The sequence below is a fragment of the Marinobacter arenosus genome, from assembly GCF_019264345.1.
GTDB lineage: Bacteria > Pseudomonadota > Gammaproteobacteria > Pseudomonadales > Oleiphilaceae > Marinobacter > Marinobacter arenosus.
In genome coordinates this window covers 56788-172130 of the sequence record NZ_JAHVAO010000001.1, presented here as the reverse complement: position 1 = coordinate 172130, position 115343 = coordinate 56788, and the positions used below count along the sequence as shown (strand labels likewise).

At 58.1% G+C, this 115343-nt stretch carries 103 protein-coding genes and 4 tRNA genes (1 of these 107 running past the window's edge); 35 read left to right on the top strand and 72 right to left on the bottom strand.

Features of this window, described 5'->3' with window-relative positions; genetic code table 11:
- Positions 1-500, bottom strand: partial view of a DUF924 family protein gene (locus KXD86_RS00820; RefSeq protein ID WP_218634200.1) — the 5' portion only. The gene continues 103 nt to the left of window position 1, outside the view; the window shows 500 of its 603 coding nt (coding positions 1-500); it begins with the start codon at positions 498-500; its stop codon lies off the left edge, out of view.
- A 101-nt stretch (positions 501-601) separates the two neighbouring features.
- Here KXD86_RS00820 and KXD86_RS00815 point away from each other — a divergent pair, with 101 nt between their 5' ends.
- From KXD86_RS00815 to KXD86_RS00805, 3 genes are all read left to right on the top strand, one after another.
- A complete protein-coding gene (locus tag KXD86_RS00815) occupies positions 602-973 on the top strand; it encodes a sirohydrochlorin chelatase (RefSeq protein ID WP_218634199.1) in 372 nt (123 codons plus the stop codon).
- Between the two features lie 56 nt (positions 974-1029).
- The gene (locus tag KXD86_RS00810; protein WP_218634198.1) at positions 1030-1932 is read left to right on the top strand and encodes a TIGR01777 family oxidoreductase; all 903 of its coding nucleotides are present in this window, start codon (positions 1030-1032) and stop codon (positions 1930-1932) included.
- A gap of 112 nt (positions 1933-2044) precedes the next feature.
- Positions 2045-2120 (top strand) — tRNA-Glu (locus KXD86_RS00805).
- Positions 2121-2157: 37 nt separating this feature from the next.
- Here KXD86_RS00805 and ccoM read toward each other — a convergent pair.
- Positions 2158-2301 (bottom strand): cytochrome c oxidase subunit CcoM, encoded by a 144-nt coding sequence (gene ccoM / locus KXD86_RS00800; RefSeq protein WP_218636846.1) that lies wholly within the window; start codon positions 2299-2301, stop codon positions 2158-2160.
- Positions 2302-2548: 247 nt separating this feature from the next.
- Here ccoM and KXD86_RS00795 point away from each other — a divergent pair, with 247 nt between their 5' ends.
- From KXD86_RS00795 to pta, 3 genes are read left to right on the top strand one after another with little or no spacing between them, the layout of a single operon-like run.
- Positions 2549-4966: a bifunctional diguanylate cyclase/phosphodiesterase gene (locus tag KXD86_RS00795; protein ID WP_218634197.1), complete on the top strand. Its 2418-nt coding sequence runs from the start codon at positions 2549-2551 to the stop codon at positions 4964-4966.
- An 18-nt stretch (positions 4967-4984) separates the two neighbouring features.
- Positions 4985-6181, top strand: coding sequence for an acetate/propionate family kinase (locus KXD86_RS00790; protein WP_218634196.1), 1197 nt, complete (start codon positions 4985-4987; stop codon positions 6179-6181).
- Positions 6182-6203: 22 nt separating this feature from the next.
- Positions 6204-8357 (top strand): phosphate acetyltransferase, encoded by a 2154-nt coding sequence (gene pta / locus KXD86_RS00785; protein WP_218634195.1) that lies wholly within the window; start codon positions 6204-6206, stop codon positions 8355-8357.
- Between the two features lie 27 nt (positions 8358-8384).
- On the opposite strand, the gene der is transcribed toward pta, so the two are convergent.
- From der to trmJ, 13 genes are all read right to left on the bottom strand, one after another.
- Positions 8385-9806 (bottom strand): ribosome biogenesis GTPase Der, encoded by a 1422-nt coding sequence (gene der / locus KXD86_RS00780; protein WP_218634194.1) that lies wholly within the window; start codon positions 9804-9806, stop codon positions 8385-8387.
- Between the two features lie 58 nt (positions 9807-9864).
- The gene (gene bamB / locus KXD86_RS00775; protein WP_218634193.1) at positions 9865-11037 is read right to left on the bottom strand and encodes an outer membrane protein assembly factor BamB; all 1173 of its coding nucleotides are present in this window, start codon (positions 11035-11037) and stop codon (positions 9865-9867) included.
- On the bottom strand, positions 11037-11690 hold the full coding sequence (locus KXD86_RS00770; RefSeq protein ID WP_218634192.1) for a YfgM family protein: 654 nt from the start codon (positions 11688-11690) through the stop codon (positions 11037-11039). The genes bamB and KXD86_RS00770 overlap by 1 nt, the downstream gene beginning before the upstream one ends.
- 44 nt (positions 11691-11734) lie before the next feature.
- Positions 11735-13015: a histidine--tRNA ligase gene (gene hisS / locus KXD86_RS00765; RefSeq protein WP_218634191.1), complete on the bottom strand. Its 1281-nt coding sequence runs from the start codon at positions 13013-13015 to the stop codon at positions 11735-11737.
- Positions 13016-13067: 52 nt separating this feature from the next.
- Positions 13068-14186, bottom strand: a complete 1119-nt coding sequence (gene ispG, locus KXD86_RS00760; RefSeq protein ID WP_218634190.1) for a flavodoxin-dependent (E)-4-hydroxy-3-methylbut-2-enyl-diphosphate synthase — start codon at positions 14184-14186, stop codon at positions 13068-13070.
- A 33-nt stretch (positions 14187-14219) separates the two neighbouring features.
- Positions 14220-15254, bottom strand: a complete 1035-nt coding sequence (locus KXD86_RS00755; protein ID WP_218634189.1) for a RodZ domain-containing protein — start codon at positions 15252-15254, stop codon at positions 14220-14222.
- Positions 15247-16005 carry a type IV pilus biogenesis/stability protein PilW gene (gene pilW, locus KXD86_RS00750; protein WP_218636685.1) on the bottom strand — a complete coding sequence of 253 codons (759 nt, stop codon included), beginning with the start codon at positions 16003-16005 and terminating at the stop codon, positions 15247-15249. The genes KXD86_RS00755 and pilW overlap by 8 nt, the downstream gene beginning before the upstream one ends.
- 85 nt (positions 16006-16090) lie before the next feature.
- A complete protein-coding gene (gene rlmN, locus KXD86_RS00745) occupies positions 16091-17203 on the bottom strand; it encodes a dual-specificity RNA methyltransferase RlmN (protein ID WP_218634188.1) in 1113 nt (370 codons plus the stop codon).
- A gap of 65 nt (positions 17204-17268) precedes the next feature.
- Positions 17269-17697, bottom strand: coding sequence for a nucleoside-diphosphate kinase (gene ndk / locus KXD86_RS00740; RefSeq protein ID WP_036129335.1), 429 nt, complete (start codon positions 17695-17697; stop codon positions 17269-17271).
- Positions 17698-17765: 68 nt separating this feature from the next.
- Complete coding sequence (locus KXD86_RS00735; protein WP_218634187.1) at positions 17766-18914, bottom strand: IscS subfamily cysteine desulfurase; 1149 nt, start codon at positions 18912-18914, stop codon at positions 17766-17768.
- Positions 18915-18933: 19 nt separating this feature from the next.
- A complete protein-coding gene (iscR, locus tag KXD86_RS00730; RefSeq protein WP_218634186.1) occupies positions 18934-19431 on the bottom strand; it encodes a Fe-S cluster assembly transcriptional regulator IscR in 498 nt (165 codons plus the stop codon).
- A gap of 77 nt (positions 19432-19508) precedes the next feature.
- The gene (cysE, locus tag KXD86_RS00725; RefSeq protein WP_218634185.1) at positions 19509-20288 is read right to left on the bottom strand and encodes a serine O-acetyltransferase; all 780 of its coding nucleotides are present in this window, start codon (positions 20286-20288) and stop codon (positions 19509-19511) included.
- Complete coding sequence (gene trmJ, locus KXD86_RS00720; RefSeq protein WP_218634184.1) at positions 20281-21144, bottom strand: tRNA (cytosine(32)/uridine(32)-2'-O)-methyltransferase TrmJ; 864 nt, start codon at positions 21142-21144, stop codon at positions 20281-20283. The genes cysE and trmJ overlap by 8 nt, the downstream gene beginning before the upstream one ends.
- A 184-nt stretch (positions 21145-21328) precedes the next feature.
- Between trmJ and KXD86_RS00715 the strand changes: the two genes are divergently transcribed.
- Complete coding sequence (locus tag KXD86_RS00715) at positions 21329-22129, top strand: inositol monophosphatase family protein (protein ID WP_218634183.1); 801 nt, start codon at positions 21329-21331, stop codon at positions 22127-22129.
- A 71-nt stretch (positions 22130-22200) separates the two neighbouring features.
- On the opposite strand, the gene secF is transcribed toward KXD86_RS00715, so the two are convergent.
- The 20 genes from secF to KXD86_RS00615 form a co-directional block, all read right to left on the bottom strand.
- Positions 22201-23154, bottom strand: coding sequence for a protein translocase subunit SecF (secF, locus tag KXD86_RS00710; protein ID WP_218634182.1), 954 nt, complete (start codon positions 23152-23154; stop codon positions 22201-22203).
- On the bottom strand, positions 23147-25021 hold the full coding sequence (gene secD, locus KXD86_RS00705; protein WP_218634181.1) for a protein translocase subunit SecD: 1875 nt from the start codon (positions 25019-25021) through the stop codon (positions 23147-23149). The genes secF and secD overlap by 8 nt, the downstream gene beginning before the upstream one ends.
- An 80-nt stretch (positions 25022-25101) precedes the next feature.
- Positions 25102-25407, bottom strand: a complete 306-nt coding sequence (gene yajC, locus KXD86_RS00700) for a preprotein translocase subunit YajC (RefSeq protein ID WP_228739403.1) — start codon at positions 25405-25407, stop codon at positions 25102-25104.
- A gap of 86 nt (positions 25408-25493) precedes the next feature.
- The gene (tgt, locus tag KXD86_RS00695) at positions 25494-26615 is read right to left on the bottom strand and encodes a tRNA guanosine(34) transglycosylase Tgt (RefSeq protein WP_218636684.1); all 1122 of its coding nucleotides are present in this window, start codon (positions 26613-26615) and stop codon (positions 25494-25496) included.
- Between the two features lie 14 nt (positions 26616-26629).
- Positions 26630-27733 carry a tRNA preQ1(34) S-adenosylmethionine ribosyltransferase-isomerase QueA gene (queA, locus tag KXD86_RS00690; RefSeq protein ID WP_218634179.1) on the bottom strand — a complete coding sequence of 368 codons (1104 nt, stop codon included), beginning with the start codon at positions 27731-27733 and terminating at the stop codon, positions 26630-26632.
- An 86-nt stretch (positions 27734-27819) separates the two neighbouring features.
- Positions 27820-28359 (bottom strand): hypothetical protein, encoded by a 540-nt coding sequence (locus KXD86_RS00685; RefSeq protein WP_218634178.1) that lies wholly within the window; start codon positions 28357-28359, stop codon positions 27820-27822.
- Positions 28356-28985: a hypothetical protein gene (locus KXD86_RS00680; RefSeq protein ID WP_218634177.1), complete on the bottom strand. Its 630-nt coding sequence runs from the start codon at positions 28983-28985 to the stop codon at positions 28356-28358. The genes KXD86_RS00685 and KXD86_RS00680 overlap by 4 nt, the downstream gene beginning before the upstream one ends.
- 173 nt (positions 28986-29158) lie before the next feature.
- Positions 29159-29245 (bottom strand) — tRNA-Leu (locus KXD86_RS00675).
- A gap of 82 nt (positions 29246-29327) precedes the next feature.
- Complete coding sequence (flgL, locus tag KXD86_RS00670) at positions 29328-30554, bottom strand: flagellar hook-associated protein FlgL (protein WP_218634176.1); 1227 nt, start codon at positions 30552-30554, stop codon at positions 29328-29330.
- A 41-nt stretch (positions 30555-30595) separates the two neighbouring features.
- Entirely contained in the window at positions 30596-32644 is a 2049-nt protein-coding gene (gene flgK, locus KXD86_RS00665) for a flagellar hook-associated protein FlgK (RefSeq protein WP_218634175.1), read from the bottom strand.
- Between the two features lie 5 nt (positions 32645-32649).
- The gene (flgJ, locus tag KXD86_RS00660; protein WP_218634174.1) at positions 32650-33630 is read right to left on the bottom strand and encodes a flagellar assembly peptidoglycan hydrolase FlgJ; all 981 of its coding nucleotides are present in this window, start codon (positions 33628-33630) and stop codon (positions 32650-32652) included.
- A gap of 8 nt (positions 33631-33638) precedes the next feature.
- Positions 33639-34736 (bottom strand): flagellar basal body P-ring protein FlgI, encoded by a 1098-nt coding sequence (locus KXD86_RS00655; protein ID WP_218634173.1) that lies wholly within the window; start codon positions 34734-34736, stop codon positions 33639-33641.
- Entirely contained in the window at positions 34733-35434 is a 702-nt protein-coding gene (gene flgH / locus KXD86_RS00650; protein WP_218634172.1) for a flagellar basal body L-ring protein FlgH, read from the bottom strand. Before flgH ends, KXD86_RS00655 begins: the two co-directional genes overlap by 4 nt.
- Positions 35435-35437: 3 nt before the next feature.
- Complete coding sequence (flgG, locus tag KXD86_RS00645; protein WP_218634171.1) at positions 35438-36226, bottom strand: flagellar basal-body rod protein FlgG; 789 nt, start codon at positions 36224-36226, stop codon at positions 35438-35440.
- Between the two features lie 82 nt (positions 36227-36308).
- Positions 36309-37061, bottom strand: a complete 753-nt coding sequence (gene flgF, locus KXD86_RS00640) for a flagellar basal-body rod protein FlgF (RefSeq protein ID WP_218634170.1) — start codon at positions 37059-37061, stop codon at positions 36309-36311.
- A 75-nt stretch (positions 37062-37136) separates the two neighbouring features.
- Positions 37137-39020, bottom strand: a complete 1884-nt coding sequence (locus tag KXD86_RS00635; protein ID WP_218634169.1) for a flagellar hook protein FlgE — start codon at positions 39018-39020, stop codon at positions 37137-37139.
- A 27-nt stretch (positions 39021-39047) separates the two neighbouring features.
- Positions 39048-39725 (bottom strand): flagellar hook assembly protein FlgD, encoded by a 678-nt coding sequence (locus KXD86_RS00630; RefSeq protein ID WP_218634168.1) that lies wholly within the window; start codon positions 39723-39725, stop codon positions 39048-39050.
- Between the two features lie 18 nt (positions 39726-39743).
- On the bottom strand, positions 39744-40193 hold the full coding sequence (gene flgC, locus KXD86_RS00625) for a flagellar basal body rod protein FlgC (RefSeq protein WP_218634167.1): 450 nt from the start codon (positions 40191-40193) through the stop codon (positions 39744-39746).
- Positions 40194-40227: 34 nt separating this feature from the next.
- Positions 40228-40626 carry a flagellar basal body rod protein FlgB gene (gene flgB / locus KXD86_RS00620; protein WP_218634166.1) on the bottom strand — a complete coding sequence of 133 codons (399 nt, stop codon included), beginning with the start codon at positions 40624-40626 and terminating at the stop codon, positions 40228-40230.
- A gap of 240 nt (positions 40627-40866) precedes the next feature.
- Positions 40867-41421, bottom strand: a complete 555-nt coding sequence (locus tag KXD86_RS00615) for a nitroreductase family protein (RefSeq protein WP_218634165.1) — start codon at positions 41419-41421, stop codon at positions 40867-40869.
- Positions 41422-41567: 146 nt separating this feature from the next.
- Between KXD86_RS00615 and KXD86_RS00610 the strand changes: the two genes are divergently transcribed.
- Both KXD86_RS00610 and KXD86_RS00605 read left to right on the top strand, forming a co-directional pair.
- A complete protein-coding gene (locus KXD86_RS00610) occupies positions 41568-41879 on the top strand; it encodes an Mpo1-like protein (protein ID WP_218634164.1) in 312 nt (103 codons plus the stop codon).
- A gap of 1 nt (position 41880) precedes the next feature.
- Complete coding sequence (locus KXD86_RS00605; RefSeq protein ID WP_218634163.1) at positions 41881-43320, top strand: adenylate/guanylate cyclase domain-containing protein; 1440 nt, start codon at positions 41881-41883, stop codon at positions 43318-43320.
- A gap of 24 nt (positions 43321-43344) precedes the next feature.
- On the opposite strand, the gene queF is transcribed toward KXD86_RS00605, so the two are convergent.
- From queF to KXD86_RS00590, 3 genes are read right to left on the bottom strand one after another with little or no spacing between them, the layout of a single operon-like run.
- Positions 43345-44163 carry an NADPH-dependent 7-cyano-7-deazaguanine reductase QueF gene (queF, locus tag KXD86_RS00600; RefSeq protein ID WP_218634162.1) on the bottom strand — a complete coding sequence of 273 codons (819 nt, stop codon included), beginning with the start codon at positions 44161-44163 and terminating at the stop codon, positions 43345-43347.
- Positions 44164-44177: 14 nt separating this feature from the next.
- Entirely contained in the window at positions 44178-44951 is a 774-nt protein-coding gene (locus tag KXD86_RS00595) for an ABC transporter permease (RefSeq protein ID WP_218634161.1), read from the bottom strand.
- Positions 44948-45898 (bottom strand): ABC transporter ATP-binding protein, encoded by a 951-nt coding sequence (locus KXD86_RS00590; RefSeq protein WP_218634160.1) that lies wholly within the window; start codon positions 45896-45898, stop codon positions 44948-44950. Before KXD86_RS00590 ends, KXD86_RS00595 begins: the two co-directional genes overlap by 4 nt.
- A gap of 262 nt (positions 45899-46160) precedes the next feature.
- Between KXD86_RS00590 and KXD86_RS00585 the strand changes: the two genes are divergently transcribed.
- Entirely contained in the window at positions 46161-47279 is a 1119-nt protein-coding gene (locus KXD86_RS00585) for an organic solvent ABC transporter permease (RefSeq protein WP_218634159.1), read from the top strand.
- Here the strand turns inward: KXD86_RS00585 and KXD86_RS18980 are convergent.
- The 3 genes from KXD86_RS18980 to KXD86_RS00570 form a co-directional block, all read right to left on the bottom strand.
- Positions 47269-48576, bottom strand: coding sequence for a cyclic di-GMP phosphodiesterase (locus tag KXD86_RS18980; RefSeq protein ID WP_218634158.1), 1308 nt, complete (start codon positions 48574-48576; stop codon positions 47269-47271). The genes KXD86_RS00585 and KXD86_RS18980 overlap by 11 nt on opposite strands.
- 176 nt (positions 48577-48752) lie before the next feature.
- Positions 48753-49322, bottom strand: coding sequence for a hypothetical protein (locus KXD86_RS00575; protein WP_228739285.1), 570 nt, complete (start codon positions 49320-49322; stop codon positions 48753-48755).
- A 1-nt stretch (position 49323) separates the two neighbouring features.
- A complete protein-coding gene (locus KXD86_RS00570; RefSeq protein ID WP_218634156.1) occupies positions 49324-49602 on the bottom strand; it encodes a PilZ domain-containing protein in 279 nt (92 codons plus the stop codon).
- 187 nt (positions 49603-49789) lie between these two features.
- Here KXD86_RS00570 and KXD86_RS00565 point away from each other — a divergent pair, with 187 nt between their 5' ends.
- The gene (locus KXD86_RS00565) at positions 49790-50806 is read left to right on the top strand and encodes a Fe(3+) ABC transporter substrate-binding protein (protein ID WP_218634155.1); all 1017 of its coding nucleotides are present in this window, start codon (positions 49790-49792) and stop codon (positions 50804-50806) included.
- A 148-nt stretch (positions 50807-50954) separates the two neighbouring features.
- Positions 50955-52643: an ABC transporter permease gene (locus KXD86_RS00560; RefSeq protein ID WP_218634154.1), complete on the top strand. Its 1689-nt coding sequence runs from the start codon at positions 50955-50957 to the stop codon at positions 52641-52643.
- Between the two features lie 19 nt (positions 52644-52662).
- Here KXD86_RS00560 and KXD86_RS00555 read toward each other — a convergent pair whose 3' ends face one another.
- Both KXD86_RS00555 and KXD86_RS00550 read right to left on the bottom strand, forming a co-directional pair.
- Positions 52663-53148 (bottom strand): thioesterase domain-containing protein, encoded by a 486-nt coding sequence (locus KXD86_RS00555; protein WP_218634153.1) that lies wholly within the window; start codon positions 53146-53148, stop codon positions 52663-52665.
- A 131-nt stretch (positions 53149-53279) separates the two neighbouring features.
- Positions 53280-54947, bottom strand: a complete 1668-nt coding sequence (locus KXD86_RS00550; protein WP_218634152.1) for an AMP-binding protein — start codon at positions 54945-54947, stop codon at positions 53280-53282.
- 254 nt (positions 54948-55201) lie between these two features.
- Here KXD86_RS00550 and KXD86_RS00545 point away from each other — a divergent pair, with 254 nt between their 5' ends.
- From KXD86_RS00545 to KXD86_RS00535, 3 genes are all read left to right on the top strand, one after another.
- Entirely contained in the window at positions 55202-56176 is a 975-nt protein-coding gene (locus KXD86_RS00545; RefSeq protein WP_218634151.1) for an ABC transporter substrate-binding protein, read from the top strand.
- A 65-nt stretch (positions 56177-56241) separates the two neighbouring features.
- Complete coding sequence (locus KXD86_RS00540; protein WP_218634150.1) at positions 56242-57144, top strand: ABC transporter permease; 903 nt, start codon at positions 56242-56244, stop codon at positions 57142-57144.
- Positions 57145-57153: 9 nt separating this feature from the next.
- Positions 57154-57948, top strand: a complete 795-nt coding sequence (locus KXD86_RS00535; protein WP_218634149.1) for an ABC transporter ATP-binding protein — start codon at positions 57154-57156, stop codon at positions 57946-57948.
- A gap of 65 nt (positions 57949-58013) precedes the next feature.
- On the opposite strand, the gene KXD86_RS00530 is transcribed toward KXD86_RS00535, so the two are convergent.
- Complete coding sequence (locus tag KXD86_RS00530) at positions 58014-58826, bottom strand: DUF6160 family protein (protein ID WP_218634148.1); 813 nt, start codon at positions 58824-58826, stop codon at positions 58014-58016.
- A gap of 585 nt (positions 58827-59411) precedes the next feature.
- Here KXD86_RS00530 and KXD86_RS00525 point away from each other — a divergent pair.
- The 3 genes from KXD86_RS00525 (at position 59412) to KXD86_RS00515 (ending at position 63141) form a co-directional block, all read left to right on the top strand.
- A complete protein-coding gene (locus tag KXD86_RS00525) occupies positions 59412-61550 on the top strand; it encodes an adenosylcobalamin-dependent ribonucleoside-diphosphate reductase (protein WP_218634147.1) in 2139 nt (712 codons plus the stop codon).
- A 28-nt stretch (positions 61551-61578) separates the two neighbouring features.
- On the top strand, positions 61579-62277 hold the full coding sequence (locus KXD86_RS00520) for a TSCPD domain-containing protein (RefSeq protein WP_218634146.1): 699 nt from the start codon (positions 61579-61581) through the stop codon (positions 62275-62277).
- A 174-nt stretch (positions 62278-62451) separates the two neighbouring features.
- A complete protein-coding gene (locus KXD86_RS00515; RefSeq protein ID WP_218634145.1) occupies positions 62452-63141 on the top strand; it encodes an aspartate/glutamate racemase family protein in 690 nt (229 codons plus the stop codon).
- A gap of 38 nt (positions 63142-63179) precedes the next feature.
- Here the strand turns inward: KXD86_RS00515 and KXD86_RS00510 are convergent, their stop codons facing one another.
- Positions 63180-65234: a DUF8754 domain-containing protein gene (locus tag KXD86_RS00510; protein ID WP_218634144.1), complete on the bottom strand. Its 2055-nt coding sequence runs from the start codon at positions 65232-65234 to the stop codon at positions 63180-63182.
- Positions 65235-65397: 163 nt separating this feature from the next.
- Here KXD86_RS00510 and KXD86_RS00505 point away from each other — a divergent pair, with 163 nt between their 5' ends.
- Positions 65398-66411, top strand: coding sequence for a class I fructose-bisphosphate aldolase (locus KXD86_RS00505; RefSeq protein WP_218634143.1), 1014 nt, complete (start codon positions 65398-65400; stop codon positions 66409-66411).
- 2 nt (positions 66412-66413) lie between these two features.
- Here the strand turns inward: KXD86_RS00505 and KXD86_RS00500 are convergent, their stop codons facing one another.
- From KXD86_RS00500 to KXD86_RS00470, 7 genes are all read right to left on the bottom strand, one after another.
- The gene (locus KXD86_RS00500) at positions 66414-67406 is read right to left on the bottom strand and encodes an MBL fold metallo-hydrolase (protein WP_312846238.1); all 993 of its coding nucleotides are present in this window, start codon (positions 67404-67406) and stop codon (positions 66414-66416) included.
- 83 nt (positions 67407-67489) lie between these two features.
- On the bottom strand, positions 67490-68467 hold the full coding sequence (locus KXD86_RS00495; protein WP_218634142.1) for a tRNA dihydrouridine synthase: 978 nt from the start codon (positions 68465-68467) through the stop codon (positions 67490-67492).
- Positions 68468-68733: 266 nt separating this feature from the next.
- Positions 68734-68955: a DUF2835 domain-containing protein gene (locus KXD86_RS00490; RefSeq protein WP_218634141.1), complete on the bottom strand. Its 222-nt coding sequence runs from the start codon at positions 68953-68955 to the stop codon at positions 68734-68736.
- Between the two features lie 5 nt (positions 68956-68960).
- Entirely contained in the window at positions 68961-70853 is a 1893-nt protein-coding gene (gene htpG / locus KXD86_RS00485) for a molecular chaperone HtpG (RefSeq protein ID WP_218634140.1), read from the bottom strand.
- Positions 70854-71070: 217 nt separating this feature from the next.
- Complete coding sequence (locus KXD86_RS00480; RefSeq protein WP_218634139.1) at positions 71071-71505, bottom strand: PaaI family thioesterase; 435 nt, start codon at positions 71503-71505, stop codon at positions 71071-71073.
- Positions 71502-71972: a PaaI family thioesterase gene (locus tag KXD86_RS00475; RefSeq protein ID WP_218634138.1), complete on the bottom strand. Its 471-nt coding sequence runs from the start codon at positions 71970-71972 to the stop codon at positions 71502-71504. Before KXD86_RS00475 ends, KXD86_RS00480 begins: the two co-directional genes overlap by 4 nt.
- Positions 71973-71990: 18 nt before the next feature.
- Positions 71991-72731, bottom strand: coding sequence for a DUF599 domain-containing protein (locus KXD86_RS00470; RefSeq protein ID WP_218634137.1), 741 nt, complete (start codon positions 72729-72731; stop codon positions 71991-71993).
- Positions 72732-72929: 198 nt separating this feature from the next.
- On the opposite strand from KXD86_RS00470, the gene KXD86_RS00465 reads away from it, so the two are divergent.
- From KXD86_RS00465 to KXD86_RS00450, 4 genes are all read left to right on the top strand, one after another.
- Positions 72930-74171, top strand: a complete 1242-nt coding sequence (locus KXD86_RS00465; RefSeq protein WP_218636682.1) for a M48 family metalloprotease — start codon at positions 72930-72932, stop codon at positions 74169-74171.
- Positions 74172-74340: 169 nt separating this feature from the next.
- Positions 74341-74886 carry a hypothetical protein gene (locus KXD86_RS00460; protein ID WP_218634136.1) on the top strand — a complete coding sequence of 182 codons (546 nt, stop codon included), beginning with the start codon at positions 74341-74343 and terminating at the stop codon, positions 74884-74886.
- Positions 74886-76073: an iron-containing alcohol dehydrogenase gene (locus KXD86_RS00455; protein ID WP_218634135.1), complete on the top strand. Its 1188-nt coding sequence runs from the start codon at positions 74886-74888 to the stop codon at positions 76071-76073. The genes KXD86_RS00460 and KXD86_RS00455 overlap by 1 nt, the downstream gene beginning before the upstream one ends.
- Positions 76074-76258: 185 nt before the next feature.
- Complete coding sequence (locus KXD86_RS00450; RefSeq protein WP_312846237.1) at positions 76259-76999, top strand: substrate-binding periplasmic protein; 741 nt, start codon at positions 76259-76261, stop codon at positions 76997-76999.
- An 8-nt stretch (positions 77000-77007) separates the two neighbouring features.
- Here the strand turns inward: KXD86_RS00450 and KXD86_RS00445 are convergent, their stop codons facing one another.
- On the bottom strand, positions 77008-79494 hold the full coding sequence (locus KXD86_RS00445) for an ABC transporter permease (RefSeq protein ID WP_218634133.1): 2487 nt from the start codon (positions 79492-79494) through the stop codon (positions 77008-77010).
- Positions 79494-80216 carry an ABC transporter ATP-binding protein gene (locus KXD86_RS00440; protein ID WP_218636681.1) on the bottom strand — a complete coding sequence of 241 codons (723 nt, stop codon included), beginning with the start codon at positions 80214-80216 and terminating at the stop codon, positions 79494-79496. The genes KXD86_RS00445 and KXD86_RS00440 overlap by 1 nt, the downstream gene beginning before the upstream one ends.
- A gap of 62 nt (positions 80217-80278) precedes the next feature.
- Between KXD86_RS00440 and KXD86_RS00435 the strand changes: the two genes are divergently transcribed.
- Positions 80279-80908: an arylesterase gene (locus KXD86_RS00435; RefSeq protein ID WP_218634132.1), complete on the top strand. Its 630-nt coding sequence runs from the start codon at positions 80279-80281 to the stop codon at positions 80906-80908.
- Between the two features lie 22 nt (positions 80909-80930).
- On the opposite strand, the gene KXD86_RS00430 is transcribed toward KXD86_RS00435, so the two are convergent.
- On the bottom strand, positions 80931-81935 hold the full coding sequence (locus KXD86_RS00430; protein WP_218634131.1) for a YheT family hydrolase: 1005 nt from the start codon (positions 81933-81935) through the stop codon (positions 80931-80933).
- A 123-nt stretch (positions 81936-82058) separates the two neighbouring features.
- Between KXD86_RS00430 and KXD86_RS00425 the strand changes: the two genes are divergently transcribed.
- Positions 82059-82134, top strand: a tRNA-Asn gene (locus tag KXD86_RS00425).
- A gap of 56 nt (positions 82135-82190) precedes the next feature.
- Here KXD86_RS00425 and KXD86_RS00420 read toward each other — a convergent pair.
- Positions 82191-83480: a M18 family aminopeptidase gene (locus tag KXD86_RS00420; RefSeq protein WP_218634130.1), complete on the bottom strand. Its 1290-nt coding sequence runs from the start codon at positions 83478-83480 to the stop codon at positions 82191-82193.
- A 123-nt stretch (positions 83481-83603) separates the two neighbouring features.
- Between KXD86_RS00420 and KXD86_RS00415 the strand changes: the two genes are divergently transcribed.
- Together KXD86_RS00415 and KXD86_RS00410 are read left to right on the top strand one after the other, a co-directional pair.
- Positions 83604-84089 carry an NAD(P)/FAD-dependent oxidoreductase gene (locus KXD86_RS00415; protein ID WP_218634129.1) on the top strand — a complete coding sequence of 162 codons (486 nt, stop codon included), beginning with the start codon at positions 83604-83606 and terminating at the stop codon, positions 84087-84089.
- Between the two features lie 108 nt (positions 84090-84197).
- Positions 84198-84818, top strand: a complete 621-nt coding sequence (locus KXD86_RS00410) for an outer membrane beta-barrel protein (RefSeq protein ID WP_218634128.1) — start codon at positions 84198-84200, stop codon at positions 84816-84818.
- Between the two features lie 2 nt (positions 84819-84820).
- On the opposite strand, the gene rlmKL is transcribed toward KXD86_RS00410, so the two are convergent.
- The gene (gene rlmKL, locus KXD86_RS00405) at positions 84821-86995 is read right to left on the bottom strand and encodes a bifunctional 23S rRNA (guanine(2069)-N(7))-methyltransferase RlmK/23S rRNA (guanine(2445)-N(2))-methyltransferase RlmL (RefSeq protein WP_218634127.1); all 2175 of its coding nucleotides are present in this window, start codon (positions 86993-86995) and stop codon (positions 84821-84823) included.
- A 320-nt stretch (positions 86996-87315) separates the two neighbouring features.
- On the opposite strand from rlmKL, the gene KXD86_RS00400 reads away from it, so the two are divergent.
- On the top strand, positions 87316-87528 hold the full coding sequence (locus KXD86_RS00400; RefSeq protein WP_218634126.1) for a BatR family protein: 213 nt from the start codon (positions 87316-87318) through the stop codon (positions 87526-87528).
- A gap of 198 nt (positions 87529-87726) precedes the next feature.
- Here KXD86_RS00400 and KXD86_RS00395 read toward each other — a convergent pair whose 3' ends face one another.
- Complete coding sequence (locus KXD86_RS00395; protein ID WP_218634125.1) at positions 87727-88758, bottom strand: quinone-dependent dihydroorotate dehydrogenase; 1032 nt, start codon at positions 88756-88758, stop codon at positions 87727-87729.
- Positions 88759-89162: 404 nt separating this feature from the next.
- On the opposite strand from KXD86_RS00395, the gene KXD86_RS00390 reads away from it, so the two are divergent.
- Positions 89163-90344: a cation diffusion facilitator family transporter gene (locus KXD86_RS00390; RefSeq protein WP_218634124.1), complete on the top strand. Its 1182-nt coding sequence runs from the start codon at positions 89163-89165 to the stop codon at positions 90342-90344.
- Here KXD86_RS00390 and KXD86_RS00385 read toward each other — a convergent pair.
- Entirely contained in the window at positions 90341-91840 is a 1500-nt protein-coding gene (locus tag KXD86_RS00385; protein ID WP_218634123.1) for a RimK family ATP-grasp domain-containing protein, read from the bottom strand. The genes KXD86_RS00390 and KXD86_RS00385 overlap by 4 nt on opposite strands.
- 199 nt (positions 91841-92039) lie before the next feature.
- On the opposite strand from KXD86_RS00385, the gene rimI reads away from it, so the two are divergent.
- A complete protein-coding gene (rimI, locus tag KXD86_RS00380) occupies positions 92040-93158 on the top strand; it encodes a ribosomal protein S18-alanine N-acetyltransferase (RefSeq protein WP_218634122.1) in 1119 nt (372 codons plus the stop codon).
- Here rimI and uvrB read toward each other — a convergent pair whose 3' ends face one another.
- A complete protein-coding gene (gene uvrB, locus KXD86_RS00375) occupies positions 93159-95216 on the bottom strand; it encodes an excinuclease ABC subunit UvrB (protein ID WP_218634121.1) in 2058 nt (685 codons plus the stop codon).
- Between the two features lie 198 nt (positions 95217-95414).
- Here uvrB and KXD86_RS00370 point away from each other — a divergent pair, with 198 nt between their 5' ends.
- Both KXD86_RS00370 and KXD86_RS00365 read left to right on the top strand, forming a co-directional pair.
- Complete coding sequence (locus KXD86_RS00370; protein ID WP_218634120.1) at positions 95415-96599, top strand: pyridoxal phosphate-dependent aminotransferase; 1185 nt, start codon at positions 95415-95417, stop codon at positions 96597-96599.
- Positions 96600-96669: 70 nt separating this feature from the next.
- Positions 96670-96745: transfer RNA gene (locus tag KXD86_RS00365), tRNA-Asn, on the top strand.
- 73 nt (positions 96746-96818) lie between these two features.
- Here the strand turns inward: KXD86_RS00365 and pyrF are convergent.
- The 12 genes from pyrF to purU form a co-directional block, all read right to left on the bottom strand.
- A complete protein-coding gene (gene pyrF, locus KXD86_RS00360; protein ID WP_218634119.1) occupies positions 96819-97529 on the bottom strand; it encodes an orotidine-5'-phosphate decarboxylase in 711 nt (236 codons plus the stop codon).
- Between the two features lie 29 nt (positions 97530-97558).
- Positions 97559-98728 carry a lipopolysaccharide assembly protein LapB gene (gene lapB / locus KXD86_RS00355; protein ID WP_218634118.1) on the bottom strand — a complete coding sequence of 390 codons (1170 nt, stop codon included), beginning with the start codon at positions 98726-98728 and terminating at the stop codon, positions 97559-97561.
- Positions 98728-99030: a LapA family protein gene (locus tag KXD86_RS00350; RefSeq protein WP_218634117.1), complete on the bottom strand. Its 303-nt coding sequence runs from the start codon at positions 99028-99030 to the stop codon at positions 98728-98730. Before KXD86_RS00350 ends, lapB begins: the two co-directional genes overlap by 1 nt.
- A gap of 63 nt (positions 99031-99093) precedes the next feature.
- Complete coding sequence (locus KXD86_RS00345; protein WP_008172061.1) at positions 99094-99390, bottom strand: integration host factor subunit beta; 297 nt, start codon at positions 99388-99390, stop codon at positions 99094-99096.
- A 134-nt stretch (positions 99391-99524) separates the two neighbouring features.
- Positions 99525-101216 (bottom strand): 30S ribosomal protein S1, encoded by a 1692-nt coding sequence (rpsA, locus tag KXD86_RS00340; protein ID WP_218634116.1) that lies wholly within the window; start codon positions 101214-101216, stop codon positions 99525-99527.
- Between the two features lie 130 nt (positions 101217-101346).
- On the bottom strand, positions 101347-102027 hold the full coding sequence (cmk, locus tag KXD86_RS00335; protein ID WP_218634115.1) for a (d)CMP kinase: 681 nt from the start codon (positions 102025-102027) through the stop codon (positions 101347-101349).
- A complete protein-coding gene (locus tag KXD86_RS00330) occupies positions 102020-104254 on the bottom strand; it encodes a bifunctional prephenate dehydrogenase/3-phosphoshikimate 1-carboxyvinyltransferase (protein WP_218634114.1) in 2235 nt (744 codons plus the stop codon). The genes cmk and KXD86_RS00330 overlap by 8 nt, the downstream gene beginning before the upstream one ends.
- The gene (hisC, locus tag KXD86_RS00325; RefSeq protein ID WP_218634113.1) at positions 104247-105380 is read right to left on the bottom strand and encodes a histidinol-phosphate transaminase; all 1134 of its coding nucleotides are present in this window, start codon (positions 105378-105380) and stop codon (positions 104247-104249) included. Before hisC ends, KXD86_RS00330 begins: the two co-directional genes overlap by 8 nt.
- A gap of 35 nt (positions 105381-105415) precedes the next feature.
- The gene (pheA, locus tag KXD86_RS00320) at positions 105416-106513 is read right to left on the bottom strand and encodes a prephenate dehydratase (protein WP_218634112.1); all 1098 of its coding nucleotides are present in this window, start codon (positions 106511-106513) and stop codon (positions 105416-105418) included.
- A gap of 2 nt (positions 106514-106515) precedes the next feature.
- Positions 106516-107598, bottom strand: coding sequence for a 3-phosphoserine/phosphohydroxythreonine transaminase (gene serC / locus KXD86_RS00315; protein ID WP_218634111.1), 1083 nt, complete (start codon positions 107596-107598; stop codon positions 106516-106518).
- Between the two features lie 51 nt (positions 107599-107649).
- Positions 107650-110256 (bottom strand): DNA gyrase subunit A, encoded by a 2607-nt coding sequence (gene gyrA, locus KXD86_RS00310; RefSeq protein WP_218634110.1) that lies wholly within the window; start codon positions 110254-110256, stop codon positions 107650-107652.
- A 126-nt stretch (positions 110257-110382) separates the two neighbouring features.
- Positions 110383-111237 (bottom strand): formyltetrahydrofolate deformylase, encoded by an 855-nt coding sequence (purU, locus tag KXD86_RS00305; protein ID WP_218634109.1) that lies wholly within the window; start codon positions 111235-111237, stop codon positions 110383-110385.
- A 229-nt stretch (positions 111238-111466) separates the two neighbouring features.
- Between purU and ggt the strand changes: the two genes are divergently transcribed.
- From ggt to ftsH, 3 genes are read left to right on the top strand one after another with little or no spacing between them, the layout of a single operon-like run.
- Positions 111467-113143: a gamma-glutamyltransferase gene (ggt, locus tag KXD86_RS00300; protein ID WP_228739399.1), complete on the top strand. Its 1677-nt coding sequence runs from the start codon at positions 111467-111469 to the stop codon at positions 113141-113143.
- Between the two features lie 39 nt (positions 113144-113182).
- A complete protein-coding gene (locus tag KXD86_RS00295) occupies positions 113183-113431 on the top strand; it encodes a hypothetical protein (RefSeq protein ID WP_218634107.1) in 249 nt (82 codons plus the stop codon).
- On the top strand, positions 113428-115335 hold the full coding sequence (gene ftsH, locus KXD86_RS00290; RefSeq protein ID WP_218634106.1) for an ATP-dependent zinc metalloprotease FtsH: 1908 nt from the start codon (positions 113428-113430) through the stop codon (positions 115333-115335). Before KXD86_RS00295 ends, ftsH begins: the two co-directional genes overlap by 4 nt.
- Positions 115336-115343 lie beyond the last annotated feature (8 nt).

Below are 115343 nucleotides of genomic sequence, written 5' to 3'. Positions count from 1 at the left end.
ATTATGTCGTGATGGTCCCGGGCTGATTGGGCAAAACTTTCAAGAAATTCACGGAGGATACCGGATGACGACGCAGCCAGTTGCTCATAGCACTCCACAGACGTGCGCTGATCCTCGATGCGTTCGGAGTGCTGCAAAGGCATGTACAGAAAAGCCCTGTGTACTGGCTCAAGGACGACATCCTGCCCCTTGTTCATCGCCTGCCGGCACAGCTTCCGCGCCTGAACGTCCTGGTCAAAGGCCATTGCGACGCCACGGAAAATATTCCGGGAAAACTGATCCAGCAAAATGATCTCGGCAAGGACGCCACCCGGTTCGCGCCGCCAGTGATCAAGCCCCTGTTCCGAGGCGAACAGCACCATGGACAGAAACCGGCGCCGGATCTCCTGATCGAAACGTCGGTCTGACCGAAACCACCGGTTACGGTGATCCCTGTCGGGGAGTCCATGGTCATCCAGTTCCCCGAACCAGAAATCCAGAATTTCTTTCCAATCGAACATTACCGGGTACCCTGCTATTTTGAAGGTCTGCGCACCCCACTCTCGGGTGAACGGTGAAAATTTACGACAGGCCCCCTAACTACGATGACTCAGGAGCGCTGATGAGCAACCGCATTATTCTGTTGGCACATGGAAGCAGTGACAAGCGTTGGTGTGACACCTTCGAACATCTGGCCACTCCCACCCTCGAAGCGGTGGCGGATTCCCGCATCGCCTACATGGAACTGGCCGAGCCCTCACTGGATGACGTTGTGGCAGACGGCGTCGCCGACGGTGCCTCCCGATTCACCATTGTGCCGCTCTTTCTTGCGGCCGGGCGCCACCTTCGCAAGGATGTCCCCGCCATGATCAAAGCCCTCGAGGAAACGCACAACGTTCACATCGAACTCGCGCCGCCAATTGGCGAGAACCCGCAACTTGGGGAGGCCATCAAAGACGTGGTTGTTCACCAACTGACCGAAACCGCCGGGTAAGCCGGGGTTTCCCGGAAACCTTCCGCCAGGGACGACGACCAAGGAGCACGAGACCAATGACAAAGCGCATTCTGATTACCGGGGGCACTGGCTTCATAGGCAAAGTTCTGTGCCGGGAACTGCTTGCGCGTGGGCATGAGCTAACTGTCTTCAGCCGCCAGACGACCGAAGACGTCCTGGCCAGCTGCGGTCGGGTGGAACCAACTCAGGACCTCAATCAGCTCCGATCCCACCCTGGCTTCGACGCCGTCATCAATCTCGCCGGCGAAGGGATAGCGGACAAGCGTTGGTCTGAGCAGCGCAAGCGTCAGCTCAGGGACAGCCGAATAGGCGTGACTGAAACGCTTGTCGACGTTATCCGCAGTTGGGAGTCGCGCCCGACGGTTCTGGTTTCAGGATCGGCGGTGGGGTTTTACGGCGACCAGGGTTCGTCAGTGGTAACCGAAGAGACCGCGCCCCATGACGAATTCACCCATCAGCTATGCCGGGACTGGGAGAATGCGGCGCTGGCCTTGAGCGATGAGGGGGTTCGAATCTGCCTGTCCAGAACCGGTGTCGTGGCAGGACCGGGCGGTGGCTTCCTGTCCCGGATGGTGCCGCCGTTCAGGCTTGGACTGGGCGGCAGACTTGGCAGCGGGCTGCAGTATATGCCCTGGGTGCATAGAGACGATGTGGTCAACGCCCTGATCTGGATGTCTGAAACCGAAACAGCTGCCGGGCCCTACAATGTTGTCAGCCCGAATCCGGTGACCAATGCCGACTTTACTCGCTGCCTTGGCCGGGTTCTCCATCGGCCCACGCTTTTCCCGGCGCCAGCTCCGGTTTTGCGAGTGGCGCTTGGCGAAATGTCCCGTCTCTTATTGACGGGCCAACACGCCATCCCCGCCAAACTGACCGGGCAGGGATTTGAGTTCCGTTACCCGGAGCTTGAGCCGGCACTCGCGGCTTGCGTGAAATGAGGCAGGCCGGGAGGCGTACGCCCTAATTTTTTTTAAAAAAGGCGTTGACACTCCCGGGAGGCTTTCTTAATATACGCGCCACCTCGACGAGGCAAGGTTTTGAAAACGTTGCGTCCCCTTCGTCTAGTGGCCTAGGACTCCGCCCTTTCACGGCGGCAACAGGGGTTCGAACCCCCTAGGGGACGCCATTTCTTTTCCTTGACCGGCGGGGCACTGTTCCCGCTGTCAGGTTGGTTTACCGCCACGCTCTCCGCGTTCCGCCCCCCGGCCATGCGCCTTCTGGTCTTTCATAACGAAGATCCCGACGCCCACGAAGAAACCCAGAACCAGCAGTACGGCAACAATCCCAGCAATAACAACCGCATCCATATACATTTTGTCTTCTCCTACCAACGATCTAATTCATTGAAATCAGAATACGCCGGCTGCGAATCAGGGGTATTGACCCACATCAACGGAAAGCCGTCATAAGACGGGTTCAAAATACTGAACCGGACCACATTTCTCTCGATTTTTCCTGTATTTGCAAAGCAATGAAAAGAAACTGCTGCTATAGTCGAAAAGGTAACGACTCCTCCGTTCCCCGAAACCAGACTGGGTGGCAGAAGTTCACGGCATGCCAAAACTGTCGACACGGCTCCAACGATTCCGAAAAGGTTCTCCCCTATCCTTCCGGCTGCTGGCGTGGATACTTCTGTTCAGCTCGGTTTTTACCCTGATCGCTTCCGGCATCCAGATCTACTCTGACTACCGCAAAGACCTGTCCCAGATTGATAATCGCATGGAGGTTGTGGAGTCAGGGTATGCCTCCAGCCTTGCAAGAAGCCTCTGGGCCCTCGATCAGAAACTGCTCCAAACACAGATGGAGGGCATACTCAGCCTTCCGGATATCGTGCACCTGAGACTGAGGATCGAGCCGGACTCAGAGCTGGTGATGGGGGACATAGACCGGGGCGCACAAACCCGGTCACACAGTTTCAGCCTGGTCCATCAGGGCGACGAAATGTTCAAGCTGGGCGAACTCACCGTCACCGCCGACCTCAAGCGGGTCTATGAAGAGATGGAACGAAAAGTCGGCGTGATTCTGGCCACCCAGTTTCTGAAAACGTTCTTCGTATCGATCCTGATCATCCTGATCTTCCAGCATTTCGTGACCCGACACCTGTCTTCGATGGCGGTTTATGCCCGGGACTTTTCCCTCTCCAATCTCTCCCGGCCTCTGGTTCTGGACCGTCCTGACACCCCATCAAACCGGAATGATGAACTTGGCCGAGTGACCGAAGCCATCAATCAGATGCGCGAGCGCCTGAACGACGACCTCGCACGCCAGGAGCGGGACGCGGCCGAAATCCACAAATTCTCCAAAGCCATAGAACAGAGCCCCTCGTCGGTCCTGATTTGTGATCGCCAGTGGCGGATCGAGTTTGCCAACCAGAAATTCACGCAGCTGACCGGCTACGACGCCCAGTCCATCCTTGGCAAGCACCCAGGAGCACTGGGGGAAAGCAGTGTCGAGAACCGGGAAAGCCGGCATCTGTGGCAGTCGATCCGACTCCAGGTTCAGCGCGTGGGTGTCTGGCAGGGGGAAGTGAATAGTGTCCGGAAGAGCGGCGAGCGGTTCTGGGAGCAGCTGATCGTGACTCCGATCAAGGATGCCTCGGGCCAGGCCACGGGATACCTCATTCTTGGCGAGGACATCAGCATCCGCAAACGCTATGAGCAACAGTTGTTGCGTCAGGCGAACTACGACATTCTGACGGGCCTGCCCAACCGGATGCTTGCGTTGGACCGGCTCAAGCTGGCGCTGGCCCAGGCACGGCGTGAAAATACATTGGTTGGGGTGATGTTCCTGGATCTCGACAACTTCAAACACATCAACGATACCCTGGGGCACGATGCCGGCGACAACCTGCTGATAGAAGCCGCGCGTCGGATTTCCAGCTGTTTGAGGGGAACCAGCACCGTTGCCCGGTTGGGCGGCGACGAGTTCCTGGTCATCCTGCCTGGCCTGAACGGCCCCGAAGCCTCCTACCAGGTTGCTGACCGGATCCTGAAGACGTTTGCACCGCCCTACATTCTCAATGGCCAGGAGGTCTTCGTTACCACCAGTATCGGTATTGCGATCTTCCCCACGGACTCCGACAACAGTGGAACCCTGCTGCAGCACGCAGACGCGGCCATGTACCAGGCCAAGCACAAGGGCAAGAGTGCCTATGCCCACTTTGCGCCCGAGATGACAGAAGTCTCCCACGAGCGATTGCAGATGGAATCACGGATGAGGCGAGCGCTTGAACTGCAGGAGTTCGAACTGAACTTCCAACCGATCGTCCACACCGATTCCGGCAACTTGTGCGCCGTTGAAGCCCTCCTCCGATGGAATAACCCGACCATGGGTATGGTCATGCCCGACCGATTCATTCCGCTGGCCGAGGAAACCGGCCTGATTATCCCGATCGGCGAATGGGTCCTTGAGGAAGCGTGCAAAGCGGCGGTCGAGTGGAAAGAGATAGCCGGCCGGGACGTCGGCATCTCCGTCAACGTGTCGCCCCGGCAATTCCGCGATCCCGGTTTTACCGATATTGTCATGCGGGCGCTGACGAATAGCGGCCTAGCCGCCGATCAGCTCGAACTGGAAATCACCGAGCGCCTGATTCTCGATAACTCCATTGAGACGGCGGAAATACTGCGCCACCTCGACCGCGCCGGCATACGCCTGTCAGTGGACGACTTCGGCACCGGCTATTCGGCGCTCAGCTACCTGAAGAGTTACCCTTTCGACACCCTGAAAATCGACAAATCCTTCGTCCAGGATGTCATGAAGGAACCCGAAGATGCCTCGCTGGTCCGAGCTATCATAAACATGGCCCACAGTCTGGGGCTGCGCGTGATCGCCGAAGGTGTCGAAGAAGAAGCGCAGACGCATTTCCTCAAGCAGGAAGGCTGCGACTTTTCCCAGGGCTACTTCTACAGTCGCCCCCTTCCCGCGCGTGACTTCGAGAGCTGGCTCAAGACCAACCAGCGCGTACAGATCTGAATCAGGACCTCTGGAACCATGGAAGACATCATACTGGTCGTCAATTGCGGCAGTTCGTCGCTGAAACTTGCCGTATTCGACAGCCATTACAATAAGGTCGTCTCGGCCCTCGCCGAACGACTGAGCACAGACGACGCCTTCGCCCGCTTTGCCGGTGATGAAGCGCCGCTGTCATTGCCGTCAGGCGCCTCTCACGAAGCTGCCCTTCAGGCGCTGATCGATGCCTTGAGGGCTCGTGGAATCCTGGAACGGGACCCCGTGGCTATTGGCCACAGAGTCGTCCACGGTGGCGAAACCTTCCGGGAGGCGGCGCTGCTCGATGATGATGCCATCACCGCCATCCGGGATTGCTCGGGTCTGGCGCCCCTGCATAATCCCGTCAACCTGTCTGGCATCTCGGCCACACGTGCCCTGTTCCCCGATGTGCCCCAGGTCGCCGTTTTTGATACCGCATTCCACCAGACCTTGCCGCCCAGAGCGTTTCACTACGCCCTGCCGGAAGCCTATTACCGCGATTGGGCAGTAAGGCGATACGGCTTCCACGGAACCAGCCACTACTTCATGACCCAGGAAGCCGCTCGACTGTTGGGCATCACGCCGGCCGGCACTTCGATCATCTCGGCCCATCTCGGCAATGGCTGCAGCATCGCCGCTATCCGGGATGGCATCAGTGTGGATACCAGTATGGGGCTCACTCCCCTGGAAGGCCTGGTGATGGGCACACGGAGCGGGGATGTTGATCCCGGCCTGTTCGATTTCCTGGCCGGCAAAGGCATTTCCGCAACCGAGCTTCACGAGGTGTTGAACAAGAAGAGCGGACTGCTCGGGTTGTCTGGCCAGTCAAACGATATGAGATCCTTGTGCGAACTGGCTGATCACGGACACAAGCCCTCCGAGCTGGCGATCGACGTTTTCTGCTTCCGCCTGGCGAAATACATAGGCTCGATGATGGCCTCGTTAACAAGGCTGAATGCGCTGGTCTTCACCGGTGGTATTGGAGGGAACAGCGCGCGAGTCAGGCAACAGACATTGAGTCACCTGCGACTTCTGGGCTTCGAGCTCGACCCGGAACTCAACCAATGCAACGGCCTTTACAGCGACGGTCGCATCGACAGCGAAGGCTCTCGCTTTCCGATCATGGTGATCCCGACCAACGAAGAGCTGGTTATCGCCCGGGAAGCGCTACGCCTCGCTGAAACATCACAAACGGTCTGACCGGCTTTCCAAGGATTCTGTTATGGCAAAAAGTCTTTTCATCGCGCCTACGTCCATGAATTCCGGCCTGACCTCTGTCTGCCTGGGGCTGTTACGGGCGCTGGAACGGGTTGGCGTCAGCGTTGGTTTTTACAAGCCTTTCCACCAGTCGGTGCATCATGGCGAATCCAGCCATAACGCTGGCAAGGACACCTCCGTTGAGTTTGTTCGGGCCCGAAGCAACCTCGAGCCACCGGAGCCCATCTCCCTGAAACAGGCACAACACCTGCTGAACCGGGGCAAGTCCGATCAGCTGATGGAAACCATCGTCGGTGAGTACCAGAAAGTGGCCAAGGACGTGGATGTCGTGGTCATCGAGGGCCTGGTCCCCGATCGGAGCGAAGCCTACATTGCCCGACTGAACGTCGAGGTGGCCCGCAACCTCGGCTCGGAAGTTATCCTGGTCAGTACACCCGAGAGCAGTGACCCTGAGGCGCTGGACGAAGAGCTCGACTTCTCGGCAAGGCTCTTTGCCGCCCCCTCGGATCCGGACGTGATAGCCGTCATCCTTAACAAGGTGGGCGAGCCGGAGCAATCCGGCCTGTCGTTGCAGCGCTCCCCCACCCAGGCAACGGATTCGACCGACTACCGTCGCCAATGCAAGGTGTTCAGCGAGAATCGCTTCCGCCTGCTCGCCGAAATTCCCTGGCAGCCGGACCTCCTGGCTCCGAGGGTGTCGGACATCGTTCGCGAGTTGGACATCACGGTGCTCAACGAGGGGCAGATAGATACCCGTCGGGTGCAAAGTGTTTCCGTTTGTGCCAGAACGATCCAGAACATGACCGAAACGCTCAGGCCAGGAACATTGCTGGTCACCCCTGGGGACCGGGAGGACATCGTGGTGACCACGGCCCTTGCGGCCCTCAACGGTGTGCCGCTGGCCGGCCTCATGCTGACTGGTGGCCTTATGCCGGATTCCCGGGTCATCAACCTGTGTCGGCGGGCTCTGGATACGGGGCTTCCCGTCCTTGGCTCCGACAACAACACCTACGAAACCGCCCATATGCTGGCCAACCTATCCGCGGCGATCCCGATCGACGATCCCGACCGCATCGAAAAGGCCATGGAGATGGTTGCCACCCGAATCGATACTGACTGGCTCCAGAACCACCTGAAGGTCCAGCGCCAGAGCCGATTGTCTCCGCCGGCGTTCCGCCATCAGCTGTCTGAACGCGCCCGGGCTGCCAACAAACGAATTGTCTTGCCGGAAGGCAACGAGCCGCGAACCATACAGGCGGCCATCATCTGTCATCAGCGTGGACTGGCCCGTTGCGTCCTGATCGGAAACCCCGCAGAGATTCGGAACGTGGCAGCCTCCCAGGGCTTAGACCTGCCTGACGACATAGAGGTCATCGACCCAGCCGAGGTGCGTGGCGAGTATGTCGCCCCCATGGTGGAACTGCGAAAGCACAAGGGACTGGCTCCTGATATGGCCGAAGCCATGCTCGAGGACAACGTGGTTCTTGGCACCATGATGGTGGCCCAGGACGAGGCAGATGGCCTGGTATCCGGCGCGGTACACACGACTGCCAATACTGTTCGACCGGCATTGCAGCTGATAAAGACCCATAAGCACGCCCGGGTCGTGTCGTCGGTGTTCTTTATGCTTCTGCCGGAGCAGGTGGTCGTCTACGGCGACTGCGCGATCAACCCGGACCCCAACGCCGAAGAGCTGGCCGACATCGCCATTCAGAGTGCGGAATCGGCGGAAGCCTTTGGCATCGAACCGGTGGTCGCCATGATCAGCTACAGCACCGGCGAATCGGGAACCGGACAGGACGTCGACAAGGTGCGGGAAGCCACCCGGATTGCCCGGGAACGGCGCCCGGACCTGCTCATCGACGGGCCGTTGCAGTACGATGCCGCGGCCATAGAGAGCGTTGCCAAGAGCAAGGCGCCGGGCAGCAAAGTGGCGGGGAAAGCAACCGTCTTCGTTTTTCCAGACCTGAATACCGGCAACACGACCTATAAGGCGGTTCAGAGAAGTGCCAATGTGGTCAGCATCGGCCCCATGCTTCAGGGCCTGAGGAAACCGGTCAACGACCTGTCCCGTGGCGCTCTGGTGGAAGATATTGTGTTCACCATTGCGCTGACGGCGGTCCAGGCGAAACAGGTGGCTTCGGCAGAATCGAAGTGACTCGGGCCGGACGTTTCCGGCCCCGGATTAGCGCTTGAGGCTCTTCTGGCGGGTTTTCTTGATCCGCCTACCCTTCTTCAGGTCGTTATCTTTCTTGACCTTCTGCCGTGGCGTGAGCCGGTCAACCTTACCAGCAAACGGGTTTTCCCCCGACTTGAACTCAAAGCGGATGGGTGAACCGGTCACCTTGAGAACCTTGCGGAACGTATTTTCCAGGTAACGCTTGTAGGCACCCGGAAGCGCATCAACCTGGTTGCCGTGAACAACAATCACCGGCGGGTTGGAGCCCCCCTGATGGGCGAACCGAAGTTTGATTCTTCGACCATGAACCATCGGTGGCTGGTGCTGCGCAACTGCATCCTGAAGAATGGCCGTCAGACGGTTGGTTGGCCATTTGGCCATGGCAGACTCGTAGCAGGCCTGCACGGAGTCGTACATGACACCAACGCCTGAGCCATGAAGCGCCGAAATATAGTGCTTGTCGGCGTAGTCCAGGAAATCAAGACGACGCTGGACCTGCTCTTTGACACGGGCGCGGTCCTCCGGGTCCATGCCGTCCCACTTGTTGACCGCGATCACCAGTGAGCGACCGGCATCCAGGACAAAACCGATCAGATGGAGATCCTGATCGACCAGCCCCTCCCGGGCATCGATAACGAGAATGACGACATGCGCATCATCGATGGCCTGCAGAGTTTTAATGATCGAGAACTTCTCGACCGTTTCACGGACATTTTTCCGTCGGCGGACCCCAGCGGTGTCGATCAGGGTGTATTCGTGCCCCTGGCGCTCATAGGGAATGTAGACGCTGTCCCGCGTGGTGCCAGGCATGTCATACACGATCACCCGGTCCTCACCCAACATCCGGTTAACCAACGTCGATTTGCCCACGTTGGGCCGGCCAACTACGCCAATACGGATACCCGGATAGCGGTCCGCCCGATCAGCTTCCTCACGCTCTTCCTCTGACGGAAGCAGGAGCTCAAGCATGGAGCGGATGCCACGGTTGTGGGAGGCCGCAATCAGGAAGGTGGATTCAAAACCGAGGCTGTAGAAATCGGCCGCGGCAATATCAGGATCCTGGCCATCCGTTTTGTTAACCACCAGATGGGCCTGTTTGCCCGACCGCCGCAGATGATTGGCGATGGTCTCATCACCCGCTGTCAGTCCGGCGCGACCATCCACCAGGAACAACACGATGTCCGCCTCTTCCACCGCTTGCAGTGACTGCCGGGCCATTTCGGCATCCAGTCCCTGCTCATCACCGGTCAGACCACCGGTGTCGATCACGATGAACCGCTGGCCCTCGTAGTTGCCCTCACCATACTTCCGGTCACGGGTGAGTCCCGGAAAATCCGCGACCAGGGCGTCCCGGGATCGGGTCATCTGGTTAAACAAGGTCGACTTGCCAACATTGGGGCGGCCGACAAGGGCAATTACTGGGGTCATAATAAGTCGCTATGCAAAAAGGAAAACAGCCCGGCTTCTGTGCCGGGCTGAAACGTATTCATTCAATGGGTCGGATTTTGAGAACCGCCATGTCTCCGCTGTTACCGAAGACCAGCAGGTTACCATTGCCCAGCCGCTGTGCCGGTACGCGTATACCCTCATCATCGAATTCCAGCTGCCCCAGAAGGCGGCCATCTTCCCGGGACAGGATGTGCAGATAACCTTCGAAATCAGCGGTCACAAGGTAATCGTCCACCACCATCGGCTGGGTTAGCTGACGCCAGGACAACCGGTTCTGGACCCAGAGCTCCCTCCGGTCAGAGCCCCGCAACGCCACAATATCGCCATTGGCAGCGGCGAGATAGATATCGCCATTGCCGATCATCGGCGAATAAAGGCTCGACGCCTTTCGGCTCCAGATCTCCTGGCCGGTTCGGATATCCACGAGAGCCAGCTTGCCCTGGTAACCGACCACGAGCACCGCCGATTCGAGGACCAGTGGCTGACCGGTTATGTCCACCAGTCGTTCGAGTTCGGTTCGGCCCTGGGGCTGCCCTACCTCATATTGCCACAGCGGCTGCCCGGCCTCTGCACTCAGCGCAATGAGCTTACCATTGGCAAAGGAGGCTAGGACTATGTCGCCACCCACAAGCGGCGCCGCAGCGGCCCGGATTGAAAGAACCGGGACGACGCCATCGTATTGCCAGCGTTTCTCGCCACTCTCTGCATCGAATCCCAGGACCCGACCATCGGTCGTCTGGGCAACCACCAGGTTGCCGTTAGATTGCGGCGCGGCCAGAACTTCCGTCGGCAATGCTGCGCGCCAGAGTTCCGTGCCGTCTTCCCGCGACAGGGCTATGAGTTCGGCTTCCCGGGTTGCCAGGTAAAGCCGCTCACCGTCACCACCAACGCCCGCGAAAATACGGTCGCTGAGTTCGGTCTCCCAGACCACCTTGCCGTCTTCCGACTGAACGGCATAGAGTTCGCCGTCGGCCGAAGCGGCATACAGCAGGTCGCCGGTATTCAACGGCGCCAGGTAGAGAAAGTCTTCATCATGACCGTCTCCCACCGACATGCTCCAGACCTGCTTGAACTCCACCGAGCTCTCGATCTCAGGCACCGGAGCGGGTTGTTCAAAGGTGTCGGTGGTACTGCAACCGGTCAGCCCCATGACCGCAAGCAAGCCGCTTACAAGTCCGGCACGCACAAACCTGTTGCGATGGAATCGCATCAGGCGTCCTCCCCAACACCGAGATCCGACAATTTCAGCTGCAGGACACCACTTCGGCCCTGCTGGCTCTGCTCACGCGCCGCCAGATAAGCCTCGCGGGCCCCCTCTTTGTCACCCTGGGCCAGCAAAATATCGCCGCGAAGTTCGGAAAAAATCGCGTCGAACGCATCGGCGCTTGTCGCAGCGTCGATCGTCGCCAGCGCGTCCTCGTATTGCCCGGCTTCAAACTGGGCTCGCGCAAGACGGCTTCGAACAACCAACGCCAACGCCTGTTGCTCACCACTTTGATCCAGCGCCCAGGTAAGGGAATCGATCGCACCGGCCGAATCGTCAGACATCAGTTGCTGCTTGGCGAGAATAAGGTTGCCGTAAACCGCGTAGGCACTGTCGGTGTAATCTTCCCGGAGTGTTTTCGCCACAAAGGCCACGGTTTCTGCGCTGTTCTCGTCAGCCTGTTCACTAAAGGCGTTGAGCAGATTGGCGAACTGGTTAGCAGCTTCAGTACGCTGCTGTGCCTGATGGTTCTGCCAGGCCTGCCAACCGAAAACGATGGCCAGGGCGGCACCGATACCGATCAGCAAAGAGCTGCCATTATTCTTCCACCAGTCCTTGATCGCCTGGACCTGTTCTTCTTCGGTGCGCAGTTCAGCCATGATGACTCCTGTAGTCGACTACTTTGCTTTTGTTTAAGTTGGGTTCAGTACTTGAGCGCTTCCGCCAGGGCTGGGGCGAGCTCATTGCGAGCAACGTCTCGCTGGGGCTCATCGGACCGCAGGGGCTTGAGTCCGGCGGTGCCATTGGCCACCTCGTTCTCCCCGAGGATGACGGCATACCGGGCACCGCTCTTGTCAGCCTTCTTCATCTGGCTTTTAAAGCTTCCCCCGCCACAATGGGATATCACCACGGTGCCCGGCAAGGCCCCTCGAAGTTCCTCTGACAGCGCCAGTGCAGAGGCAACGGCGCCCTCACCCATTGCCGTCACATACACATCCGCATTGCTGTTCACGTGCGCTGGGACGAGCCCCAGGGTCTCAAGCAGGAGAATAAGCCGCTCCAGCCCCATGGCGAAGCCAACGGCCCGGGTCGGCTTGCCGCCAAGCTGCTCAACCAGCCCGTCATAACGCCCACCGGCGCAGACCGTTCCCTGGGCGCCCAGGCTGTCGGTAATCCATTCGAACACGGTCTTGCCGTAGTAATCGAGACCGCGAACCAGCGCCGGGTTCACGGAATAGCGGATACCAGCGGCATCCAGCAGTTCCCGCAACCTGTCGAAGTGTGCCCGGGACTCATCGTCCAGATAGCTGTCAAGCTTCGGTGCGCCTTCCAGGATCTTTCGGGTTGACGGGTCCTTGCTATCGAGAATGCGCAGTGGGTTGGTGTCCAGCCGGCGCTGACTGTCTGCGTCGAGTTCGGCCTTGTATTGGCTCAGGTAATCCACCAGGGCCTGACGATAGACCTTGCGCGCTTCCGAGGTACCAATGGAGTTGATTTCCAGGCGGGTATGCTCCTGAAGACCAAGCGCTTTCCAGAGGCGAGCCGTCAGGACCAACAGTTCCGCATCAATATCCGGCCCTTCCATGCCGAAGCACTCCACCCCAATCTGGTGAAACTGGCGATAGCGTCCCTTCTGCGGCCGTTCATGGCGAAACATCGGGCCGGTGTACCACAACCGGCGAGTCTGGTTGAACAGCAGACCATGCTCTTCCGCTGCCCGCACGCAGCCGGCGGTTCCCTCGGGCCTGAGGGTCAGGCTGTCGCCGTTTCGGTCGTCGAAGGTATACATTTCCTTTTCGACGATATCGGTGACTTCCCCAATGGAACGTTTGAACAGTTCGGTCTGCTCAACGATGGGCATCCGGATTTCCTGATACCCATACTGCGCGAGCACTTTGCGTACGGTGTCTTCAACAAACTGCCAGACGGGCGTCTGTTCGGGCAGGATGTCGTTCATCCCGCGAATTGCCTGAATCTTAGCCAAGTTAAACCCTTAAACGTATTTCTGAGTATTCATGCCGGGAAACCAGACGGGATCAGCTGCCCGAACGGGCGATGATTGCGTCTTCCTCTTCCTTGCGCCGCGCGACTTCTTCGCGAATCAGGCGCTCCAGGTCGTCGGTCAGCGTCGCGTTATCCAGTTTCTGATTCGGCTTGCCCGCCATATAGAACAGGTTCTTCGGGCTTCCACCGGTCAGCCCGATATCCGCTTCTTTCGCCTCACCGGGACCATTCACAATGCAACCAATGATCGCGACATCCATGGCCGTATTCACGTCCTCGAGGCGCGCCTCTAGGTCGTTCATGGTCTGGATCACATCGAAATTCTGGCGGGAGCAGCTTGGGCAGGCGATGAAATTAATACCGCGACTGCGCAGACGGAGACTCTTCAGGATGTCATAGCCCACCTTGATTTCCTGAACCGGGTCTGCGGCGAGGGATACACGAATGGTATCGCCAATACCGTCCATCAGTAGCATTCCCAAGCCAATGGAAGACTTCACTGTTCCGGAACGGAAGCCGCCTGCCTCGGTGATACCAAGGTGCAACGGCTGCTCAATCTGTGCGGCGATCTTTCGGTATGCCGCGACGGTCATGAACACTTCCGACGCTTTCAGACTGACCTTGAAATCCTGAAAATCGTGGCGATCGAGAATATCGATGTGACGCATTGCGGATTCAACGAGGGCATCCGGGGTGGGCTCCCCGTATTTACGCTGAAGCTCTTTCTCCAAAGAACCCGCATTCACGCCGATGCGAATCGGAATATTCCGGTCCCTCGCGGCACTGATCACCGCGCTGACGCGGTCTTCCCGACCGATATTTCCCGGATTGATTCGAAGGCAGTCCACGCCGAGTTCGGCCACACGCAGGGCAATCTTGTAATCGAAATGGATATCGGCAACCAGCGGAACAGAGACCTGCTCCCGGATCTTGCCAAAGGCTTCTGCGGCATCCATGGTCGGAACTGACACGCGAACGATATCGGCGCCGGCGTCCTCAAGCGCCCGAATCTGTCCGACGGTGGCGTCGACGTCACACGTGCTGGTATTGGTCATGCTTTGAACCGCAATCGGCGCATCACCACCAACAGGTACATTACCCACCATGATCTGGCGAGATTTGCGTCTAACGATTGGGGATTCGTGTTTCATGGCTTACTGACCGATTTCAATGAGTTTCAAGTTTCAGATCGTCAGGGTAAATTCTGACCGATTATTGACCACACGGTAACCGTCCATGTCCACCGGCTCCCCCTGGAAGCTGATCGAGCCGACCGCGTCGACAGCGCCAATCACCACCCTGAGGGGAACCTCGCCGGTCACGTCGATCCGGTCGCCATTCCGTTGCAGTGAATTGACCAGTCGATTGCCGGCGGCATCGCTGACCTGAACCCAGCAGTCACCCGTAAAGGTAATCTGTAGTCTCCCGGTATCCGTCACGACCACTGGCTCGGCCGGATCTCCCAGCACAGGGTCCGTGGATTGCGTGACCACGGGGGCAGACTCGACTGGATCCACGATATCGTCACTGGTGACCGAATCGTCGCCCATCGGCTCGACCGGTTCTGTTGGCGTGACGTCCGTCGCCTGCTCGGCCGCCGGCACCTCCTCGTCAGGGGCAGCTGCCACGAGTTCGGGGTCTGGCTCTGGCTCTGAGATTGGCTCTACGGTCGCCTCCTCATTCACGTCGGCGGAGACGTCTTCCGGAACAGCCGTCTCGGTCTGGCTCTCGGGCGCATCGGTGGCCGATACGCCTTGCTCTGCCTCTTCCGCCACATCCGACGGTGCCATGGACTCAGGCTGGGGCAGTACAAACGTGAAGACCAGGTAGCCTGCGAGCGCGGCGACACACAATAACAGCGCCAGTTTGGCCGCACGACGTTTCTTGAGACGTCGACGCTCGATATCAACCAGTGGGTTGGCCTCGAACTCCTGCTCTCGCTTTTGCCGCAATGGCTCAAGTTCACGGTCCAGGTCGGCTATTACATCGTTGGCTTCCAGGCCAACCTGCTTCGCATAGGCCCTGACATACCCTTTCAGGAAGAGTTCACTGTCAATCTGTTTGTAATCACCAGCCTCAATGGCGTGAATGACAGCCGGCCGGAGATGTTGGGCCTTGGCTACGTCATCGGCACTCAAACCTTTTTGCTCTCGTGCGCGTTGCAGCTGCTGCCCGACAGGATCTCCGCTCACCGGCTGGGAGGTTTCTTCATTAGTCATTAGAAATCAGCACCTTGTATTGTTGGTATTCGACTGACTCCGGGAAGTTGTTCTTCAGTTGCAAGGCCAGGCTGGCTTCCTGGTTGCGGTTGTCCAGATGGCGGGCAATACGGATGCCCGTCAACAAGCTTTCAGGGGAGTGACGCAGACGCTCATCTCTCTGCATCATTGAGGAAAGTCGGGAGTAATAACGTGCCGCCGAGTTGAAGTCTCCCTGGTCTGCCAGCACACGGGACAGCGCCAGCAGCGACCGCGCGTCTCCACGAGACAGCTCGACCGCACGTCGATAGGACGTAGCCGCATTGTCGAGCTCATCGAGCCGCTCCTGGGTCATACCCAGGTTAAAGAAGACTGAGCCCCGGTCTTTGTATTCCGTGTCCCGCGAAGCGGCACGAAACTGGTTCCGCGCATCCTCCATACGACCCTGACCATACAGGAACGCGCCGTAGTACACGCGCGCACGGGTGTAACCGGGGTCTGAGGAGATAGCTTCCTTGAAACTCGATTCTGCCAACTCGGCTTCGCCCTCGGCGTTATAGACCAATCCCATGGCCGCCTTCGCCTTTGGGCTGTCGGAGTCCAGATCAAGAGCACGGTCGAGGTGGTGGCGGGCACGATCAAGATTGCCCTGCCCTATGTAGGCGGTGGCCAGCTGAACATAGTCCTCGACAGCTTCCTGGCGATCTGCCTCGCGGGAAAAACGACTGTCCGTGGTTGTGACGCACCCTGTGACAAACAACGCGGCCAACATCAGCGCCACGACAGAAAAACGCCAGCTCGTCGATCTATAGGTCACAGTTTCGCATTCCTCGCTTCAACTCGTTGTCGGTGCCGTGTCAGGGATTAACCTGCTGGACCTCAATGTATCGTTTACTTCGACGGGTACGATCCTCGACCTTGCCGACCAACTGGCCACAGGCCGCATCAATGTCGTCACCACGGGTGGTCCTGATTGTGGTGATGTATCCAGCCTCATTGAGCACCGCCTGGAATCGGCGGGTTGCGTTCATGCTCGGCCGCCGGAAATCACTTTCAGGAAACGGATTGAAGGGTATCAGATTGATCTTGCAGGGAAGATCCCGCAACAGCACCGCAAGTTCCCGGGCATGTTCCGGTTGATCGTTCATTCCCTCAATCACGGTGTACTCGATGGTGGCCTTGCGCTTGTCCGGTAGCCGGGCGAAGTATCGCTTGGTGGCCGCAAGCAGCTCCGAAATCGGATACTTTTTATTGAGCGGCACCAACTTGTTACGGAGCTCATCATTCGGGGCATGAAGCGAAATAGCCAGTGAAACATCGGTAACTTCCGCCAGGCGGTCGAGGGCCGGAACGACCCCGGAGGTGCTTAACGTGACCCGGCGCTTGGAGATCCCATAAGCCAGATCCTCCATCATGAGGTTCATGGCATCAACCACGTTGTCGAAGTTCAGCAACGGCTCACCCATCCCCATCATCACAACGTTGGTGATGGGGCGGTCCGGACCGGGCTCAAACGGCATAAAGGCCTTGCGAGCAACCCAGACCTGTCCGATCACCTCGGCCGCGGTCAGGTTCCGGTTAAACCCTCGCTTGCCGGTCGAGCAGAACGTGCAATCCAGACTGCAGCCAATCTGTGAGGAAACGCAGAGGGTTCCACGCTCACCATCGGGAATCAGCACGGTTTCAACGCTGTTCCCGTTGTCCATGCGCATAACCCATTTCCGGGTACCGTCTTTGGAAGTTTCGTCGTAGACCACTTCGGGGCCGCGAATCTCCGCGACCTGTTTGAGCTTTTCCCGGAGCGCCTTGCTCATATTGGTCATTTGATCGAAGTCATCAGCCCCACGCTGATGAATCCACTGCAAAACCTGGGTGGCACGAAAACGCTTTTCCCCCAGGGAATCGAAGAAAGCCTCAAGTTTGGCTTTCGGCATCCCGAGAAGATTGGTTTTTTCAGCGGCCGCTGTCATTTCATAACCTCGATCAGATAACCAATTCGGGGAGCGGTCCGACGACCGCCCCCCGATCAACTGAATCAGCCGCGCGGGCAGATCTCGTTGTCATTGAAAAAATACGCGATTTCACGCTCAGCTGACGCTGCTGAGTCAGAGCCGTGAACAGCGTTTGCATCGATAGAAGACGCAAAATCAGCGCGGATAGTGCCCGCGTCCGCTTCCTTCGGGTTGGTTGCCCCCATCAGGTCACGGTTCTTGAGGATGGCGCCTTCGCCTTCCAGAACCTGAACAACAACTGGACCGGAGGTCATGAATGCCACCAGGTCGTTGAAAAACGGGCGTTCCTTGTGCTCCGCATAGAAACCTTCAGCCTGCTCCTGGGTAAGGTGCATCATCTTGGCAGCAACGATGTTCAACCCCGCCTTCTCAAAACGGCTGTAAATTTCACCGATCACGTTCTTAGCAACTGCGTCGGGCTTGATAATCGAGAGCGTACGCTCATTCGCCATGGTCTTTCTCCACTAGGGTTCAGGTTAAAATTCCGGCCTGCGATTATACGCAGTCCAGGGGCAACTGCCTACCGCACTGCACGCAGTCGGCTAACAACATCAACTATTTGCGAACTGGCAAAAACCACTTCCTCGGCCGTGGTAAACCGGCCGAAAGAGAAACGCAGCGCCCTGTGGGCCTGCTCGTCGCTCAAACCAATTCCACGCAGGACAAACGAGGGTTCGATCGTGGCCGACGCACAGGCTGATCCCGACGACACGGCCAGATCCCTCAGGCCCAGCATCAAGGACTCCGCCTCGACCCCGTCAAAGGAAAGGTTCACGATGCCCGGCACACGAAACTCGGCGCTTCCGTTCAGGCTGACGCCATCCAGACCTTCGAGGCCGCCAAGGAAAGAGGTCCGCAGGCGCTCCAGCTCTTCCCTATCCGATTCAAGGCACTCCTGGGCGATGGAAAATGCCTTACCCATGCCCACGATCTGGTGCGTCGGCAACGTCCCGGAGCGCATGCCTCGCTCGTGTCCACCGCCATGAATCTGGGCCTCGATGCGCACATCCGGTGAACGTCTCACGTAAAGCGCCCCGACCCCCTTGGGCCCGTATACTTTGTGCCCGGACAACGACATCAGATCGACCGGCATTGCCGTCACATCGACTGGCATTTTGCCGGCTGCCTGGGCGGCATCGACGTGAAAGAGCACGCCTCGCTCACGAAGTTCGCGACCAATGGCGGCAACATCGGTCACGCAACCCAGCTCGTTGTTGACCAGCATGAGACTGACCAGAACCGTATTGTCCCGCAAGGCATTGGTCACCTGATCCGGATGAATTCGACCATCACGGTCCGGTGACAGCCAGGTCACCTCTACGCCATGCTGCTCCAGCCATTTACAGGTATCCAACACCGCTTTGTGCTCGATGGATGAGGTCACGAGATGGACGCCAGTGCGTCCGGCGACCGCACCCTTGATGGCGAGATTGTCCGACTCAGTGGCGCCAGAGGTCCAGACGATCTCTCTGGGATCAGCGTGGATCAGTTGGGCAACTTCCCGACGCGCCGCCTCAACGGCAGCCTCCGCCCTCCAGCCAAAGGCGTGCGATCGCGAAGCCGGATTCCCAAAAATTCCATCGGGTGTCAGGTACTTCACCATTTCTTCGGCGACAGACGGATCAACGGGCGTCGTCGCCGCATAATCCAGGTATACGGGCTTTTTCATGATTTCAAGGAGTAATGTTTCAGGCCGGCGCCTGGTCAGACAGGCGTTCGGTATTAATCGTTTCAGAGCCGTTGTCAGACTGACGGCGGTTCTGCCGGTCCGCAACCTGGCGGATTTCGTGCTTCTGCATCAGGTCGCCGAGGCTGATTTCACTCAGGAACTGATGAATCTGGTCACTCAGATCGGACCAAAGGTGGTGGGTCAGACACTTCTCGCCTTTCTGACAGTCCCCTTTGTTACCGCATCGTGTGGTGTCCAGAGACTCGCTGACGGCGTCCACAACTTCAGCTACGAACACCTTTCCAGCATCGCGACTCAGGCGATAGCCGCCGCCGGGGCCACGAATGCTGACCACCAGGTTCTGACGACGCAGACGGGAGAAGAGCTGTTCCAGGTAGGAAAGTGAGATTTCCTGACGGGCTGAAATATCAGCAAGACTCACCGGCCCCTGGTCTCCGTGCAGAGCCAGATCCAGCATTGCCGTGACGGCATAGCGGCCTTTGGTGGTCAGCTTCATGGCATCAGCCCCGTGATGGGATTGAATCTCGAATTACAGCAGCGAGTATGAATTGACCTACTATTTCAGTCAAGTATTCACCCCCGCGTCTCCTCACTCTCGTCTCGGACGCAATCGAAGTCCTCTTCAGGCAAAGGCGGCAACTCACCGTTCTGGTATTCACTGTTCACCTTCCGAAGGGCCTTGCACATGTTCTCAATCCGATCATCCACGGCATGCATGTGGTCCAGCAACGATCGAACGGCCCGCGCGACCGGGTCCGGCATTTCCTCGGTGACACCGTAGGCATCGAAGCCCATGCGTTCTTCCATTTCCTTACGACGCACATCGTCATCCTCACTCGGACGCTTGACGATAACTCGTCCCGGTATCCCGACGACGGTGGCCCCCGGGGGTACCGCCTTGGTGACGACTGAATTGGAGCCGACCTTCGCGCCGGCTCCCACCTCAAACGGTCCGAGAATCTTGGCGCCGGCGCCGACAACCACACCGTCTCCGATGGTCGGGTGCCGCTTGCCCTTGTTCCAGCTGGTGCCGCCCAACGTAACGCCCTGATAGAGCGTTACGTCGTCTCCGATCACGGTCGTTTCACCAATGACGACGCCCATGCCGTGATCGATGAAGAACCTCCTGCCGATGGTCGCACCCGGATGAATCTCGACGCCGGTCAGCCAGCGGGCAATCGTGGAGATCGTGCGGGCAATCCACTTCAGGCCCATTCGCCAGAGCCGGTGCGCCAGCCGATGAAACAGCAACGCATGCAGCCCCGGGTAGTTCGTTAACACCTCAAAGGTGTTCCGAGCCGCGGGGTCGCGGTGAAAAACGCTGTTGATATCTTCCCTCAAACGCTCAAACATGGCCATTGTCCTGCCCCGTCGCCTTTGGATCGGCCTCGGTTGTTTTGTTGTCAGCCTTGGCGCCAGCGGCCTTTTGCACTGACGTCAGTATGCCTCTGAGTATATTAATTTCCATTTGGTCCAGTCTCGCGCGCTGGAACAATCGCCGCAAGCGTGTCATGAGCTGACGAGGATTTTCCCGCCGGTGAAATTCGACGTCCACCAACACCTGCTCAAGGTGACCAAAGAAACCTTCCACATCGTTCACGGGTGCGGGTGGAACGTCCCAGCCCGGATCACCCGGCGACGTCATGGGCTTTAGGTATGGGCTCCCCTCACCACCTTCAAGGCCACGAAGAAAATGCATCCTGAGCTCATAACACATAACCTGAACCGCCATCGCCAGGTTCAGGGAGCTGTAATCGGGATTGGAGGGAATGTGAATGTGGTAATGACAGCGTTGCAGCTCCTCATTGCTCAGGCCGTGATTCTCCCGCCCGAACACCAGTGCCACCGGGCCATTGGCGGCATTTTCCGAGGCTGCCACAGCCGCTTCCGGGGGCGCAATGACTGGCCAGGGCACTTTCCGCCCCCGGGCACTGGTTCCCATTACCAGAACGCAGTCCGCAAGCGCCTCGTCCAGGGACGACACAACGTTTGCCCGATCCAGCACATCGGACGCGCCCGAGGAACGGGCGTAAGACGCCTCGTCCGGGAAAGAGTTCGGGTTGACCAGCCACAGATTCCCGAGCCCCATGTTTTTCATGGCACGAGCCACCGCACCAATGTTGCCTGAATGAGAGGTCTCGACCAGAACGATTCGGATCTGATCCTGAAATGAGTCAGTGCCCTCCAGGGGAAGTGCCGGCTTGTGCATTGAGTATGGGTCCAGACTGAATTAATTGAGGCGGGCATGATAGCAGAAAACCAACATGTCCCGCCCGTCCGGAGATGCCGTAATCCTTTGGTATCCGTGCTATTGCTAAGTCAAAAAACATACAAGCACCCTGATCTTTTGCTATGATACCCGGCCTTCACACACCCGGATAATGAACACTCAGATGCAACCAGCTATTAAAATGGCCCTGCGCGTCGCGCGTCAGGGGTCCGACTATCTGAAAGCCCATTTCGAGCGCCAGGAACCCACCGGCAAGGACGACGAGGAACGCCGCCGTCAGTTGGACCGGGTCGAGCAGTCGATTTACGACAACTTTGCGGAGCAACTCGAAAAGGCCTACAAGGACCACAGCATCGCCCCTCTGAATGAAGCGAATGCGGGTACCAGCGAACGAAGCTGGCACGTCTTCCCGGTTCTTGGTCGCGAGAATTTTCTGAGAGGCATCCCGGAATTTGCCCTGGCCCTGGCCCAGAAAAAGAACAACCGTACCGAGAACCTTCTGGTGATCAACCCGGTAACCGGCGAAGAGTATTCCGCCAGCCGCGGACACGGAGCTGCACTGAACAGCCGTCGAGTTCGGGCGTCCGACATCAAGCACGCCAACAAGGCTGCCATTGCCACCAACCTGCTGGATCAGGCGCGCAGAAGCGAAGACACTCAATTGTGGGGTGAAATGGCCTCCGTCCTCGCCCGTGAATCTGCGATGTTCCGCACTTCTGGCTGTGTGGTTCTGGACATTGCCCGCGTATCTGCCGGCAACCTGGACGCGGCCGTCATCTTCCGCCCGGAGACCGTGGACCTGGATCTTGGCGTAACGATTGCCATGGAATCAGGCGCCCTGACGGGCGACTTCTCCGGCAACCCGTCAACGGCTGGCGCCCGCCAGTTGGTTGTGGCCAACCCCAAGCTGTTCCGTGAAGTGCTGAAAGCACTGCACCCGTTCCGGGGTCGCCTGCCCCGCTGATCCCCGGCAGGCCGTCATAAAAAAACCGCCATTCCCTTGGGAAGGCGGTTTTTTTGTTTCCGAAGAAGAAACTACATCCGGTTCAGCCACTCCGGCGGCTGCTCCTCTTCTTCGGCGTCCGCGGCACCCTCTTTTACCGGAAGTACCAGGTCTTCCCGCGACACACCAAACGCAATCAAGAGATTTGCAGACACGTAGATGGACGAGTAGGTACCGACAACCACCCCGATAATCAGCGCCAGTGCGAAGTTATTGATAGCTTCGCCCCCAAACAGATACAACGCGAACAGAACGACAAGCGTCGTACCGGACGTGTTGATTGTCCTGCTGATGGTCTGGTGAATGGAGGTATTGATGACGTGCCAGGAATCCCCCACCCGCATTTTGCGGAAGTTTTCCCGGATCCGGTCAGCCACAACAATGGTATCGTTCAGGGAGTAGCCGATGACTGCCAGCAAGGCCGCCAGAACCGTCAGGTCGAAGGTCCACTGGAACAGTGCGAACACGCCCAGGACGATGATCACGTCGTGGGCCAACGGAAGGACAGAGGCGATGCCGAACTTGAACTGGAATCGCATACCGACATAGATCAGTACCACCGCCAACGCAAGCAACAGTCCCAGGCCACTGTCCTCTCTCAGCTCTTCGCCAACCTGGGAGCCAATGAACTCGGAGCTGATCAGCTCAAGGCTTTCCCCACCGGCCGTCAGCGCCTCGGTCACCTCGACCGCCAATTCATCGTTACCAGCCTCAGCGAGTCGAACCAGCACGGTGGTATCGGCACCGAAATTCTGCACGACGAACTGCTCGTAGCCTGCCTCGGTCAGCGTGGAACGAATTTCATCCAGCTGCGGTGCTTCGGCATACTCGAATTCCACCGACGTACCGCCCGTGAAGTCCATGCCCAGGTTTAGGCCCCGAACCGCCAGCAACACGACGGAGGCAACCAGCAACGTGACCGAGAGAACGGAAGCAAGCTTCCGGAACCCCATGAAATCAAATGGTTTCTTCTCTTTCTCAGACATTTGCCAGCTTTCCTCCGATCGACAACTTCTCGATCTTTCGACCGCCATATACAAAATTCACAATGCTGCGACTGACCATCAGCCCCGAGAACATCGAGGTCAGGATGCCCAGGCACAAGGTGACCGCGAACCCTTTCACCGGGCCGGAACCCATGGCAAACAGAATCACCGCGACCAGCAAGGTCGTGATATTGGCATCAAAAATGGACACGAAGGCCCGCGAATACCCGGAATTGATGGCCGACTGAGGCGGAACGCCTGCCTTGAGCTCCTCGCGTATTCGTTCAAAAATCAGCACGTTGGCGTCAACTGCCATACCTACCGTCAGTACGATACCGGCGATACCCGGAAGCGTAAGCGTCGCCGAGAGGATGGACATGCAGGCGATCAACAACATCAGGTTTAGGGTAAGCGCAACGTTGGCCACCAGACCGAAGCCCCGGTAATACACCAGCATGTACAGAAGCACCAGCCCGAAACCAAGCGCTACCGACATCACACCGGCATCGATGTTTTTCTGCCCCAGGCTTGGACCAATCGTGCGCTCCTGAACGAAATACATCGGTGCGGCCAGCGCACCCGCACGGAGTAACAGCGCCAGCTCTGCCGCTTCCGGAATGGAATCCAGGCCAGTGATCCGGAAACTGCTGCCCAGTGCGGACTGAATGGTTGCCAGGCTGATGATGCCCTTTTCTACGACACGCTTGTCGACGGACGTCATCTCCCCGTCCACCATCCGGGTTTCGGTTTCTGTACGGAATTCGATGAAGAGCACAGCCATACGGCGACCGATGGCGTTCCGGGTCGCACGGTTCATCTGATCACCGCCAACCGAATCCATGGTGATATTGACCTGAGGCTGACCGTTCTCGTCAAACGCCTGCTGGGCGTTCGCAACATTGTTACCGGTCGTGATCACGTCACGCTCAAGCCGCGCTGTACGCTGAGGGTTATCACGGAAACTGAATTCCTCAACCTCGCTGGCCGATGCGTCCTGACGGGCCTCCAGGCGAAACTCGAGGTTTGCAGTCGCGCCCAGGACCCGCTTGGCCTGGGCGGTATCCTGCACACCCGGCAATTCCACGATAATCCGATCAGCACCCTGACGCTGAACAAGCGGCTCAGCAACGCCCAGCTCGTTGACGCGGTTGCGGATCGTGGTGAGGTTTTGCTCGAGCGCGTATTCCTGGATGGATTTAACCTCGGCCTCGGACAGCGAGAGCACGATCTGTCGCTCGTCCTCCACCGTTCTCTCATCCATCAGGAACTGGTTGTACTGGGCGCGGATCAGATCAAACGCTTCGGCACGCGACTGTTCATCACGGAAGGAAAGAACGATTTGCCGCTGACCTTCAACGTCGCCGCCGCGATACCGGATCCTCTCTTCCCGAAGATCACCTTTAATCTGGCTGGACAGCGCTTCGAGACGGGTATTCAAGGCAGTTTCCATATCCACCTCCAGCAGGAAGTGAACACCACCGCGCAAATCCAGACCAAGCTTCATCGGGCCCGCACCGAGGCTTTTCAGCCAATCAGGCGTTGAGGGCGCCATGTTAAGTGCGACCAGGTAATCGTTGCTCAGTGCCGACTGAACAACCGGACGGGCCTGAAGCTGATCCTCTCCACTGGTAAGGCGAATCAGGGCATCCCGATCCTGAAGCGTGCTGCTTTTTACCTCGATGCCCTCAGACTCCAGCGCCTTGACAGCGCGATCGAGAACGGTTGAGTTGACCTCGGTACTGCTGCGAGCACCGGTGATCTGGATGGCATAATCGTCGGGGAAAAGATTAGGCAAGGCATAGATAAACCCGATCACGAGAGCGACCAGAATGACCAGGTTTTTCCAAAGAGGATACTTGTTCAGCATGGGATCCCTTTTAGCCGACCCGAAGGTCGGCCTTGGTGTTTCAGCCAGAAAAAATCAGTCCGCAAGGTTCGGACTCCGGCTCAGATGTCCTTCAAGGTGCCTTTCGGCAGAGCCGCTGCAACGGCGACTTTCTGCACTTTGATTTCTACGTTATCCGCAACCTCTACCACGATGAAATCGTCGGTTACCTTGGTGATCTTGCCGGCAACACCACCGGAGGTAACTACCTCGTCACCCTTGTTCAGGCCGGACATCAGCGCCTTGTGCTCCTTGGCACGCTTTGACTGCGGACGCCAGATCAGGAAGTAGAAGATCAGGATAAAGCCGGCGAAGAAGATCACCTGCCCCATAACACCCATTCCCTGAGCACCCGGGTCCTGAGCCATGGCCAGTGCAGGCATCATGGCCAGAAGGCCGGCTACGAGCATTTTGATTGATTTCATTCACTATCTCCGTTGGTTTGGCAAATAATTCAGGCAGTGCCCAGCGGCGGAACTGTCTCGCCGCGTAGAGCATAGAAGTCGGTTACAAAGTCGGACAATGTACCTGCTTCAATGGCGCCACGCAATCCAGCCATGAGGTTCTGGTAGAACCTCAGGTTGTGGATGGTGTTCAGCTGTGAACCCAGCATTTCTCCACATTTATCGAGATGATACAGGTAACTCCTCGAAAAATTCTTGCATGTATAGCAGTCACAACGCTCGTCCAGCGGGGCGGTATCGTGACGATGCCGGGCATTACGGATCTTGACGATTCCGGTCGACGTAAACAGGTAACCATTCCGGGCGTTCCGGGTCGGCATGACACAGTCGAACATGTCCACGCCCCGACGAACCGCTTCAACCAGGTCCTCCGGCCGCCCTACTCCCATCAGGTAACGGGGCTTGTCTTCCGGCATTTTTGGCGGAAGATGATCAAGAATCCGAATCATATCCTCTTTGGGCTCGCCAACGGACAACCCACCGATGGCGTAGCCGTCAAAGCCAATATCGGTTAACCCCTTCAGGGACTGATCGCGAAGTTCCTCGTACATGCCACCCTGGACAATGCCGAACAGTGCCGCCGGGTTCCCCTCATGGGCCTGCTTGCTGCGCTCGGCCCAGCGCAGGGACAGCTCCATGGAATCCTTGGCCTCGCGCTCGGTCGCCGGATACGGGGTGCATTCGTCGAAGATCATCACAATGTCGGAACCAAGGTCACGCTGGACCTGGATGGCAATTTCCGGCGACAACTTAACCGGAGAGCCGTCAACGGGCGACCGGAACGTAACCCCCTCTTCGGTGATCTTCCGCATATCGCCCAGACTAAACACCTGGAACCCACCGGAATCGGTGAGGATGGGTCCGCTCCACTGGGTGAAATCATGAAGGTCCCCGTGGGCCTTGATGACTTCCGTCCCGGGCCGCAGCATCAGGTGGAAGGTGTTACCCAGGATGATCTCGGCACCGATCTCGTGGATATCCCGGGGCAGCATTCCCTTCACCGTGCCGTAGGTACCAACTGGCATGAAGGCAGGGGTTTCGACCGTGCCACGGGGAAAGGTCAGCCGGCCACGACGCGCCCGGCCGTCTTCTCCAAGCTTCTCAAAGGACATGAAACAGGACTGGCTCAAAGTGACTCCCCGGCTTTATCTGAGGTTGAATCATTAATGGTGTCAGAGGCCCCGAGCAGCATACCCCGGCTCGGCTCCTGACCAGTGATAAACATGGCATCGCCATAGCTGAAGAAACGGTATCGCTCCCCGACAGCCTCGGCATAGGCATTCATCACGTTTCGATAGCCGGCAAAGGCACTGACCAACATGATCAGTGTCGATTCCGGCAAATGGAAGTTGGTCACCAGGGCGTCAACGGTCTCGAAGCGGTACCCCGGACTGATGAAGATGTCGGTCTCGCCCTGGAATGCCCTGAGGCGGCCTCCCCGGCTGGCAGACTCCAGAGACCGGACAGAGGTGGTGCCGACCGCAATGACCCGGCCACCCCTCGCCCGGGTTCGTTCCACAGCGTCAACGGTCGCCTGGGTAACCTGGACCACCTCACTGTGCATGACATGATCGTCGATCCGATCCACGCGCACGGGCTGAAACGTCCCGGCGCCCACGTGGAGTGTGACAAACGCGGTTTCGATCCCCTGGGCTCGAATCGTTTCAAGCAGCGCATCATCGAAATGCAGGCCGGCTGTGGGGGCTGCTACGGCTCCCGCCTCCCGGGCATATACCGTCTGGTAGCGCTCACGGTCCGTGGATTCGTCCGGACGATCGACGTACGGCGGCAACGGCATGTGGCCGATACGCTCCAGAACCTCAAGCACCGGTTCAGACGCTTCGCAGATGAGCTGGAACAGCGCTTCATTTCGGCCAACCATACGCATGACGGTGCCATCTTCGAGGATCACCGCCTGACCGTCCTTCAGCGCCTTGGACGCCCGGACATGAGCAATGATCTCGTGATCCCCGGTAACCCGTTCGACAAGTATTTCGACCTGACCGCCGGTTTCTTTTTTCCCGAACAGGCGCGCCGGAATAACGCGGGTATCGTTGAACACCAACAGATCGCCCGGCTGGAGCAACCCAGGAAGATCGGCGAACTGCCTGTGTGCAGTCTCACCGGACAATCCGTCCAGGCACAGCAGGCGCGAGGCCGTGCGCTCCCTGAGCGGATACCGGGCGATCAACTCGTCCGGCAAATCAAAGTGGAAATCAGAGACGTTCATAGAAAGGAATGTCGAGGCGCGACAGCAATTGTAAAAAGAAAGCGGAATTTACCACGGAATGCGTCGCGCCTGAACAGCAAGAATGCTTATTCTGGTTTCGGACTGCGTCCAGTCGAGCCAATAAACAGGTAATTGCTGCGTAAATTCCGGTAAGACCCCGGAGGCGTGATATTTTGCACGGAGATCACCAGGCCGGGCTGACTGGCGCTGGTAAACCGGGTTGCCTCCCCGAGGTACTTGCCATCACGTTCCCGTGACTCAGTCTCCTGCTGCCAGCCACTCCCCATGCATCCCTCAACGAACGCGAGACTGTTCTGGTACCGCTGCTCGGCAACTTCCTCCACGGGCGTATTGGCCGAACAGACGTAGGCACTGTCGCCCCCCGCCCACAACCAGACCTCGCAGTGCCCCTTGACCAACTCTTCCTTCGCCCGGAACAGGGTGAAGGAGTCGAAATCGTTGCGTGCGCCCCGGTAACTTGCAAAACCCGTGTCGAAATCCGCAATGATTGACTGAAGGCTGTCGCAGGGATCAGACACCCCCAGGGACAACCGCGAATCGCTGGCGCAGCCGGTCAGCACCACCGCCAGCCCAAGGGACATCGATTTTGACCGGATCAGGTTCATTTTTCCTCCGCCGCATGCGGCAAGGTTTTTCTGAGCGCCTTGACGACGACCTTGCCAAAATCCTTGGCTGCGGCGTCGAGAGAATCGGGATTCACCGTTTTTGAATAGAGCTGCCAGACAGGGTTGGTAGAGACGGTATCAAACAGCGTCGATTTGAGAACGTAGTTCACGGTTTCTTGGTAAGACGGCGGAACCACCGTGGTGTCCATGTAGGTGGTTGACGCCAGCGGACCGATGGATGTGACGATCGGCTGGTAGACCACCTGCTCCGGAACGTAACGGGATTCGCGATTCTTCCGGATCAGTGACACCACGAGCACACCGTCGTAGTCTCCGCTCCTGGCCTCTTCTGCCACCAGCTGCTGAATGGCGCCGGGGTCCTCCCACGGAATGTTGGCATTCGGCTCTTCAAACCGGCTGGCCTCGAACTCGCTCTTGTTCAGTTCCGACACCAGCTCGGATTCAACGGCAACTCGAATCTGTTCTTTTTTCGTGACGGCAAACACGAGAATCCGCTTATAAGTCTTATCGACTTCGGGAACCGCCTCGATGCGCTGAACTTCGGTGGTTGAACCTGCGCACCCGGCAAACAGTGCGATCAGGCAAAGGTATGCAACTCTCAACATGTCGGTCCCTCTAGGATTCTCGTGTTTCCCTGACACAGGTGTTTGTTAAAGATAGAACAATTCAGAACCTACGCAATTGATTTTGCGATCCAAATTGCTCGAACTGTGCGCTGAGGAGGGTTCTGACTGAAGGGCTAAACAGATATGAGAGATCCGGGGTGCATCCCGGAAGGTGGTAGCGGCGGGCGGACTCGAACCGCCACGGGTTTTACCCCAACGGATTTTGAATCCGTCGTGTCTACCAATTTCACCACGCCGCCATCGGAGAGAGAGGCGATTATACTGAGCTCGCTCGCGAAATCAATAACGCCAGCGGACAGATCCGCCCGCTGGCTCAATTATTTAGAGCCTGTCGAACAAGGACAGCTGGGATACCTGGGCAAACGACTGCTGGGCCGCCTGCAGAACGAAGCTCTGGAAACTCAGGTTACTGATCGCTTCGGCGTAGTCCACGTCCCGCAATTCGGACCGGATCTCGTTGGTGTACACCGACGAGTCCTCCAGAAAGTCCTTCGTGGACGCCACTGCGTTCATGCGCCCGCCCAGCTCGGTTTGTTTGAGCACGATGCTTTCCTGAGCGTTGTCGAGGTTATTCAGGGAATCCGCGATCAGCGTATCAAACTGGGCCGCACTCTTGGGTGTGTCCTTACCCAGCGAGTCCAGACCCGCAATCAGGTTCTCGATGGTCTTGAAGACGGACTGCTTGTCACTGATCGCCAGAGTGAACTCATCGCCGGGCGTGGCATCACTGACCGTCGCTCGGATGCCGGCCACCTCGAATTCTTCACCGACGAGTGCTGGCGAGGGGTTGGTTGTCAGTACGGTCGCAGGCACGGTGTTGCGGTTTTCAGCAACGACTTCGCCGGCCGCATTCACGATCAACTGGATATCATTGGGTACCGCCCCGCCAAATGCACTCTGCAGGGCATTGCCGTCCGCCAGTTCAACCCCGGAAATGTAGGAGCCCGCACTGTTGCCGGCCGCCTCTACCCCGGTAATGGCCTTGGGCACGCTAACAAAAATACCCTTGCCATGATCACTGATTGGCACCGTCACGCCGTCATCGATCTCCAGAACGCGCTGACCCTCATCACCCTGGTACTGCCAGCTGCCATCGGCGGCCTGGACAAACGCCTGACGTGTCCCCTGGAAGCCACTGAATATGTATTCTCCGGAGGGATCGCGGGTGTTCGCCACATCCGCCAGTTGACTCAGGCGCTCCTTGAGCTCGGACGAAATGGATTGACGATCGTTTGCGGAGAGCGAGCCATTACCCGCCTGCACAGTCAGTTCCCGGATACGCTGGATGATGTCGATGGAGCTCGCCAACGCGCTTTCTTCCTGATTCAACCGGTTATCCGCGAGGTTCACGTTGCGCTGATAGGTCTCGACCCGCGAAAGCTCCTGATCAAGCTTCAGAATCCTGGCCGCCGCCACGGGATCGTCGGAGGGCTTGTTCACCCGCTTACCGGTGGAGATCTGCTGCTGAGTGTTGTTCAGGCTGCTGTTGAGCTCCTGAAGGCGACTGATTCCGCCAGAAAAAATCTGTTGTGATGAAATTCGCATCATTTCACATCACCTCACGCTGCCTTTAACCGTTACCCGTTCCATTACCGGAAACTCTGTAACAGCGTATTGAACAAATCCTGCGCCACCGACATTACCTGGGCGGACGCGTTGTAAGCGGCCTGGTACTGAATCAACCTGCCCGCCTCCTCGTCGAGGTTGACGCCAGACACCGACTCCCTCTGATTGGTCGACTGCTCCAGCAGGGTCTTGCCGGCATCCATGTCGAGCTGACTCTGGCGTGTTTTGACGCCAATGTCCTCCACCAGACCGGCGTAGCCCTCGGCAAAGCTCTGGCTACCGTTATTCATGGTGTTGGCCGTACCCAGTGCCGCCAGGAATTCAGCATTCCGGTTATCGGAAACGCCGTTGCTGTTGTAGTCAATCACGAAGCTGTCACCAGGCGCGGGCTCTCCGCTCACCTGAAACTGGAACCCCCGGTATCCCGGGTCGGACGGATCTTCCGGGAAGAGCTTGTTCGTTACACCGGGAGTGAACGTGTTGACCGGAGGCACGGCACTGGCGTCACCCGCCTCAAGGATGGCGCCGCTGGAGGCGTCGTATACGTCATAGACCAGGGTTCCGGCATCGTCCCGAAACCGGATTTCCAGAGGCGGCGACAGCTGGCCCTGCTGGGAGAACGCCGGCAGAACCGAGTTGGTAAACGGATTCCTCACATTGAGCATGGTGCCCTGATCGATTTCGCCGGTGCCGATATTCTGGTCACCCGCCTCGGCACGAATCGGGCTTGCGAACGCCAGATCCTCTTCCCGGGATACTTCAAGACCTATGCTCTCCGCGGCGTTCCGCGTAGGCTGGATCAGGTACTTGTCACCGGGATTGAAGGTGCCGCCTTCCACGCGGATGTTGAACCCAGGCATGGAGATCTCGGATTGTACCGGGTCCGGCAGCCGGCCCTGGTTCACGGTTTCTCCCGTGGCCTTGTCGATCAATTCAAAGCTGCGACCATCGCCGCTGAATTGCAGCGTGTAACTTCGGGCTCCCAGCGCCGCGCTGTCCGTAATCTCTACGGCCAACTGGCCGGTCTGGGGAGATTGGTTGTTGGCATTGGCGACGACCCGGCTGCGCTGCGCCGCCAGCGAGTTGATGTCAGTAAAGAACAGGCCGCCGAGATCTCCCTCCAGATCCATCCCGATTTCATGCTGATGGTTCATCGTGGCCGACAGGGCAATGGCGATACGACCGAGTTCATCAAACGCCGGCTTCAGTGCTTCATTATCGAACCGACGCAGGCCGCCGAGCTTGCCGCCGGTAATCTGCTCGTCAATATTGAGGGTGCGGCCGCCATTGGAGAGCGTGAACGAGAGCCGTGTCGGATCTTCGGCACTTTCCTCGGTCCCGAACTGTGCGGCATTGCTGCCAACCACCAGGGACAGACCGTTGGTCAGGGACACATTGACCTGGCTGCCCTCACCCTCGGTGACTTTGATGTTGACCAGCTCTGACAGCTGTCGGAGCTTCTCGTCGCGCTTGTCGAGCAACTCATTGGGCATCTGGCCCTGCGCGATGCCCGGTGATTCGGAAATGGCAAGATTCAATTCAGCAATGCTCTTGAGCAGCGTATTTGCATCCTTGACCCCCTGCTCCATCTGGGTTTTGACGGATTCCCGCTGCTGGACGAATTCCTGGTTGAGTGCCTGGAATCGGTTGACGATCTGTTGCGCCTCGCTCAGCACCAATTGTCGCTGAGGCAATGACGTCGGGTCCTCTGCGGCATTCTGCAGAGCGGCAAAGAAATTATTCAGGGCATTGCTCAGCCCCGTGGATTCGCCACCGAGCAGATTATCCAGCCGCGTCAGCTCGGAGTTCAGGGTTTCCTGCTCGCTGAACAGGGTACTGTCCTCCCGGACCTGCTGGACCAGGTACTCATCCGCCAGACGCCGGATATCGGAAATGCTGACGCCGCTGCCCACGGTGCCGGCGCCGGTGCGCTGGCCTTCCAGGGTCTCAAACAGAACTTCCTGGCGGCTGTAGCCCGGCGTGTTCGCGTTGGTGATGTTATTGCCGGTGGTATTCAGAGCCGACTGATGACTCAGGATACCGGTCAGGCCAATGCCTATGAGTCCTGCCATTACAGTTACTCCTTCATCCCGTCACTGCCCATGGACAGCGTCATCAGTGAATCCCGGTTCATGATCCGACGGATCTTTTCACCATAATGGGGGTCGGTTGCGTAACCGGCTTCCTGGAGTTTGTCCGCGAACACCTCGGGCTGGTCCGCAACGGAAAGAACCTCCCGGTAACGGGGATTGGACTCAAGGAACGACACATAGTCGCGGAAGCTGGATTCGTAATCCGGATAGGCCCTGAAATCGGCCTGTTCTTTCAAGGGCAACCCTTCGCGGTATTCCGTGGTGGTAATCGTGACGGCCTCGCCCTGCCACCGGCTGTCGGCCTTGATACCGAACAGGTTAAAACTCGGCCGGCTGTCATCCCCCTTGATCATGTGGCGCCCCCAACCGGTTTCGAGGGCCGCCTGTGCAATCATTAGCTTGGGATCGATGCCGGAGTCGCGGGCGATGCGCTCGGCCACCGGCAGAAGTTCACGAACAAAATGCTCCGGCGAATCAAACCGCTCGGGTAAAGCCCGTGCTTCCACCGCCGGCGCTGCGCTCTGTGCAACGGTCTCAACCTTTTCCAGCTGCTCTGGAAGGCGGATGGACAGCGCTGGCAGGCTGCGATCGTAATCGGCAAGTGTCGCCTTGTGGCCTGCCAGTTTGCCGCCCTGATTGTCCAGGCCCGGAACCTGCTGCCCCAACTGGCGAACAAGGGCCTCGGCCAGGCCCGTGCCCTGTCCTTTTGCCATGGTCAGGCTCAGCTGGCTGTCAAACATGTCCCGGTAGAACTCGGACTGACTGCTGTTGAGGTAATTGCCCTCGGCAAAGACATCGCCAGCCTTGCGCATGGATTTCAGCATCTCGGACAGAAACAGGCTTTCAAACTGGCGCGCCACTTCCTCAAGCGCGGCCTGCTTGTCGGTACGGGCCTGGGATTTCAGGGCATTCAACCCACTGAAATCGGTATACACCTGAGCCTGTTTCACCTGATAGTCCTGCATCTCGCCACCTAGATCACGATCAGTTCGGCGCGCAGCGCGCCGGCCTGTTTGAGCGCCTCAAGCACCGCCATGACATCACCCGGTGCTGCGCCGACCTGGTTCACCGCCTGGACGATATCGTTCAGCGTGACCGCCGGGCCGAACTTGAACATCCGTGCCGGCTCCTCCGTGATGGCAATCTGGCTGTCCTGCTCAAGCGCCGTCTCGCCCTGGGCAAACGGGTTGGGCTGAACAACGTTCGGGTTCTCCTGGATGGTGACCGTGAGATTGCCGTGGGTTACGGCCGCCGGACTGACCTGGACATTCTGGCCAACAACAATGGTCCCGGTCCGACTGTTGATGACCACCTTTGCGGCATCTTGTGCAGGATCAACATCAATGTTTTCTAGGATCGACAGGAAGCTCACACGCTGGGACGGGTCCCGTGGCGCGCGAACGGAAATGGACGTTGCGTCATGGGCATACGCCATGTCGGGACCAAGGTGGCCGTTCACCGCCTCAACGACCCGGCGAGCGGTGGTGAAATCCGGACGCAACAGATGGAACGTGATGGTATCGCCCTTGGAGAATGGCGAGACCACTTCCCGTTCGATGGTCGCTCCGTTGGGAATCCGGCCTACGCTGGGGATATTGACGGTAATACGGGAGCCATCCTGCCCCTGGGCACCGAAACCGCCAACGACGAGACTGCCCTGGGCCATGGCGTAGATGTTGTCGTCGGCCCCTTTGAGCGGCGTCATCAGCAGCGTACCGCCGCGCAGGCTATCGGCGTTGCCGATGGAAGAGACCGTAATATCAAGCTCCTGGCCCGGCTTGGCAAAAGGCGGCAAGGTGGCACTGACAGTAACCGCAGCGACGTTGGCCAGGTTGGGGTTCACGCCCTCCGGCAGGGTCACGCCAAACTGGTTCATCATGTTGCGGAAGGTCTGGTTGGTGAACGGCGCTTTGTCGCCAGTACCATCGAGGCCCACCACCAGGCCATAACCCACCAACTGGTTGTTACGGACACCCTTGATTCGGGCCAGATCCTTGAGTCGATCCGCCAGCACTGGCCCTGCGAAGACCGACAGCATCAACCCCGTAGCCAACAATTTTTTCAGGTTCATAATGGCCACCACTCGCTGTTGAAGAAGCGGGCCAGCCAGCCCATCTGGTTCGCCTGGTCGAAATCGCCGGTACCGCCATAGGCGATCCGGGCATCGGCGATGCGCGTCGAGGCAACGGTGTTATCCGGCTGGATATCCTCGGGCCGCACCAGGCCAGTCAGGCGAATATATTCATCACCATTGGTCAGTGACAGCCACTTTTCACCGCGAATACGCAAGACACCGTTCGGCAGAACCTCGGTGACCGTTACGGTGATGTTGCCGGCCAGGCTATTGCTCTGGTCCGCTTCCGCAGCACCCTCGAAGTCCCGGTCGTGAGTGAGGGCGGTGTCGAGCCCGATGTTGCTCTTGCCCAGGATGGTCGGCTCCGGAAGCGTGACCTCGCTTTCCTTGCTGATGCTGGTTTCTGCGTTCTTGCTCGCCCGGGTGGATTCTTCAAGCGTGATGGTCAGCACATCACCCACGTTCAGCGCCGTGGTGTCGCCGTAGAAGTTGTAATTCCGGGAGCTCTGGAAGATCGCTCCGGATTCCGGATCCCGCTGCATCATCGCCTGCGCACGAACCGGCGCGAACTCGGGATCGTCCGGTACTGCCCGGGGGCGGCTCATGGCCGTACACCCCTGCAGCACAATCAGTGCACCAACCAGTGTCAGCGTCGGTGCCCGTTGGAACATGCGGCTTGGAATGATGCGTTTCATGGCTTAACCGATGTTGTTGGTGATGAACTGCAGCATCTGATCCGTGGTGGATACGACCTTCGAGTTCATCTCATAGGCACGCTGGGTCGTGATCATATTGACCAGCTCTTCCACCACTTCCACGTTGGAGGCCTCAACCGAGCCCTGCTCAATGGTACCCAGGCCCGCAAGACCGGGCTCACCCTCGGCAGGATCGCCACTGGCGTTGGTCGCCTTGAACAGATTGTTGCCGATTGCCTGGAGCCCCTGGGGGTTGATGAAATCAACCAGCGTGATCTGTCCAAGGTTGACGGGGGCAGACTGGTCGTCGGTCACGGCGGATACTGTGCCGTCCTTACCGATCGTAATATTAGTGGCGTTTTCCGGGACCGTGATGGCGGGTTCAAGCGCGTACCCGTCCGGGTTCACGACGTCGCCATCGGCGTTAAGCTGAAATTGCCCGTCCCGGGTGTAGGCGATCTGGCCGTCCGGGAGCTGGACCTGAAGGAATCCACGCCCATTCACCGCCATGTCCAGGGGCTGCTCGGTGACCTGAAGATTGCCCTGGGAAAACTGCTTGGCGGTGCCAACCACACGAACACCGGTGCCTAACTGCAGGCCGGAGGGCAACTCCGAGTTCTGCGTGCTCAGGCCGCCCGGCTGGCGATTGATCTGGTACAGCAAATCCTGGAAGACTGCACGATCCCGCTTGAAGCCGGTGGTGTTCACGTTCGCCAGGTTGTTGGAAATGGTGGACATGTTGGTGTCCTGAGCGCTCAACCCGGTTTTACTGACCCAAAGTGCTGGATGCATGATTCTTACTCCTTGCCGGGGGCTGACCGGGCGGCCATTTTTTGCCGCTTTCAGCCCATCAGGCCAATGTATTCAGTTGTTATCAGAGGTTCTGCAACAGCCGTGCCGCTGCTTCGGAATTTTCATTGGCCGTGGTCATGACCTTCACCTGCATCTCGTATTGCCTGGACAACTGCAGGTTGGAAATCATTTCCTCAACGGCGTTCACGTTCGAGCTTTCCAGAAAACCGGTCGCCACCCGGAGATTGGCATCAGGCGGCTCAACGCCATCGATGGCCTGGTCGGGCTTGCGGCGCATAAAGCCATCAAGCCCTTTCTCCAATGCATCAGAGGGCGGATTCACCAGCTTCAACCGGTCTACCTCGACCAACTCATCCGGCGCGCCACCGACCGGCACGACAGAGACGGTACCGTCAGCCCCGATCTGGACGTTATCGAACGGCGGCAAAGCCACCGGCCCGCCGTTGCCCAGAACGAGCTCACCGCCGGGCAGGCGCATAAGACCGTTAACATCAATCTGGAGACTGCCGGTGCGGGTGAATACCTCTTCGCCGCGATCATTCTGAATCGCCAGCCAGCCTTCACCTTCCAGGGCCACATCAAGCTTCCGGCCGGTTTCCATCAAGGCACCGGCAGACAGATCGCTTCCGGGACGCTCGGTCATGGCGTAGGCGCGGGTCGGATGATGTTCCCCGAACACGGCCATGCTGCGGGCCTGGGCAAAATCTTTCTTGAAGCCGGTCGTGCTGACGTTAGCCAGGTTGTTGGCATGGGCACGCTGGGCGAGCATATTCTGCTTGGCGCCTGACATACCGATGTAGAGGGCTTTGTCCATGGGAAAACTCCTGCCGGAATTTTGACTGTTTCCAGTCTTCCTGCAGGAGTTGTGCCATGTTTATCGTGCTAGGGTTTAGCGGAGGTTGATGATGGTCTGGGTGACCGCATCGGAGGTCTCGATGGTCTTGGCGTTCGCCTGGTAATTGCGCTGGGCAATGATCAGGTTGACCAATTCCGCCGACAGATCCACGTTCGATTCCTCCACCGAACTTGCGGTGATGGAACCCAGGGTACCGGTATCCGGTGCGCCAATAATCGGCTGGCCGGATTCAAAGGTTTCTACCCATGTGGTTTCGCCAACCGGAGACAATCCATTGGTGTTGTTAAAGGCGGCCAGGGCCACCTGCCCCAGGGCTTTGGACTGACCGTTGGTGTAGCGGGCGAAAAGCACCCCCTGGTCGGAGACGTCCAGCCCCGACAAGCGGCCGGTGGTATAACCGTTCTGCTGCTGGTCATTGACACCGAATGCGGCTCCGTACTGGGTGGTTCCACCAAGATCAACCACAAAGGCGGACGAGGTTGGCGGCTCCGGAATGGGCGTAACGACCTGCGTGCCTGGTGCTGGTGGGCCATCTGCGCCATTCGGCTGGCCGTTCTGATCTTTCGGGATCCAGTCACTCACCACGATCTCACCGGCGGGATCGCCATTCACGGATTGCAGGTTGCCATCCTGGTCAAAGCGTGCGGTGTACGGCGTGGTATCGGTGCCGGCAACCATTTCACCATCGATCTGCAGGTAAACAGACCACTCGCTGATACCCACGCCATTGCCCGGCGAGGGCTCTTTTACGAAAAACTGGGTAATTTCATGGGAGTTACCGAGGCTGTCGTAGATTGTCGCGGATGTCGCATGGTTGTACGTGCGCTGGTCCAGCGGGTTGAATTCGTTGGTGATCCGGATCGGAGAGCTGTTGAACGCCGTCTCGAAACTGCCGTCCGCAGGATCATCAACGCTGGCCACCACCCGATCGGCGGTCACATTCACATCGCCGAGAACCTGGGTCGGACCTACCGTCGTGGTGCCATCGCTGTAGGTGTAATCGAGTGTCTCACCCTGGTTATGAATGACTCGCAACACATCGGTGCCCGAGCCGTCATCAACAACCGAAGCCGAGATCGCGGTCTCACTGGAATTGTTTATCGCATCCGCCAGATCCTGCAAAGAAGAAATGCTGCTGGTGTCCAGGCTCAGTGGGCTGCCGTTGATGTTCAGATTGAACGAAAAGGTGCCGCCGTTGATAAAGGCATCATTGAGTCCGTTGAGCTGCGCCGTGGTTGTCGCCGACGCATTAAAGCCCGGGACGCCATTGAGGGTATCCGCCGCCTCACGTGCGGAAGCCGCCGGGTCGATGGTCACGGCGTAGTCTGGTGACCCATCGGTGTACTGGACGGAGAACGTCTCACCCTGGATGCCCGCAACGCCGAGCGGTCCGATATCGCGGACCCGGTTCTCCAGTACCGGCTCACGGGAGTCGAGGTTCAGATCCGTGGTCAGATTGGTGGTTCGTCTGGGCGCCAGGTTGTCAGTCTCAATCTGGAGATCACCCCGGATACCGGACAGGTTTCCGTCACCATCGGCGGTGTACCCCTGAACGCGCATGTTCTGGTTATTGGTCACGAAGCCGTCTTTGTCGATACCGAACTGTCCCGCCCGGGAATAACGAATCTCGCCCCCGTTGTTGAGGATAAAGAAGCCGTCACCACTGATGGCCATGTCCAGCCCGTTATCGGTGAAGCTGATATTGCCCTGCCCGAACGACTGCTTGACATCCTGGACCCGGACACCATCACCGATCGGATTGGTGCCCGCACTCAGGAAGCCGTTGGCGTAAAGATCACCGAACTGAACGCTGCTGCCCTTGAAGCCAACCGTACTCGCATTCGCGATATTGTTACCGGTGACGTCCAGATCCACCGATGCAGCCCGAAGGCCACTTAGCCCTGTATTAAATGCCATAAATCACCCCTTGGTCTGACACCGGTATCAGTTGATTTGCTTTACATCGGACAGGGCGATCGAGCCCATGCCCGCAAGATTCAATGTGATCGAGCCGTTCTGGCCCAGCGAAACACTGTCCACGTTCGCGCTGACCATGGTGCCCAACTGCTGCGTCCCCTCCGGATAGGAAGCCTCCGCCACAATCCGGTACGGGCCTGGCGGCAATGGATTGCCGTTACCGTCCTGACCATCCCAACTGAAAGACTTGACGCCCGCCGGGCTGCTGCCCAGATCAATCTGACGGACCAGCTCACCGGCCTGGTTCTGCACGGACAGGCGCAGGCCACCGGTCGAGGCAGGCACTGCAATCGTGCCGCTGACTTCGCCATCCGCGCCCAGGATGCCAACACTGGAGGGCGCCAACACGGTTTTGCCGACCATCGCAGATGCTTGAAGGGCCTGGGTCGAGCGAAACTGACCGACCACATCATCAACAGTACCGGACAGCTTTTGCATTTCTTCCAGCGAGCTGAACTGGGCGAGTTGGGAAATGAATTCGCCGTTGTCCTGGGGCTCCAGCGGATTCTGATTCTTCAACTGGGCCAGCATCAGCTCCATGAACTCGTTGCGGCCCAATTCACTCTTACTGTCGGCGCCTCTCTGCTGTTTCAGCTGGTATTGGCTCAGAACATCCGAAGCGTCTGTTGCGTTAATTGCGCTCATTGCGTGCTCCTCTCCGGATTACTGCTGACCAAGGGTCAGGATTCGCTGCATCATGGATTTGGCGGTATTCATGATGTCCACGTTCATCTGATAACTCCGGGAGGAGGACATCATGTCGGCCATTTCTTCCACCACGTTCACGTTCGGATAGAACACATAGCCGTCTTCATTCGCTGCCGGGTGCTCGGGCTGATACCGCATCTGGAGATCCGCCTGGCTCTCAACGATGCCCTCAACACGGACCCCGGCTCCGGGCCCCTGCTCACCGGTAAAGGCAAGGCCCTGGCTGTCGGGATTGAGCAGGGACTGCTGGATGGCAGCGAATACCGGCTTGCGTGCCCGATAGGTTGTCTCGGTGCTGGAACTGGCCGTCTCCGCGTTGGCGATGTTGGATGCCGTTGTATTCAGCCGCAGTGATTGCGCGGTCATGCCGGAACCGGCGATGTCAAAAATGCTACCCAATGACATGAAAACTCTCCTTTGCTAATCGCGTCGCTGCGGCTTATTCGCCCTTGAGGGCTTTGGTCAGGCCGGAAAATTTACTGTTCAGGAACTGGAAGCTGGCCTGGTAATCCATGGCGTTCCGCATGAACCGGGTCTGCTCCTGCTGTGCATCCACCGTATTGCCGTCTACCGAGGGCTGGTGAGGCGTCCGGTACAGCAATTCGCTGTCAGGGGCGCCGCTTGATGTGTCCATGTGTCCGGCGTTCGTCCTGGCCATCTCGAAGCCAGTAGCGGCCTGCTGTGCCCGCTGCATCACGGCCTGGAAGTCGACATCGCGGGCCTTGAATCCCGGGGTATCGGCGTTTGCCATGTTATTCGCCAGTACTTCCGCCCGCTTGACCCGGGCTTCCAATGCGTACTGATGAATCCCAAGCGCTTTATCAAATGAAATCGCCATTTTGCCTCCCAAAACTGCACCCGCATGCCGGCTGTTCTTGCCGAATCTGCTCTCTGACAGGGACAAAGCAAGGCCGATGCCAATATTGTGAATTTCCTCGGAAGCGTTGTCGGGAAAGGGCTTGAGACGGACTGGATGTGCTGTTGGGCGGGAAGGAAAGCAGCGGAACACGAAAAAAGCGGCAAGCGGTTTCCCCTCCCCCAGACCCCATGATTCCAGTCGGGGGAGAGTACCTGTTGTTCAGGACGGCCAGTGCTGGACGAAGTCGTGGACCTCCGGACGGGGAACCGGCGGCTTTTCCGAGGAGACGGTTCCCACATAAAGGAAGCCGACGATCGACTCGCCCTCTTCAAGTCCAAGGCCGTCATGCACCGCCGAATGATAGGCCACACTGCCGGTGCGCCACATGACGCCGAAACCGGCATCCTGCAGGGCCAGCTCCAGAAAACTCATGCCGGCCGCCGCCGACATGATCTGCTCGACTTCCGGAACCTTGGGGTGTTGCTTCGGTGACGCGATGCCAACAACGATCATCGGCGCCCTCAGTGGGGCCCGACGAAGCTTCTCGATTTCCTGCTCATCGCTGTTGTTCGCACACGTTGATGCGAACAGATCTCCCAATGCGCTCAGGCCTTCCCCCTCGATGACGAGGTAGCGCCACGGCCGCAGCAGAGCATGATCCGGGGCCCGGGCGGCACAGGCGAATGCGCGGGCCAGAGTTTCAGAATCCGGCGCCGGCGACTCTAATCTTGGTTCCGAGGTCCGGTTGAGCAGAAATTCACAGACTGCAGTCATATCGTCTCGCTATCGGATGGGTGGTCGACGCGGGGTGTCTGGGACATTTACGTCGGTTCAGTTAATTGTGGGTTATACGTAATACTGTTAACCTTTAGTCGTAGTCCGGTCTACCTAAAAATTATAAACGACTTGGTAGCAGCACCATGAGTGACCAACGAACTTTTAGCAACTTTTCAGAATTCTACCCCTACTACCTCGAAGAGCACAGCGATGTCACCTGCCGTCGGCTGCACTTCGCGGGCAGCCTGCTGGTACTGGTTGTCGCGTTCTGGGCAATCGCCTCGGGCAAGCTGGTCTGGCTGTTGCTGCTGCCGATTATCGGGTACGGCTTTGCCTGGGTGGGTCACTTCAAGTTTGAAAAGAACCGGCCGGCGACCTTCAAATACCCGGTCTACAGCCTGATGGGCGACTGGGTCATGTTCAGAGATATGCTTATCGGCCGGATCCGCTTCTAACATGATGAGTGCACCGGCAGATCTGCGTAACGCCAGCACCAGTGCTGGCAAAACCTTGACCGTTGATCACCACAACAACCCCGTTGCCATCCCGCCGATGCCGGACTACAACGGGCGTATACTTGCCTACACCGCGACCGCCGCCATTATTGTGACCGGGGTTCTCCAGGGCGCCTTCGACCACTGGTTGCTGTGGCTCGTAGCCGGTGCCCTCACCTGGCCCCACGTTGCCCACATGCTGACCCGGCGCACTTTCCTGCGCAACTCTCCGCGCATCCGCCAAAAGATGCTGATCTTCGACTGCATGGTGGGCGGGGCCTTTATCGGTTGTATCGGCGTGGTTGCCATTCCCTCCGTCTCCGTTGTGCTGATGCTGATGTTCAGTTGCCTGATCGTTGGCGGTATCCGGCAATGGCTATTGGGAACGGTGTTCATGGCAGCCGCCGTCGCGGCCTCCGTAGCGGTCATTGGCCCGGCAGAATCGCTGCAATCCCCCCTGTTGACCAGCATCTTGTCAATATCCGCGACCGGGCTCTACATCTGTGTTACCGCCTACTATTCGCATCAACAGGCCCGGGCGCTGATGCTCGCAAAGACGCAAATCCAGAATCAACGGGAGCAGTCCATCGCACTCTCCCACAAGCTCTCCAAGTACCTGTCGCCGCAAGTCTGGCAGTCAATTTTTACCGGCGAGCGTGATGTTCGCCTGGAAACACAGCGGAAGAAGCTGGCGGTGTTCTTCTCCGACATCAAGGGCTTTACCGAGCTTTCGGAGGAAATGGAGCCCGAGGCACTGACCGAACTGCTGAATCACTACTTCAACGAAATGTCGGAAGTCGCGCTCAAGTATGGCGGCACTATCGACAAGTTCGTGGGCGACTCCATCATGGTGTTCTTCGGTGATCCCACCAGCAGGGGCCAGCGCGAGGATGCGTTCGCCTGTGTGTCGATGGCGATCGACATGCGCAAGCACATGAAAATCATGCGGCAGAAATGGCGCAGTCAGGGCATCAAAACCCCGCTGGAAATTCGCATGGGCATCAGCACCGGCTACACCACGGTAGGCAACTTCGGTGCTGAAAACCGCATGGATTACACCATCATTGGCAAGGAGGTGAACCTGGCAAGTCGACTGGAGTCTCTGGCCGAGGCGGGCGAGATTCTGGTTTCCTACGAGACCTTCTCGCTGATCAAGGACAAGATCATGTGCCGGGACAAGGGCGAGATAACGGTCAAGGGGTTTGGCAAACCGGTGCCGATCTACGAGGTGGTCGATTTCCGGCGGGATATGGGCCCCAACCGCAGCTTCCTCGAGCACGAACACAGCGGGTTCGCCATGTACCTCGACTCTGACAAGATCACCGAAAAGGAACGCGAATCGATACTGGCGGCGCTTGAAGATGCCGCGGATCGCCTGCGCCAGGAGGAAGACGCTTCCTGAACCGGGCGCAATCCGCTTGCCCCCCTACTGGCGTACCAGCCTCGGCGTAGTGTCAGGATCCGGTTCGGTGCTGCGCCAGGGATTGATGTCGAGCCCGCCCCGACGCGTGTATCGGGCACAGACGCTCAAGTGTTCGGGCTGGCACCTCGCCATCAGATCACTGAAAACCGTCTCCACGCAGTGTTCGTGAAAATCCTGCTTCTGGCGGAACGCCACCACGTACTTGAGCAACGCCCCACGATCAATCCGCGGACCGGTGTAGGTGATCAGCAGCGTGGCCCAGTCCGGCTGGCCCGTCACCGGGCAGTTACTCTTCAGCAAGTGCGAGCAAAGACGCTCTGTGACTGTCTCGCCGCCGGCCATCAGCACCTCGGGCGAATACTCGTAGACGGGATCGGTGACCGGCTCGTCGTCAATCAGTTCAAAACCCCCAGGACGTCCGACCGCTTCTCCCGATTCGTCGACACTTTTCATGTCAACCCGCACAGCTGCACCACAGGCGCTGGACAGATCCTCAACCATGGTTTCGGCAACCTGCTCCATGGAGGAGAACACCGTCTGGTTGAACGAATTCAGGTACAGCTTGAGTGATTTGGACTCGATGATCGACGGCGACGCTGCGGGAAACCGGATTTCCGCCCAGGCTACTGCTGGCACCCCACTGTGGCGAAGCCACGACACTTCCCATGCCTGCCACAGGTCCTCACCGAACCAGGGCCAGCGGCCATCGCCTAACCCCAACCGGCGGCGATTTTCATCCCTTGCGACCGGGAAAAGCAGAGTTGAATCGTAATGGTCGGGGTACTCGCTGGCCTTGCCCAGCGGTGCGTCATGTAGCGCCATAAGAGGTCCTGAGATCAGTGCCGGATACCCTTTCCGCGTGACAGCATTCTGAGGGCGATGAACGCGAGCACGGAAATGAAAACCAGAATCATACCAAGAGACACGAAAGGATTAACGTCCGAAACGCCCAGAATACCGAAGCGGAATCCATTCACCATGTACAGGATCGGGTTTGCCATGGAAACCCCCTGCCAAAAATCCGGAAGCAGGTCGATACTGTAGAAGACCCCACCCAGATACGTGAGCGGGGTAAGAACAAAGGTTGGTACGATGGAGATGTCATCAAACTTTGTCGCCAGCATGGCATTGATAAAGCCCCCCAGCGCAAACAGCGCCGAGGTCAGGAATACGGTCGCAACCATCATGGGCAGGCTGTGGATCGACAGATTGGTGAAGGCCAGCGACAACAGCGTAACAATCAGCCCGATGCCCAGGCCCCGTGCCATGCCACCGCAGACATAGCCCGCCAGAATCACCCAGTTCGGAACCGGAGACACCAGGAGTTCCTCGATGCTACGCTGGAATTTCATCGAGAAGAACGATGACACCACGTTCGCGTAGGAATTGGTAATGACGGCCATCATGATCAGGCCCGGGACGATGAAGGCCATGTAGTCAAAGCCGCCCATCTGGCCAATCCTGGAGCCGATCAGGTTGCCGAAAATGATAAAGTAGAGTGTCATGGTGACAGCCGGCGGCAGCAATGTCTGCGCCCAGATCCGGGTGAATCGCCGGATCTCCCGGACCACGATCGTGTTAAAGGCGGTCATCAGGGCCTGAGCTCTCATGCCACGCCCTCCAGCCCCTTGCGGGACTCCCGGGCATTCTCTTCCACCATTCGGATAAACAGCTCTTCAAGCCGGTTGGCTTTGGTCCTCATGCTGACTACCTTGATCCCATGCTTGTCGAGTTGGACAAACACCTGATTCAACCCCTGGCCTTTCTCGACGTCCACTTCCAGGGCGCCCTCGCCGTCAAGCCGGGTGGCAAATCCATCCAGCTCGGGGGCCGATGACAGTGGCACCTCGGTATCCAGAACAAACGTTTCCACACTCAACTCCTGGAGCAGGTCGCGCTTGCTGGTGTTCTTGAGAATCCGGCCATGGTCGATGATGGCAATGTTCCGGCAAAGCGCTTCCGCCTCTTCCAGGTAATGAGTGGTCAGAATGATGGTCGTGCCCTGACGGTTCATCTCTTCGAGAAACGCCCACATCGAACGCCGAAGCTCGATATCCACGCCGGCTGTCGGTTCATCCAGAATCAGGAGTCTGGGCTCATGGACCAGCGCGCGGGCAATCATAAGCCGGCGTTTCATTCCCCCGGACAGCATTCTTGCCGGGGTGTCGCGCTTATCCCACAGGCCCAGTTTCTTGAGGTATTTCTCCGCAGACACCGCAGCCTGTTTCAGGGGGATGCCATAGTAACCCGCCTGGGTCGTGACAATGTCGAAGACCTTTTCAAACTGGTTGAAATTGAATTCCTGGGGCACAACGCCCAGGTTCAGCTTGGCATCGGACAGGTGGGTGTCGATGTCATTCCCGAATACCCGGACCTTACCGGACGTCTTGTTGACCAGCGAGCAAACGATACCAAGGGTTGTGGATTTGCCAGCCCCGTTCGGGCCCAACAACGCGAAAAAATCGCCTTCTGCAACACGAAGGTCTATTCCCTTGAGCGCCTCGAAGCCGTCGCCGTAGGTTTTAACCAAACCTTCGATTTCCAGAGCATGGGTCATAGATGATCCTGAAATTCTGGGTCAGCCTGGCCTGACCGGACGGACCGCCAGGGCGAAAATGTAGAATGCTATTGATTGTGGCAGCTGCCATTTTTTCAAGGTTCAAACGGATAATCGGAACCCTGACCAAAAACAGAAACTGCGACAGGTATCCCGATAACACCAGGTATCCATCCCTATAATGCGGTTACAACAACTTACAAACGAACGGCTCGCCGCTTGTAAAAGGGCGGGCTGAAGTGAAGGGAATGTACGACACACCATGAGATCCGCTCACCCGATCCGCCTGTCACTCACCCTGCTAGCCACCCTTACCGTCACTGGCTGCCTCCATGACAGCAGCTCCAGCAGCGACGATACCAGCACCGGACGTCTCAATTTCAATGGTTTTGGCGGAGTGACCTACCAGACCGCCAGTCAGACGGGGACCACCAACGCCCAGGGCGAATTCCGCTATTACCCCGGGGAAACCCTGAGCCTGCGGGTGGGTGATCTGCCGATCGTCGACGGCGTTCCCGCCAGACGATACGTAACGCCACTGGAATTCTTCCCCGGACTCCGCGCTGAACTGTCGAATCCGGCATTCGATGATGAGGGCCTCAGCACCCATACCATCACCGAGCAGCAACTGATCGACGATATTCCACTGAACAACCTTACCCGCTTCCTGATTGCCCTAAACTGGACGGAGAACGTTCGCGAGGGCGAAGGCATTGACATTCGGGACCGGGTCATCGAGCAATTGAATGCCGCCCTGCCCAACCTGACCGGTCCAATCGATTTCAACGTCACCGAGGCTGAATTCACCGCGCGTGGCTCAACGCCCTCTCCCGCCAACCAATTGCTTGCCGCCATCTGTTTTTATCCAGAGGGCGACGAACTGTGCGAGGATCCGCCGACACCTTCAGAAATAGCCGCAGCGCCAACACGGCCTGACCTTGAGGAAGAAAGAGACCCCGACGTTGAGTACCGTGAAGATCTACAGGCGAAAAGAGATCGCATTCTTGGCTCCGTCCGGTCTCTTGAGGACATTGACGCGAACGATGCACAGACTTACCTGACGCGCGAACTCACGTCCATCACGACCGCCGTCTCAAACCGTTTCTATCTGGATGAAGACGTGGCCAGCCACCCTGCCAGTGACACCGAGATTAAAACGGTAGGCATCAGGAAAATTGGGGGGAACCCGGAACTGGCGGATATCGAAGCCATCAGCACCCGACCGGCAGATGTCATGGTCAATGCGACCAGTTGGCAGGAAGCGGAAGTGGAGTATTTTGTCGCAGGCGCAACCGGAGGTGAAGCCGAGCTTGTCGTGAGTTTCCGCCCGGACGACACCTACCGATGGGTACGCAAGCAGCTGCGCGTTATTATCCGATGATCAGCCGGGAGAGGTTCCAGCGGGATTCCCCGCCAGTCACATCGTAGCCGGCGGGATCCAGCCCCTCTGTGCCATGGGGCAGGCACTCACGGATGGTAATGGCTTCCCCGGCATCCCGGGTCTCATTGAACCGGGCCAGGTCAATCACCTTCGCAGACTTCAACGGCCGGTGATCGCTGTCGGTCATTACCATCACACGGGGCCACAGTCGGCGCTCTGGTGAATGGGACACAACTATCCCACGTTGACCGTCATTCAGTTCCACCAGACTACCCGTGGGATAAATTCCGATGGCCTGGATAAAGCTCTCAGCCAGGTCTTCCTGAAACTCGATGTTTCTCATGTCATAGAGCATCGCCACGGCCTTGTCCGGCGTTATCGGCTCAGAGGTCTCCCGCGGCCCGATCAGCGACTCGAAGAACTCGGCAATACCCGCTACCTTGGCCAATAGAGGAATACGGTCACCCCGCACGCCCTCCGGGAAGCCGGAGCCGTTGTGTCGCTCACGGTGGCCCTGCACAACACTCAGAACAGCCCGTGAAAGCCCACTGTCGGAGAGCATTTCTACGCCTTTCGATACGTACTCACGGTACTGGGCATATTCCTCGGTGCTCAGCTGTCCCTCACGGTTCAGTAGCTCCCTCGGCAAGGCGCACTTACCCACCTGAGACATCAGACAGCCAAGCCCGAGATGATTCAACAGCCCTTCATTCAGCCCGAGGTGGCGCCCACAAACCAACGCCCAAACGGACGTGTTGAGAGCATGTCGGTATATGTAATCGTCATGCTGGCGTGTCCGACTCAGCCACAGCAATGCGTCGGGCTGGCGAATAACGCTGCTGACCATCCGGCTGGTGATCTCAGCGATGGGTTTCAGGTCTGCAACGCCCTCGTGACGCACGGTTTCGAACAGGCGATGAAGGGCCATCTCAGCATCATCCAGCAGATGACGCGACGTCTTCATCTCTTTCTTGAGGGTGGTCACCGTCTCATAGGTGACCGGCTCCCGGATGTTGATGGGCGGCAACTGCAGCACATCCCGGCCTTTGCCACGACGACTGGCGTTGCGACTGAATGCCGGCTTTGTGGTGTCTTCCAGTGCAGCGGACACCCGAACTTCCGCGACATCAATCATCACCCACTTGCAGTGAGACGTCACTGCACGAACGTCGTCCTGGGAGCGGATATGAAATCCCTGAATGGGGAAAGGGGTTTGGTGCCAGGGCCGATCGAGATCGGACACAAACATGCCCACCTCCAGATCGTGCACTGCTATTTTTCTCTGCTGGACGCCCACAAGCCACCTCTATCCATAAACTTATCGATGAGTACCATTCTGACGGCGTGCCGAAAAGAGTCCATAACAGTTTGGTAGCGCAAAGTAACTTCAGAGCAACAAAAGGTAACGCTAATGTTCAGAGGGAAACAAAGTGTAGCAATGTGATAGCGATCACACGAAAATGTCAAAACGTGTCACTCTGCGTCACACACCGATTCATCGAACTCGGGCATTTTTGCCCTGAGCGAGCCGCGGGGCGCCTTCCGGGCATACACCGTGTAGGGCACCGCAGAGGCCCTTAGATAATCCATGTTCCGTAAATTGTCACCCTGACCCTCGACGGGCGAAACCGGCCGACAGGAAACAAGCAGCTCGAACTTCTCCCCGACGTCCGGAATACGGGCGCCTGGATCGGATGGATTGACCGTCATACAGGGCCGGTCGCCCGCTGCCAGACTACCGCCAGATGCGTACACGTCCCTAACCGGCTCACCGCAGGCCCTGATACCTTGCCCACAGGCAGCCTTATCCCCATCATCCCGCAGCCGCCAGACGCGGTCACTGCACTGGGTTTCGACCCGCATGGGCGTCGCCTTATCACTGACGAACCACCACCCGGGGTAGTCGGCGGTTTGCCAGGAGAGCCGGATCTGACGGGGTTCACCCGATGAATTCGCCGCGGGAAACATCGCGTAATGGGTATAGTAAGATGCGCAGCCTGGCAGGGTCAGGGACAGGACCAGAAACAGGATAAATCGCTTCATATCAATCCTGGCCATACTCGAATTGAAGTCCGAATCCGTCACGGGTCTTGCGAACGATCACCATATCCAGGATGGGGGCAGGCACCGGCAACCCCTGAACCTGCACGGTTACCCTGTCGCCAAGCTGGGGCTCAAAGGGTTCCGTATCGACCACAATGAACACGCCACCGTCGGAAATATCCCGGGTCGAGAAGACAAACTCACCCTGAACCGGGTGTACAACCTTCACCTTGGCACTCATCGCGGTGCGTGCATGTTCTCTTCGATCACTGTCTGCCATCGCGCGGATTCCACTACTTTTTACATAGTTTTTATAGTCTTCCGAAGCATACCACCATTTCCACAGAAATATGCCAAAGGTGATATTGACTCATCCATTAATACAAATGAGAATAGTTGGCGTTTTTAAATGCCTGTGACTAACATCGCGGGATCTGACTTCAGCATTTCTTGAAAAGGATCACGATATGCGAATGAAACTGGCCGCAACCGCCTCCATTGCCCTGACCCTGCTTCCATTGAGTGCATCCGCCGATGGCGAGGTGAACATCTACTCCTATCGGCAGGCCTACCTGCTCAAGCCACTGCTGAATGCGTTTGAGCAGGAGACCGGGATCGACACAAATGTCGTATTCGCGAAGAAGGGCCTGGCCGAACGCCTGGAGCGTGAGGGCCGCAACAGCCCGGCGGACATCGTCATGACGGTCGACATTTCCCGCATTAACGAGCTGGTTGAGCGCGACCTGGTTCAGGGCGTCGACAGCGACGTACTGAACGAGAACATCCCGGAAAACCTTCGCCACCCCGAGGGCAAGTGGTTCGCACTGACCACCCGGGGCCGGCTGATCTTTACCTCGAAGGATCGTGTTGAGGAAGGTGAAATCACAACCTATGAAGAGCTGGCAGACGACAAATGGAATAACCGCATCTGTACGCGAAGCGGTAAACATCCCTACAACATCGCCCTGTTCTCTTCAATGATTGCCCATCACGGGGAAGCCGAGACCGAAGCGTGGCTGGAAGGCGTCAAGGATAACCTGGCGCGCAAGCCGCAGGGTGGCGACCGTGACCAGATCAAGGCGATTGCTGAGGGCGTATGCGACGTATCGATCGGCAACAGTTACTACTACGGCAACATGCTTCAGGACGAAAACCAGCGTGAGATCGCCGAACAGGTTCGCCTGGTGTTTCCCAACGCCGAAGGCCGTGGCACCCACGTTAACATCAGTGGCATTTCGATGACCAAGAGCGCTCCAAACCGTGAAAACGCGCTCAAACTGATGGAGTTCCTGTCATCGCCTGAAGCCCAGCGCATCTATGCCGAGGCGAATACCGAATACCCGGCAAACCCGGATGTGAGCCCTTCCGGCCTTGTCGCGGAGTGGGGGGACATCAATCCGGACCAACTGTCCTTGCAGGAAATCGCTGACCATCGAAATGCAGCGGTGAAACTGGTTGATCGCGTCGACTACGACGGCGAGTAATCCGAACGGGCCGAGACCAGTTCATCTGACCTCGGCCCGTCTTTTCATCCGCAAATGCCTGTTGGAGATGGCGTAGGTGATTGCAGGCAGCCAGTCAGCTGTCTACAATCGACATCCTTTCTCATTTCGATTCAACAACAGGAAAGCTATGACCGAGGCCGTTACCAGCGTTGACCCAGGGCTAACCGAGCCCTTGCTGGCAAAACGAACCTCTCGGCGGTGGCTGATCTCTGCAGCCCTGACCACGGCCATTGTTGTGCTCCCGGTGCTCTCCGTTGTCTTCCTGGCCTTTTTTCCGGAAGAGAACATCTGGCCTCACCTCATCGATACAACGCTGCCCCGATACCTGACCACCACGCTTCAACTCATGCTTGGCGTCGGTGTGCTGACCCTGGTCATCGGACTTTCGACGGCCTGGGCGGTCACCATGTGCGAGTTCCCGGGCCGGCGTTTTTTCGAATGGGCTATGCTGCTGCCGTTCGCCGTTCCCGCCTATGTCATCGCCTATGTCTACACCAGTCTGCTTGACTACGCCGGGCCGGTGCAGAGCGCACTCAGGGAATGGTTCGGCTGGGAAAATGCCAGCGACTACTGGTTTCCTGAAATCCGCAGCCTGGAGGGTGCCACGCTGATGATCGGCCTGGTGCTCTACCCTTACGTCTATCTACTCGCCCGAGCCGCTTTCCTCGAGCAATCGCCGTCACTGTTTGCCGTCAGCCGCAGCCTGGGCCATTCCGCCCTGAGTACTTTTTTTCGCGTGGTGTTGCCAATCGCCCGGCCTGCAGTGGCGGTTGGCCTCTCGCTGGTGCTGATGGAAACCCTGAACGACTTCGGCACCGTCGACTTTTTTGCCGTGCAGACACTGACCGCCGGCCTCTTCGATACCTGGATGAACCTGGGCAACCTGGGCGGCGCCGCACAGATTGCGACCACCATGCTCATCTTCGTGGTCATTCTGGTGACCCTGGAGCGCTACTCACGTCGCCGGCAACAGCAGTTTGCAGCCCGGGACAACCGTGACCCGATCCGCCGTTTTACCATGTCCTTTCCGAGACAACTGGTCTGCGTGGCAGTGTGCGCTGTACCCGTGACCCTCGGCTTCCTCATCCCGGGCTTCACACTGGGCCTGTACGCCTGGGAATACTTCGGCGAAAGCTGGAATCCGGATTTCATCCAGAACACCTTCAATAGCCTTTTCCTGTCCGGCACTGCAGCACTGACCACCCTGCTGATCGGCATTACCCTCGCCTACAGCCGCAGACTGCACAACACCCGCGGCATGCAGATTCTCATGCGGCTATCGAGCCTTGGCTATGCCATGCCCGGGGCGGTTCTGGCGGTCGGCGTCATCGTGCCCCTCGCAGGTTTCGATAACTGGTTCGACGGCCTGATGCGCGAGTTTTTCGGTATCAGCACAGGCCTGCTTCTGAGTGGTTCCGCCTTTGCGTTGGTCTTTGCCTACACAGTGCGATTTCTCGCGGTTTCGGCGGGTAGCGTGGAGAGTGCCCTTCAGAAAATTACGCCGAGCATGGATATGGCGTCTCGCTCGCTGGGGTACACGCCGGGCAAAACGCTGGTCCACGTGCACCTGCCGATGCTCCGTGGCACCCTGCTGACAGCCGCGCTCGTGGTGTTTGTCGATTGCATGAAGGAGCTACCGGCCACGCTCATTCTCCGTCCCTTCAATTTTGAAACCCTGGCCACCTACGTCTACCAGTTTGCTTCCGACGAGCGCCTATACCACAGCGCGCTACCGGCCCTGATCATTGTACTGGCGGGAATCGTTCCGATTATTCTGATGAGCCGTTCGATATCCAACACACGCTCGATTGGCTGAACAGCCTCAGAACCGGGGATTACAGACTGACCCGTGAGCGGGCATCCTTGACGACAAAACGCCCCTGGAATACGGCCACGGGTTCATTCTGGGGTTCGGTGGTGGGAACGCCGCAAAACACTTCGGCGGTAAGATCCAGGCGACCCTTGCCGTGTCGCGCCAGGCTCTTCCGGAATTTGGCCGGAACTTCCCCAGCTGGTAGCCGGCAAATGACATAGAAATCCTGGTCAACCGGCTCGAGATAGTCGATGTTGCCACTCTGCACAACCACGGCGCCTCTGAGCCCAAGATCAGCCAGCGCCAGCTCAGTGAGTCCCCAGGCAGCGGTCACCGCAGCAGAATAGACACTGCCCCCAAATCCGGTGCCCTGATGATTCCGGTTCTGCTCCAGGGGGGCGCTCAGAAGCAAAGCGTGACCGTCCCAGGAGATCAGGCGTATGCCCAGCGCCCTGGAGAGCGGAATTTCATCATTGATGCGTTTTTGGAAGAGCGCCAACTGGGTCATATCATCCTCCTGAACACGCTCCAGTTTATGCCTCTTCCAGGTCTTAACCTATGCGACTTACGTCGGCTCCAGACGGCAAGAGGCCCGGCATCGCCGGGCCTCTTTTTACAGCGTGGAATCCGCCGTTTCCGTTACTGCCAGATAACCGGCTGACGTTGCGCGTACCAGGTATCAACTTTCTCCTGATAGGCGTCCTCAACAACGTTGCGCTTGAGCTTCAGGGTCGGCGTCAAGAAACTGTTCTCGATGGACCACTCATCGCTCACGACCGTGATAAAGGCCAACTGCTCGTGGGGATCCACCGTTTTGTTCACCTCCTGAATCAGGTTCTTGAAGCTGGCTTCAAGTTCCTTACGGAAGCTCTCATCAGCGGTCTTCGGGCGAATTTCCTCCCCGAGCATCACCAACGCATGGGGCTGGGTCTGGTTGGCACCGGAGACACAGACCATCTCGATGGCGTCGTGGGACATAAGCCGATTCTCAATGGGGGCAGGCGCAATGTATTTGCCTTTACTGGTCTTGAAGATCTCCTTGATTCGGCCTGTCAGTTTGAGGCGCCCCATCTCGTCGATTTCGCCCTTATCGCCGGTTTTCAGGAATCCGTCTTCGGTAAAGGCCTCGCGGGTTTTCTCCTCGTCCTTGTAGTATCCCATCATGGTCGCGGGACTCTTGACCAGGACCTCGCCCTGCTCGCTGATCCTCACCTCCACGCCCGGGAGCGCCTCACCAACATAACCGGTCCGTGAACGACCCGGCTTGTTCATGTGGGAGTAGGCAAAGTTTTCAGACATCCCGTACCCCTCCAGCAATTCCAGCCCGAGGTTGCGATACCAGTCCAGAACATCGCTCGAGAGCGGCGCCGAGCCACTGCCAGCCAGCTTGACCTTGCTCAGACCCAGGCCCTTCAGGATCTTCTTCTTGATCAGCTTGTTGACCACCGGAATCTTCATCAACCGGTCCAGCTTCTGCTTCGGCAATTTCTGGAGCACACCATGCTGGAACTTCACCCACAGACGTGGCACAGACAGGAACAGGGTCGGCTGGGCACGCTGCAGATCCTGAACGAAGGTGTCCAGAGATTCGGCAAAGTACAACTCAAACCCGGTGTAGAGCGAGCCCAGCTCGACAAACGTCCGCTCAAACACGTGGGCCAGCGGCAGGTAGGACAGCATCCGCTCTTCCGAACCGACGCCCAGTACCTGGGTACCGCCGGCGGCGGCAAACGCCATGTTACGGAAGCTCAGCATCACGCCCTTGGGCCGACCGGTGCTGCCAGAGGTGTAGACAATGGTCGCCAGTTCGTCCGGATCCCGATGCACCTGACCCTCCAGCGGCGGGTACTTGGCAACGATGTCGTCCCAGGTCTCGAAATCGTTGGGCGGGCTGAGTGGGTAGGAGATGCAGCGTACAGATTCCGGAACACCGCCCTTCATCATGTCCCAGTCATCCAGCTTGCCAACGAACAGGACGTCGCACTCGGCGTGATTGAGGATGTAGTTAACGGTATCCGCGTTCAGGGTCGGGTACAGCGGGACGGAAATGTGGCCGGCCATCCAGATGGCCCAGTCCGTCATAATCCATTGCGCGCAGTTCTTGGAGATAAGGCCTATCCGGCTTTTTTCCGGGAGATTAAGCGATTTGAGGTAGGCAGCGACGCGTCGCGCCTCATCAACCGCTCGGCCCCATGTGTATTCGACGACCTTGCCATCACCGATGGGCTGGGTCATGTAGAGGGAGTTCGCCTTGGTGGTTTCCCAATGGTAAACCATGTCCAGCGGAAGCTTATTCGTTGTGTCCATGAATCTTCCTTGCATTCGTTATTCGAATTATTCGGTCTTATTATTAGACTTTCGTAGGGTATTTCAACACACTATCGACAGTCAAAATGTGACGCACGCAGAACTATTCCATTTCTCAACTTTCCTTCGCTTCAGTCGCACCCCGACCAACAATGCTACCCCGATTCCCCCGGGCCTGTGGTAAACTTGCGCCCCTTCGTATTTCTGAACGTCGAACACTCATCAAAACCAGACACTGACTCGGAGACAGGCACATGGCCAAGAGAACTCTGCGCACCCTGATTGGTGCAACACTGCTGGCAGCGGCGGGCCTGGGACAGGCTCAGGAAGTACGCACAGTTGCCATCACGCAGATCGTCGAACATCCGGCACTGGATGCCGTTTACCAGGGCGTAAAAGACGAACTTGCCGAGCAGGGCTACACAGAGGGTGACAACCTGACCGTGATGCACGAAAGCGCACAGGGAAACTCGGCCATTGCCTCTCAGATTGCCCGTAAGTTCGTGGGCGAAAGCCCGGACGTGATCGTCGCCATTGCAACGCCATCGGCCCAGACCGTTGCAGCCGCGGCCCGAAATATCCCGGTCATTTTCTCAGCCGTGACCGACCCGGTTGGTGCAAAACTCGTCTCCAGCCTCGAGGCGCCGGGCGCGAACATTTCCGGCGTCAGCGACATGCTGCCGATCGAGAAACACCTCGACATGCTTCAGCGGGTCATGCCCGATGCCAAACGCATTGGCACGGTGTACAACCCCGGCGAAGCCAACGCCGTATCCCTCGTCAATCTCCTTGAGGAGCGGCTTGCAGCCCGCAATATGGAGCTGGTCAAGGCCGCGGCCACCAAGACCTCTGAGGTGCTTGGCGCTTCCCGGTCGCTGGTGGGTGAGGCAGATGCCATCTACCTGACCACGGACAACACGGTTATCAGTGCCGCGGAAGCGGTGATCTCGGTGGGTGAGCGCGCCGGCATTCCGGTGTTTGCCGCAGACACCGCCACGGTGGGTCGCGGCGCCGTCGCGGCGTTGGGCTTTGACTATTACAATCACGGCCGCCAGACCGGCGCAATGGTTGTCAAGGTATTGAATGGATCCAATCCCGGCGACATGCCGGTGGAAACCATGGACACACTGGACCTGTTTGTGAACCCGGCCGCGGCCCAGCGCATGGGCATCACCCTGTCTGAGGACCTGATCCAGGACGCCAAAGAAGTCGTCAAAAACGACAAGTAACGCCTGACCAAAACGGGCGGACCCCACAAGGGCCCGCCCGTTTTCTTTCACAGTGAAGATTACCCATGCTCAGTGAAATTGCATTCTATGGTGCCATTGAAACCGGCCTGATTTATGGCCTGGTTGCTTTTGGCATCTACATCTCGTTTCGGGTTCTGGACTTCCCGGACCTCACCGTTGACGGCAGCTTCCCGCTGGGCGCAGCCGTGGCCGCCGTGCTGATCATTGGCGGCTGGAATCCCTGGATTGCCACCGGCGCAGCCGTTCTTGCCGGCATGGCCGCGGGTGCGGTTACCGCTCTGCTCAACGTGAAGCTGAAGATTCTCAATCTGCTGGCTTCCATTCTCACCATGATCGCGCTCTACTCCGTGAACCTGCGCATCATGGGCCGCCCGAACATCGCGCTGCTGACTGAAGAGACGGTCCTCACACCCTGGTACAACCTCGACCTCGCCTACCATCAGGTACCGGTGTTGCTGTTTATCATCGTGGTCGTCGTGTCCCTGATCCTGCTCTGGCGTTTCATGAAATCCGAAACCGGTCTGGCCATGCGCGCCACCGGTGCCAACCCCCGCATGGCCCGGGCCCAGGGCATTGCCACGGGCGCCATGATCGTACTCGGCGTCGCCCTGTCCAACGGCCTCGTTGGCCTGGCCGGCGCGCTGTTCGCTCAAAGCCAGGGTGCCGCTGACGTGACCATGGGTGTTGGCGTCATTGTCATCGGTTTGGCGTCACTCATCGGCGGCGAGGCTGTGATCACACCTTCGACGGTGGTTCGCGCCCTGCTCGCCTGCGTCTTCGGCGCCATCATTTACCGGCTCGCCATCGCGTTCGCACTGAACGCCGATGTTCTGGGACTTCAGGCCCAGGACCTGAACCTTATCACTGCGGTTCTGGTCACCCTGGCTATCGTCCTTCCGGGCGTTCGCAGTTCCGTAATCGGCAAATTCACCCGCAACAAGGCCTGAGGAGGCGACATGATCAGTGCAAGCGATCTCCGACTGACCTTTGGCAAGGGAACGCCTCTGGAAAATCCCGCACTCCGGGGCATGAGCCTGACGGTCAACCAGGGTGAATTTGTGACCGTGATTGGCAGCAACGGCGCAGGCAAATCCACCTTCCTGAATGCGCTTTCCGGCGAGGTTCTGGTGGACAGCGGCGAGATCATCGTCGACAACGTGGATGTCACCAAACTTCCGACCCATAAGCGCGCCGGCCGTGTCGCCAGGGTGTTCCAGGATCCGTTGGCCGGAACCTGCGAGGCCCTGTCCATTGAGGAGAACCTGGCCCTTGCGATCAAGCGCGGTCAGCGTCGTGGACTGAGTGCGGCCGTGAAACGGCAGTATCTTGATCAGTTTCGGGAAAGCCTGTCCTCGCTGAAGCTGGGCCTGGAGAATCGTCTTGGTGACAAGATGGGGCTACTCTCCGGGGGCCAACGCCAGGCCGTCAGTCTTTTGATGGCCAGCCTGACCCCGTCCAGCATCCTGCTGCTGGATGAGCATACTGCCGCGCTTGACCCCAAGACTGCGGCATTCGTGCTGGAACTGACGACCCAGATCATCGAAGAACAGAAACTGACGGCGCTGATGGTAACCCACAGCATGAAGCAGGCTCTGGAAGTCGGTAGCCGCACCGTGATGCTCCACCAGGGTCAGGTGGTGTTCGATATTGCCGGCAAGGAACGGGAAGGTCTTGAGGTGAAGGACCTGCTCGGGTTGTTCGAGAAACAGCGTGGCCTGGAAGTGGACGACGACAGTCTACTGTTGGGCTAAGCCAGCAATACCCAATAAAAAGCGGGGCGAAGCCCCGCTTTTTATTGCACTTGATTGAAGCTCGATCAGTGACCGTAGATTCGCATCGCAGTGTTGCTTATCGCCAGGTTATCCAAGGCAAGGGAGCCAATCGATGTGCCGCCTACAATCACACCACCAATGCGAATATCCGCCTCGAAGGTGTTCAAATCCACGGCAAGACTGTCCACACCCGCGCTGTTAGGCGCCTTATAGATATCCATATCCACTCTGGCAAAAAGATCCAGCGCCCGGGGCGCCCTCAGGTCATACCCGGAACCGGTCAGCTCAAAATCCCGAATTCCAATGGCCAGAAATGGTACGTCGAAATCCATATCATCGATAGCAATGTCGGTGATGAAATTGAGTTCGTCGGTTGCTGTATCGACCGAAATCGTCCCCGAACCGATCAGCGCATCCATCCGGAAGTTATCCATGATTGTGGTGCTGTCCGTCTGACCGACCAGATTCCAGGCTCCAGTTCTCACACCCAGGTCAATGAAAGCAAGATCCTGTGGCTGGAAATTGATAATGGCGTCCCCATCAGACATGACATCAATATCAATGCGTATATTATCCAGCAAGGTGTTCGCTGCTCGACCTGTCAGATTCAAGCGCATTTCGGAGAACAGATCGGTTCGGTTGGTACCGCCGACGAAAATGTCATTGATCTCCAGGGAGCCTTCATCGGTGTAGATGAAGCGATCAATGTTCAGTTTGGTTTCAAGTTCAATGGTGACACCGGCCTGACCGGTGATATTCCCCATCACGGAATCATCCAGCATCTGGATTTCGGCCATGGCCGCAGGTTGAACACCTGCAACGCACAGCGCTAACAAGGTAGGTTTCAGGCCTTTCATTGTTCGTTCCTTTTATAGTAGTTATCACTTCCTGTGGGCCACTGCGTTGTTCGACACCACCCCCATACTCTAGCGACACGTTGTCTCGGGGTACGTGCAGGGATCACAAATTGGTTGCTATTTACAACCATACGAGACCAGAAACGCACATTTTTTGAACACAACATGTAGTGTTTTTGAATATTTACGGGCAAGCTCCCGATTTGCCGAGATTTTCAGTCTTGCAACCGTAAGTCGATTGATTTTCTTTGCGCCATCCTATCAATCAATAGTTGCGTTCTTGTTCACATACCACTATATCCTGTTATACTTTTCGAAAAATAAGCCCATATATAGGGCCAGAGACTTCCAAGGGAATTCGCCGCCAGGCGAGCCCAAAACCGGCTTCCGCCAAGCCGACAACAACGATCCATAGTAGAAACCGGATAATCCGGGTGCGTTAAAGCTTGCCAAGCTGCCACCATATGTAGTGGTCATTAATGCGCCAGGAGCCAAGACCGGACATTAGGATATTCAAGGGGTGCAGCGCTGTCATAAGGGATAGCGCTGTCAAAAGAAGACATACTGGGAATACCGAGGGTGGCAATGAACGCTAAGGCACAGGCAGTGGTTACTACGATTCCGATGCAGGAAGCTTCGCTCGACATCTGGAACAGCAAATACCAGCTGAAAACCAAGACTGGCGAGCCCGTCGACAAGGACATCAACGCAACGTACGAACGCGTGGCCAAGGCCCTGTCTGAAGTCGAAAACAAGTCCGTGCGCACAAAGCACATGAAGGACTTTATCTGGGCGCTTCAAAATGGCGCCATTCCTGCCGGCCGCATTACCTCCAATGCAGGGGCAGAAGCCCACAAACCTGCGACGTCCACCATCAACTGCACGGTGTCCGGCTCCGTCCAGGACTCCATGAATGACATTCTGGAGAAGAACCATGAAGCCGGCCTGACCCTCAAGGCGGGCTGCGGCATTGGCTACGAGTTCTCCACCCTTCGGCCAAAAGGCGCCTACGTTGCCGGCGCCGGCGCTACCACGTCCGGCCCGCTGTCGTTCATGGACATCTTTGATCGCATGTGTTTCACCGTGTCGTCTGCCGGTGGCCGCCGTGGTGCCCAGATGGCCACCTTCGACGTTCACCACCCGGACGTGATCGATTTCATCCAGGCCAAGCGTGAAGACGGCCGCCTGCGCCAGTTCAACCTGTCCCTGCTGATCACTGAAGATTTCATCGAAGCCGTCCGCAACGACGACGACTGGCATCTGTCCTTCCCGGTTACCCAGAAAGAAGTGGAGGACGAAGGCCTGGATCTGAGCGACGCCAGCCAGTTCGTGTACCGGGATTTCCCGATTCTGGACGGCTACGTGGTCAACGGCGAAGGCAAGGTGGCATGCCGGATCTACCGCACCCTGAAAGCCCAGTTCATCTGGGACACCATCATGACCTCTACCTACGATTACGCTGAGCCGGGCTTCATCCTGATCGACAAGGTCAATCAGATGAACAACAACTGGTTCTGCGAGGACATCCGCGCCACCAACCCCTGTGGTGAACAGCCCCTGCCGCCCTACGGCAGCTGCCTGCTGGGATCAGTCAATCTGACCAAGTTCGTGGATTACCCGTTTACGGACAAGGCCAGCTTCAACTACGAGAAATACCGCAAAGTTGTTGGGATCTTCACCCGAATGCTGGATAACGTGGTCGAGATCAACGGTCTGCCGCTGGAAGAACAGCGTCACGAAATTACCTACAAGCGCCGTCACGGCATGGGCATCCTTGGCCTGGGCTCCACACTTGCCATGCTTCGCATGCCATACGGTTCCGAGGAGTCGGTACAGTTCACCGAAGACGTCGTGCGGGAAATGGCCGTTGAAGGCTGGCGCCAGTCTCTCAGCCTCGCCGAGGAAAAAGGCGTGGCACCGATCATGGACGATGAGTTCGAAATCACCCCGAAGATGCTGAGCAAGTGCCCGCAACTCTCTGAAGACGGTTACAAGCTGGGCGACAAACTGAAAGGTCGCGTGTTGCATGCCAAGTACAGCAAGTATATGCAACAGATTGCCAGTGTAGAGCCAAAGCTGGTGGAAGAACTGGCTGAGAAGGGTGGTCGATTCACTCACCACACCTCCATCGCACCCACCGGCACCATCAGCCTGTCGCTGGCTAATAACGCCAGCAACGGCATTGAGCCGAGCTTCTCGCACCACTACGCCCGGAACATTATTCGGGAAGGCCGGAAGACCAAGGAAAAAGTTGACGTTTTCTCGTTCGAGCTGCTGGCCTACCGCCACCTGGTGAACCCCGGCGCCATGCCGTTCTCCGAAGACGAGGACAAGAAGCTGCCGTCTTACTTCACCACCTCCGACGATGTAACGCCGTCGCAGCACGTGGACATCCAGGCTGCCGCCCAGAAGTGGGTAGATTCCTCGATTTCCAAGACGGCCAATGTTCCGACAGACTTTGCATACCAGGATTTCAAGGACATTTACCTGTACGCCTATGACAAGGGTCTGAAGGGCTGCACCACGTTCCGCTTCAACCCGGAGGCGTTCCAGGGTGTACTGGTGAAGGAGAAAGATCTGGAGAACACCTTGTATGAGTTCACTCTGGACGACGGCAGCAAAGTGACGCTGAAGGGTAACGAACAGGTCGAGTACGATGGCGAAATCCACAACGCCGCCAACCTGTTTGACGCGCTCAAAGAAGGCACTTACGGAAAGTATTGATCCGGGAACCCGACACAGGACAACGAACATGACAGTCAAGATCAGCAACAAAATCGTCGGCTACCGCGTAAAGAAAGCCGACCCAGAAGCAGCCGCCGAACATCAGGCGCCCGTGCAGGCGGAAACCAAGCCGGTTCAGATGAACGAATACATCGAGCGGCCAGACTTCCTGCTGGGCACCACCTACAAGATCAAGCCGCCGGTGGCCGAGCACGCGATGTACATCACCATCAACGACATCCTGCTCAACGAAGGTACCGACCACGAGAGCCGGCAGCCGTATGAGGTGTTCATCAACTCCAAGTCCATGGAGCACTTCCAGTGGGTCATCGCCCTCACCCGGGTTATCTCTGCGGTATTCCGCAAGGGTGGCGACGTGACCTTCCTGGTAGAAGAGCTGCGCAGTGTTTACGACCCCAACGGCGGCTACTTCAAAAAGGGCGGCGTATTCATGCCCTCCCTGGTAGCCGAAATCGGCGCGGTGATTGAGAAGCACCTGAAGGCCATTGGTCTGCTGGAAAGCGAGGAAATGAGCGAGACGACCAAACGCATCCTCGCCGAAAAACGTGCGGAGTTCGAAGCCAGCCACACCACGGCAACGAACGACGACAAGGCAAGCGATTACCCGGCCAACGCCACCATGTGTGGCAAATGCAGCACCAAGGCGGTCATCGTGATGGATGGTTGCGCGACCTGCCTGTCCTGTGGGGACAGTAAATGCGGTTAAGGTAACGGATCGCTATAGGAAAGGGCCCGGAGTGAAAGCTCCGGGCCCTTTTTTTTTTGAAAGGATCCATTCCCAGATGAGTGCCATTCGGGCAAGCTCTGAATTCACTCGGGCTTTACAGAAAGCTCCGCTCGCAATGGACTGACCCCACACCGCGACGAGAGACATCATCCCATGAAAACCATTGGCCTGCTGGGTGGCATGAGTTGGGAATCCACCCAGACCTACTACCGACTGATCAATGAGCGTGTGAAAGAGCGCCTTGGTGGTCTGCATTCCGCAAAACTGATCCTCTACAGCGTTGATTTTGCGGAGATCGAGGCGCTACAGCATCAGGGAAACTGGGATAGGACGGCCGCCATACTCTCCGCCAATGCCCGGTCACTGGAATCCGCCGGCGCGGATTTTCTGCTGATCGGCACCAACACCATGCACAAGGTCGCACCGCAGATCGAGGCATCGTTGCAGATCCCTCTGCTGCACATCGCCGAAGCCACGGCAGATGTATTGAAACAGGATCGAATTACCCGGGTAGGCCTTTTGGGCACACGATTTACCATGGAGCAGGCGTTTTATCGGGAACGCCTCGAGCAGTCCGGTATTGAAGTACTGGTGCCGGACCAATCTCAGCGGGACGATGTTCATCGCATCATCTACGAGGAGCTGTGCCAAGGACGCATCAATCCTGACTCGCGAACCCTCTTCGTTGATATTGTCGAATCTCTTTCCGGGCGGGGTGCCCAGGCCGTTATCCTCGGATGCACTGAGATCGGATTACTGCTCGATCAAGCAGCCACCCACGTCCGTCTCTACGACACAACGGCTATCCACGCTGAGCAGGCTGTAGAACGAGCCCTCGCTTGAACGTGATCGATCCGTAAACCGGGAGTCTGGCCAAGCGCTCAGGCTGGAACCTCGGCTTCAGCCGCCAGTACCCTCACCCGTTCAAAGTCCTCGTCACTGAACACACCATTGACGCCCGAAATGGCCGCGAGTTTCATGCCGTGGCGCAGGCCCAGCTTGTAGATTTCACGGACCTTTTCCCACTCGATGTTACGGCCCAGCGTGAAGTTCTCGAAGCGTCCCTCAAGGGCCAGAACGATGGTCTCGGCGAGACAGGCGTAAGCAATACCCCGGGGCAGTCCGATATCCTTCATGTCCACATCACCCGGGAGCTGGATCTCTCCCGATTCGATCACCAGAACATCCGGTCGTTTCGCCACGTCCTCGGCGGGTATGTCCAGGGGACGCGCGACGTCGGTAATCACACAGCCGGGCTTCACTTTCATGATATCCAGGATCCGTTTGCCGGCCCCGGACGTCGCCGTGACGATCATATCCATGCCCCCCACGTCGCGGTCGGCCGATCCGGCCACATGCACCACGGCGCCCGGCGTTTCCTGTTCAATGCTTTCCTTGAGCGCCAGCAGCTTTGCCGGTTCAGGGGCAGCCAGGTATATTTCATCCACGGCCTTGGCCAGTAAACGGGCGCAGACCGAACCAATGGCGCCGGTGGCACCGACCACCATGGCTTTACCGGCCATCTTGCCACTCGTTCCGACGTGCACCCGGCCTATTCGTTTCACCGCATCGTGAGCGGCCCAGAGCGCCCCTGAAGCGCTGTAGCTGTTGCCGGTGGTAATGGGCAGCGGAGCGCGCTTGGCGACGGTGATTCCGGCATCGCCCACCACCTTGGTAAACGCACCCAACCCCATCAACTGGGCGCCGAGTTTTTTCGCCAGCCGGGCCGCCGCAAGCAATCGGCTGTATGTGAATTCCGGGCCGTGCGCCATGATCTCACGCGGTGTCCCCCCGACCGTAATAAGCCAACCCTCCGCTTCATCCCCCGTCGGTGACTTGATGCCGGAAATCCTGCAGTACACGAAAGGCGGCGTATAGGCCACGGCCTTCTCCACCAGGTTCATCACGAGCGGTGGAGATACATTGGCGATCCAGTCCAGTGGCGGGGTTTTGGTCAGGTATTGCTGAGATAGCGGGTGGATCACGAACGCAAACCGGTTAACCCGACGATACCCGTTTGGATAGAGAATCCGGGGTTCAATGCCCAGGGTGTCAATCACATCCAGGTAATCATCCGGGCCCAGCTGTTCTGGAGTCCGTGCCAGCGCTGCACTGATCATCGCCTCCATCACATTCATGCCGACTGGTCGGCCCTCCAGCCAAGGACTGTAGTCCACAACCATCGCCACCCGGCGGGACCGCATCCAGTCCAGTACCGGTTCGGTCACCCGCGAGGTAATGATGGTTTTTCCATCAAGTTGTTTCTGGCTTAGATGCTCGAGATCCCCCACCGCCGCCACGATAACGTGTGCATCCCGGGTGGCGTGATTCAATGTTCCTTTCACCAGCCCCTCACCCAGACGATAGAGCGGGCTGCGCATGACCGTCTCCACCGTTTTTATCGCGGCGGGTCGGAACATGATCGGGGCGGTCAGGGACGTATAGGTTTCCAGCTGTTTGAGCGACGTCAGCATACGCGGCACACCGAAATCGTTGTACGGATCGGCGAAGAACAGGTTGTCGGTATGCTCCGACAAGGACTTGGCAATCCGGTAACTGGCCTGCCCATTCATGAACAGCACCCGGGCGTTGTCAAAGAAGTGGCCCAGCTCGGACTGGGTATGACGAACCGCCCATTCCTGAAGAATGCCTCTCAACCCCGCGCCGGTGGTTACCGGGATGTCCGGCACACAGGCTTCAAGGCGAGCCGTGTCCGGATGCCTGAGCTGTTCACGGCCAACCTGGTAATGGTCGTGGACCATACTCAAACCAATGGCATCGGCCTGTTCACGCACCGATTCGAGCATCGATTCGGCCCGGGATAGGTCACCGTCGCTACCCAACCGGAGAATCCGGAAGGATTGCCCCAGAAACTCGGTTTCCAGCTCGTAATCGTGTTCGGACGAACCCTGACTGATGCTGACAACGGTTTTCATTTTCCGTCCCTGCCCCGTTTTCTGTGATTCCTTTTAAAAGATTAAATCACCCAATCGGGATCCGCCTTAGCACAGGTCAAATTTCGCTCACACGCTCAGGGTCTACAATGAACAGAGCTAACGGCAATCGACACGACACAGTAACCGAAAAGGAGGAGCCACCATGGGAATTCAGGACGAACTCGCCTCAACCATTCAGAGCCTGGTTCAGCCCGGTCAGGGTATTCTCGCCGCCGATGAAAGCCACCCAACAATCGCCAAGCGGTTTCATGCCGTGGGTGTTGAATCCAGTGAAGAGAAACGTCGGGAATATCGCAGCCTGATACTGTCGGCTCCCGGCCTCGGGGAGTTCATCAGTGGCGTCATCCTGTTCGAGGAAACCCTCGGCCAGAAAAGCCTCGACAATGTTCCTATCCCGCAGCTCCTCGAAAGCCAGGGGATTGTCCCCGGCATCAAAGTCGACAAGGGCAAGCAGCCGCTGGTGAATGCGCCGGGCGATGAGATTACCGTGGGCCTTGACGGCCTCGAAGACCGGCTGGAAATCTACAAGAACGCGGGAGCCCGGTTTGCCAAGTGGCGGGACGTTTTTCATATTTCGGACACCCTGCCGTCACGACAGGCGGTGGAAGCCAATGCCGAGGTACTGGCTCGCTATGCCGCTGTCTGCCAGGCCATGGGCATCGTGCCCATTGTTGAACCCGAAGTCCTGATTGATGGCGACCATACCATCGAGCGTTGTGCGGACGTCAGCGAGGCGGTCCTTCGGGAAGTTTTCTGGGCGCTGGCAAGGCACAGGGTCCAGCTGGAGCACATGATTCTCAAGCCGAGCATGGTTACGCCCGGCAAGGAAAACCAGAAAGCCACGCCGGAACAGGTGGCGGAGGCAACCGTTCGGGTCTTCCGACGGGTGGTGCCGGCCGCGGTGCCGGGCATCAATTTCCTGTCTGGCGGCCAGACACCGGAGGAAGCCACCCTGAACCTGAACGCAATCAACAACCTCGGAGCACAACCCTGGGCATTGAGCTTCTCCTACGGTCGGGCGCTCCAGGAGCCTGCCCAGAAAGCCTGGGCGGGCAACCTGGACAATGGCCCCGCCGCCCAGGAGGCCATGCTGAAACGGGCGCGACTCAATGGCGCAGCCCGCTCAGGGACCTACAGCCCGGAGATGGAAGACTGAGGTCAGTTGCAGCCCGCGGTACAGGCAGCGTCCCCGTCAAACGCCATGGTCTTTCCACTCAACGGCACATGCACAGGCACTTCAACCAGATCCCGGAACAGTGAGGTGCGCGTGCCCTGTTTCAACTCACCGCCGGCAGTAGCCGGCTCGTTGGCGTGCGACGCAATGACCGCTTTCGGTTCAATCAGATCGTTGATGACGTAGGCAGCCTCTTTCGGGCCCGTGGTGTAGGTATCACCAATATTCATCACCACGAGTTCCGCGCCGTAGTGATCTTTGACCACCACTTCCTGTTCCGCGGTGATGCCGGTATCCCCCGACAGGTACACCACCAGACCGTTGGAGAAGGTCAGGACGTAGCCCGTGGGCGGTCCGACGCTTGCGCCCACCCCCGCCGCCTTGAGGTGTTCGGCCAACGGCCCAGTCAGGAAGCTGGGCGAAACACCATTGCTGTGCACGGCCGGAACGGTGGTGATGGCAACCCCGCCCACTTCGCGTTCAGCACCAAAGCGAACCAGCAGGGAGTTGGCGGGATCTCCACCCGAATCGGAGAGTTTGGCCGCAAAAAACGCGGGCATTTCACTGCCGGTTACGATCTTCGCCTGTTTCTTGACGGCTATGTCCACGGTATTGGACTGCGGCAGGGTGGAAACCGAGGTGTCGGGTGAGGCACAGGTGCCGGCGTTCGGCTTGGCAATGCGCTGGTCGCCTATGTGATCCCCGTGCATGTGGGACACCAGTACAACGTGGATATCGCCCAGACGCTGATCATCCGGCCCAGCCACCGTTCGGCCTGCGTCGTAGAGGATTCGGGTGCCATTGGGATCTTCAAACACGAGTGCGCGATCCCGGCTACAGAATTCCCCGTCGTGACTTCCAAGGGGCGTCACCTTCACCTCGCCCCCGGCGGCCCCGACGCCGGATACGAGACCAAGTGCCAATGACAGGCCACTGACGACCCCGACTAATCCCCGTGATTTTGTTCGTTCGAACACGGCACGTACCTCCTTGGTGTTTTTATCGTCGTTACCCCAACGGTTACGACCACAAAGGCATTACGTACCAGTGTAGTGTGCAATCAGGCAGCCCGGGTTGACGCCCCGGTGTTTTTGGAATTCAGCTCCAGGCACGCCAGCATGGGGGCCACTTCGCGTATCTTCCGCGCTTGCGGCCAGATCGCCTCCGCCTCGGGAAAGCCCAGACGCAGAAAGTTCATCCATTGCTTGATGCGCCCGGTCACGTAACGATCCTCCAACCAGCCCTGCAGCACTTCCGCGTACTCCCGGACCAACGCGACCGCCTCCAGCCACGCCATATCCTCAACCTGCTCGCCCAACTGACTGGCTTTGATCTGGCGGGCCAGGTCCGGTCTGGCAATCAATCCACGCCCAATCATGACATCGTCACAGCCGGAGACCTCCCGGCAACGCCAGTAGTCAGCGACGGTCCAGATCTCGCCATTGGCAATCACGTGGGCGGAGACGGCCTCTCGCACTTTGGCAATTTCTTCCCAGTACGCCGGTGGCTTGTAACCATCCACCTTGCTGCGGGCGTGAATCACTATCTCGGATGCGCCGGCGGACTCCAGTGCCTGGCCACAGGCAACGCCCATGGTTCGGTCGTCATAGCCCAGACGCATCTTGGCGGTGACCGGAATGTGGGCTGGCACCGCCCGACGCACTGCCGCCGTGATCCCGTGCATGAGTTCGGGCTCGCGCATGAGCACGCAGCCGCCTTTGTGCCGATTCACGGTCTTGGCGGGGCAGCCGAAATTGATGTCCACCTGGGTCGCGCCCAATTCCACCGCACGGGCACCGTGTATCCCCATCTGCTCAGGGTCTGAACCCAGGAGCTGGAGCGCCACGGGCGTACCCACTTTGGTCAGGGACTGGTTATGGAGTTCTGGAGCGTATTTGTAGAAAACACGCGGGGGGAGCAAGCCATGGGTCACGCGAACAAATTCGGTCACGCAACGGTCGATACCACCGACTTTCGTCAGGGTCTCACGTATAGGTGCGTCAACCAGGCCCTCCATGGGGGCGAGGATAATTCGCATGTCGGCTCCGGAATTGATCAAAGATTGCGCGGGCCGGCATTGTAGTCAGTTTCGGTGGCAGATTGAAGCCTGCAGGACACTATTGGGAGATCGCGTAATTGGCACAGTAATCCGCCAGCACCTGACTCTGTTTTTTCCACTGTTCAGACCACGATTTCATCCAGGGGGCCATGACACTGCTCCTTTTCACCTACCCATGCCTTGAGGATAGACGATGAATTCGAGGTCGGGTAATGAAAGAACGTGACGAGAGCCTTAGGTTCTGGCTATTGAAGTCGTTCGATGGAGGCAAATTTGCCTTGGCCATCAAACAGTATCCGGAAGGTGCCGCGAATACCATCGCGGAGGTAAAAACGGGAGAGAATACGGGCCGGGAAACGGACTGATCGTCCGTCCCGGGCCGTGGTGTGAACATCCTTGGCAACGCCCTGATAGAGCTTGATCCACTCATCAGGGCTGATGCTGAGATCCACGATGATCTGCTGCATGGAACTCAGTTGGCCAGTTCCAGCAACAGGCGGTTCAGGCGGGTCACATAGGCACCCGGATCCTGCAATTGCTCGCCACTGGCCAGAGTGGCCTGGTCAAGCAATACCGCCGAGAGCTCTGTGAAGCGCTCTTCGCCCTTTTCATTTTCCAGCCGTTGAACCAGCGGATGGTCCACGTTGATCTCAAAGATCGGTTTGCTGTCAGGTACCTTCTGACCGGCCGCTTCCATGATTTTCTTCATTTGGGCGCCCATGTCGAAGTCCCCGACAACCAGGCAGGCTGGCGAATCCGTCAGACGGTTGGTGACCCGAACGTCCTGAACCCGGTCGTCCAGGGCTGTCTTGATCCGCGCCAGCAGGTCCTTGTGTTCTTCGGCAGCCTCTTCCTTGTGCTTCTTGTCCTCTTCGGTCTCCACTTCACCGAGATCCAGATCACCGCGGGCAACATCCTGGAACTGCTTGCCGTCATATTCGTTCAGGTAGCCCATCATCCATTCGTCGATGCGATCCGAGAGAATCAGGACCTCAATGCCTTTCTTGCGGAACACTTCCAGGTGCGGACTGCTCTTTGCGGCCATGAAGTTATCGGCGGTGATGTAGTAGATCTTCTTCTGACCTTCTTTCATCCGCTCGATGTACTCATCCAGAGACACGTTCTGGGTGCTTTCGCCGGTATGGGTCGACGCGAAGCGCAGCAGGCCGGCAATCTTTTCGCGATTGCTGAAGTCTTCAGCCGGGCCTTCTTTCAGCACGGTGCCGAACTCGCCCCAGAACTTCTGGTACTGCTCCGGATCCTTCTTGGCGAGCTTCGAAAGCATGTCCAACACCCGCTTGGTCAGCGCGGATCGAATGCTTTCGACAGTGCTGTCGTTCTGCAGGATTTCACGGGAGACGTTCAGGGACAGATCGTTGGAGTCGATCACGCCCTTGGCAAATCGCAGGTACAGCGGCAGGAACTGCTCGGCATCATCCATGATAAACACGCGCTGCACATACAGCTTCAGGCCCCGCGGCGCCTCCCGGTTGTACAGATCGAACGGAGCCCGGGCCGGAATATAGAGCAGACTGGTGTAATCAAGCTTGCCTTCCACCTTGTTGTGGGACCAGGTCAGCGGATCCTCAAAGTCGTGGGCAATGTGCTTGTAGAATTCCTTGTACTCTTCGTCCTTGATCTCGGTACGCGGCAGTGTCCAGAGCGCGGTGGCGTCGTTGACGGTTTCGTCCTTGCCCTTCTCTGCCTCGTCTTCGGATTCGGATTTCATGACCACCGGGAAAGAAATGTGGTCGGAGTATTTCTTCACCAGGTTACGCAGGCGGAAGCCATCGGCGAACTCGGTCGCGTCCTTCTTGAGATGGATGACAATCTCGGTTCCGCGGTTTTCCCGGTTAACCTGTTCAATGGAGAACTCGCCGTCCCCCTTGGATTCCCAGTGCACGCCCTCTTCCGCCGGAGTACCTGCGCGGCGGGTAAACACATCAACCTTGTCAGCCACAATGAAGGAGGAGTAGAAGCCAACGCCAAACTGACCGATCAGCTTGCTGTCCTTCTTCTCGTCACCGGAGAGCTGCTTGAGGAATTCCGCGGTACCTGAACGGGCAATGGTGCCGAGATTCTGGACCACATCGTCACGGGTCATGCCGATGCCGTTGTCGGTCAGGGTGATGGTGTTCGCCTCTTTGTCGTAATCCAGGCGGATTTTCAGCTCCGGATCGCCTTCGTAGAGGCTGTCGTCTTTCAGGGCGGCAAAACGCAGTTTGTCCTCGGCGTCTGAGGCGTTCGAAATCAGCTCACGAAGGAAGATCTCCTTGTTGGAATAGAGGGAGTGGATCATCAGGTGAAGCAGCTGCTTCACTTCGGTCTGAAAACCCAGGGTCTCTTTTTGCGACTCAACCGTCATGGCGTTTATATCTCCTGATATCTACTCAGAGTTCAGAGAAGCAAGCGCAGAGGTTTTGCTGAAACCGTGCGGAGCCATGGTGGCGGAGCCGAGCGTACCTGGACGCATTCCCAGCGTGTTCCAGCAAAACCTCTGTGCCTGCTTCAGCACAGATTCTTTGTCTTGCTGAAAAGTGGGGGCGCACCGGGGCATTTCAAGCCCCGGCGATGGTTGGAAATCAGTCTTCGAGGAGAAAGTGGGCGCGGGCTGTCGCGATGGGCTGGGAACGGGATTTTTGCCACGCGGTGACCATCACATTGGCTACGCGGTTGCCCTGGCGGGTCAGACGGCACTCGGCATAGGTTTCCCGGTTCAGACCCGCCCGAAGATAATCCAGGGAAAAATCCACAATCCGGGGCATGCGCATGCTGTCCTGGGACATCATGAGGTAGATCGCCGCCGACAGTTCCATAAACCCGCCAATCACACCACCGTGTATGGCGGGCAGAATCGGGTTGCCGAGGTTTTCCTCTTTCTTCGGGAGGCGGAAGATCAGATCGTCGCCGAACTGGTCGCATTCCAGCCCGATAAAGGTGGCGTAAGGAATGCTTTGCAGCAAACGGGAAAAATCGCCGGTTTCGCGGGTGTAGCGATAAATGTCCGGATCGGTCATTGGCCACCTCCGGTGATCAGATCACGGTAGTGCTTGGGTGTGGCCTCTTTGCCAATTCGCATAAAGGTACCGACACAGTTGGCAATGGTTTCCCCACCCTCCTGGTACGCCTCGCAGCGGGTAAAAATGATATTGCGGGTAACCTTGTAGGTTTCTGCGCGGGCATAGACCGGCTTGTGAGGCTCCGCCGGGCGCATGTAATCCACCCGCAGGTCCAGTGTCGGGCACAACTCGAATTCATCCAGCGCACACAGAATCACCGAACCGGACGTGGTATCCATCAGCGTGGTGATCGCACCGCCGTGGATAACGCCGGTATCAGGATTCCCGATGATCCGGTCGCTGTAGGGCAGGCACAGGGTCAGGTTCCCTTCCCTGGCCTCGGTGACTGACAGGCCCAATTCCCGTGCCTGTTTGAGGGTGTCGATGAACCGGGTCACCCGGTCCAGGCGAATGGCGTCATTCATTGCGGACGAACCTGTGGATCAAGAATTGGATTTCTCACTTTTATCCGACTTGCCTGGCACCGGTTCCTCAAAAACCTTACCGGAACGCAGTGCAGTGAGGGCATTGGAGCAGAATTCCCGTCGATACAGCACTATCACGACCAGCGTCGAGGAGGCCATAAAAACGACTGGATGGATAAACCAGCCAACCACGGCCAACGCGTAATAGTAAGACCGCAAGCCAAGGTTAAACGCATCGCCGGCCAGGTTACAGACGTTCCCGGCACTTCGGGCAAAGGCCTCTCGACCGGCCGGACTGGTTTTAGTGTCATCCGGCGGCGGGGCACTGCCAACCATCACCGACACAAAATTGTACATCCGCATCGACCAGGTGAACTTGAAAAAGGCATAGATAAAGACCACCAGCAACACCACCATCCGCAGTTCCCAGATCTCACGGCTCGGCAAGGTACCAAACGGCAGGGTACTGAACACCTCCATGACTTCCTGGGTGTACCCGAGGGCGGTAATGATACCGGCCAGAATCAGCAGACAACTGGACGCGAAGAACGCGCCATTTCGCTCCAGATTTCCAACAACCGAAGCGTCGGCAATCCGGTTCTCACGGCGAAGCATCACCCGCATCCAGTCTTCGCGGTAGAGATCCAGGGTATTGGACAGGCAAGGCCGATCGCTGGCCCGGCGTTTGGAGTACTCGCTGTAGCCCAGCCAACAGAGCAGAAACCAGAGTAGTGCGATCAGTTCGAGGAAATTGCCCATGAAACGCCTTAGAACGAAAATGCCGTGTGAAATGGTGTGAGGACAGGCACTTATAATACGCTAAGGCCGTTGGTGCCACCACAGCCGCGGGGTATTTTCAGGCAGCCCGAGCCGTGCAATCATGTGGTATAACATTGCGAAATGCCGTAAAGGGAGTTCCGTGTGAATCAGTTCGTATTGAAACGTTGTTTGGCCCCGATGGTGCTTGCCCTGACGGTAACCGGTTGCTCTGTCAATCCGGTCACGGGCGAGAGCCAGCTGTCCCTGATTGATGAAAATCAGGAACTGGCCATGGGTGCCGAGCAGTATACGCCGACACAGCAATCCCAGGGTGGCCAGTTCTACCTGGACCCGGAGCTGACGCTGTACGTCCGGGACGTCGGCCAGAAACTCGCAGCCGTCAGTGACCGCCCGGACCTTCCCTATGAGTTTGTAATCCTGAACAGCAGCGTGCCGAACGCCTGGGCGCTCCCCGGGGGCAAGATTGCCATCAACCGCGGCCTTCTGACGGAACTGGATGATGAGGCCCAGCTGGCCTCGGTCATCGGCCACGAAATTGTCCACGCGGCGGCCCGCCACAGCGTCCAGCGCATGCAGCAGGGCATGCTGATCAGTGCCGGCGTAGCCGGACTGGGATTCGCCCTCTCCGACAATGAATGGGCGGGACTGCTTATGGGAGGTGCCGCTGTCGGCGCACAACTGGCGCTCGCGCAGTACAGCCAGTCCGACGAACTGGAATCCGATTACTACGGCATCCTGTACATGAAGGAAGCGGGCTACGACCCGACGGCCGCCGTTGAGCTCCAGCAGTTGTTCCTGGAACTGTCCCAGGGAAAGGAAAGCGACTTTATCCAGGGCATGTTCGCAACTCACCCACCCTCGGCAAAGCGAGTCCAGAAAAACCGGGAACTGGTCAATAAGGTTGGTGCCGGCGGCTACCGGGGGGAGGATGTTTTTGAACGCAAGCTGGCCACCCTCCGCAAACTCCAGCCGGCTTACGATGCCCATGAGAAGGCACTGAAACTGGCCTCAGAGGGGGACATGGATGCAGCGCTGAAACACATCAACGAGGCCATTCGCCTTGCGCCGGACGAAGCCCTGTTTTACAGCCTGCGCGGTCGCATATACCAACACCAGGAGAAGCTGGAACAAGCCTCGGCGGATTTCGAGAAAGCCGTATCCCTATATCCGGAAATGTTCGTTTACCGGCTCTACAACGGTTTGAACGCACTCGCCCTGAACAACCTCGACAAAGCGCAGGAAAACCTGGTTCGCGCCAATCAGGTTGTTCCCACATCCATCGCGTTTCTGCGCTTGGGCGACATTGCCGCTAAACAGAACCGCCGCGATGAGGCCATTGCCTATTACAGCAAAGCGGCGGAAGCCGGGGGCGATGTGGCCAAAGAGGCACGCCAGAAACTGGAAGCGCTCACCGGTTGATTGCCCGCTTCCCGTAGCGATAAAAGCCGACGGCTACCCATCCGTCGGCTTTTTTGTATCTGGAGGGCCGGTTTGCCGGGCTGACGCGGATTTAACGTCACTGCCACATTGACTTTTAGAGCAATAACTCTAAAAATCAGAGTACACCAACAACAAATGGATGACGGCCATGCTAGCGAAACGTATCCAGCCGATGATTTTCCAGGCTCGCCGCCTCTACGTGGAGATGATGTTCCAGGTGATGGGACGCGCTTTGCAGGCGGTGAGTGAAGTGGATGACTCGGTCAGGAAGGAGGCCCAGGCCCTGCCTGACGGTTTTTTATTCGAGATGATGGTTATGCCGGATGGACCGCGACTGATTGTCGAGCATACCGGCCTTGGCCGCTTCCATTACCACGGCGAGTCGGCGCCCCGCCCGATCGACCTGTCCATCCAGTTCAAGCACATCGCCCATGCGTTTCTGGTGCTGTCCTTCCAGGAGAAGACGTCGGTGGCCTTTGCCAACGATCGCATGCTCGTGGATGGCGACATCAGCTACGCCGTTCGCATGACTCGTGTGTTGAACCGGCTTGAGTCCTTCATTCTTCCCAAACTGATTGCCCAACGGGCGGTAAAGGAATACCCCGCCAATCTTCACCTGCCGGAAAAGCTGATCAGCGCGGCGCGTATCTACTTGAAGGTTGCTACCAATTTCGTTGAGACGGTGAGAGCGTAATGACCAATAAATACTATGAATTCTTTTGTCCGGTAAAAGTCATCGCCGGTAAATCGGCCCTGGAACATATTCCCTACGAATTGACCGGACTGGCCGCGAAGCGCCCCATGATCGTGACGGACAAGGGTGTTCGGGCCGCCGGCCTGCTCGACCCCGTCATTGCGGCCTGCGAGGAAAGCGGCCTCGAGATTGTCAGCATCTACGACGACGTGCCTCCCGATTCCTCGACCACCGTTGTCCGGGACATAGCGGGCATCTACCGTCAGGAAAAATGCGACTCGATCATTGCCGTGGGCGGCGGCTCCGCCATCGATACCGGGAAGGCGGTGAACATTCTGGTTTCCGAGGGTGGCGACAACATCGCCAAATACAGCGGTGCAGGCATCATCAAGCACCCGCTGAAGCCGTTCTTTGTGGTCCCCACTACCGCAGGTACCGGGTCAGAAGTAACCTCGGTCGCCGTCATCACCGACGAGGCCAAGGGCGTGAAACTGCCGTTCACCTCTTCGTTCCTGCTGCCCAATGCCGCCATCATTGACCCGAGAATGACGCTGACCCTGCCACCGCACATCACCGCGGCCACCGCCATGGATGCCATGACGCACGCCACGGAGGCCTTCACGTGCATGGCGAAAAACCCACTGAGCGACGCCTATGCAACGGCAGCCGTGAAGAAAATCAGCCATTCCCTGTTACGTGTGATGGATAACCCCAAAGACACCGACGGCCGACTGGAACTGGCCCAGGCGTCGACCATGGCCGGCATCGCCTTTTCCAACTCGATGGTGGGCCTCGTGCATGCCCTCGGGCACGCGACCGGCGCCATATGCCATCTACCCCACGGTTTGTGCATGAGCCTGTACCTGCCTTACGTGCTTGAGTACAACCTCGAACAGATCCGTGAACCCCTGGGCGAACTCCTTCTGTACCTGGAAGGTCCCGAAGTGTACTCCGCGACACCCGCAAGCCGGCGCGCTGAGGCAAGCATCTCTGCCCTACGCAAACTCCGGGATCAGCTGTACAAGCGTTGCCAGTTGCCGCGCACCCTGAAGGAGACCGGGAAGGTGCAGGAGGATCAGCTTGATCACATCGCCGAGATGGCTTTGGATGACGGCTCCATCATGTTCAATCCGAAAGAAGTCACCCTGGAAGATGCCCGCGCTGTCTTGCGGCGGGCCTGGGCATAAATCATAGCGGGGTCCTGACAGGACCCCGTTTTTCAGTTACTTGCACCCCACAACCAATGATTGAATTTAACTAACAAAAGCGTAACAATTGTGGCCACACTGGCAGGGAGTCAGCCGGGCACACTTTCCAACGCTAAGAGTCCTGCATAATGATGCGAAAATGGTCTCGCAGATTGATTCCTACCGTGCAACTCGTCGCACTGGTGATCGGGGCCATCGCCCTAAGCTCCGGAACCCACGCCGCGCCAACCAACAAAACGTTCCACTTCAACGTATCACCAAATGGCTATCCCCCGTATCTGATCGTCAAAGAGAGCCAACCCTCAGGCATCATGTGGGATGTGGTGTCGCTGATTGGAGAGCGTATTGGCTATAAGGTCGTGCCCGAGCAAGTGCCCAGGAAGCGCGTGGATGAGATGCTTCTGGAAGGATTTATCGACGGCACGCCACGGGCCATTGAATGGACCACCAAACCGGAACGTTTCCTGTTCACCGATGCCGTAGTGCCCATTGAAGAGGTCTTCTTCATTCCCACCGACTCGGACCTGAACTACCAGACGCCCGAGGACCTGTTCTCAAAGACCGTTGTCACCCATCTTGGTTACCAGTATCCCCTGCTCCAGGAACACTTTGACGCCGGCACCATCCAGCGTTTCGACGTTTCCCGGGATCGCGATATGTTCACGTTCGTGCTGCACGGTGAGCGATTTGACGCGGCAATCGCCGATCGGCTTGTCGGCCAGTGGATTCTTCGCAGGGAAGGCTTGCAGGACCGTTTCCGCACGACCCGCCAGGGCATCAGCAACGTCGGCTTTCGGCTAATGCTCCGCAAGGACTGGCAGGAATTTGCCGATGCCTTCAACGCCGAGCTGGAAGAGATCCGCGAGAACGGCGAACTGGATGCCATTCTCGCGAACTACCGGTAAGCGCCGCTTTACTCCAACCGACGCAGCAGAAGCATGGGCGACACGCTCAGCACAGGGCGAAGTTGCCACCGCCCAAACAGGGCAAGAACCACGGCGCTGACCAGAGGCACGGGCAACACCACCTGCCAGTGCCAACTGAAGGTGCCTTCGAACATTCGGAACTGAAGCGCCCACACCGCCGCTTCCGCGGCAACGACACCGAGCACCCCGGCAAACCCACCCAGAAGCGCAAATTCCAGCATGGTACTGCGCACCAGCAGCGATTGGCGGCCCCCGAGGGTCCGCAACAGTGCGCCTTCCCGCTGACGATCCCGCAAGGTGGCACTGACGACCGCCGCCATCACGACCAGCGCAGCCGCCAGAATCAGGGCCAGAATCGCTTCAATGGCCTGGGTTACCTGGCGAACGATCTGCTGGATTCGCTCAATAATGTGGTCGATCTCAAGTACGGAAATAGTCGGGAACTGCCTCGAAAAATCGTTCAAAGCGGTTTTCTTGTCAGCCGGTAGATAGAAGCTGGTAATCCAGGTTGCCGGCATATCGGTCAGGCCGCCGTTCGGTGGGAACGCCATGTAGAAATTCGGCTTCATGCTATCCCACTGGACCGTTCGGATGCTGGTGATCGATTCCGTCACCTTCTCGGAACCGATTGTGAAAGTCAGCCGGTCGCCCAGGGCGAGCCCCAGTTTTTCCGCCAGTTCCGCCTCAACCGAGACACCCTCCGACTGGCCGTCACCAAACCATTGCCCCTGGATGATTTCGTTGTCAGCTGGCAGGAAGGGCATCCAGGTCAGGTTGAGCTCCCGGTTCAGGGCGCCCACCCGCTCGTCCTTGCTCACCGCTTCTTTTACCGGCCGGCCGTTCAGCTCGGTCAATCGGCCCCGGACCATTGGATACAGCTGGTTCAGCGGTTGGCCGCGCTCCTGCCAGAAAGCACTGACCTCCTCAACGGCATCGGGCGCAATGTTGATCAAGAAGTGATTAGGGGCGTCCTGGGGCAGCTGGGCCTGCCAGTCATCCAAAAGCGAACTCCGCACCAGCACCAGGGTCGCCGCCAGCATCAGGGTCATGGCGAACACCGCCATCTGGGACAAGCTGGCGCGACGATGTCGGTAGAGCCCGACCAAGGCCAGGCGCCAGGCATTGCCACCACCTCGAACTTTTCGCAACGCGGCCACGAGCAACCAGCCCAGGAGCCCAAGCGCACCGAGTAAGAGGACCAGCCCGCCTAGGAGGGCGCCCACCAGACTCAGTTCACCGGCATACATCCAGACCAGGCCGAACACCGCAACAATGGCAATCGCGATGTCCGGCAAGGCTTCGCGCCCGCCCTCACCGGGCTGGCTTCGCAGCACACGCATGGCAGGGACATTCCGCAGCCTGCGAATGGGCGGATAGGCGAAAGCAAACAGGGAGACCAGGGCCGTCAGCAAGGCAGGCGCGAGAGCCGCCGGATCCAGGTAAAACTCAACGGGCCGCTCAAGCACGTTGCCCAGCAGCCTCGTCAATAACCAGAACAGGGGCAAGGCCACCAGCAGACCGCCGACCACGCCGGTCACCCCCCAAAGCGCCAGGCGACGCAGATACAAGGTGCCGATGCCCCGGCTGCGAACGCCCAGCGTCTTCAGCAGAGCCACGGTGTCGCGCTGGGACAGCGCATACTGCCTGCTCGCGACCGCGACCGCCACGGCCGCCAAAAGGACGGCGAGGCTGCCCCCCAACAGCAGAAAACGCTCGGCCCGCTCCAGGGACCGGGAAAAGGTCTCCCCGTCACGAACGCCTTCCCACTCATGGCTGGGCTCAAGCCGAGGTTCCAACCACTGGTAATAGCCCTGGATCGCACCTTCGTCGCCGGCAAACAGATAGACATACTCGACTCGGCTTCCCTCCTGGATAACCCCCGTTGAGGTTACGTCATCGGCGTGCATCATGACCCGCGGAGCCAGTGACGAAAGCCGGAACCCGCCGTCGGGTTCGCGAATCAGCAAACCCGATACCGTCAGGTTCCGGTTCCCCACCTCTAGGGAATCGCCGACGTCGAGCTCAAGCAGGCGTAATAACCGTGGATTGATCCAGACCTCGCCCGGCTTTGGACCGGCGCCGACCATTGTTCGGGGAGCCTCTGGCCCGTTCTGGACCTCGATTTCACCTCGCAGTGGATACTCGTCACTGACGGCTTTCACCGACACCAGTTGAAACCCACCGCTGCCGAACACCATGGTGGAAAATTCCACCATTCGCCCCGTTTCGAGCCCCCTGAACCGGGCCTCGGTCAGCCAATCACCGGGAATTTCGCGCCCGTTCTCCGCCTCCAACTGCCGATCGGCAGCCAGGAAAGAGCTGGCGGAGGACACAAGGGTGCGCTGTAGCTGACTCGCAAACAGCGCGATGGTAGCCACGGTGGCGACGGCAATAATCAAGGCCGCCAGCACGACCCGAACGTCTCGCTCCCGCCAATCCCGGCGGACCGACATCAACTTGCTTGCAGCCGCCATCAGTCAGCCAGCTCCCGGGCCGCTGCTTCCGGCTCCGACAGAACGCCTGCCTCAATGTGGAACTGGCGACCACAGCGGCCGGCCAGGTGTTCATCGTGGGTCACCATCACCAGCGTCGTGCCTTGCTCCCGGTTGAGTTCCATCAGAAGATCCGACACAGACTGCCCGGTCCGGTTATCCAGGTTGCCCGTCGGCTCATCGGCGAAAAGAATGGCCGGATCGGACGCAAATGCCCGGGCAATGGCCACCCGCTGCTGTTCTCCCCCGGACAATTGCCGCGGCGTATGGTTGAGGCGTTCCCCCAAGCCGACCCGCTCCAGCAACTCCCGTGCACGGGCTTCAGGCGCTTCTATACCCGCCAGCTCCAGCGGTAACATCACGTTTTCCAGAGCTGTCAGTGCCGGCAACAGCTGGAACGACTGGAAGACAAACCCCACCCGACGCGCCCGGAGCTTCGCACGTTCGTCTTCGGTGAGTTTGCTGATCACGGATCCATCGAGCTCTACCGTGCCATCACTGGGGGTGTCCAGGCCCGCCAACAGGCCAAGCAAGGTGGTTTTGCCCGACCCGGAACGGCCAACAATGGCTACGGACTCTCCCCGATTGATTTCCAGACTGACCCCCTGCAAGATCGTTAACGTATCGGTTTCCAGGCTGACCCGGTGAGTCAGGTTGTCTACTCGCAACATGGGTTGTCGGCGGTCGGAGTTGAAATCAGTCATCTGGTTCACGGAAGCTCTCGATCTTGGGGTTGTTTAACTGAATTAGGGTGAACGAATTGTCTATGAATACGGCACGACTGACCGTCAGATCAATCCTTTTCGTTGTACTCGCCTCGCTGGCGATGCCGATATTGGCCAATCAGAACACCTTGCTTATTGTAGGGGACAGCCTGAGTGCAGCCTATGGCGTGCCATCCGAACGTGCGTGGGTTCAGCTGCTCAAGGAGCGCCTGGACCAGAACGGGTTATCCCAGTGGCAGGTCGTCAATGCCAGCATCAGCGGCGAAACCACGGACGGCGGCGCTCGACGCCTGCCCGATCTGCTCAGGGAAAATGACCCGGACGTTGTGGTGATCGAGCTGGGCGGCAACGACGGCCTGCGGGGCTTTCCACCCAACGTTATCGAATCCAACCTGGCGGACATGATTGAACAGGTTCAGGAAACCGGAGCCCGCACCGTGCTGGTCGGGATGCAGATCCCGCCGAACTACGGCCAACGTTACACCCAGATGTTCGCGGATATTTTTCCGAAACTGTCCGACCGCTACAACACGGCGTTGGTTCCCTTCTTTCTGCAGGGCGTTTATGACCGGGACGGATTCATGCAGGACGACGGCCTCCATCCCTCAGAAGAGGCACAACCCAAGCTGCTCGACAATATCTGGCCGGTTCTCAAGCAAAACCTGGAATGACCCCGGGCTTTTGCGGCCGCGGTCAAAGGGATTCCTGCAGGAAGGCAATGGCTTTGCGCTCGGACCAATAATATCCGTCGCGGGCATGCTCCACAAAACCGACGTGCCCGCCCCAGCGTGGCCATTCAACTCGGACATGGGCCCCCAGGACATCGCGCGACTCCGGAAAACACCGATCTGACAGAAACGGATCATCCACGGCGTTAACCATCAGGGCGGGCACCCGGATATCCCGGAGGCGCCCGAGGGCCGACGCCTGTGCCCAGTAATCATCAGCGTCACGAAAACCATGCAAAGGCGCGGTGTAACGGTCGTCGAACTGGCGAAAGTTGCGAATCGATTCAAATCCGGAAACATCGATCATATCCGGAAACTTCCCGGCCTTTTCTTTCATTTTGACGTGCAGATCTTTCAGGAAGCGCTGCATGTAGATTTTTCGGCTGGGTCGCGAAAGCACCTCTGCACTGCCGGCCAGGTCACAGGGCACCGAGTAGGTAACGGCACCGCAAATCCGGCTGTCCACCCGCTCCCCCTGTTCACCGAGGTACAGCAGTGTCAGGTTGCCTCCCATGCTGAATCCGGAGAGAAAGAGTCGGTTGTAGGTATGCGTCAAACCGTGCCGGATCACCCGCTCCAGATCGCCGGTTGCGCCACTGTGGTAAAACCGGGGCTGCAGATTCATTACTCCACCGCATGAACGGTAATTCCAGGCCAGCACATCCCAACCCGCACTCAGCAGTGCCCGAGTCAGGCCCAGCACGTACGGCCTTCGGCTGTGCCCCTCCAGACCGTGGGAAACAATGGCCAGGCGGTCACTGCCCTGACGGTACCAATCCAGGTGGAGCTCATCGTCATCGTCGGTTCTCAGGACTTCGGCCTGGGGCGAAACCATCGCGACCTTGCGAAACAGCGTGGGCCAGATGGATTGCACGTGGCCATTGCGAAGCCAGGGCGGCGGCGCGTAGGGCAACCGCTCCAATCTGACGTTAGCGGGTAAGGGATACGGGGCGGATTCAAAAGCGGTCATAACAACACCTCCCTGTCACTATGCACTGCTAAACACAGACTTCCGTACAATTTTTAACCTTCTAATTCAGGGGGTTGACCCGGTCCATCAAAGCACTTAATATGCGCGCCACTCTGATGCTGTTCCCCGATAGCTCAGTTGGTAGAGCAACGGACTGTTAATCCGTTTGTCGCTGGTTCGAGCCCAGCTCGGGGAGCCACTTATTCCGGAATGCCGCTACTTCATACGAAGCAGCGGCATTTTTCGTTTCATGCCTCACAGAATCTGATTGCGCTGCATGAATTCGGTCAGCACCCGAAATAAAGTATAGCCGTCTTCCGTGCCAATGAGCTCCCGAATCGAGTGCATGCCAAACTGGGGCACCCCAATGTCGAGCGTGGTGACGCCGAGGTTGCCAGCAGTCAGGGGGCCAATGGTGCTGCCACAGCCCATATCACTGCGAACGACAAACGTCTGGTGCGGCAGCCCCAACTCATCACTGATGTGGCGGTAAACGGCAGCAGACCGGCTGTTGGTCGCGTAGCGCTGGTTGTGGTTCACCTTGATAACCGGCCCCTCGTTCAACAGGGGGCCGTGGTTTTCATCGTGACGGTCCATGTAGTTCGGGTGAATTCCGTGGGCATTATCGGCCGAGATCATCATGGAACGGGCAATCGCCCGGGATTTGCCTGGTCCGCACCAGCGCTCCAAAACAGATGTGAGAAACGGTCCCTGGGCACCCTCTGCCGACATACTGCCGACTTCCTCATGGTCGTTGCACACGAGCAAAGCGGCTTCATCGCCGGAAGCTGCGACCAGGGATTGAAGCCCGATATAGCAACTCAGCAGGTTATCAAGTCGGGCGGAGGCGATGAATTCGTCGCGCAGACCGACAAAAGAAGCCCCCCTGGCATCGTAGAAGCTCAGCTCGTACCCCAGGACCTTGCGTGCCTTCATTCCAGACTCGGTGGCAATCTGCTGGCGTAACAGATCCGAAAAGCTCGTGGTATCGCTTTCAGGCACCTGCATGACCACGGGCGGCAGATCAGTCTGCGGATTCACGGATCGATTGTTGTTGGCTTCCCGGTCCAGATGAATCGCAAGACTCGGGATAAAGGCCACGGGTTTGCCAAAGTTCACCAGCGTGTCCCGTACCTCGCCGTCCTCATCCAGGACCGTGACACGGCCGGCAAGCGAGAGATCGCGGTCAAACCAGGGATTCAGCAGAACACCACCGTACACCTCGACGCCAAGCTGGAAAAACCCCTTGCGCCGTACTTCGGGATTCGGTTTCACCTTCAGGCACGGGCTGTCGGTGTGTGCCCCGACCATTCGGATGCCCGAGGTGGTGACGTCCCGATCACCGGTTCGGAAGGCGATAATGGAGGACCCGTTCCGGATGACGTAGTACCCTTGACGCGGCGCCAGGGTCCAATCGTCTCTCTCGTCCAGCTCTTCGAAGCCGGCAGCGTCCAGCCGGGCCTTCATGGTCGCCACGGCATGCCAGGGCGTGGGCGACGAGTTCAGAAACGTCAACAAATCTTTGTTAAATTCAGCGTGTTCCATGATATCCCTGATTGAATGATAATGGCCGGAACAGTATGGCATGAAGCCTTGAAGCCTCATACCGGGTCGACGGACATTCCTTATAACCGGACCCTGACTTTTCTTCTCTAACCGGAGCTCAGCGTGCAAGTACCGAGATTTCTCGATATCGAATACTGCCAGACAGACGACGCCCTGTTTCCAGTTGCCATGGCGTGGTCACTGGCGGATGGCCGCATGAAGACGGTCGTGATCACACCGGAAGACGAGTGGCTGCCGGAGGATGGCGATCTGGGCGATGTTGACCTCAGGTACCTTGAGGAACAGGGCGTTCCGTTGTTGGAACTGGCCAGGGAGCTGCACCAGGACCTGCCCGACCAGACGGTCTACGTGGATGGCCTCGACCCGGACGAAATCCTGATCGACAAACTGTTCAGCGCCATTGGCCAGGAACCGCCGTTTGAAATCGCCCCCATCACGGAACTCCTTACCAGCCTGGACAGTGACTCACTTGAAGACCGTCGGCGTCAGATCATGATTGATGAGGGTCTTGAGCCGCAGCTTCCGGAAAACGGGGTATACGCCTTGCTTTTGATGGCGCGGGAGGAAGGCCTGTTCGAGGAAGACTGAGCCGGGCTTCCATCCGACACGGGGAAGTGTGACACGGGTCGACGTAACAAACGGTTACGCAAGGCAGAATCAGGCCCGTATCTGCTCACCTCAGGAAGCCCGATAATAATGAACAAGGTTGTGCGAACGTCCCTGCTTGCCGCGCTGGTGCCAGTAACATTAATGAATTCCCCCGCCGCTACTGCCCAGGAAGGGGCGGCAAAGGCGTCCAGGGCAGACCTCCACTACATTGGGTTGCTGGCCACGACCCTGAACCACCGCAGCATCGGTGAGGCCACCAACGAGGCAGCGTGGGGCAGCGCAGGAACCTTGATTGTCGGCGGGCACATTACCGAATTATTCCATGCCGAGCTTCGCGCGGGCGGCGGCTTCAAAGATGCCGAAGTCCCGGACAGCGATTTAACCCTTTCCGTCGATTATTTCGCCAGCTGGTACATCGGCATGCATTATCCGATCACCGACTACGCCAATATTTATGGCCAGTTCGGTTTCTCTTATATCAGTGGCGACGCGGAACTCGGAAATCCGGAAGAAGACCGAAATCTTCAGTTCCGGGACCTCGAAGGCGAGTTTCCGGACAGTGGCTTCAGTGTCAGTTGGCTCGCAGGTCTGGACTTCGAGGTCATGGAAAACACCTTCCTGGTGTTCGAAGGTGGCAAACTGTTCGAGGACACTGGAACGGAGGCCAATACGTTCCAGTTCTCCGGAGGTCTGCGCTACGAGTTCTAGTGTCAGCCGCGATGACGGATGTGCCAGCAGCGATGGATGCGCTGGTTCCGCTGGAAGTCCTTGTCGATGGTGCTCGCACTCACCTCTTCCACCTCAAACTCGGATACCAGTTCCTCGTCCAGTTTGAAACGACGGAAGTTGTTGGAGAAGATCAGCAGGCCTTCGGAACTGAGCCGCTGCATCGCCTGGCGCACGAGCCGGCCGTGATCCTTCTGAATGTCCAGAACCCCGGCCATCCTGGCTGAATTGGAGAACGTTGGCGGGTCCATGAAAATCATATCGAACCGCTGATCGGGAGACGGCTTTTCCGCCAGCCAGGCCAGACAATCCGCCTGCTCCACCCGATGCCGTTTCGGATCAGCGCCATTCAGGGCCAGATTCTCCTCCGCCCATCGCACGTAGGTGCGGGACATATCGAGACTCAACGACCGGCTGGCACCACCTGCCGCCGCGTGGACGGTGGCTGCGCCCGTGTAACAGAACAGGTTCAGAAAACGCTGGCCTTTGGCGTGCTGCTGGATCCAGTGGCGAACCGGGCGGTGGTCGAGGAACAGACCGGTGTCCAGGTAGTCCTTGAGATTGACCTTCAGAACGCAGCCGTGTTCGTGAACCTGGAAAAACTCGCCACTCACCGCCTGCTTTTCGTACTGACTGGTACCGGTCTGACGCTGGCGCTGCTTGCACACCATCGCTTCGCGCTCGACACCGAGCGCCTCCGGTATGATTGCCAGGGCCTCAGCCAGGCGCTCACGGGCGGCACGCTCATCAACCGATTTGGGAGCCGCGTACTCCTGCACGTGCACCCGCCCCTCATAGATATCAATGGCCAGTGCAAACTCTGGCATATCGGCATCGTAAAGACGGTAACAGCCGATGCCCTGTTTGCGGGCCCACTGCCCTATTGTTTTCAGATTCTTTTTCAAACGATTCCGCAGCATTGCCGCCCGCTCTTCGTTGGCGATTCTCGGCGAGATCTCACCGGGGACGTCCGGTTCTCGTGGCGTCATTGCGCTGGCTTCGTCGATCTCGAACAACAGCAACTGGGCCGGCAACTTGCCGTTGAAGAGTCGGTACTGTTTGTAACTGCGCAGACCAATGGATTTCCCGTATTCCGGGGCACCTGTGAACACCCCCAGCCGCCAGCCGGGCACCAGACGCTTGACCGTGTCGCCGAGAGCCCCGTATAGCGCGCCCAGTTCACGCCGTTCGCTCAACCGCTCACCGTAAGGCGGGTTGGTCAACACCAATCCTCTCGATGACCACTCGCCATCAGCCGCAAGCTCAGACAGTGGGGAATGGCCGACCTGCACCAGGCCATCCAGCCCTGCCCGCTGTATGTTGTTCCGGGCGGTCGCAATGACTCGGCCGTCCTGATCAAATCCATAGATTCCTGGCACCCTTCCCTGCTTGCCCTCGTGGGCTCTCCGCTCGGCTTCCTGGCGCAGCGACAGCCACAGTTCCGGCTGGTGGCCCGGCCATTTCTCGAAACCGAAGCGCTCCTGCTTGCGACCCGGCGCCAAATCCAGCGCCATCATCGCCGCCTCGATCAGTAAGGTGCCCGAACCGCACATGGGATCGACAAAATCGCCACCCTCGCGCGCAATGTCGGGCCATCCCGCCCTCATCAACAGTGCCGCAGCAAGGTTCTCCTTCAACGGGGCCGCACCTTTTTCGGTTCGGTAACCGCGCATGTGAAGACTGTGGCCGCTCAGGTCGATGCCCAGGGACAACCGGCCCCGATTCAGTCGCGCCGAAACGGTGATATCCGGTGATTTCGCATCCACGGAGGGACGTTGGCCGCCATTGGCCCGGAACCGGTCCACAATGCCATCCTTCACTCGCTGGGCGCCAAACTGGGTGTTGCGAATGGCGTCATTCTGGCCCAGAAAAGTCACCCTGAAGCTGCCGTTGACGGGGATATGCTGCTGCCAGTCCATGTGGACCACCCCGTCGTAAAGCTGGTCGCCGCTGGTAGCGTCAATAGTGTCCAGGTGCAGGATGATGCGGTTTGCCAGGCGGGACCAGAGGCAAACCCGGTAGCCCCCTTCCAGCGTGCCCTCCGCCCAAACGCCAGCCGGCGCGTTGCGCACCGGTTCGAGGCCCAAGGCGCTCAGCTCGTCCGCCAAAAGGTATTCAACGCCCTTTGGGCAGGTTACGAAAAAGACAGGTCTGGACAAGGTTTACTCCCGGTTGAAAAGGCTTCAGGTAAGTTTGCGAAATTGCGGCTTTTTACCCGAAACGGCCACCATCGCTTATGTCATAAAACTATAAAAAATTCGTCACGTAGACGAAATAATTAGTGTACATCGGCTCGACGTTCGACTTACCTTGTAGGTGACGCGTCGTTCCGGAGGTCACCAAGTGCCTCCGTTAACAGGATCCTGACTGCTCTGGCTTTTACTGACAATAGTGGGTTATCCCCGGAGTGGGTTCCACATGTCATGGCCACTGCAGAAGTGTACACGCATGTTCTGTTAATCCATCAGTGAGGAACGGCATGAAAAGACAGAAAAGAGACATGTACGCTCGTGCATTCAAGCGGGGTTATCTCGCAGGCGTGTCTGGCAAACCTAAAGACAGCTGCCCCCTCGAACAATCAGAAGTCCGCCAGGAATGGTTAAACGGGTGGCGCGAAGGCCGCACCGATAACTGGGAGGGCATGACCGGAGTTTCCGGCATCCACAAACTTTCCAACGTCACGTCGGCGTGACGGACATTCACTGAAACCCCGGATCTTAATCTGATCTTCTGTACACTGACAATTTGACGCAGTACGCTGAATAACCCAAACGGGACCTCCCGTCCCGTACCATGCGAAGAAGCGCCACGGGGTTTATTCCCCGCACGGGCCCGCTAAGCGGGCCCATTCTTTTTCTGGCACTCGCACGCACAGGCCCGAAACCTGCCGTTACTGGCTCTCTTCTTTTACCTGCCGGATGGCCTCCACCGCTTCACGGATCAGTGCAGGTCCCCGATAAATGAAACCCGTATAGATCTGAACCAGCTTGGCGCCCGCCCGAATCTTTTCCGCAGCGCTTTCGCCATCGATGATTCCGCCAACACCGATAATTGGCAAGGTTTCCCCGAGCTCGGCGTACAGGCCCTGAATCACTCTCAGGGATGGGCCCCGCACGGGCGCCCCACTCAAGCCGCCTGCTTCCTCTACGTGAGGATGCCCCGTCACCGCGTCGCGGCTGATGGTGGTGTTGGTGGCTATCACACCGTCCAGGCCCGTTTGCTTCAACGCATCACCCACAAAGCGTATGCCCTCATCGTCCATGTCCGGCGCAATCTTCACGGCGATCGGCACGTAGCGACCGAATTCACGCTCGCACCGGCCCTGCTCATCCTTTATGGCTTCCAGCAATCCCTTGAGAGAATCCCCAAACTGAAGGTCGCGGAGCCCGGGCGTATTCGGTGAAGAGACATTGACCGTGATGTAGTCGGCCCGCGAGTACACCGAATAAATGCCTTTCCGATAATCGGATTCGGACTCCTCGTTCGGCGTATCCTTGTTCTTGCCGACGTTGATTCCGAGAATGCCCTGGTATCGTCGATGGTCCACCCGATCCAGTAAATGCGCCAGGCCTTCGTTATTGAAGCCCATTCGATTGATGATGGCCTGATGCTCCGGCAAACGGAACATGCGCGGTTTCGGGTTGCCCGGTTGCGCAACGGGCGTCACCGTACCTACTTCAATAAATCCAAACCCCAACGCACCCAGCGCATTCAGATGATCCGCATTTTTATCCAGTCCGGCGGCGAGACCGACCGGGTTCGGAAAGTCCAGCCCCATTACCTTCACTGGCAAGTCGTCTACCTTCCGGGAGAACGCCCCCAGTAAACCGAGTCTTTCCAGCGCATCCAGACCGTTCAATGCGATGTTGTGGGCCTGCTCGGGCGGTAACTGGAAAAGCAGGTTGCGGATTACGCCATACATCTGAAAACTCCTTGCCAATGAGTGCGCGCAGTATACCGGAAGTTTTCCACAGCATCGCTTTCCCATGGAAAATCAGTGCTAAATGACCGACTGAGGCAGCTCTCAAAATCTTTTCCACGGAATCTGTGGATAAACCTGTTGAAAATCGCGGGGCAACGTTTGCCATCCCTTGATAACTGCGCCACTCTACAAATTGATCATTTTTTGATCAGTTAATTTATCCTTTATTTTCAATATCTTATAATTTTTTTGAGAAGGTATTGAGTAAACATGACCAAAATGTTAGCCAGTCACAATTCAGCAACATTGTGCATAAATAGTGCACAGGGTGCCTGAAAAATGCCCCCTACAGCCCCAAGTAATAACGTTATACTGACACATCATCCAAATTTTGGAGCAACCTGATGGAAGAGCCCGTTTCACCGGCAAAACGTAACCGGGAAAACCTGGCCACGGAAATGAAGGCCGCCTTCAGCGTCACTATTATAGGAATGATTCTCGATGCCGTTCTGGGCATCATCAAAGTCATTGCGGGCACCCTTTTCCACTCCCAGGCGTTGTTGGTGGATGGCATTCACTCGTTCAGCGATGTTGCATCCGATCTGGTGGTGCTTGGCGTCATGAAGGTTTCCCGACAGGAGCCGGATGACGACCACCCTTACGGTCACCAACGCATCGAAACCTTTGGAACCCTGGTGCTTGGCAGCATACTGATTGCCGTCGGTGCAGCACTCGCCTGGGAAAACACCCTGAGACTGATTGAGGGTAAGGCCGATATCGTCCCCGGTTGGCCGGTTTTGGTTGCAGCGGGCCTGTCAGTAGCCGGCAAGGAGTGGATTTATCACTACACCCGGCGGGTGGGTAAGGAAATCCGGTCCGACCTTATCATTGCCAACGCCTGGCACAGTCGAACCGACGCGTTCTCCTCGATTGTCGTGCTGTTTTCCACCCTCGGTGCCATGGCAGGCATGCTCTGGCTCGACGTGCTCGCGGCGGTCGTCATCGCCGGCATCATTATTCATGTTGGCTGGAGATTCACCTGGGACAGCGTCAAAGAGCTCGTCGACACCGGCCTGTCTCCGGAAGACACCGACATGCTCAAGGATATTGCCCGCCAGACCGACGGCGTGAGAAACGTTCATGAACTGCGCAGCCGCAGGATGGGACACGACATACTGCTCGACATCCACCTCGTGGTTCGGCCAGACATCAGCGTCTCCGAAGGCCATCAAATCGGCATGCAGGTCGTCGGCGGTATGCGCCACGCACTGGAGAATATTCGGGATATCAATTTTCACATAGACGCGGAGAACGACGAGGATCAACCTCGAACGTCCGAGCGGCTCCCCAATCGCGAGGAAATCCTGGAGCTCCTCGCCCAACACGTTGGCGAGTTACCGTCGAACACTCGCCTGCGCCTGCACTACCTGAAGAACAAGGTTTACCTGGAGCTGTTCTTCGACAATTCCGCGGACAGCGACATCATCACGGTCGACCGGGTTCGGGAAGCGTTGGCCGATTATACCTGGTTCGGGAGCGTGCGGATCTGGATAAGCGCGCCTCAGGACCGGACAAACGGCGCCTAGCGGCGCCGTTTGTCCTCCATGCGCGACAGGAACTCCTGCATGATCAGCGTGTAGAGTTCACCGCCGAGAAAGCGGTCTTCCACGCCCGCGTCAATGCTGGGGTTGTCGTTGACTTCAATAACGGCAACGCGGTTACCTGACTGTTTGATATCCACCCCGTAGAGGCCATTGCCAATCAGCCGGGTAGCGTTCAGTGCCGCCTGAATTACGTTTCGCGGAACTTCGTACGTTGGCATGGTCTCAAAATCGCCGCTCTCGCTGCTGGACTCCCCGTGCTGATAGATCTGCCAGTGGCCCTTCACCATCATATATTTGCAGGCATAAATGGCTCTGCCGCCAAGAACGCCAATTCGCCAGTCATAGTCGGTGTAGAGGTATTCCTGTGCCAGCACCAGGGCAGACTGTTTGAACAGAGCCTTCAGGCCGGCGCGAAGGGTTGCCTCGTCCTCGGCCTTGGTTACGCCACGGGAGAAGGCACCATCCGGGATCTTGATGACCACCGGCAAACCCAATTCCTCAATGATCTGCTCCACTGGCTGTTTCTGGTCCCTCGATAGAATCAGGGTCTTGGGCGTCGGTACCTTGTTGTTTTTCAGCAAGTCCGCCAGGAACACCTTGTTGGTGCATTTCAGAATGGACACCGGGTCATCAATGACCACCATGCCCTCGGCCTCAGCCCGACGGGCAAACCGGTAGGTGTGATGGTCGATTGCCGTGGTTTCGCGGATGAACAGGCCATCGTATTCCGGCAGCCGCATATAATCGCGTCGGGTAATCTGCTCAACGTTAATACCAAGTTTGCGCCCGGCCTTCTCGAAGCGTTTGAGCGCCAGCTTGTCGCTGGGGGGCATTTCTTCTTCAGGGTTGACCAGAATGGCCAGGTCATAACGGTAGCGGCGCCGGGTACGCGGCTTTCGCCAGATCATGCTGCTGAACCGGTCCAGTGCTGCCGCGAAGGCATCCTGCTCCTGCTCGTCCAGATCCGCCGGTGCGGCCGGTTTCATGGACTCGATCTGCCAGCCTTTGCGGCACTTGAACACCACCTCGAGGATTGGACAGGGAAAGCGGTCAAACAGCGCGCGGGCGACGGGCTTCAACTCGGGTTGCGCGGCCTGGCCGAAATAGGTCCGCACCCTGACCTCGTGCGTCGCCTCTTGCCCGTCCGTGGCCGGATCAATGGCGGACCCGGAAGCGTCCAGCCAGTTAACGACGCTGTCGTCCAATTCGTCCAGTTGCAGGGAGAAAAGCCCTTTCCGGCTGAGGTCATTGAGCGTCATCACCGACGGCACCACATGATGGCCGCGGGCTTCGGCCAGCAGTGAACAGTAGTAACCCCGGCTCAGATACCGGGCGCTCTGACACAGATTGATCACCCGCACCCGGCTGGAGGCAGGCGCCGAAAATTGCAGGTACTCGTCGAACGTCAGAACATCTTCGCTGGGGTAATACGGAGACCAGTCTTTTGCGCGATCCACCACTATAAGCAAACGGGACATCGAAGGCGCTCCTCCCTGAAGGTTCTGCCTGATTGTTTTGGGCAACGATACGCTCGGGCCGAAACCGAAACAATCCTCAACTAATGCGTGCTTTTACGCATACTTCGGCTATTTTTCAAGTATCGGCCATGACTCATAATAGCGCCGGCAAGAAACCTTTCCAGCTTGCTCCCAACACTCCCATCAAGGCTCCAACACCATGTCCGAACTCCAGATCAGACAGGCCATCCAGACCGACCTCGACGATCTGGTCCGACTGGAAAACCAGTGTTTCTCAGAGGATCGAATTTCCCGGCGCAGTTTCCGCCGGTTTCTCGAAATGCCCCGGGACCGGCTGCTTGTCGCAACTATGGACAACCAGCTGGTGGGGTATTGCCTGGTCCTGATGAGCGCAGCCACCCGGCTTGCCCGAATCTATTCGATCGCCGTGTCGCCCAAAGCCCGTGGCCTTGGCGCTGGCGAGAAACTGGTCCGTGCGTCTGAACGGGAAGCAGTCGACGCAGGTCGCATCATCATGCGACTGGAGGTGCGTGAGGACAACCATCCGGCGATCAACCTCTACAAACGCCTTGGCTACCGTCAGTTTGGCACTTATCGGGACTATTACGAGGACCACGGCAACGCCTTGCGGTTTGAACGCCGCATTCTGTTCTACGAGCCTTCAAAGCAGTATCCCGCGGTGCCGTACTACCCGCAAACCACCGACTTCTCTTGTGGTCCCGCGGCATTGATCATGGCCATGGCCGCGCTGGATGAGGCGCAACCGGTCACCACACTGGAAGAGCTCAAGCTCTGGCGCGAGGCCACCACCATTTTCATGCTGGCAGGTCATGGAGGCTGCGGCCCCCACGGGTTGGCACTGTCCGCCTGGCACCGTGGCTTTCACGCCAGTGCCTGGATCAGCAAGGAAGGCGCCCTGTTCAAGGACACGGTCAGGAATGAAGACAAAAAGCGGGTGCTGGAACTGGTTCACGAGGGCTTTCTGCACGACATCGGGCAAACCGGGATTGAGCTGCATCACGACCCGTTGACGCTCGAGGGCATGGAGCAGGCGCTTCATCACGGCCGCATTCCCGTCATCCTGATCAGCACCTGGCAATTGAACCGAAGCCGGGTTCCCCACTGGGTGACCGTCTGCGCAATCGACGATCAGTTCGTCTATCTCCACGACCCGGAAATCGATGTCGACGCCGGCGAAACCGTCGCCGACAAGCAGTATTTGCCGATCGACCGGCGGATCTTCGACAAGATGTCCCGTTACGGTCGGCTGCAACCACTCCAGGCCGCCGTCATCGTCGGCCCCAAACGAGACGCCTGATTAACCGGTCCTCAAGGCCGCTTCTTTCAGGTCGGAAATCTCGTCCCGGATTCGTGCCGCCGTCTCGAAATCCAGATTCGAGGCGGCCTTGTACATCTCGTCTTCGAGTTTTGATACTTCTTTAAGCACCTCTTCCGGTGACTTGTTGCCGGTCTTGGCCCGGTACTGTTCGGCCTCCTCCGCAGCCTTCTGGCCCGGACGCTCGGCTTTCCGCCGACCGCGACCGCCACCACCGGCGCCTTCCATGATATCGGCGATCTTCTTGTTCAGGCCCTGCGGCGTAATCCCGTGTTCCTCATTGTGCTCCATCTGTTTGGCACGCCGACGTTCGGTCTCGTCAATGGCTCTCTGCATGGAGCCGGTGATCCGGTCGCCGTAAAGGATTGCCCTGCCGTGGACATTCCGTGCCGCCCGGCCAATGGTCTGGATCAACGACCGCTCTGACCGCAGGAAGCCTTCTTTGTCGGCATCGAGTATCGCCACCAGGGACACTTCGGGCATATCCAGACCTTCCCGCAACAGGTTGATCCCCACCAGCACATCAAACTCACCGCGCCGGAGGTCGCGGATGATCTCAACCCGTTCGACGGTATCGATGTCAGAATGCAGATACCGCACCTTGATGTCGTGCTCCATGAGGAAGTCGGTAAGATCTTCCGCCATCCGTTTGGTCAGCGTGGTTACCAACACCCGCTCCTTGATGGCCACGCGGGCATGGATCTCGGAGAGCAAATCGTCCACCTGGGTGGATGCCGGCCGGACCTCGATTTCCGGATCCAGCAGACCGGTGGGACGGACAACCTGCTCGACAACCTGCCCGGCATGCTCCGCCTCATAGTTGGACGGCGTTGCCGAGACAAAGATCATCTGCGGCGCGATGCGTTCCCATTCCTCGAAACGCATGGGCCGGTTGTCCAGTGCCGACGGCAACCGGAAGCCATACTCCACCAGGGTTTCCTTGCGCGAACGGTCACCTTTATACATGGCCCCTATCTGCGGAATGGTTACGTGCGACTCGTCCACCACCAGCAGCGCATTGGGCGGCAGATAATCAAACAATGTGGGAGGAGCCTCGCCGGGCCGGCGACCGGACAGGTAGCGCGAATAGTTTTCAATGCCGTTGCAGTACCCCAGCTCCATCATCATCTCGATGTCGTACCGGGTACGTTCCTCCAGCCGCTGCGCCTCCACCAGACGGTTGTTGTCCCGCAACTGCTGAAGGCGCTCGTCCAGCTCGACGCGAATGCTCTCCACGGCATCGAGTACGGTCTGGCGCGGCGTAACATAGTGGGATTTCGGGTAGATCGTGACCCTGGGTACCCGGCGCAGAACCTCGCCCGTGAGCGGGTCGAAATAACTGAGGTTTTCCACTTCATCATCGAACAGCTCAATGCGGATGGCCTCCTTTTCGGATTCCGCCGGGAACACATCAATTACATCCCCGCGAACCCGGTAATTGGCCCGATGAAACTCCACATCGTTGCGGGTGTACTGAAGTTCGGCCAGCCTCCGCAGAATGAATCGCTGGTCAATCTGGTCGCCCCGGTCCAGGTGCAACATCATCTTCAGGTAGGATTGCGGGTCACCCAAACCGTAGATCGACGAAACCGTGGCTACGATGATCGCATCAGGCCGCTCCAGCAGGGCTTTGGTCGCAGACAACCGCATCTGTTCAATGTGCTCATTGATCGACGCATCCTTCTCGATGAACGTGTCCGACGAGGGGACATAGGCCTCAGGCTGATAATAGTCGTAGTAGGAGACAAAATACTCCACGGCATTGTTCGGGAAGAATTCCCGGAACTCCCCGTATAACTGCGCGGCCAGCGTCTTGTTGTGCGCCATGATGATGGTCGGGCGTTGGATCCGCTCGACGACATTCGCGATGGTAAAGGTCTTGCCCGACCCCGTTACCCCCAGCAGGGTCTGATGCGCCAAGCCAGACTCGATGCCATCCACCAGCCCCTCAATTGCCTTCGGTTGATCACCGGCGGGCTTGTAGGGCGAGTCAACTTTGAAGACACCCGCTTTGTCAGCGCTGGACTCGTTTTTGGTCATAATAGGCGGACAACCTCCGGTTTTTGGCAGCGCCAGCCATTTAGCAGGCCTGCACCATCGAGAAATTTAGCGTTACGCCGGCTTCATGATACCATCAGTGCGATCGACGGCTGGGCGAAAATCAGCCAATGCCATGGCTCATGGACCGATTGCCAGCCGATCGCAGCCCTATCAGACGCAGCTTTAAGGAGCGCAAGTTTGGACCTTCAACTTTCCAGCCGAGTACAGGCTATCAAGCCCTCTCCCACCCTCGCAGTCACCAACAAGGCCGCGGAACTTCGCGCAGCCGGCCAGGACATCATTGGCCTGGGTGCAGGCGAGCCGGACTTCGACACCCCCGATCACATCAAACAGGCAGCCATTGAAGCCATCAACAACGGCCAGACCAAGTATACCGCCGTGGATGGTACGCCGGCCCTGAAAAAAGCGATTATTGCGAAGTTCAAAAGGGACAACGGCCTGGATTACGAAGCCAACCAGATACTGGTATCCAGTGGTGGCAAGCAGAGCTTTTTCAACCTGGCACTTGCCACCCTCAACTCGGGTGATGAAGCGATCATTCCGGCACCCTACTGGGTATCCTACCCGGATATGGTGCTGGTAGCCGAGGGCAAACCAGTGATCATCGAAACCGGCGCCGACACCCGGTTCAAGATCACACCTGAGCAGTTGGAGAACGCGATTACCGAGCGTACCCGCCTGTTCGTGATCAACAGTCCGTCCAACCCGAGTGGCATGGCCTACTCCATGGATGAGCTGAAGGCCATTGGCGAGGTGCTGAAGAAGCATCCGAACATCATGATCGCCACCGACGACATGTATGAGCCGATCCTCTGGACTGGCCAGCCGTTCTGCAACATTGTGAACGCCTGTCCCGAACTCTATGAACGTACCTTCGTGCTGAACGGTGTTTCAAAGGCCTACTCCATGACTGGCTGGCGTATCGGTTATGCGGCCGGCCCAGCCAAGATCATCGGCGCCATGAAGAAGATCCAGTCCCAGAGCACGTCCAACCCCTGCTCTATCTCCCAGGCAGCTGCTGCAGCCGCTCTGGACGGTGATCAGGCGTGCGTGGGCGAGATGGTCAAAGCGTTCAAGGAACGGCACGACTGGCTGGTGGGTGCCCTGAACAAGCTGCCGGGCGTTGAGTGCCTGAACGGCGACGGCACGTTCTATGTGTTCCCGAGCTTCCAGGGAGCCATTGATGCCGACAACAGCGTTAGCACCGACGTGGAGTTTGCCGAAAAACTGCTGACGGACGCCGGCGTTGCGATCGTCCCAGGCTCTGCCTTCGGTGCTCCGGGCCACATGCGCCTGAGCTTTGCCACCAGCATGGAAAACCTTCAAAAAGCGATCGAGCGGCTGCAGAAGGCGCTCGGCTAAAAAGTTCTGCTCAGGGGTTGACGAGGCCGTATAGCCACCTTAATATACGCGCCTCGTCACACGACGACGTTCCCCGATAGCTCAGTTGGTAGAGCAACGGACTGTTAATCCGTTTGTCGCTGGTTCGAGCCCAGCTCGGGGAGCCACTATTCAAAAAAGCCGCTGATTCTCTGAATCAGCGGCTTTTTTCATTTCTGACCAGGCACAAGCTCAGGCGACTCAGGGAGCCGCCGTTTCCTGATGAATCGCTTCCAGGGCCGCCAGCGGATCGGGCGCCTGGGTAATGGGTCGACCAATCACCAGGTAATCACTGCCGGCACGCAGCGCGTCACTTGGCGTCATAATTCGTTGCTGGTCACCCCTGGCGGCACTCAATGGCCGAATACCCGGCGTAACCAGCTTGAAGTCGGCGCCCTGCTCAGCCTTCAGGGTTGGCGCCTCCTGGGCCGAACACACCACTCCATCCAGGCCACAATTCCGAGTCAGGGTTGCAAGCCGTGACACATGCGCCTCCGGCGACTCACCAATGCCGATCCCCGAAAGATCCTCTGCGCTCATGCTGGTTAGCACCGTTACCGCGATAAGCAATGGACGCTCGGTACCATACGCTTCCAGGCGCTCCCGACAGGCGATCATCATCTTCTCGCCGCCGGAGGCATGCACATTCACCATCCACACCCCCAGATCTGCCGCAGCCGCCACCGCAGCGGAGGTGGTGTTGGGGATGTCATGAAATTTCAGATCCAGGAAGACGTCGAAGCCCCGCCGTTGCAGCCCCTGAACCAACTGGGGACCAGAACGGGTGAACAGTTCTTTGCCCACCTTCAGGCGGCATTTTGCGGGGTCCAGCTTGTCCACCAGCTCCAGGGCCGGATTCTCGGAAGGAAAATCCAGGGCGACGATAATCTTTGGATCGTTAGCGTTTTGCACGTTCAATGTCCTGCGGAATGTCAGAAAAGTTATTCGGCTTCAACACCCTGGATTGGGCGCACCGTTTCCCACTGCTTGCAGCTCGGACACAGCCAGTGCAGCTGTTGACCGGAGAACCCGCAATTGGCGCAGCGGTAAACTGGACGATTAGAGAGTATAAGGTGACCAATCCGGCTGACCAGGCGGCCCTCGTCCGTGGTCATCCCTTTCTCATAACCGGCCATTTCGACCAGTCGAAGCAGGCCACGAACACTGGGCCGCATCTCGAGCTCCTGCCGCAACAGATCGATCGCAGCGGGACGCCCCAAGGACCGCTCAACTGACTCAACGAGGGCCAGAAGCAGGCTGGTACTGGGGTAGTTCTCGTAGAGTTTGCGGAGCTTCTTGCCGAGGCGCCCGACGTCACCGTGCTCATTCTCCAGACGCATCAGTCGATCTACCGCCTCAGGGCCAAACTCCGGGTTCTGGTCAAACACCTTCAAACTCTGATTCGCCGCGTCCCGGAATCTGCCCTGTCGAATCAGCAACTTCATCAGAATCAGCGTTGCCCTGACACAAGACTGGTCGTAATCCAGGGCCTCTTTGGCAAGCTTCTGTGCCGCCCAGCGATCGTCATGTCGCAACGATTCCTCCGCGAGTTCACAGGTGATGTACGCCAGCACCTTGAACATGCCCGGATCAGCATCGCCCTTGGTCAGCGCGCGGGCCACATCTGCCGCCTTCCCCCACTCCTTTTCCTGCTGATAGACCTCAATTAACTGCTGGGCCGACTTCCGACCGTAGTCCCGATCGCCCATCAATTGATGCAGCAATGCTTCGGCGCGGTCCAGCAGGCCCGCGTTGAGGTAATCCTTGGCAAGTTCGAGGGTAACCTGTGGCGAGAAACGCGTTGGCAGTTCCGGCCGGGCCAACAAATTCTGGTGAATCAGAATGGCGCGCTCTGTCTCGCCTTTAAGGCGGAAGTGACTTCCAATGGAGAGATGCAAACTGACCGTATCCTTGTTCACCGCAAGGGATTGAACAAAGTTTTCAACAGCCTGATCGGAGTAATTGGTAAAAAGAAACTGAAGGCGGTCGCGCACCGACTCTTCGTCGGAGATGGTCTTTCGGGTCCTGCGGCCATTGCTGCCTAACCTGCCGGCAAGCCAGCCAGCTGCGACCGCTGCAGTGAGCAGCAGCCACTGAAGCACTATATCCATTAAAGAGTCCGGTCGTTCTGGGCCCTGGATTTCTCCAATGCCTGCTCGGCACGATCAAGTCGTTTCTGAAGCGCTCGCCGGGAAACCGAGGTACGAACAGTTGCCAGCATGGTGATCAACACACCCACAAGCGCGCCGATGACGAATGCCATAATAATCCAGACAGCCACGCCGTGGGGTTGAGTTTCGAACAACAGAAAGTTGAGCGAGACGGCCATCTGGTTATTGAGTGAAAACACCAACGCCAGCAGGACAAGGACCAGCACCAACAGAATAATGAGAATTTTCTGTAATCCTGCCATAGCCATAGAGCTCCCAAATGGGCGTCGGAAAAGCCCGGATTATACCTGTTCCCCGATCCGGCGTCAGAAGCCTTTTTTCAGGCTGTCGTTTACCTGTTCCCGCAACTCTTTGCCCGGCTTGAAATGAGGAACATACTTGGCGGGCAACTGAACCGCTTCACCGGTTTTGGGGTTCCGACCGGTGCGAGCAGCCCTGTGATGCAGGGAAAAGCTACCAAACCCACGAATTTCAATTCTCTGACCATCGGCAAGGGATTGAGACATATGCTCAATGATGGTCTTCACAGCCAACTCTACATCTTTAACGGAAAGCTGAGTTTGCTTGGACGCAATCAGCTCGACCAGTTCGGACTTCGTCATGAGGCGTTTCCCTCTTTCATTATTATTCGGCCGATGATTACCGGACTCTCATGACTACCAGTTTAGCCAAACCAAAAAAAAACACAAAAAAAACGGGCTCTTAGAGCCCGTTTTTTTCTTACCAACCTGAGATATTAATCTTTGTTGGCATTCTGCTGCTGCATCTGCTCCTTGATGAGATCACCGATGGTGGTCGCACCAGAAGTTTCAGCCGCTTTCGCCCGTACACCTTCAAGTGCCTGCTTGTCGTCCTCAACGTCTTTGGACTTCACTGACAGGTTGATGATGCGGTTCTTGCGGTCGATGCTGATAATCTTCGCTTCGACTTCTTCGCCTTCCTTCAGCGCGTTGCGTGCATCTTCAACACGGTCACGGCTGATTTCAGACGCCTTCAGTACGGCTTCAACTTCGTCGTTCAGGGCGATGGTCGCAGCCTTGGCATCAACAGCAGACACGGTGCCCTTCACGATGGAGCCCTTGTCGTTCAGCTGTACAAACTCGGCGAACGGGTCGCTCTCGAGCTGCTTGATACCGAGGGAAATGCGCTCGCGCTCCGGATCAACAGACAGGATAACGGTTTCAACTTCGTCACCCTTCTTGTATTCACGAACCGCTTCTTCGCCAGTCTCGTTCCAGCTGATGTCAGACAGGTGAACCAGACCGTCGATGCCACCGTCCAGGCCGATGAAGATACCGAAGTCAGTGATTGACTTGATCTTACCGGAGATACGGTCGCCCTTGTTGAAGTTGCTGGAGAAGTCTTCCCACGGGTTGGAAACGCACTGCTTGATACCCAGGGAGATACGACGACGCTCTTCGTCGATATCCAGAATCATCACTTCCACTTCGTCGCCTACCTGGACGACCTTGGACGGATGGATGTTCTTGTTGGTCCAATCCATTTCGGATACGTGGACCAGACCTTCAACACCTTCTTCCAGCTCAGCGAAGCAGCCGTAATCAGTCAGGTTGGTTACACGCGCAGTAACCTTGGTGCCTTCCGGATAGCGACCCTTGATATCAACCCACGGATCTTCGCCCAGTTGCTTCAGACCCAGTGAAACGCGGTTACGCTCACGGTCGAACTTCAGAACTTTAACGTTGATCTCATCGCCCACATTCACGATTTCGCTCGGATGCTTGATGCGCTTCCAAGCCATGTCTGTGATGTGCAGCAGGCCGTCAACCCCGCCCAGATCTACGAACGCGCCGTAGTCGGTCAGGTTCTTGACGATACCCTTGATTTCCAGACCTTCGGTCAGGGTTTCCAGCAGAGCTTCGCGCTCAGCACTGTTTTCAGCTTCCAGAACGGCGCGGCGGGAAACAACCACGTTGTTACGCTTCTGGTCCAGCTTGATAACCTTGAACTCGAGTTCCTTGTTCTCCAGGTGCGCGGTGTCGCGAACCGGACGAACGTCTACCAAAGAGCCGGGCAGGAAGGCGCGGATGCCGGCCAGATCGACGGTGAAACCGCCCTTGACCTTACCGTTGATAATGCCCTTGACAACCTCTTCCGCTTCGAAGGACTTCTCAAGTACCTTCCAGGCTTCAGCGCGCTTGGCCTTCTCGCGAGACAGACGGGTTTCCCCGAAGCCGTCTTCAACAGCATCGAGAGCTACATCGACAACGTCGCCGATAGCAATTTCCAACTCGCCTTTTTCGTTAAGGAACTGGGAGGCGGGGATAACGCCTTCGGACTTCAGTCCGGCGTTAACGGTGACCCAGTCGCTGTCGACGTCAACTACGGTTCCCTGGACGATGGAACCCGGTTGCATGTCAATTTCTTTCAGGCTTTCTTCAAAAAGATCCGCAAAGCTCTCGCTCATTATGTGTCCTATGTGATCAACGCAAGTTTACTCCGTGCTACCAGCAACACGGTCTGTTAGTCATGTCCGGGTGTGGCCAGTGGCTGGCCGATAACGCCACATCCGGCATTTCAACGACAAAAAGGTGCAGTCAGGCCTGACCTGCTGCGGCCATACACCTGTCTAACACCTCTTCTATACTCAATCCTGTGGAATCAATGACTTGCGCATCATCCGCAGGCTTGAGAGGGGCTGCAGAACGGTTCATATCCCGTTCGTCACGAACCCGTATCTCCTCTAAAAGGGCATCAATGTTAACATCGACACCCGCGTCCTTCAACTGGCTAAATCGTCTCCGGGCTCGCTCCTCGGCACTGGCGGTCAGGAAAATCTTGACCGGCGCGTCGGGGAAAACGACCGTGCCCATATCCCGACCATCGGCGACCAGTCCCGGCGGCTTCCTGAAATCCCTCTGGCGCTGCAAAAGCGCATCTCTGACCGGCTGCATCACGGCAACCCGCGAGGCATTGTCACCACAGGCTTCGGTCCGGATTTCCGAGGTCACGTCCTCCCCCGCCAGGATCACCCTGGCCGGTTCACCCGCCGGCGTCGGCTCAAAGGCGACATCCAGCGAAGAGGCAACTCGGATCAGGCCCTCCTCGTCATCGAGGGAAACGCCCTGGCGCACCGCTGCGAGAGCAGTCAACCGGTAGAGCGCGCCACTGTCGAGCAAATGAAATCCGAGCTTCCTGGCCAGCATCTGGGTAATGGTCCCCTTGCCCGAACCGCCTGGGCCATCCACGGTAATGACGGTCGCCTCGCGCTCAGTCATTTGCCTCTCCCTCGGCCTCGATGTGGATTCCGGTGCTCCGGGCCAGCGTCACGAAACCCGGGAAAGAGGTCGCGACATTCGCACAGTCGGTCACTTCGATCTCGCCCTTGGCCCGCAGGGAGGCCACTGCGAAGGACATGGCAATCCGGTGATCGCCATGGCTGTTGACCGTACCACTGCCGATGGTCTGACCGCCCTCGATCACAATACCATCCGGCGTGACCGTGGTTTCAACACTCAGGGCTGCCAGCCCATCTGCCATGACCTGAATCCGGTCACTCTCCTTCACCCGAAGCTCTTCCGCTCCGCGCAGCACCGTACGCCCCTTGGCGCAGGTCGCAGCAATGAACAGGACTGGAAACTCATCAATCGCCAGCGGCACCTGATCCTCGGGAATATCGATCCCTTTCAACTCGGCCGCCCGGACACGCAGATCAGCAACAGGCTCACCGCCAATCTCGCGCTCATCCAGCACTTCGATATCCGCGCCCATCATGCGGAGGATGTTGATCACACCAACTCGCGTCGGGTTCATTCCCACGTGGCGCAACACCAGGTCGGAGCCTGGCGCAATGCTGGCAGCAACCAGGAAAAACGCCGCCGACGAGATATCCGCGGGTACGTCAATGTTGGTGGCCGTCAACTGCCCGCCCCCACTGACGCTGGCTGTGGCGCCATCACGGTGCACGTGGTACCCGAATCCCGCCAGCATACGCTCCGTATGATCCCGGGTAGGCGCGGGCTCGGTCACCGAGGTGCTGCCTTCGGCGTAAAGACCGGCCAGCAACAGGCAGGATTTCACCTGCGCGCTGGCAACGGGCATTTCATAATGGATGCCAGTCAGATGTTGGCCGCCACGAATTTTCAGCGGCGGTCGACCGCCCTCGGCAGTGTCGATAACCGCACCCATGGCCCGCAGCGGATCGGCAACCCGCCCCATGGGACGCTTGGACAGGCTGGCGTCACCGGTCAGCTCGGAATCGAACGGCTGGGCGGCGAGCAGGCCGGCGAACAAACGCATGGCGGTACCGGAATTGCCCAGATAGAGCGGGCCCCGCGGCGCCTGAAGACCGTTGATGCCAACACCGTGGATCCGCACGAAGCCGGCATCCGGTCCCTCTATGGTGACCCCCATATCCCGGAATGCCTGCAGCGTGGCGAGGCTGTCTTCACCTTCAAGAAAACCTTTTACTTCGGTGGTCCCATCGGCCAGCGCGCCCAGCATAATCGAGCGGTGGGACATGGATTTGTCACCCGGCACCCGGATATCACCGGTCACGGCGCCGCCGGGCTGAAGACGGAACGTTACCTGTTTCTCAGCGTTGTTTGTCACGTAAGCCTGTCCTGAAAGCATCTTTGAAAAATGTTCCCGCGCCGCCTTGGCGCGACTGAAAACCCGCAACAGCGTGGCACTGTCCTGATTGGCAATGGCCTCGCGCAACTGATCCAGATCATGGGTGAAATGGTCGATCACGCGAAGCACTGCCTGTCGGTTGGAAAGGAAGATATCGTGCCACATGACCGGATCACTGGCAGCAATCCGGGTGAAATCGCGAAAGCCACCGGCCGCATAACGGAAGATGTCCATGTTCTCATCTTCGCCGGCCAGTGTATCCACCAGAGAGAAAGCGATCAGGTGCGGAAGATGGCTGGTGGCAGCCAACACTTCGTCGTGATAGCCCACCGACATGGTCAGTACGGTTGCGCCACACCCTTCCCAAAGCCGCTTCAAGCGCTCCAGTGCCGATGGACTGGCCTGGTCGCCAGGTGTCAGGATGACCTTGTGCCGGGCAAACAGCTCCGGATTGGCGGCCCGGATTCCGCTCTTCTCGGAGCCGGCAATCGGGTGACCGGGGATCACGTTCGGCGACAGCCCACCGAAAACCGCTTCGACATCGGCGACAAAACTGGATTTGGTGCTGCCGACGTCGGTCAGTACGGCGTTCTCTCCGAGCCATGGCTGAATTTCCGCCAGCACAGCGCGCGTTGCCCGGACCGGCACAGCCAGAACCACCAGATCACTGCCCTTCACCGCCTCTTCAATGGAGCTTGCCGCTTCGTCAATAACGCCCAGCTCCTGACCCAGCGCCAGCTCATCGGCACGCTTGTCGGCGCCAACCACCTGCTCTGCCAAGCCATTACGTCGGATCGCACAGGCCAGCGATCCGCCTATCAGACCAAGGCCGATGATCGCGACACGCTTGAACAGAGGCTGTTGATCAGGCACCCGCGGCTCCCTGCCCTGATGGCGTCAGCGCTTGTTTCAGGGCTTCGATAAACCGCTCGTTCTCGGCTGGCAATCCGACCGACACGCGCAGATGGTTGGGCATGCCATAACCGGCAACGGGGCGCACGATGACCCCCTGGGCAAGCAGTGACCGATAGATTTCCTGAGCCTGCCCGCCGACATCGACGGCGACGAAATTGCCCGCAGACGGAATATAGTCGAGACCCAACCGGTCGAACGCCTGCTCCAACTGCTTCAGGCCAGCGGAATTCACCTCACGGGCCCGCTCGAGGTAGTCCTCGTCACCCAGGACAGCGGTTGCCGCGGCCAGGGCCAGTGTGTCGACGTTAAACGGCTGGCGAACGCGGTTAAGAATATCGGCAATCTCCGGGGAGCAGATGCTGTAGCCGACCCGAAGCGCGGCAAGCCCCCAGGCCTTGGAGAAGGTCCGGCAGACAATGAGGTTGGGGAACCGGCTCAGAAGCTTGAGGCCATCGGGGTACTGATCGCCCTGCAGGTATTCGCAATAGGCCTCATCGAGAACCACCAGAACACGGGCGGGAATTTTCTCCAGGAATGCTTCGACGGCGCCTGCCTTGTGCACGGTGCCGGTTGGATTATTCGGGTTCGCCACGAAAACCAGTCGTGTCCGATCCGTTACGGCAGCCGCCATGGCATCGAGGTCATGCCCCCACGCCTTTGCCGGAACGGAAATGCCCGTCGCGCCAATGGCCTGGGTTACCAGTGGGTAAACGGCGAAGGCATACTGAGAAAAGATGACCTCCGAATCCCGGTCGGCAAAACATCGGGCAATCACTTCCAGCACGTCGTTCGAACCGTTACCCAGGGTAATCTGGTCCATCCCCACGTCGAAGCGCGCGGCCAACGCCTGCTTCAGATCAAACCCATTGCCGTCGGGATACAGGCACAGTTCTGGTAGCGCCTTCCTGACCGCGGAGAGCGCCTTCTCACTGGGTCCGAGCGGGTTTTCGTTGCTGGCCAGCTTGACGATATCGGCCGGGTTCAGCCCCAGCTCACGGGCCAGCTCGTCAATCGGTTTACCCGGCTGGTAGGGAGATAATGCCTGAACCCCTTTCACTGCCAGGCTTTGGTAATCAAACGCCATAGCCTTACCTCGTTGCTTACCCGAAGACCCGGACTCTAGAGCACACCAATCGGATAGGAACCCAACCGCTTGAGCTCAACCGCTTCGTCGTCCACTTCAGCCAACAGATTGCGCACCGGCTCGTCTTCCATGTGCCCCTCGAAATCGATGTAGAACACATACGCCCAGGTACCACTGGGCGACGGTCGCGTTTCGATCCGGGTCAGGCTGATACCATGCCGGTGAAACGGCTCGAGGAGCTGATACAGTGCGCCGGGCTTGTTACGCATGGAAACCAGGATGGAAGACTTGTCGTTCCCACTGGCCGGCACTTCTTCGCGGCCAATAATGAGGAATCGTGTCGTATTATCCGGCCGATCCTCAATGCTGTTGGCCAGTTTCTCCAGCCCGTAGAGCTCCGCCGCCATATCGCCGGCAATGGCCGCCGCACCAGACTCCTCTGCCGCTCGGCGGGCTGCCTCGGCGTTGCTGGACACGGTAATGCGCTCAATACCGTAGCGGTGGGTATCCAACCACTGGCGGCACTGGGCAAAGGACTGCTGATGGGAATAGATCCGGGTGATTTCCTGGTCCTTGTGCTTCGGCGACACCAGCAGGTGGTGATGAATTCGAAGCTGAACCTCACCGCAAATTTTCAGCGGTGACGACATGAACATATCCAGGGTGTGATTGATCATGCCCTCGGTGGAGTTTTCCACCGGCACCACGCCGTAGTGAGCGGCGCCGGACTCCACTTCCCGGAACACGGCATCAATGGCCGGCAGGGGCACACTGATCACCGAGTGCCCGAAATGCTTCAAAGCCGCAGCCTGGGTAAAGGTACCCACCGGGCCCAGAAAAGCAATGTGCATCGGCTTTTCCAGAGCCAGGCATGCAGACATGATCTCGCGGAACAGCCGGGCCATTTCCTCAGAAGACAAAGGCCCCGGGTTCTGCTCCTTGATACGGCGCAGCACCTGCGCTTCGCGCTCAGGGCGATAAAAGAAGACATCCTGGTCCGGATTCGACGCCATTTTCACATGCGCCACTTCCTGTGCACAGCGAGCCCGGGCGCTGATCAGATCCATGATCTGCTGGTCGAGGCTATCGATTTCGTCCCGAAGCTCCCCCAGGCGAATTTGCTCGTCACTCATGCTCAGCCACGCTCCCTGGCGAATTCCGCCATGTACTGGATCAGGGCGTCAACGCCGGCCTCAGGCATGGCATTGTAGATACTGGCGCGCATGCCGCCGACGGAGCGATGCCCCTTCAGATTGAGAAGACCGCGGGCGTCTGCGCCTTTCAGAAACTCACCGTTGAGACCGTCGTCCGCCAGGGTAAATGGAACATTCATCCAGGAGCGGTACCGGGGATCAATTGGGTTCGCATAGAAGTCGTTGGTATCGATGAAATCGTACAGCTTCCTCGCCTTGCGATGATTGATCTCACCCATGGCTTCGACGCCGCCCTGGGCCTTCAGCCATTTGAAGACCAGCCCGGCCAGGTACCACGAATAGGTCGCCGGGGTGTTGTACATGGAGTCGTTATCGGCGATGACCTGGTAGTTCATCATGGTCGGCGTTTCCTTGCGGGCCTTGCCCAGCAGATCCTTCCGGATAGCCACGACAACCAGCCCCGAGGGGCCGATGTTTTTCTGGGCACCGGCGTAGATCAGACCGAACTTCGAGAAATCCATCGGACGGGACAGCATGGTGGACGACATATCCGCCACCAGCGGCACATTGCCACTGTCCGGGATGAAGTCGTACTCGAGTCCCCCGATGGTTTCGTTCGGCGTGTAGTGCAGATACGCAGCATCGGCGTTGAGTTGCCAACCGGACACATCCGGAATGGTGGTGAAGCCGGATTCCTCCGAGCTCGCCACCACATTCACCTCGCCATAGCGTTTTGCTTCCGCAATCGCCTTCTTGGACCAGATGCCGGTGTTCACATAATCCGCGGAAGACTTCTCTCCCAGAAGATTGAGCGGGATGGTGGCAAACTGGCTAGAAGCTCCACCCTGCATGAAGAGTACGGCGTAATCATCTGATATACCGGCCAATTCACGGAAGTCTTTCTCCGCAGTCTCGGCGATCTGTACAAAATCGTCGCTGCGATGACTCATCTCCATGACGGACATACCGGTACCGCGCCAATCCAGCATTTCCTCGCGTGCCTGCAGCAGCACGGATTCCGGCAAGGTCGCCGGGCCTGCACAAAAGTTATACGCCCTACTCATGATCCTGTGATCTCTCAAGTCTTACTGGTTCGGTCTTGTAGCGGTGCCGGCTTATTCCTCGCCGGCACCGTCTTCGGAGCTGCCTTCAGCGGAACCTTCACCCTTTTCGCCGTCGAGCGCCTCGTCGTCGGTTTCGGCAATACGCTCCACGCCCACGAGGCGCTCGTCTTCCTGGCTGAGCTTGATCAGGCGCACGCCCTGGGTGTTGCGGCTCAGTACGGAAACCTCGTCGGTCCGGGTACGAACCAGCGTGCCCTTGTCGGAGATCAGCATCATCTCATCGCCATCAAACAGCTGCAGCGCAGTAACCAGGTTGCCGTTACGCTCGGAACACTGCATGGCAATAACGCCCTGGCTGCCGCGACCGTAGGTCGGGAACTCGTCAATCGCGGTCCGCTTGCCGTAACCGTTTTCACTGGCGGTCAGGATCACGCCGCCTTCCTGCGGAATAATCAGTGAGACCACGTGGTGCCCTTCCGGCATCTTGATGCCGCGCACACCACGGGCGGTCCGGCTCATGGGGCGAACCGCCTCTTCGGCGAAACGAACGGCCTTACCGGCGGTGGAGAACAGCATCACTTCCGCATCGCCTTTGGTAATGGCGGCGCCAATCAGGGTATCGCCCTCATCCAGGGACAGGGCAATCAGACCACTGCTCCGGGGACGGGAGAAGTTCGGCAGCGGCGTCTTCTTGACCACACCAGCGGAGGTTGCCATCAGTACAAACTGGTCTTCCGGGTAATCCCGGACTGGCAGGAAGGTCGTAATTCGCTCGCCCTCGTCCAGCGGCAGGATATTTACCATCGGACGGCCGCGGGAAGCGCGACTGGCGCGCGGGATTTCGAATACCCGCAGCCAGTAAACCTTGCCACGGTTGGAGAAACATAGAATGGTGTCGTGGGAGTTGGCCACCAGCAGTTTCTCGACGAAATCTTCGTCCTTCATGGACGTGGCCGCCTTGCCCCGGCCGCCACGGCGCTGGGCCTGGTAATCCTCGACCGCCTGGGTCTTGGCGTAACCGCTGTGGGAGATGGTCACAACCAGGTCTTCTTCGTCGATCAGGTCCGCGATGGTGAGGTCACGACGGGAGCTGGTGATCTCGGTGCGGCGCTCGTCACCGAATTCCTCGACGATGGCCTCCAGTTCCTCGCGGATGACCTGCATCAGGCGCTCGGGATCGCCCAAGATGTCCAGCAGGTCGGCAATCTTTTCGAGGATTTCCTTGTATTCGTTCTGCAGCTTTTCGGTCTCCAGACCGGTCAGGCGATGCAGACGCAGATCCAGAATGGCCTGGGCCTGCTCCGGCGAGAGGTGATACAGCCCTTCACGAAGGCCATAGATCTCAGGCAGGTCATCCGGACGGCAGGCGTCTTCGCCGGCCCGTTCCAGCATGGCCAGAACATCCCCAGGCGACCACCCCTTGTCCATCAGTTTTTCTTTAGCTTCGGTCGCCGATGGAGAGGCTTTGATCAGCTCAATGATTTCATCGATGTTGGCCAGGGCAACGGTCAGGCCCTCAAGAATGTGGCCCCGCTCCCGCGCCTTACGCAGTTCGAAGATGGTCCGACGGGTGACCACTTCTCGGCGGTGCCGCACGAACGCGTCCAGCATCTGCTTCAGGTTGAGGGTCTTCGGCTCACCGTTGATCAGCGCAACCATGTTAATGCCGAACACGGTTTCCAACTGGGTCTGGGCGAACAGGTTGTTGACGATCACGTCCGGGTTTTCACCCCGACGCAGCTCAATCACCACCCGGATGCCTTCCTTGTTGGACTCGTCCCGCAGCTCTGAGATGCCCTCAAGACGCTTCTCTTTGACCAGCTCGGCGATTTTCTCGATCAGCCGCGCCTTGTTCAGCTGGTAAGGCAGTTCGGTAATGATGATCGCGTCGCGGTTGGTCTTGTTGTCGTGCTCGATTTCATGGCGGGCACGAATATAAATGCGGCCGCGACCGGTCCGATAAGCCTCAACGATGCCGGCACGGCCATTGATGATGCCCTGGGTCGGGAAATCCGGACCGGGAATGAATTCCATCAGCTCGTCGACGGTGAGGTCCGGGTTATTGATCAGCTCCAGGCAGCCCTTGACCACTTCGGTCAGGTTGTGGGGTGGAATATTGGTTGCCATACCCACGGCAATACCGGAGGAACCATTGACCAGCAGGTTGGGAACTCGGGTGGGCAGGACATCCGGAATGCGTTCTGTGCCGTCGTAGTTGTCGACGTAGTCCACCGTTTCTTTGTCGAGGTCCGCCAGCAGCGAGTGCGCAATCTTTTCCATCCGGATTTCGGTGTAACGCATGGCTGCCGCGTTATCACCATCGATGGAACCGAAGTTGCCCTGACCGTCGACCAGCGGGTAACGCAGCGAGAACGGCTGGGCCATACGAACAATCGTGTCGTAGACCGCAGAGTCACCATGGGGGTGGTATTTACCGATAACGTCACCCACCACACGGGCGGATTTCTTGTACGCCTTGTTCCAGTCGTTGTTCAGTTCGGACATGGCGAACAGAACCCGGCGGTGTACCGGTTTGAGGCCGTCCCTCACGTCCGGCAGGGCCCGGCCAACGATGACGCTCATGGCGTAATCGAGGTAGGACTGTTTTAGCTCGTCTTCAATATTTACCGGCAGGATCTCTTTGGCTAACTCACCCATCGAGAAAGGTTCCTTTGCGTTATCTGGAAGTCGTGTCAGGGCCGTTTCCGGGCCCCCTAGTTATTCTTCAACAAGCCGCCAAGTCTACCACAATCGCTCCCGCACCGGGGCAACTGTGAGGCGGCCTTAATCAAACACCACTGTCTTGTTTTCATAGGTGATCACGCGGTCTTCAATATGCGACCGCAGCCCACGGGCCAGCACGTTCTTTTCAACATCTTTGCCCAGGCGCACCATGTCTTCGATGGAATCGCTGTGGGTGATACGAATGACGTCCTGCTCAATGATCGGCCCTTCGTCCAGGTCCTGGGTGACGTAGTGACAGGTCGCACCGATCAGCTTCACACCCCGGCTGTAGGCCTGGTGGTACGGGCGGGCTCCGGCGAATGATGGCAGGAAGCTGTGGTGGATATTGATGACCTTGCCGGCGTACCGGGCGCAAAGCTCGGCGGGCAGGATTTGCATGTATCGGGCCAGCACCACGACGTCAACGTCATACTGTTCGAACAGTCCGTAGATGTGGGCAAACGCCTCAGCCTTGTTTTCCTTGCTCACGGGCACGTGGTGGTAGGGAATTTCATGCCATTCCACCATTCTGCGCAGATCGTCGTGGTTGGAAATCACCGCAACGATCTCGGCATTCATTTCCTTGCTGTGCCAGCGGTACAGCAGGTCTGCCACGCAATGGGACTCCTTGCTGCACATCAGGATCACTTTCTTGGGCTGGGCCGAGTCCGCAATGTGCCAGTTCATGTTGAATTCACGGGCAATGGGCTCGAAGGCCGCGCGGAACTGATCCAGGCCAAAGGGTATTGAACTGGCCTTGATCTCGTGGCGCATGAAGAACCAGCCGGTGTGGGTATCCGAATGGTGACTCGCCTCGGTAATCCAGCCATTGTAGGTGGACAGAAAGTTACTCACCTTGGCGACAATTCCCACCCGGTCGGGGCAGGAAATCACAAGACGATAGGTATGCTCCATGAAAGCCTTTCCTTAACTAAAATCCGGGAAAGCAGGTGCGTCGGGGAATGACTGGCGGACACTCCACAGGTTGACGGTACGCACCGATTAAAATGACCGGCTATCATAGCCTATCTGAACGTCAGAAACGAGGAACAGAATCATGGACAGTGCCCCACAGCGGCAAACACGGAAAACCCACCTCAGGACGCGCTCAGACCACCTCTGCGTCATCACCTTCATCCTCTCAATGACCACCGCCCTGCCTGCTTTCGGCCAAGCCATCCTCGAAGGCGAGCGATTTCACCCCGCCGTTGCCCGCCACGGCATGGTCGCCACCAGCCACACCCTGGCCACCGACGTCGCATTGAAGGTTCTGAAGGACGGCGGGAATGCCATTGATGCCGCCGTAACAGCCGGCTTTGCACTGGCGGTGACCCAACCGCGCTCCGGCAATATTGGTGGCGGCGGGTTCATGCTGATTTCCAAGGGCGATGGCAGTGCCCCGGAAGCCATCGATTACCGTGAGCGGGCGCCCGCTGCAGCAACCGCCACCATGTTCCAGGACGACAACGGCGAGGTGGTCAAAGACCGCAGCCGCTTCACCCACCTGGCCGCAGGGGTTCCGGGCACGGTCGCCGGGCTGGCACTGGCACTTGAACGTCACGGCACCCTGTCATTGAAAGAAGCTCTGGCGCCAGCGATCAAGCTGGCCCGGGACGGTTTCACAGTGCCCAAGCGTTTCACCGAGGGACTCGAGTCCGCCCGCCCCCGCCTCGAGCGCTGGCCCGCGACACTCAACACCTTTTATAAGCGCAACGGAGATGCCTATCAGCCTGGAGACCTGTTTCGTCAGCCCGCCCTGACCAGAACCCTGCAACGCATCGCCAATGACGGCGTGAAGGGGTTCTATGAAGGCAAGACGGCGGAACTGATCACCGAGGAAATGCAGCGCCATGGCGGCCTGATTACCCGGGAAGACCTGAAAGCGTACCACCCCGTGGTTCGCACCCCGGTGCATGGCAATTATCGTGGGTATGACATCTACTCCATGTCACCGCCCTCCTCTGGCGGCACGCATATTGTCCAGATACTGAATATCCTTGAGGGCTACCCGATCGGCGAATCCGGGCACAACTCTGCCAACACCCTGCACCTGATGGCCGAAGCCATGAAACTGGCGTACGCGGATCGTTCGGAGTATCTCGGTGACACCGACTACGTGGACGTGCCTCTTGCGGGCCTCACCAGCAAGGCCTACGCCGAAGCGCTTCGCAATGGCATTGACCCTGACCGTGCCCGGCCAGCCAGTGAGATCAGCCCGGGCCAGCCGGCAGCCTATGAAAGCCCGGAAACAACGCACTTTTCCGTGGTGGACAAGTGGGGCAACGCCGTGTCCAACACCTACACCATCAACTTCAGCTACGGGTCGGGCATTACCGTGAAAGGTGCCGGCTTCCTGCTTAACAATGAAATGGACGATTTCAGCGCCAAACCCGGTGTGCCCAACGCCTACGGACTGATCGGCGGTGAAGCCAACAAGGTGGAACCGGGCAAACGCATGCTAAGCTCAATGTCACCGACGATCGTCAAAAAAGACGGCCGGAACTTCCTGGTCACTGGCAGTCCGGGTGGCTCGAGGATTATCACCACCACCCTTCAGGTGATCATGAACGTCATTGACCACGGTATGAACATCCAGACTGCGGTCAACGCGCCCCGCATTCACCATCAATGGTTGCCGGATGAGATCCGGATCGAACAGGGCATCAGCCCGGATACCATCGAGTTACTGGAAAATCGTGGCCATACGGTGGTGACCAATTCGGCGATGGGCGCCATTCAGAGTATTATGATTGGTGAGGACGGCACGCTGTACGGTGGCGCCGATCCGAGGCGAAGCACTTCCTCGGCCAGGGGCTACTGAAGCGGCCGCGCACTTGAAACGCTGAACAAGGAGGCGAGCATGTTTCTGTCAGTCCAGTTGAGCTGTTACCCACTCAAAGACGACTACAAGCAACCGATCTGGGACCTTATTGCCCGCCTGGAAGAAACCTCGCTGGAGGTGGTTCCGGGACGCATGAGTACGGAAATTTTTGGTGAGTATGACGAGGTCATGAGGGTGCTCTCCGACACCATGAAGTGGTCCTTCGAAACCTACGGGAAATCCGTTTTCGTGGCGAAGATCATGGAGGGAGACCGGAGGCCCAGATGACAACGCCCAACGAGCCTGGTGACCGCAAACCGTCCAACAACCAGCAGCCCGCGATTCCGAACCAGTATTCGTTCCTGTGGCTCAGTGCCGCCATCTTCCTGATGGTGCTCTGGCTCCAGGACAGCGGCCCGCCCGCGCTTCAGGAGCTGGCCTATTCGGAATTCAAGACGGCGGTGGTCAACCAGGAGGTGGCGGACGTCACACTCATGGAGGAGAGCATTACCGGGACGTTTACAGACAGCGGCGCCGCATCGTTCAGCTCGGACACCTCCGCCCGGGAAAGCAGCACCGGGTTCCACACCGTGCGCCCACCGATGGAAGACCCATCGCTCTTGCCGCTGCTCGAAGAACACGAGATCACCATACGCGCGACGCCCTCGGGACTGCCCTGGTGGCAGGAAATGATCCGGGGCTTCCTGCCCTGGATTCTGCTCCTTGCCCTCATGTTCTGGTTCTGGGGCGCAGCCCAGAAGCGCATTACCCAGGGCGGCGGGCCGTTTGATTACGGCAAATCCAAGGCTCGTCTTGCCCGGAAAGAAACGTCGACCACCACCCTGGACGACGTCGCCGGCATTGAATCGGCGAAGCGGGAAATCAGCGAAATCATCGACTTCCTGAAATCCCCCGAAAAATACCGGGCACTGGGCGCCGAAATGCCCAAGGGCGTGCTGCTGGTCGGCCCACCGGGCACCGGTAAGACCCTGCTTGCCCGTGCCATTGCCGGCGAGGCGGACGTGCCTTTCTTCAGCATCAGTGCGTCCGAGTTCATCGAAATGTTTGTGGGGGTGGGTGCCGCCCGGGTCCGGGACATGTTCCAGAACGCCCGCAAGGAAGCGCCAGCGCTGATCTTCATCGATGAACTGGATGCCATCGGACGGTCGAGGGGCACGGGCCTTGGCGGCGGACACGACGAACGGGAACAGACCCTGAACCAGATTCTCACTGAAATGGACGGTTTCGAGCCCCACGAGAACATCCTCGTTCTCGCAGCGACGAACCGTCCCGACGTTCTGGACAGCGCGTTGCTGCGTCCCGGACGGTTCGATCGCAAGATCACCCTGGACCGCCCCCACAAGGAAGCCCGCACCGCGATCTTGGAGGTGCATGTCCGCAAAGTGCCACTGGCTGAAGATGTTGACCTGGGACAGCTGGCGGCGCGAACCATCGGTTTCTCCGGCGCCGACCTGAAAAACCTGGTGAACGAGGCCGCTCTGACGGCGGCCCGAGAAAACCTGCACGAAGTGACCGCCCATTGCTTTGAACTGGCCCGGGATCGCATCATCCTTGGCGAGGAGCGGGACGCCCACCTTTCGAAGGAAGAGCGGGAAGCCGTGGCGTATCACGAATGCGGGCACGCGATCATGGCCTATTACATGCCCAAAGCAGACCCTTTGACCAAGATCACCATCATTCCCCATGGCATGGCCATGGGCGTGACCGAACAAACCCCCAGGGACGATCAGTACAACTACACCGAAAGTTACCTGAAAGACCGGATCAAGGTGATGTTGGGTGGTCGATCTGCGGAAAAGCTCATCTACGGGGAAGTCAGCACGGGTGCCCAGAATGACCTCAAGGAAGCAACCACCCTCATTCGCCGGATGATCGGGCAATGGGGGATGAGCGAAAAGATCGGACCCCTGGGCCTGAGTATTGGCGAGGAGCACGTCTTTCTCGGCCGGGAGATGGGCCTACCCAGGGAGTTCAGTGAAAAAATGGCAGAGTTGATTGACACGGAAATCCAGTCTCAACTCCTCGCCCTCGAAAAAGCCACGCTCGATTTCCTGTCGGAACATCGCCGGCAACTGGAGGCCCTGGCGCAAGCGGTATTGAAAAAGGAAACCCTGTCCGCTGAGGAGATTGAAGAAATCCTCCGCAAGGAAGACGCCCGAAAAATTGCCTGAACGGGCAC

What these genes read in the sequence shown, in the direction of transcription:
- KXD86_RS00505 (WP_218634143.1), top strand. Translation starts at nt 65,398, where the DNA reads ATGGGAATTCAGGACGAACTCGCCTCAACCATTCAGAGCCTGGTTCAG.
- pheA (WP_218634112.1), bottom strand. Translation starts at nt 106,513, where the DNA reads ATGAGTGACGAGCAAATTCGCCTGGGGGAGCTTCGGGACGAAATCGAT.
- KXD86_RS00435 (WP_218634132.1), top strand. Translation starts at nt 80,279, where the DNA reads ATGAATACGGCACGACTGACCGTCAGATCAATCCTTTTCGTTGTACTC.
- queF (WP_218634162.1), bottom strand. Translation starts at nt 44,163, where the DNA reads ATGGCGCTACATGACGCACCGCTGGGCAAGGCCAGCGAGTACCCCGAC.
- rimI (WP_218634122.1), top strand. Translation starts at nt 92,040, where the DNA reads ATGTCCGAACTCCAGATCAGACAGGCCATCCAGACCGACCTCGACGAT.
- KXD86_RS00475 (WP_218634138.1), bottom strand. Translation starts at nt 71,972, where the DNA reads ATGAATGACGCCATTCGCCTGGACCGGGTGACCCGGTTCATCGACACC.
- KXD86_RS00715 (WP_218634183.1), top strand. Translation starts at nt 21,329, where the DNA reads ATGCAACCAGCTATTAAAATGGCCCTGCGCGTCGCGCGTCAGGGGTCC.
- KXD86_RS00680 (WP_218634177.1), bottom strand. Translation starts at nt 28,985, where the DNA reads ATGTTGAGAGTTGCATACCTTTGCCTGATCGCACTGTTTGCCGGGTGC.
- KXD86_RS00755 (WP_218634189.1), bottom strand. Translation starts at nt 15,254, where the DNA reads ATGACTAATGAAGAAACCTCCCAGCCGGTGAGCGGAGATCCTGTCGGG.
- KXD86_RS00630 (WP_218634168.1), bottom strand. Translation starts at nt 39,725, where the DNA reads ATGAGCGCAATTAACGCAACAGACGCTTCGGATGTTCTGAGCCAATAC.
- queA (WP_218634179.1), bottom strand. Translation starts at nt 27,733, where the DNA reads ATGAACGTCTCTGATTTCCACTTTGATTTGCCGGACGAGTTGATCGCC.
- KXD86_RS00595 (WP_218634161.1), bottom strand. Translation starts at nt 44,951, where the DNA reads ATGAGAGCTCAGGCCCTGATGACCGCCTTTAACACGATCGTGGTCCGG.
- hisC (WP_218634113.1), bottom strand. Translation starts at nt 105,380, where the DNA reads ATGGCGTTTGATTACCAAAGCCTGGCAGTGAAAGGGGTTCAGGCATTA.
- rlmN (WP_218634188.1), bottom strand. Translation starts at nt 17,203, where the DNA reads ATGACAGCGGCCGCTGAAAAAACCAATCTTCTCGGGATGCCGAAAGCC.
- secF (WP_218634182.1), bottom strand. Translation starts at nt 23,154, where the DNA reads ATGTCTGAGAAAGAGAAGAAACCATTTGATTTCATGGGGTTCCGGAAG.
- flgJ (WP_218634174.1), bottom strand. Translation starts at nt 33,630, where the DNA reads ATGCAGGACTATCAGGTGAAACAGGCTCAGGTGTATACCGATTTCAGT.
- KXD86_RS00735 (WP_218634187.1), bottom strand. Translation starts at nt 18,914, where the DNA reads ATGAAAAAGCCCGTATACCTGGATTATGCGGCGACGACGCCCGTTGAT.
- yajC (WP_228739403.1), bottom strand. Translation starts at nt 25,407, where the DNA reads ATGGCTCAGGACCCGGGTGCTCAGGGAATGGGTGTTATGGGGCAGGTG.
- KXD86_RS00440 (WP_218636681.1), bottom strand. Translation starts at nt 80,216, where the DNA reads ATGACTGATTTCAACTCCGACCGCCGACAACCCATGTTGCGAGTAGAC.
- KXD86_RS00810 (WP_218634198.1), top strand. Translation starts at nt 1,030, where the DNA reads ATGACAAAGCGCATTCTGATTACCGGGGGCACTGGCTTCATAGGCAAA.
- trmJ (WP_218634184.1), bottom strand. Translation starts at nt 21,144, where the DNA reads ATGCACAAGCCGGCACTTCCCCTGGAGGGCACTGACTCATTTCAGGAT.
- KXD86_RS00770 (WP_218634192.1), bottom strand. Translation starts at nt 11,690, where the DNA reads ATGGCTGAACTGCGCACCGAAGAAGAACAGGTCCAGGCGATCAAGGAC.
- cysE (WP_218634185.1), bottom strand. Translation starts at nt 20,288, where the DNA reads ATGTTTGAGCGTTTGAGGGAAGATATCAACAGCGTTTTTCACCGCGAC.
- KXD86_RS00525 (WP_218634147.1), top strand. Translation starts at nt 59,412, where the DNA reads ATGAACGCTAAGGCACAGGCAGTGGTTACTACGATTCCGATGCAGGAA.
- KXD86_RS00550 (WP_218634152.1), bottom strand. Translation starts at nt 54,947, where the DNA reads ATGGACACAACGAATAAGCTTCCGCTGGACATGGTTTACCATTGGGAA.
- KXD86_RS00395 (WP_218634125.1), bottom strand. Translation starts at nt 88,758, where the DNA reads ATGTATGGCGTAATCCGCAACCTGCTTTTCCAGTTACCGCCCGAGCAG.
- KXD86_RS00610 (WP_218634164.1), top strand. Translation starts at nt 41,568, where the DNA reads ATGAGTGACCAACGAACTTTTAGCAACTTTTCAGAATTCTACCCCTAC.
- KXD86_RS00510 (WP_218634144.1), bottom strand. Translation starts at nt 65,234, where the DNA reads ATGAAAACCGTTGTCAGCATCAGTCAGGGTTCGTCCGAACACGATTAC.
- KXD86_RS00555 (WP_218634153.1), bottom strand. Translation starts at nt 53,148, where the DNA reads ATGACCCAGTTGGCGCTCTTCCAAAAACGCATCAATGATGAAATTCCG.
- KXD86_RS00470 (WP_218634137.1), bottom strand. Translation starts at nt 72,731, where the DNA reads ATGGGCAATTTCCTCGAACTGATCGCACTACTCTGGTTTCTGCTCTGT.
- flgK (WP_218634175.1), bottom strand. Translation starts at nt 32,644, where the DNA reads ATGGCAGGACTCATAGGCATTGGCCTGACCGGTATCCTGAGTCATCAG.
- KXD86_RS00460 (WP_218634136.1), top strand. Translation starts at nt 74,341, where the DNA reads ATGCTAGCGAAACGTATCCAGCCGATGATTTTCCAGGCTCGCCGCCTC.
- KXD86_RS00350 (WP_218634117.1), bottom strand. Translation starts at nt 99,030, where the DNA reads ATGGCAGGATTACAGAAAATTCTCATTATTCTGTTGGTGCTGGTCCTT.
- KXD86_RS00385 (WP_218634123.1), bottom strand. Translation starts at nt 91,840, where the DNA reads ATGTCCCGTTTGCTTATAGTGGTGGATCGCGCAAAAGACTGGTCTCCG.
- KXD86_RS00545 (WP_218634151.1), top strand. Translation starts at nt 55,202, where the DNA reads ATGGCCAAGAGAACTCTGCGCACCCTGATTGGTGCAACACTGCTGGCA.
- flgB (WP_218634166.1), bottom strand. Translation starts at nt 40,626, where the DNA reads ATGGCGATTTCATTTGATAAAGCGCTTGGGATTCATCAGTACGCATTG.
- flgC (WP_218634167.1), bottom strand. Translation starts at nt 40,193, where the DNA reads ATGTCATTGGGTAGCATTTTTGACATCGCCGGTTCCGGCATGACCGCG.
- pilW (WP_218636685.1), bottom strand. Translation starts at nt 16,005, where the DNA reads ATGTTGGCCGCGTTGTTTGTCACAGGGTGCGTCACAACCACGGACAGT.
- tgt (WP_218636684.1), bottom strand. Translation starts at nt 26,615, where the DNA reads ATGTCCTTTGAGAAGCTTGGAGAAGACGGCCGGGCGCGTCGTGGCCGG.
- purU (WP_218634109.1), bottom strand. Translation starts at nt 111,237, where the DNA reads ATGGAGCATACCTATCGTCTTGTGATTTCCTGCCCCGACCGGGTGGGA.
- KXD86_RS00520 (WP_218634146.1), top strand. Translation starts at nt 61,579, where the DNA reads ATGACAGTCAAGATCAGCAACAAAATCGTCGGCTACCGCGTAAAGAAA.
- KXD86_RS00795 (WP_218634197.1), top strand. Translation starts at nt 2,549, where the DNA reads ATGCCAAAACTGTCGACACGGCTCCAACGATTCCGAAAAGGTTCTCCC.
- iscR (WP_218634186.1), bottom strand. Translation starts at nt 19,431, where the DNA reads ATGAAGCTGACCACCAAAGGCCGCTATGCCGTCACGGCAATGCTGGAT.
- KXD86_RS00585 (WP_218634159.1), top strand. Translation starts at nt 46,161, where the DNA reads ATGAGATCCGCTCACCCGATCCGCCTGTCACTCACCCTGCTAGCCACC.
- cmk (WP_218634115.1), bottom strand. Translation starts at nt 102,027, where the DNA reads ATGACTGAGCGCGAGGCGACCGTCATTACCGTGGATGGCCCAGGCGGT.
- KXD86_RS00565 (WP_218634155.1), top strand. Translation starts at nt 49,790, where the DNA reads ATGCGAATGAAACTGGCCGCAACCGCCTCCATTGCCCTGACCCTGCTT.
- KXD86_RS00400 (WP_218634126.1), top strand. Translation starts at nt 87,316, where the DNA reads ATGAAAAGACAGAAAAGAGACATGTACGCTCGTGCATTCAAGCGGGGT.
- ggt (WP_228739399.1), top strand. Translation starts at nt 111,467, where the DNA reads ATGACCACCGCCCTGCCTGCTTTCGGCCAAGCCATCCTCGAAGGCGAG.
- KXD86_RS00430 (WP_218634131.1), bottom strand. Translation starts at nt 81,935, where the DNA reads ATGACCGCTTTTGAATCCGCCCCGTATCCCTTACCCGCTAACGTCAGA.
- KXD86_RS00410 (WP_218634128.1), top strand. Translation starts at nt 84,198, where the DNA reads ATGAACAAGGTTGTGCGAACGTCCCTGCTTGCCGCGCTGGTGCCAGTA.
- KXD86_RS00390 (WP_218634124.1), top strand. Translation starts at nt 89,163, where the DNA reads ATGGAAGAGCCCGTTTCACCGGCAAAACGTAACCGGGAAAACCTGGCC.
- KXD86_RS00490 (WP_218634141.1), bottom strand. Translation starts at nt 68,955, where the DNA reads ATGCAGCAGATCATCGTGGATCTCAGCATCAGCCCTGATGAGTGGATC.
- flgF (WP_218634170.1), bottom strand. Translation starts at nt 37,061, where the DNA reads ATGGACAAAGCCCTCTACATCGGTATGTCAGGCGCCAAGCAGAATATG.
- KXD86_RS00655 (WP_218634173.1), bottom strand. Translation starts at nt 34,736, where the DNA reads ATGAACCTGAAAAAATTGTTGGCTACGGGGTTGATGCTGTCGGTCTTC.
- gyrA (WP_218634110.1), bottom strand. Translation starts at nt 110,256, where the DNA reads ATGGGTGAGTTAGCCAAAGAGATCCTGCCGGTAAATATTGAAGACGAG.
- lapB (WP_218634118.1), bottom strand. Translation starts at nt 98,728, where the DNA reads ATGGATATAGTGCTTCAGTGGCTGCTGCTCACTGCAGCGGTCGCAGCT.
- KXD86_RS00495 (WP_218634142.1), bottom strand. Translation starts at nt 68,467, where the DNA reads ATGCGAATTATCCTCGCCCCCATGGAGGGCCTGGTTGACGCACCTATA.
- secD (WP_218634181.1), bottom strand. Translation starts at nt 25,021, where the DNA reads ATGCTGAACAAGTATCCTCTTTGGAAAAACCTGGTCATTCTGGTCGCT.
- ndk (WP_036129335.1), bottom strand. Translation starts at nt 17,697, where the DNA reads ATGGCGAATGAGCGTACGCTCTCGATTATCAAGCCCGACGCAGTTGCT.
- KXD86_RS00790 (WP_218634196.1), top strand. Translation starts at nt 4,985, where the DNA reads ATGGAAGACATCATACTGGTCGTCAATTGCGGCAGTTCGTCGCTGAAA.
- ccoM (WP_218636846.1), bottom strand. Translation starts at nt 2,301, where the DNA reads ATGGATGCGGTTGTTATTGCTGGGATTGTTGCCGTACTGCTGGTTCTG.
- KXD86_RS00590 (WP_218634160.1), bottom strand. Translation starts at nt 45,898, where the DNA reads ATGACCCATGCTCTGGAAATCGAAGGTTTGGTTAAAACCTACGGCGAC.
- serC (WP_218634111.1), bottom strand. Translation starts at nt 107,598, where the DNA reads ATGAGTAGGGCGTATAACTTTTGTGCAGGCCCGGCGACCTTGCCGGAA.
- KXD86_RS00815 (WP_218634199.1), top strand. Translation starts at nt 602, where the DNA reads ATGAGCAACCGCATTATTCTGTTGGCACATGGAAGCAGTGACAAGCGT.
- KXD86_RS00465 (WP_218636682.1), top strand. Translation starts at nt 72,930, where the DNA reads ATGGTGCTTGCCCTGACGGTAACCGGTTGCTCTGTCAATCCGGTCACG.
- bamB (WP_218634193.1), bottom strand. Translation starts at nt 11,037, where the DNA reads ATGCGATTCCATCGCAACAGGTTTGTGCGTGCCGGACTTGTAAGCGGC.
- KXD86_RS00295 (WP_218634107.1), top strand. Translation starts at nt 113,183, where the DNA reads ATGTTTCTGTCAGTCCAGTTGAGCTGTTACCCACTCAAAGACGACTAC.
- htpG (WP_218634140.1), bottom strand. Translation starts at nt 70,853, where the DNA reads ATGACGGTTGAGTCGCAAAAAGAGACCCTGGGTTTTCAGACCGAAGTG.
- KXD86_RS00455 (WP_218634135.1), top strand. Translation starts at nt 74,886, where the DNA reads ATGACCAATAAATACTATGAATTCTTTTGTCCGGTAAAAGTCATCGCC.
- uvrB (WP_218634121.1), bottom strand. Translation starts at nt 95,216, where the DNA reads ATGACCAAAAACGAGTCCAGCGCTGACAAAGCGGGTGTCTTCAAAGTT.
- flgH (WP_218634172.1), bottom strand. Translation starts at nt 35,434, where the DNA reads ATGAAACGCATCATTCCAAGCCGCATGTTCCAACGGGCACCGACGCTG.
- KXD86_RS00540 (WP_218634150.1), top strand. Translation starts at nt 56,242, where the DNA reads ATGCTCAGTGAAATTGCATTCTATGGTGCCATTGAAACCGGCCTGATT.
- flgL (WP_218634176.1), bottom strand. Translation starts at nt 30,554, where the DNA reads ATGATGCGAATTTCATCACAACAGATTTTTTCTGGCGGAATCAGTCGC.
- KXD86_RS00445 (WP_218634133.1), bottom strand. Translation starts at nt 79,494, where the DNA reads ATGGCGGCTGCAAGCAAGTTGATGTCGGTCCGCCGGGATTGGCGGGAG.
- flgG (WP_218634171.1), bottom strand. Translation starts at nt 36,226, where the DNA reads ATGCATCCAGCACTTTGGGTCAGTAAAACCGGGTTGAGCGCTCAGGAC.
- KXD86_RS00345 (WP_008172061.1), bottom strand. Translation starts at nt 99,390, where the DNA reads ATGACGAAGTCCGAACTGGTCGAGCTGATTGCGTCCAAGCAAACTCAG.
- KXD86_RS00575 (WP_228739285.1), bottom strand. Translation starts at nt 49,322, where the DNA reads ATGAAGCGATTTATCCTGTTTCTGGTCCTGTCCCTGACCCTGCCAGGC.
- KXD86_RS00480 (WP_218634139.1), bottom strand. Translation starts at nt 71,505, where the DNA reads ATGACCGATCCGGACATTTATCGCTACACCCGCGAAACCGGCGATTTT.
- der (WP_218634194.1), bottom strand. Translation starts at nt 9,806, where the DNA reads ATGACCCCAGTAATTGCCCTTGTCGGCCGCCCCAATGTTGGCAAGTCG.
- pta (WP_218634195.1), top strand. Translation starts at nt 6,204, where the DNA reads ATGGCAAAAAGTCTTTTCATCGCGCCTACGTCCATGAATTCCGGCCTG.
- ftsH (WP_218634106.1), top strand. Translation starts at nt 113,428, where the DNA reads ATGACAACGCCCAACGAGCCTGGTGACCGCAAACCGTCCAACAACCAG.
- KXD86_RS00535 (WP_218634149.1), top strand. Translation starts at nt 57,154, where the DNA reads ATGATCAGTGCAAGCGATCTCCGACTGACCTTTGGCAAGGGAACGCCT.
- KXD86_RS00605 (WP_218634163.1), top strand. Translation starts at nt 41,881, where the DNA reads ATGATGAGTGCACCGGCAGATCTGCGTAACGCCAGCACCAGTGCTGGC.
- KXD86_RS00560 (WP_218634154.1), top strand. Translation starts at nt 50,955, where the DNA reads ATGACCGAGGCCGTTACCAGCGTTGACCCAGGGCTAACCGAGCCCTTG.
- KXD86_RS00420 (WP_218634130.1), bottom strand. Translation starts at nt 83,480, where the DNA reads ATGGAACACGCTGAATTTAACAAAGATTTGTTGACGTTTCTGAACTCG.
- KXD86_RS00530 (WP_218634148.1), bottom strand. Translation starts at nt 58,826, where the DNA reads ATGAAAGGCCTGAAACCTACCTTGTTAGCGCTGTGCGTTGCAGGTGTT.
- ispG (WP_218634190.1), bottom strand. Translation starts at nt 14,186, where the DNA reads ATGAAACACGAATCCCCAATCGTTAGACGCAAATCTCGCCAGATCATG.
- KXD86_RS00685 (WP_218634178.1), bottom strand. Translation starts at nt 28,359, where the DNA reads ATGAACCTGATCCGGTCAAAATCGATGTCCCTTGGGCTGGCGGTGGTG.
- KXD86_RS00635 (WP_218634169.1), bottom strand. Translation starts at nt 39,020, where the DNA reads ATGGCATTTAATACAGGGCTAAGTGGCCTTCGGGCTGCATCGGTGGAT.
- KXD86_RS00570 (WP_218634156.1), bottom strand. Translation starts at nt 49,602, where the DNA reads ATGGCAGACAGTGATCGAAGAGAACATGCACGCACCGCGATGAGTGCC.
- KXD86_RS00615 (WP_218634165.1), bottom strand. Translation starts at nt 41,421, where the DNA reads ATGACTGCAGTCTGTGAATTTCTGCTCAACCGGACCTCGGAACCAAGA.
- KXD86_RS00515 (WP_218634145.1), top strand. Translation starts at nt 62,452, where the DNA reads ATGAAAACCATTGGCCTGCTGGGTGGCATGAGTTGGGAATCCACCCAG.
- rpsA (WP_218634116.1), bottom strand. Translation starts at nt 101,216, where the DNA reads ATGAGCGAGAGCTTTGCGGATCTTTTTGAAGAAAGCCTGAAAGAAATT.